Source organism: Shewanella sp. WE21 (genome assembly GCF_002966515.1).
In the GTDB taxonomy this organism is placed as follows: Bacteria; Pseudomonadota; Gammaproteobacteria; order Enterobacterales; family Shewanellaceae; genus Shewanella; species Shewanella oncorhynchi.
The window spans coordinates 634,385-749,727 of record NZ_CP023019.1 but is presented as its reverse complement, the minus strand read 5'-3'; the positions used below and the strand labels follow the sequence as shown (position 1 = coordinate 749,727).

At 45.2% G+C, this 115,343-nt stretch carries 87 protein-coding genes, 2 pseudogenes and 1 riboswitch (2 of these 90 running past the window's edge); of the genes and pseudogenes, 49 read left to right on the top strand and 40 right to left on the bottom strand.

Annotated elements, in window-relative coordinates; translation table 11 throughout:
• Positions 1–3,678, bottom strand: partial view of a formate dehydrogenase subunit alpha gene (gene fdhF, locus CKQ84_RS03125; RefSeq protein WP_105250061.1) — the 5' portion only. It extends 588 nt beyond the left edge of the window; 3,678 of the gene's 4,266 nt are visible here — the first part of the coding sequence; its start codon is at positions 3,676–3,678; its stop codon lies off the left edge, out of view.
• 549 nt (positions 3,679–4,227) lie between these two features.
• On the opposite strand from fdhF, the gene prfB reads away from it, so the two are divergent.
• Together prfB and lysS are read left to right on the top strand one after the other, a co-directional pair.
• A protein-coding gene (prfB, locus tag CKQ84_RS03120) for a peptide chain release factor 2 (protein WP_168824900.1) occupies positions 4,228–5,326 on the top strand; the annotation gives its coding sequence in 2 pieces (ribosomal slippage) (positions 4,228–4,302 and positions 4,304–5,326; 1,098 coding nt in all).
• 28 nt (positions 5,327–5,354) lie between these two features.
• Positions 5,355–6,857 carry a lysine--tRNA ligase gene (gene lysS / locus CKQ84_RS03115; protein ID WP_006080389.1) on the top strand — a complete coding sequence of 501 codons (1,503 nt, stop codon included), beginning with the start codon at positions 5,355–5,357 and terminating at the stop codon, positions 6,855–6,857.
• Positions 6,858–7,100: 243 nt separating this feature from the next.
• Here the strand turns inward: lysS and CKQ84_RS03110 are convergent, their stop codons facing one another.
• Positions 7,101–7,541, bottom strand: coding sequence for a DUF2846 domain-containing protein (locus CKQ84_RS03110; RefSeq protein WP_105250059.1), 441 nt, complete (start codon positions 7,539–7,541; stop codon positions 7,101–7,103).
• Positions 7,542–8,564: 1,023 nt separating this feature from the next.
• On the opposite strand from CKQ84_RS03110, the gene CKQ84_RS03105 reads away from it, so the two are divergent.
• The 5 genes from CKQ84_RS03105 to CKQ84_RS03085 all read left to right on the top strand — a co-directional run bounded on the left by CKQ84_RS03105 (position 8,565) and on the right by CKQ84_RS03085 (position 15,991).
• A complete protein-coding gene (locus CKQ84_RS03105) occupies positions 8,565–9,323 on the top strand; it encodes an IS5-like element ISSod6 family transposase (protein ID WP_011071076.1) in 759 nt (252 codons plus the stop codon).
• Positions 9,324–9,376: 53 nt separating this feature from the next.
• The gene (locus CKQ84_RS03100; RefSeq protein ID WP_105250058.1) at positions 9,377–10,849 is read left to right on the top strand and encodes a carbon starvation protein A; all 1,473 of its coding nucleotides are present in this window, start codon (positions 9,377–9,379) and stop codon (positions 10,847–10,849) included.
• A gap of 312 nt (positions 10,850–11,161) precedes the next feature.
• Positions 11,162–13,327 (top strand): catalase/peroxidase HPI, encoded by a 2,166-nt coding sequence (katG, locus tag CKQ84_RS03095; RefSeq protein WP_105250057.1) that lies wholly within the window; start codon positions 11,162–11,164, stop codon positions 13,325–13,327.
• 170 nt (positions 13,328–13,497) lie between these two features.
• Positions 13,498–13,932: a PaaI family thioesterase gene (locus CKQ84_RS03090; RefSeq protein ID WP_105250056.1), complete on the top strand. Its 435-nt coding sequence runs from the start codon at positions 13,498–13,500 to the stop codon at positions 13,930–13,932.
• 421 nt (positions 13,933–14,353) lie between these two features.
• A complete protein-coding gene (locus CKQ84_RS03085) occupies positions 14,354–15,991 on the top strand; it encodes a glucan biosynthesis protein (RefSeq protein ID WP_247651523.1) in 1,638 nt (545 codons plus the stop codon).
• Between the two features lie 83 nt (positions 15,992–16,074).
• Here CKQ84_RS03085 and CKQ84_RS03080 read toward each other — a convergent pair whose 3' ends face one another.
• Complete coding sequence (locus CKQ84_RS03080; RefSeq protein WP_105250054.1) at positions 16,075–16,806, bottom strand: type 1 glutamine amidotransferase; 732 nt, start codon at positions 16,804–16,806, stop codon at positions 16,075–16,077.
• Positions 16,807–16,890: 84 nt separating this feature from the next.
• Here CKQ84_RS03080 and CKQ84_RS03075 point away from each other — a divergent pair, with 84 nt between their 5' ends.
• The 3 genes from CKQ84_RS03075 to CKQ84_RS03065 all read left to right on the top strand — a co-directional run bounded on the left by CKQ84_RS03075 (position 16,891) and on the right by CKQ84_RS03065 (position 20,406).
• A complete protein-coding gene (locus CKQ84_RS03075) occupies positions 16,891–17,706 on the top strand; it encodes a helix-turn-helix domain-containing protein (RefSeq protein ID WP_105252987.1) in 816 nt (271 codons plus the stop codon).
• Between the two features lie 247 nt (positions 17,707–17,953).
• Positions 17,954–19,423, top strand: coding sequence for an inorganic phosphate transporter (locus CKQ84_RS03070; RefSeq protein WP_105252986.1), 1,470 nt, complete (start codon positions 17,954–17,956; stop codon positions 19,421–19,423).
• Positions 19,424–19,557: 134 nt separating this feature from the next.
• A complete protein-coding gene (locus CKQ84_RS03065) occupies positions 19,558–20,406 on the top strand; it encodes an isocitrate lyase/phosphoenolpyruvate mutase family protein (protein ID WP_105250053.1) in 849 nt (282 codons plus the stop codon).
• A gap of 337 nt (positions 20,407–20,743) precedes the next feature.
• Here the strand turns inward: CKQ84_RS03065 and CKQ84_RS03060 are convergent, their stop codons facing one another.
• Positions 20,744–21,697, bottom strand: a complete 954-nt coding sequence (locus tag CKQ84_RS03060; RefSeq protein ID WP_105250052.1) for a DUF72 domain-containing protein — start codon at positions 21,695–21,697, stop codon at positions 20,744–20,746.
• Between the two features lie 291 nt (positions 21,698–21,988).
• On the opposite strand from CKQ84_RS03060, the gene CKQ84_RS03055 reads away from it, so the two are divergent.
• On the top strand, positions 21,989–23,416 hold the full coding sequence (locus CKQ84_RS03055) for a GGDEF domain-containing protein (RefSeq protein WP_105250051.1): 1,428 nt from the start codon (positions 21,989–21,991) through the stop codon (positions 23,414–23,416).
• A gap of 134 nt (positions 23,417–23,550) precedes the next feature.
• On the opposite strand, the gene CKQ84_RS03050 is transcribed toward CKQ84_RS03055, so the two are convergent.
• From CKQ84_RS03050 to CKQ84_RS03020, 7 genes are all read right to left on the bottom strand, one after another.
• The gene (locus tag CKQ84_RS03050; RefSeq protein ID WP_105250050.1) at positions 23,551–25,443 is read right to left on the bottom strand and encodes a methyl-accepting chemotaxis protein; all 1,893 of its coding nucleotides are present in this window, start codon (positions 25,441–25,443) and stop codon (positions 23,551–23,553) included.
• 497 nt (positions 25,444–25,940) lie between these two features.
• Entirely contained in the window at positions 25,941–28,574 is a 2,634-nt protein-coding gene (gene pepN, locus CKQ84_RS03045; RefSeq protein WP_105250049.1) for an aminopeptidase N, read from the bottom strand.
• Positions 28,575–28,830: 256 nt separating this feature from the next.
• A complete protein-coding gene (gene lpoB, locus CKQ84_RS03040; RefSeq protein ID WP_173246506.1) occupies positions 28,831–29,424 on the bottom strand; it encodes a penicillin-binding protein activator LpoB in 594 nt (197 codons plus the stop codon).
• A 69-nt stretch (positions 29,425–29,493) separates the two neighbouring features.
• A complete protein-coding gene (locus tag CKQ84_RS03035; protein ID WP_105250048.1) occupies positions 29,494–30,897 on the bottom strand; it encodes a COG3014 family protein in 1,404 nt (467 codons plus the stop codon).
• Entirely contained in the window at positions 30,897–31,454 is a 558-nt protein-coding gene (gene def / locus CKQ84_RS03030; RefSeq protein ID WP_105252985.1) for a peptide deformylase, read from the bottom strand. Before def ends, CKQ84_RS03035 begins: the two co-directional genes overlap by 1 nt.
• 65 nt (positions 31,455–31,519) lie before the next feature.
• Positions 31,520–31,732, bottom strand: coding sequence for a SlyX family protein (locus CKQ84_RS03025; RefSeq protein WP_006080410.1), 213 nt, complete (start codon positions 31,730–31,732; stop codon positions 31,520–31,522).
• A gap of 9 nt (positions 31,733–31,741) precedes the next feature.
• Positions 31,742–32,692, bottom strand: coding sequence for a WD40 repeat domain-containing protein (locus CKQ84_RS03020; RefSeq protein WP_028761597.1), 951 nt, complete (start codon positions 32,690–32,692; stop codon positions 31,742–31,744).
• 154 nt (positions 32,693–32,846) lie between these two features.
• Here CKQ84_RS03020 and fkpA point away from each other — a divergent pair, with 154 nt between their 5' ends.
• From fkpA to katB, 6 genes and pseudogenes are all read left to right on the top strand, one after another.
• On the top strand, positions 32,847–33,614 hold the full coding sequence (fkpA, locus tag CKQ84_RS03015; RefSeq protein WP_105250047.1) for an FKBP-type peptidyl-prolyl cis-trans isomerase: 768 nt from the start codon (positions 32,847–32,849) through the stop codon (positions 33,612–33,614).
• A 618-nt stretch (positions 33,615–34,232) separates the two neighbouring features.
• Positions 34,233–36,844: pseudogene (gene exeM / locus CKQ84_RS03010) on the top strand (extracellular exonuclease ExeM).
• Positions 36,845–36,954: 110 nt separating this feature from the next.
• Positions 36,955–37,416: a hypothetical protein gene (locus tag CKQ84_RS03005; RefSeq protein WP_105250046.1), complete on the top strand. Its 462-nt coding sequence runs from the start codon at positions 36,955–36,957 to the stop codon at positions 37,414–37,416.
• A 105-nt stretch (positions 37,417–37,521) separates the two neighbouring features.
• Entirely contained in the window at positions 37,522–37,959 is a 438-nt protein-coding gene (locus tag CKQ84_RS03000; RefSeq protein WP_105250045.1) for a PaaI family thioesterase, read from the top strand.
• Between the two features lie 82 nt (positions 37,960–38,041).
• Positions 38,042–38,284 carry a YgjV family protein gene (locus CKQ84_RS02995; RefSeq protein ID WP_028761593.1) on the top strand — a complete coding sequence of 81 codons (243 nt, stop codon included), beginning with the start codon at positions 38,042–38,044 and terminating at the stop codon, positions 38,282–38,284.
• 327 nt (positions 38,285–38,611) lie between these two features.
• A complete protein-coding gene (katB, locus tag CKQ84_RS02990) occupies positions 38,612–40,087 on the top strand; it encodes a catalase KatB (protein WP_105250044.1) in 1,476 nt (491 codons plus the stop codon).
• A gap of 116 nt (positions 40,088–40,203) precedes the next feature.
• Here katB and norW read toward each other — a convergent pair whose 3' ends face one another.
• Positions 40,204–41,370 carry an NADH:flavorubredoxin reductase NorW gene (gene norW / locus CKQ84_RS02985; protein WP_105250043.1) on the bottom strand — a complete coding sequence of 389 codons (1,167 nt, stop codon included), beginning with the start codon at positions 41,368–41,370 and terminating at the stop codon, positions 40,204–40,206.
• Entirely contained in the window at positions 41,363–42,892 is a 1,530-nt protein-coding gene (gene norV, locus CKQ84_RS02980; protein ID WP_105250042.1) for an anaerobic nitric oxide reductase flavorubredoxin, read from the bottom strand. Before norV ends, norW begins: the two co-directional genes overlap by 8 nt.
• A 226-nt stretch (positions 42,893–43,118) precedes the next feature.
• Here norV and norR point away from each other — a divergent pair, with 226 nt between their 5' ends.
• On the top strand, positions 43,119–44,726 hold the full coding sequence (gene norR, locus CKQ84_RS02975) for a nitric oxide reductase transcriptional regulator NorR (protein ID WP_028761589.1): 1,608 nt from the start codon (positions 43,119–43,121) through the stop codon (positions 44,724–44,726).
• Between the two features lie 50 nt (positions 44,727–44,776).
• Here norR and CKQ84_RS02970 read toward each other — a convergent pair whose 3' ends face one another.
• Positions 44,777–45,331, bottom strand: coding sequence for a TMEM165/GDT1 family protein (locus CKQ84_RS02970; protein ID WP_028761588.1), 555 nt, complete (start codon positions 45,329–45,331; stop codon positions 44,777–44,779).
• A gap of 410 nt (positions 45,332–45,741) precedes the next feature.
• Positions 45,742–45,841: riboswitch (cyclic di-GMP riboswitch) on the top strand.
• 123 nt (positions 45,842–45,964) lie between these two features.
• Between CKQ84_RS02970 and gbpA the strand changes: the two genes are divergently transcribed.
• The 3 genes from gbpA (at position 45,965) to CKQ84_RS02955 (ending at position 51,573) form a co-directional block, all read left to right on the top strand.
• A complete protein-coding gene (gbpA, locus tag CKQ84_RS02965; protein ID WP_173913142.1) occupies positions 45,965–47,410 on the top strand; it encodes an N-acetylglucosamine-binding protein GbpA in 1,446 nt (481 codons plus the stop codon).
• Positions 47,411–47,972: 562 nt separating this feature from the next.
• Positions 47,973–49,148 (top strand): aromatic amino acid transport family protein, encoded by a 1,176-nt coding sequence (locus CKQ84_RS02960; RefSeq protein ID WP_173913216.1) that lies wholly within the window; start codon positions 47,973–47,975, stop codon positions 49,146–49,148.
• 268 nt (positions 49,149–49,416) lie between these two features.
• The gene (locus CKQ84_RS02955) at positions 49,417–51,573 is read left to right on the top strand and encodes a S46 family peptidase (protein ID WP_105250039.1); all 2,157 of its coding nucleotides are present in this window, start codon (positions 49,417–49,419) and stop codon (positions 51,571–51,573) included.
• A gap of 995 nt (positions 51,574–52,568) precedes the next feature.
• Here the strand turns inward: CKQ84_RS02955 and CKQ84_RS02940 are convergent.
• Together CKQ84_RS02940 and CKQ84_RS02935 are read right to left on the bottom strand one after the other, a co-directional pair.
• Positions 52,569–54,218 (bottom strand): DUF4365 domain-containing protein, encoded by a 1,650-nt coding sequence (locus CKQ84_RS02940; RefSeq protein ID WP_105250036.1) that lies wholly within the window; start codon positions 54,216–54,218, stop codon positions 52,569–52,571.
• Between the two features lie 125 nt (positions 54,219–54,343).
• A complete protein-coding gene (locus CKQ84_RS02935; protein ID WP_105250035.1) occupies positions 54,344–54,586 on the bottom strand; it encodes a hypothetical protein in 243 nt (80 codons plus the stop codon).
• A gap of 575 nt (positions 54,587–55,161) precedes the next feature.
• Here CKQ84_RS02935 and CKQ84_RS23840 point away from each other — a divergent pair.
• The gene (locus CKQ84_RS23840) at positions 55,162–55,314 is read left to right on the top strand and encodes a hypothetical protein (protein ID WP_173913141.1); all 153 of its coding nucleotides are present in this window, start codon (positions 55,162–55,164) and stop codon (positions 55,312–55,314) included.
• A 173-nt stretch (positions 55,315–55,487) separates the two neighbouring features.
• Here CKQ84_RS23840 and CKQ84_RS02925 read toward each other — a convergent pair whose 3' ends face one another.
• Together CKQ84_RS02925 and CKQ84_RS02915 are read right to left on the bottom strand one after the other, a co-directional pair.
• On the bottom strand, positions 55,488–56,201 hold the full coding sequence (locus tag CKQ84_RS02925) for a 23S rRNA pseudouridine(2604) synthase RluF (RefSeq protein ID WP_028761583.1): 714 nt from the start codon (positions 56,199–56,201) through the stop codon (positions 55,488–55,490).
• 887 nt (positions 56,202–57,088) lie between these two features.
• Positions 57,089–58,420: a Na+/H+ antiporter NhaC family protein gene (locus tag CKQ84_RS02915; RefSeq protein WP_105250033.1), complete on the bottom strand. Its 1,332-nt coding sequence runs from the start codon at positions 58,418–58,420 to the stop codon at positions 57,089–57,091.
• 723 nt (positions 58,421–59,143) lie between these two features.
• Between CKQ84_RS02915 and CKQ84_RS02910 the strand changes: the two genes are divergently transcribed.
• Complete coding sequence (locus CKQ84_RS02910; RefSeq protein WP_105250032.1) at positions 59,144–59,989, top strand: FAD:protein FMN transferase; 846 nt, start codon at positions 59,144–59,146, stop codon at positions 59,987–59,989.
• A 281-nt stretch (positions 59,990–60,270) separates the two neighbouring features.
• On the opposite strand, the gene CKQ84_RS02905 is transcribed toward CKQ84_RS02910, so the two are convergent.
• Entirely contained in the window at positions 60,271–61,902 is a 1,632-nt protein-coding gene (locus CKQ84_RS02905; protein ID WP_105250031.1) for a methyl-accepting chemotaxis protein, read from the bottom strand.
• Between the two features lie 153 nt (positions 61,903–62,055).
• The gene (locus CKQ84_RS02900) at positions 62,056–62,946 is read right to left on the bottom strand and encodes a DMT family transporter (RefSeq protein ID WP_028761579.1); all 891 of its coding nucleotides are present in this window, start codon (positions 62,944–62,946) and stop codon (positions 62,056–62,058) included.
• Between the two features lie 213 nt (positions 62,947–63,159).
• Between CKQ84_RS02900 and CKQ84_RS02895 the strand changes: the two genes are divergently transcribed.
• On the top strand, positions 63,160–63,936 hold the full coding sequence (locus CKQ84_RS02895; protein WP_105250030.1) for a helix-turn-helix transcriptional regulator: 777 nt from the start codon (positions 63,160–63,162) through the stop codon (positions 63,934–63,936).
• Between the two features lie 773 nt (positions 63,937–64,709).
• Here the strand turns inward: CKQ84_RS02895 and CKQ84_RS02890 are convergent.
• From CKQ84_RS02890 to CKQ84_RS02875, 4 genes are all read right to left on the bottom strand, one after another.
• A complete protein-coding gene (locus CKQ84_RS02890) occupies positions 64,710–65,114 on the bottom strand; it encodes a GreA/GreB family elongation factor (protein ID WP_028759523.1) in 405 nt (134 codons plus the stop codon).
• 623 nt (positions 65,115–65,737) lie between these two features.
• Complete coding sequence (locus CKQ84_RS02885) at positions 65,738–65,872, bottom strand: DUF2474 domain-containing protein (RefSeq protein WP_105250029.1); 135 nt, start codon at positions 65,870–65,872, stop codon at positions 65,738–65,740.
• A 98-nt stretch (positions 65,873–65,970) separates the two neighbouring features.
• On the bottom strand, positions 65,971–66,978 hold the full coding sequence (gene cydB / locus CKQ84_RS02880) for a cytochrome d ubiquinol oxidase subunit II (RefSeq protein WP_105250028.1): 1,008 nt from the start codon (positions 66,976–66,978) through the stop codon (positions 65,971–65,973).
• Positions 66,979–67,038: 60 nt separating this feature from the next.
• Complete coding sequence (locus CKQ84_RS02875) at positions 67,039–68,373, bottom strand: cytochrome ubiquinol oxidase subunit I (protein WP_105250027.1); 1,335 nt, start codon at positions 68,371–68,373, stop codon at positions 67,039–67,041.
• A 158-nt stretch (positions 68,374–68,531) separates the two neighbouring features.
• Here CKQ84_RS02875 and CKQ84_RS02870 point away from each other — a divergent pair, with 158 nt between their 5' ends.
• Positions 68,532–69,971 carry a PLP-dependent aminotransferase family protein gene (locus CKQ84_RS02870; protein WP_105250026.1) on the top strand — a complete coding sequence of 480 codons (1,440 nt, stop codon included), beginning with the start codon at positions 68,532–68,534 and terminating at the stop codon, positions 69,969–69,971.
• A 123-nt stretch (positions 69,972–70,094) separates the two neighbouring features.
• Complete coding sequence (locus CKQ84_RS02865; RefSeq protein WP_105250025.1) at positions 70,095–71,393, top strand: O-acetylhomoserine aminocarboxypropyltransferase/cysteine synthase family protein; 1,299 nt, start codon at positions 70,095–70,097, stop codon at positions 71,391–71,393.
• A gap of 120 nt (positions 71,394–71,513) precedes the next feature.
• Here CKQ84_RS02865 and CKQ84_RS02860 read toward each other — a convergent pair whose 3' ends face one another.
• Positions 71,514–74,672, bottom strand: a complete 3,159-nt coding sequence (locus CKQ84_RS02860; protein WP_105250024.1) for a DUF2339 domain-containing protein — start codon at positions 74,670–74,672, stop codon at positions 71,514–71,516.
• A 212-nt stretch (positions 74,673–74,884) separates the two neighbouring features.
• On the bottom strand, positions 74,885–76,021 hold the full coding sequence (locus tag CKQ84_RS02855) for a methyltransferase (RefSeq protein ID WP_105252984.1): 1,137 nt from the start codon (positions 76,019–76,021) through the stop codon (positions 74,885–74,887).
• Between the two features lie 83 nt (positions 76,022–76,104).
• Here CKQ84_RS02855 and CKQ84_RS02850 point away from each other — a divergent pair, with 83 nt between their 5' ends.
• The 16 genes and pseudogenes from CKQ84_RS02850 (at position 76,105) to dinB (ending at position 91,579) form a co-directional block, all read left to right on the top strand.
• The gene (locus CKQ84_RS02850; RefSeq protein ID WP_105250023.1) at positions 76,105–76,719 is read left to right on the top strand and encodes an alpha-ketoglutarate-dependent dioxygenase AlkB; all 615 of its coding nucleotides are present in this window, start codon (positions 76,105–76,107) and stop codon (positions 76,717–76,719) included.
• Between the two features lie 151 nt (positions 76,720–76,870).
• On the top strand, positions 76,871–77,191 hold the full coding sequence (locus tag CKQ84_RS02845) for a BolA family transcriptional regulator (protein ID WP_028761572.1): 321 nt from the start codon (positions 76,871–76,873) through the stop codon (positions 77,189–77,191).
• Positions 77,192–77,444: 253 nt separating this feature from the next.
• Complete coding sequence (locus tag CKQ84_RS02840) at positions 77,445–78,563, top strand: TRAP transporter substrate-binding protein (RefSeq protein WP_105250022.1); 1,119 nt, start codon at positions 77,445–77,447, stop codon at positions 78,561–78,563.
• 154 nt (positions 78,564–78,717) lie between these two features.
• Entirely contained in the window at positions 78,718–79,227 is a 510-nt protein-coding gene (luxS, locus tag CKQ84_RS02835; RefSeq protein WP_028761570.1) for an S-ribosylhomocysteine lyase, read from the top strand.
• 164 nt (positions 79,228–79,391) lie between these two features.
• Positions 79,392–81,445, top strand: a pseudogene (locus CKQ84_RS24170) (TonB-dependent receptor).
• Positions 81,446–81,846: 401 nt separating this feature from the next.
• The gene (locus CKQ84_RS02825) at positions 81,847–83,181 is read left to right on the top strand and encodes a Na(+)-translocating NADH-quinone reductase subunit A (RefSeq protein WP_028761568.1); all 1,335 of its coding nucleotides are present in this window, start codon (positions 81,847–81,849) and stop codon (positions 83,179–83,181) included.
• On the top strand, positions 83,181–84,380 hold the full coding sequence (locus tag CKQ84_RS02820; RefSeq protein ID WP_105250021.1) for an NADH:ubiquinone reductase (Na(+)-transporting) subunit B: 1,200 nt from the start codon (positions 83,181–83,183) through the stop codon (positions 84,378–84,380). The genes CKQ84_RS02825 and CKQ84_RS02820 overlap by 1 nt, the downstream gene beginning before the upstream one ends.
• Entirely contained in the window at positions 84,373–85,161 is a 789-nt protein-coding gene (locus CKQ84_RS02815) for a Na(+)-translocating NADH-quinone reductase subunit C (RefSeq protein WP_028761566.1), read from the top strand. The genes CKQ84_RS02820 and CKQ84_RS02815 overlap by 8 nt, the downstream gene beginning before the upstream one ends.
• Complete coding sequence (locus CKQ84_RS02810) at positions 85,161–85,793, top strand: NADH:ubiquinone reductase (Na(+)-transporting) subunit D (protein WP_006080467.1); 633 nt, start codon at positions 85,161–85,163, stop codon at positions 85,791–85,793. The genes CKQ84_RS02815 and CKQ84_RS02810 overlap by 1 nt, the downstream gene beginning before the upstream one ends.
• Positions 85,794–85,798: 5 nt before the next feature.
• The gene (gene nqrE, locus CKQ84_RS02805; protein ID WP_006080469.1) at positions 85,799–86,407 is read left to right on the top strand and encodes an NADH:ubiquinone reductase (Na(+)-transporting) subunit E; all 609 of its coding nucleotides are present in this window, start codon (positions 85,799–85,801) and stop codon (positions 86,405–86,407) included.
• A gap of 46 nt (positions 86,408–86,453) precedes the next feature.
• Positions 86,454–87,710: an NADH:ubiquinone reductase (Na(+)-transporting) subunit F gene (gene nqrF / locus CKQ84_RS02800; protein ID WP_028761565.1), complete on the top strand. Its 1,257-nt coding sequence runs from the start codon at positions 86,454–86,456 to the stop codon at positions 87,708–87,710.
• A gap of 98 nt (positions 87,711–87,808) precedes the next feature.
• Positions 87,809–88,855 carry an FAD:protein FMN transferase gene (locus tag CKQ84_RS02795; protein ID WP_105250020.1) on the top strand — a complete coding sequence of 349 codons (1,047 nt, stop codon included), beginning with the start codon at positions 87,809–87,811 and terminating at the stop codon, positions 88,853–88,855.
• 15 nt (positions 88,856–88,870) lie between these two features.
• On the top strand, positions 88,871–89,095 hold the full coding sequence (gene nqrM, locus CKQ84_RS02790) for a (Na+)-NQR maturation NqrM (protein ID WP_105250019.1): 225 nt from the start codon (positions 88,871–88,873) through the stop codon (positions 89,093–89,095).
• A 253-nt stretch (positions 89,096–89,348) separates the two neighbouring features.
• Positions 89,349–89,822, top strand: a complete 474-nt coding sequence (gene bfr / locus CKQ84_RS02785; RefSeq protein ID WP_006080475.1) for a bacterioferritin — start codon at positions 89,349–89,351, stop codon at positions 89,820–89,822.
• 9 nt (positions 89,823–89,831) lie between these two features.
• Positions 89,832–90,299 carry a bacterioferritin gene (bfr, locus tag CKQ84_RS02780; RefSeq protein ID WP_011918791.1) on the top strand — a complete coding sequence of 156 codons (468 nt, stop codon included), beginning with the start codon at positions 89,832–89,834 and terminating at the stop codon, positions 90,297–90,299.
• Positions 90,300–90,502: 203 nt separating this feature from the next.
• Positions 90,503–91,579, top strand: a complete 1,077-nt coding sequence (gene dinB / locus CKQ84_RS02775) for a DNA polymerase IV (protein ID WP_105250018.1) — start codon at positions 90,503–90,505, stop codon at positions 91,577–91,579.
• Between the two features lie 44 nt (positions 91,580–91,623).
• On the opposite strand, the gene CKQ84_RS02770 is transcribed toward dinB, so the two are convergent.
• Complete coding sequence (locus CKQ84_RS02770; RefSeq protein ID WP_028761561.1) at positions 91,624–92,523, bottom strand: LysR family transcriptional regulator; 900 nt, start codon at positions 92,521–92,523, stop codon at positions 91,624–91,626.
• Between the two features lie 92 nt (positions 92,524–92,615).
• On the opposite strand from CKQ84_RS02770, the gene CKQ84_RS02765 reads away from it, so the two are divergent.
• A complete protein-coding gene (locus CKQ84_RS02765) occupies positions 92,616–93,548 on the top strand; it encodes a DMT family transporter (protein ID WP_105250017.1) in 933 nt (310 codons plus the stop codon).
• A 153-nt stretch (positions 93,549–93,701) separates the two neighbouring features.
• Here the strand turns inward: CKQ84_RS02765 and CKQ84_RS02760 are convergent, their stop codons facing one another.
• The 4 genes from CKQ84_RS02760 to CKQ84_RS23715 all read right to left on the bottom strand — a co-directional run bounded on the left by CKQ84_RS02760 (position 93,702) and on the right by CKQ84_RS23715 (position 97,931).
• Positions 93,702–95,348, bottom strand: a complete 1,647-nt coding sequence (locus CKQ84_RS02760; protein WP_105250016.1) for a methyl-accepting chemotaxis protein — start codon at positions 95,346–95,348, stop codon at positions 93,702–93,704.
• A 95-nt stretch (positions 95,349–95,443) separates the two neighbouring features.
• Entirely contained in the window at positions 95,444–95,998 is a 555-nt protein-coding gene (locus tag CKQ84_RS02755; RefSeq protein WP_028761558.1) for a cache domain-containing protein, read from the bottom strand.
• A gap of 244 nt (positions 95,999–96,242) precedes the next feature.
• Complete coding sequence (locus CKQ84_RS02750) at positions 96,243–97,703, bottom strand: aminoacyl-histidine dipeptidase (protein WP_105250015.1); 1,461 nt, start codon at positions 97,701–97,703, stop codon at positions 96,243–96,245.
• Between the two features lie 51 nt (positions 97,704–97,754).
• Positions 97,755–97,931 (bottom strand): hypothetical protein, encoded by a 177-nt coding sequence (locus tag CKQ84_RS23715; protein ID WP_158682986.1) that lies wholly within the window; start codon positions 97,929–97,931, stop codon positions 97,755–97,757.
• Here CKQ84_RS23715 and CKQ84_RS02745 point away from each other — a divergent pair.
• Positions 97,923–99,461, top strand: coding sequence for a peptidase M17 (locus CKQ84_RS02745; protein ID WP_105250014.1), 1,539 nt, complete (start codon positions 97,923–97,925; stop codon positions 99,459–99,461). The two genes, CKQ84_RS23715 and CKQ84_RS02745, sit on opposite strands and share 9 nt — an antisense overlap.
• Before the next feature lie 612 nt (positions 99,462–100,073).
• Positions 100,074–100,595 carry a hypothetical protein gene (locus CKQ84_RS23965; protein ID WP_254053159.1) on the top strand — a complete coding sequence of 174 codons (522 nt, stop codon included), beginning with the start codon at positions 100,074–100,076 and terminating at the stop codon, positions 100,593–100,595.
• A gap of 46 nt (positions 100,596–100,641) precedes the next feature.
• On the opposite strand, the gene CKQ84_RS02730 is transcribed toward CKQ84_RS23965, so the two are convergent.
• The 7 genes from CKQ84_RS02730 to CKQ84_RS02700 all read right to left on the bottom strand — a co-directional run bounded on the left by CKQ84_RS02730 (position 100,642) and on the right by CKQ84_RS02700 (position 106,301).
• Positions 100,642–100,986 carry a DUF2956 domain-containing protein gene (locus tag CKQ84_RS02730; RefSeq protein ID WP_105250013.1) on the bottom strand — a complete coding sequence of 115 codons (345 nt, stop codon included), beginning with the start codon at positions 100,984–100,986 and terminating at the stop codon, positions 100,642–100,644.
• Between the two features lie 114 nt (positions 100,987–101,100).
• Positions 101,101–101,940, bottom strand: a complete 840-nt coding sequence (locus tag CKQ84_RS02725; RefSeq protein WP_105250012.1) for a heme ABC transporter ATP-binding protein — start codon at positions 101,938–101,940, stop codon at positions 101,101–101,103.
• Positions 101,941–101,950: 10 nt separating this feature from the next.
• Positions 101,951–102,967 (bottom strand): iron ABC transporter permease, encoded by a 1,017-nt coding sequence (locus tag CKQ84_RS02720; RefSeq protein ID WP_028761552.1) that lies wholly within the window; start codon positions 102,965–102,967, stop codon positions 101,951–101,953.
• Positions 102,968–103,032: 65 nt separating this feature from the next.
• Positions 103,033–104,004, bottom strand: a complete 972-nt coding sequence (locus CKQ84_RS02715) for a hemin ABC transporter substrate-binding protein (protein WP_105250011.1) — start codon at positions 104,002–104,004, stop codon at positions 103,033–103,035.
• 97 nt (positions 104,005–104,101) lie between these two features.
• Positions 104,102–104,539, bottom strand: a complete 438-nt coding sequence (locus tag CKQ84_RS02710; protein WP_028761550.1) for a biopolymer transporter ExbD — start codon at positions 104,537–104,539, stop codon at positions 104,102–104,104.
• Positions 104,536–105,291, bottom strand: coding sequence for a MotA/TolQ/ExbB proton channel family protein (locus tag CKQ84_RS02705; protein WP_105250010.1), 756 nt, complete (start codon positions 105,289–105,291; stop codon positions 104,536–104,538). Before CKQ84_RS02705 ends, CKQ84_RS02710 begins: the two co-directional genes overlap by 4 nt.
• A gap of 137 nt (positions 105,292–105,428) precedes the next feature.
• Complete coding sequence (locus CKQ84_RS02700) at positions 105,429–106,301, bottom strand: energy transducer TonB (protein ID WP_105250009.1); 873 nt, start codon at positions 106,299–106,301, stop codon at positions 105,429–105,431.
• Between the two features lie 312 nt (positions 106,302–106,613).
• On the opposite strand from CKQ84_RS02700, the gene CKQ84_RS02695 reads away from it, so the two are divergent.
• The 4 genes from CKQ84_RS02695 to CKQ84_RS02680 all read left to right on the top strand — a co-directional run bounded on the left by CKQ84_RS02695 (position 106,614) and on the right by CKQ84_RS02680 (position 112,038).
• Complete coding sequence (locus tag CKQ84_RS02695) at positions 106,614–108,704, top strand: TonB-dependent hemoglobin/transferrin/lactoferrin family receptor (protein WP_105250008.1); 2,091 nt, start codon at positions 106,614–106,616, stop codon at positions 108,702–108,704.
• A gap of 35 nt (positions 108,705–108,739) precedes the next feature.
• Positions 108,740–109,321 (top strand): heme utilization cystosolic carrier protein HutX, encoded by a 582-nt coding sequence (hutX, locus tag CKQ84_RS02690; RefSeq protein WP_173913140.1) that lies wholly within the window; start codon positions 108,740–108,742, stop codon positions 109,319–109,321.
• Between the two features lie 36 nt (positions 109,322–109,357).
• On the top strand, positions 109,358–109,915 hold the full coding sequence (hutZ, locus tag CKQ84_RS02685; protein WP_028761546.1) for a heme utilization protein HutZ: 558 nt from the start codon (positions 109,358–109,360) through the stop codon (positions 109,913–109,915).
• Between the two features lie 218 nt (positions 109,916–110,133).
• Complete coding sequence (locus tag CKQ84_RS02680) at positions 110,134–112,038, top strand: ABC transporter transmembrane domain-containing protein (RefSeq protein ID WP_105250007.1); 1,905 nt, start codon at positions 110,134–110,136, stop codon at positions 112,036–112,038.
• Positions 112,039–112,175: 137 nt separating this feature from the next.
• Here CKQ84_RS02680 and CKQ84_RS02675 read toward each other — a convergent pair whose 3' ends face one another.
• Positions 112,176–113,777, bottom strand: a complete 1,602-nt coding sequence (locus CKQ84_RS02675) for an AMP-binding protein (protein ID WP_105250006.1) — start codon at positions 113,775–113,777, stop codon at positions 112,176–112,178.
• Positions 113,778–114,295: 518 nt separating this feature from the next.
• A protein-coding gene (ccoG, locus tag CKQ84_RS02670) for a cytochrome c oxidase accessory protein CcoG (RefSeq protein ID WP_173913139.1) crosses the window boundary here: on the bottom strand, positions 114,296–115,343 show its 3' portion. The gene runs 425 nt beyond the window's last position; 1,048 of the gene's 1,473 nt are visible here — the last part of the coding sequence; the start codon falls outside the window, past its right edge; it ends in the stop codon at positions 114,296–114,298.

Genomic DNA, 115,343 nt, shown 5'->3' with positions numbered 1-115,343 from the left:
TTCATTAGGGTAATCCCAAGCGGCACCCATCGCATTGGCAATGGCTTGGACAATTTGCCAATCGGGCAGGGCTTCACCCGGCGGTAGCAGGGCCTGTTCGAGTCGCTGCACTCGTCGTTCAGTATTAGTGAAATGACCGCGTTTTTCGACAAAGGCTGCGGCGGGCAGAACCACGTTGGCAAGCTCGGCGGTTTCGGTGAGGAAGATGTCCTGCACCACTAAAAAGTCGATTGCATTAAGCGCCCTAAGCACATGGGCTTGATCTGGGTCGCTTAATACGGGGTTTTCGCCCATCACATATAAAGCCTTGATTTTCCCTTTGGAAATATCATGCATCATATGGGTTGCGGTTACGCCAATTTCTCCCGATAACGGCGTTTGCCAATGTGCCTCGAAACGCATTCTGGCGTGAATGTCGGTGACTTTTTGATAACCACTGAAGAAGTTAGGCAGTGCGCCCATGTCACAGGCACCTTGCACATTACTTTGTCCCCGCAGTGGATTAATCCCCGCTCCTTCAACTCCAATATTGCCGCACAGAAGTTGTAGATTAGATATGGCGGTGACATTGTCGTGTCCCGTCGTGTGCTGGGTAATGCCCATGGCATAGTAGACTGCGGTTTTGTCGGCCGTTCCTATGGTTTGGGCGATGCGGGCGATATCTTCGGCTTTAACGCCTGTTATTAAGGCTGCATTCTTTAGGCTGTAATCTACTTTTTTTAGTTCAGCATAGAGAGCATCCACGCCTTCGGTGCGTGCGGCAATGTAGCTTTTATCCTGCCAGTCGTTGCGGATAATTTCCGCCATAATCGCATTGAGTAGCATGACGTCTGTGCCGGGTCTGTGGGCGACATAAAGCTGTGCACTGTCGGCAATGGCGACACGTTTAGGGTCGGCCACCATTAATCTTGCGCCATGCAAAGCCACGGCTTGCTTAATTTTCGAGGCGATGATCGGGTGAGCACTGCTGGTGTCTGAGCCTATGATAAAAATCACATCCGATGCTTGAATGCTCGGAATGTCATTGGTCATGGCACCACTACCGATACTTTGCTGTAGCCCAGTGACTGTGGATGAATGGCACAGACGGGCGCAATGGTCGATGTTATTGGTGCCGAGTATGCTTCTGACAAATTTTTGCAGGAGGAAGTTTTCTTCATTGGTGGCTTTTGCCGAGGCCAAACTTGCCAGTGCATTGCTGCCATGTTGCTGTTTTATTCGCTGTAAATTTTCGGCCACATAGGCGATGGCTTCAGGCCAACTACTTGGCGTGAGCTGGCCATTTTTACGAATGAGTGGCGTGGTGAGGCGTTTTTCACTGTGAATAAAATCGAAACCAAACCGGCCTTTCACACACAACATGCCTTGGTTTACCACAGACTCTTTATTGCCCTCGATATGACGGATCTGATTCGTGCTGGTATCGATTTTAAGGTCAAGCCGACAGCCTACGCCGCAATAGGTACAAATCGTTGATGCGGTTTTGAGTGGCATTTCATCGCCTTGGCGTTTATCCCGCGCATCGACGAGTGCACCCGTTGGGCAAACCTGCACACAGTTGCCGCATTGCACACATTTGCTGTCGGCCATGCTGGCGTTAAAGCCGACTCTCGGTGCTCGGCGCGTGGTGGTTTCACTTATGTCTTGCGGCAGCGCTTGATAAGAATCATGGGCAAATTGAATCGCACAATGGCCACTCTGCAACTGGCACACATCGACGCACTTACCACAGCTAATACAACGATTTGCATCAAATTGAATGAACGGACTCGATTTATCGACCGAAAACTTGCGCGCGCTTTGAGTGCTGAGTGACTTAGGCTCGACATGGTAGTCAGTCGCATAGTCCCTTAATTTACAATCCGTATTAGCTTGGCAGGCGCATTCAAGGCAGCGCGCGGCTTCTTGCATGGCGGTATCGGGGGCAAAGCCCAGCTCGACTTCGCCGTAATTGAGTAAACGCTGCACCGCGTTCAATTCGGGCATGGTTAAACGGGCTTTACGTGCGACATAGGGGTAGAGTTCGGTAGTTGGCAAGCCTTGTTTTATTGTGTTACCGACTGCTTTTGATGAATTAAATTCAGTGGCATGCAGCTCACAGCTTAGGCCTTGTTTGAGTAATTTATCTATGGCGATGGCGGCTTTATGGCCATCACCTATGGCGGCGACTGCGGTAGCAGGGCCGCGGCGTGCATCCCCCACCACGAAGAGTTTTTCAACCCCTGATGACATAGTGTGCTCGCAGCCAATAAAGGTATTCCAGCGGCTGAGAGCGAGTTCACCATTACTTAAGTGGCTCGCGGGATCTTGCATAAAACTCATATCGGGAGTTTGTGATACTGCGGCTATCACAGTATCAAAATCTTGGGTAAAGGTTTCACCAGTATCAACGGGAGCGCGTCTGCCAGAGGCATCGGCTTCGCCGAGTGCCATCTTAGCGAAGGTGACAGAATGTACTCTACCTTGCGCATCGCTATGGTTTTCAAGCGGATTGGTTAAAAAATGAAACTTCACCCCTTCGACTTCGGCCTCGTGTACCTCGTAAGCTTCGGCGGGCATTTCTGCGCGGGTACGACGGTAAATTAGGGTGACATCACAGCCTTCACGCACCGCTGTGCGGGCGCAATCAATAGCGGTATTGCCACCACCAATGACGGCGACTTTCTTACCTAAAATAAGTGTCTTTTCGAGACAATGATCTTTTAAGTAATCGACACCTAAGTAGCAACCTGCGAGTGTGCTACCTGGATAATCCATTGGCACAGCTTTTTGGGCGCCAATGGCAAGACAAACGGCATCGAAATCTTCAACTAATTGATTTAAATGTATCTCGTGACCGAGACGCGTTTCTGTGTATATGGTTAAGCCATTGCGGCACAGGAGTGCGATCTCCTTGTCTAGTATCGCCTTAGGTAAGCGATATTCAGGAATGCCATAGCGCAGCCAGCCACCCGCCTGTGGCATAGATTCGAATATCTCAACGCTATGGCCTTGGTTTGATAAGTAATATCCGGCACTTAACCCTGCTGGACCCGCACCGATAATCGCGACTTTTTTGCCCGTGTCGGTTTGGCGTGGCGGCACATAACTCATGCCCCCATTTTCGCCATCAGCTAAGTCGAGATCGGCGGCGTGGCGTTTTAATTGACGTATGGCAATGGGCTCATCGACCAGCCCGCGGCGACATTGTGCTTCACAAAAAGCAGGGCAGACACGGCCAATGGAGAGTGGCAGCGGCAAAGTTTGTTTAATGACTTTAACGGCTTCAGTATGGTTGCCTTGGGCTATGTGATACAGGTAACTCTGCACATCGACGCCCGCGGGGCATGCTTGTTGGCAGGGGGCTTCGCAATCGGCAAAATGATCGCTCAAGATCTCAGTCAGCGATTGTTTGCGTTTTTGACTTAAGAATTCAGACTGAGTTATGACTCGCATGCCGACTGTGGCGGACGTTTCACAGGCGCGTACGCAGCGCAAACTGGCGTCAGAATTCTCAATCTGGACGACACACAAATTGCAGGCTTGCTTGTCTGCATGCTCGTGAACGCCTAATTGCTGCGAGGCTGCGCTGGGATCACATAAGCTGGGTATTGCTATGCCAGCAGCATGCGCCACTTGCAGTAGGTTATCGGTCGGATTAACCGACAACACTTGGTCATCAATTCGAAGTTCTATCATCCCATGGCCTTTTTATATGTAGGGTGCTTAGCTGCTATAGCGCGGGGCTGCAGGCTTAGGTTGTTTCGAGTATACCTAGACAGCTTTAGAAGACGCTTATGGGCGAGTGAAGTTTGCTGCAAAATTGCAGCTTGAATCACAAACCCGCCCAGATTGTGCGCTGGTGAATGTTTGTTCTGATTTAGTCGTGATGGGGTTGGCGTTATCAGGCCTTTTTAGTTGTGTTTCCTTTGATATTATGGGGATTTTTTAGGCAGGAGAGCGCTTGTGTGTCAGCCATTGGCCTCGCGCATAGCACTATCTTGGCTAAATTCTTGGCTAAATTTAAGTAAGATCACAGTCTTAACTCATTGCTTTTTGTTAGTCTCGGCTTTAGTGCTGTGGTCTTTTAGCTTGGAAAATAATCCTTGTTATCCCATTTAATGAACAGTGCACCCCTAGGTTTACCAGTCTGGTTAGGTTAAAATGCGCGGTTGCAAATACTGTTAATCACCGCCCCTTTTAGTGGAAGATCAATTAAAGCGGCCAAATAAAGAAAGTTGAAAACTCATGTTTGAAGTTAATCCAGTAAAATTCAAAATTAAGGAGCTTGCCGAGCGCACGGAGCTTCTTAGGGGGTATCTTTGACTACGATGCCAAAAATGAGCGTCTAGAAGAAGTTACTCGTGAGCTTGAAAGTTCAGAAGTGTGGAACGACCCAGAGCGCGCCCAAGCCTTAGGCAAAGAGCGTGCCAGCCTAGAAGCTGTGGTCAAAACCATAGACGATATGGACTCAGGTCTTGAAGATGTTGAAGGCTTACTCGAGCTGGCTATTGAAGAGGAAGACGAAGATACCTTCAATGAAACCAGTAAAGAGCTGGATTATCTCGAAAGCCGCCTTGCCGATCTTGAATTCCGTCGTATGTTCTCCGGCCCGCAAGATGCGTCAAACTGTTATTTAGACATTCAGTCTGGTAGTGGTGGTACCGAAGCCCAAGATTGGGCCAACATGGTGCTGCGTATGTACCTACGTTGGGGCGAAGCCCATGGCTTTAGCCCTGAGTTGATGGAAGTGACCGATGGTGACGTGGCCGGTATTAAAGGCGCGACCATTAAGTTTACTGGCGAATATGCGTTCGGTTGGTTACGCACTGAGACTGGCGTGCACCGTTTAGTACGTAAGTCGCCATTCGATTCATCGGGTCGTCGTCATACGTCATTCTGCTCTGTGTTCGTTTATCCAGAAATCGATGACGATATCACGATTGATATCAACCCATCGGATCTGCGTATTGACACTTATCGCGCATCTGGCGCGGGTGGTCAGCACGTTAACAAAACGGAATCGGCGATTCGTATTACCCACTTACCGACGAATACCGTCGTGCAGTGCCAGAACGACCGTTCACAGCATAAAAATAAAGATGCTGCGATGAAGCAGCTGAAAGCAAAACTGTTTGAGTTAGAAATGCTCAAGCAAAATGCCGACAAACAGGCCGCAGAAGACGCTAAGTCTGATATCGGCTGGGGCAGTCAAATTCGCTCTTATGTATTAGACGATGCCCGCATTAAAGACTTACGCACAGGCGTTGAAACCCGCAATACTCAAGCGGTACTCGATGGCGATCTGGATAAGTTTATCGAAGCCAGTTTGAAATCTGGGCTGTAATTAATTCAAGGTATAGACGAGAAATAAGATGACTGAACAAGTAATTGATGAGAACAAACTGATCGCCGAGCGCCGTGCCAAGCTAGAAAGCATCCGCCCAAATTGTAGTGCTAATGCCCATCCAAATACCTTCCGTCGCACCCATAAAGCGGCTGAATTACAAGCACAGTATGGTCAAAACACTAAAGAAGAACTCGAAGCCTTAGGTTTTAAGACCAGCATTGCTGGCCGCATCATGGCAAAACGTGGTCCTTTCTTAGTGATCCAAGACGTGTCTGGTCGTATTCAAGCTTATGCTGAAAAAAGCGTACAAGCTGACTTGAAAGAGCGTTTTCAAGGTCTGGATATCGGTGACATTATCGGTGTAACCGGTCAGTTGCATTTGTCTGGCAAAGGCGATTTATATGTCAACATGGAACAGTACGAGCTACTGACCAAGGCGCTGCGTCCATTGCCTGCGGACTATTATGGTCTCGCCGATCAAGAAATGCGTTACCGTCAACGTTACGTGGATCTCATCGTTAACGAAGATTCGCGCAATGCCTTCATCATGCGTTCTAAAGTGGTTTCTGCAATCCGTAACTTTATGATCAAAAAAGAGTTCATGGAAGTTGAAACCCCGATGATGCACGTGATCCCAGGTGGTGCTTCGGCCCGTCCTTTCATCACCCATCACAACGCCTTAGACATGCCAATGTATCTGCGTATCGCGCCAGAATTATATCTGAAGCGTTTAGTGGTAGGTGGTTTTGAGCGTGTGTTCGAAATCAACCGTAACTTCCGTAACGAAGGTCTGTCGCCACGTCATAACCCAGAATTCACTATGATGGAATTCTATATGGCTTATGCAGACTACAAAGATCTGATGGACCTCACCGAAGAAATGCTCAGCTCGATTGCTATCGAACTGCTTGGCAGTGCGCAAATGCCATACGGCGAGCACACAGTCGATTTCGGTGGTCCATACGCACGTTTAAGCATGTTAGAAGCGATTCAGAAGTACAATCCTGATAACGCCACTATCCAAGCGATGACCTATGAGCAAGTGAAAGATGTTGAATTCATGCGCGATTTGGCGAAAAGCTTAGGTATGAAGATTGAGAAATTCTGGACTTGTGGTCAGCTGCTTGAAGAAATCTTCGGTGAAACTGCTGAATGGCAATTGATGCAACCGACGTTCATCACTGGCTACCCAGCGGATATTTCACCATTGGCACGTCGTAATGATGACAACCATTTCATCACTGACCGTTTCGAATTCTTCATCGGTGGCCGTGAAGTGGCTAACGGCTTTAGCGAGCTGAACGATGCTGAAGATCAAGACAACCGCTTTAAAGCACAGGTTGACGCGAAAGATGCAGGTGACGATGAAGCTATGTTCTACGATGCAGACTATATCACTGCACTGGAACACGGTTTGCCACCAACAGCAGGTCAAGGTATCGGTATCGACCGTTTAGTGATGTTGTTCACTAACACTCATACTATCCGTGACGTGATCCTGTTCCCTGCCATGCGCCCACAGGCGTAATGCAGTCGAACAAGGTATTTCGGTTAGTCATTTTATCGACGATGAATGAGTGGGAATTGGCTAAACAGTAAAAGGTTTACTCATTAGCTGACAATCATAGTGATAAAATGCACCATAAAAACCAGCCATTTGGCTGGTTTTTTGTTTTCTAGAACTTTTTAAAAGGTGTGATTATTAAAGATACAACTGGATAAGCTATGTTGTTACAGCTGAATTTTTATAAAAGCACAAATTAGCTATAAACTATTTGGCAAGTTTACATTCTTTAACATTCTTCATGCCTTCACCGTCAGTTACTGACTGCAACCCCGCACCGCCAACAAAAACACCTATTTTTATATATTGCTCGATAAAGTAGTTTTTACCACCTTCTGTCGATAGTTTTAAATTATTTTCACTGAATTCTGATTCGGTAGAAAGTGTTTGCTCACCTGGTTCTACTTCCTTGTAGAAGTAGACTTTATTGGCAGATTCGCCAATCATCTCACCATTAATATAGATATTTTTCTTTAGAGCCTGACCCGCAAAACTATTGCGGTATATATAAATCCCTGTTTTATTGTCAGCTGGCTTCTGGAATGTCTTAAGCTTTGCATCTTCCTCTTGTGAAGCCATTGGTACTGTGGCACAACCTGAGAGTAGAAGGAAAATAGCCAGCATAGGCGTTAGAAGTTTTTTTAACATGATTTGTCCTTAAATAAGTGTCTTATTTTGATTGTAAAAATACAAGCTTTTGTTATTTAGATAAATTTATCTTGATTTATAACGCTTTAGTTTATTGAACTTTTAAAGTTTTTAAATGTGTTATCTCCTTTGGGATCGTTTGAACATTCAACATGAACGCCATAACATTGGCAGAATGTATGGAATGTCATGTTGGTAAAGTCAGCTATTATCATTTTTGCGCAAGAGCACTCGGCCAAAAATAAGTTATTATAAAGTCATTAAGAGGCAGATTAATGGTGTTTTTATTTTTGCTAAATATAACTTAAGTTTTATTGGTTTACTAATGATTTATTTTAAATTTTGTGATGTCAAATAGTAGTCTGCTTTGTTTGCTGTTATTTTTAAAAGCTAGTGATTATTTTATTTTTGGTCTTTGGTTTTTTCTTGCAGTTTTACGATTTTTATAAATCGTAAAATGATTAAGTAATAAGTCGCTAGCGCTTAAGGTAGTTTTGTTTAGGTTGCTGATTAACTAAATTAGACTCTATTGTAATATGAAGTTATAGAATGGATTAGGTTTATTACTTGGGTAGGGGTTAAGTGGTCTGATATTTAGCTCAATTTATAAAGAAGTTTTAAACCAGCAATGATTTAAGTATTCTACTTAAGGTTACTTGTATGTCCATGGTTAACTTAGTAGGTGTTGACTGACTAGCTTAGTACTACTAAATCGTGGAATGGAATAAGGACGATGAGAGGAACTCAGTTTTAGTATGATAAGTACTGTTGCAGATAAATTGGATACTTCATAGGGATTGTTTTTAAACGCGTTTGTTCATCTATACCCACTCGTACGGCTGTTTCAGATAATCAACCCGACATTAGTCTAATAGTGTGTTACTTGACCTCAGTCGCTAACTCAATGAAACTCTCCATTAAATCACCTCCTACTAGGGTCTGTTGATCTTTCGAGAGTGATTTTTAGACAGCATGGCAAGACGTTATAATTTGCTTCGCCAAAAGTAACCATAACCTCAAGCCATGCCAAGACTTATGCTAACCGATGCACGCTGGGAAAAGCTATTTCATTTAATGAAAAGCACAGGCCGTGTTTATGACAAACCTGAACATAGACAAACATTCGAAGGTATTCTTTACCGCCTTAGAACAGGTATCCCTTGGCGAGATTTACCTAAAGAGTTCGGTCATTGGAGCACGGTCTTTAGACGGTTTCATTTATGGTCTAAGAAAGGCGTTCTAGCACATTTATTCAAGGCCTTAGCCAACCTTGCTGATATAGAATGGGTCTTTATTGATGGCTCGATAGTGCGGGCTCACCAGCACAGTGCAGGTGCAGCGACGCTAAGTAATGAGAGTATTGGTAAAAGTCGAGGCGGTAATTCAACCAAAATTCACTTAGCCGTCGACAGCGGAGGATTACCGATTTATTTCGAATTATCAGAAGGCCAAAAACACGATATTACACACGCCCCCAGCTTAATTGAGCACCTGAAGCAGGTTGATACCGTCATTGCAGATAAAGGTTATGACAGCGATGCTTTTCGTGAACTTATCGCAAATAAAGGCGGGAAATCTGTTATTCCAAGGCGCCGCTATAAGAATACACCTCAAGAAAGAGTCGATTGGTGCTTATATCGGTATCGACATTTAGTGGAGAATGCTTTTGGAAGAATTAAGCACTATCGAGCAATATCAACAAGATATGACAAGCTAGCAAGAAATTACGCCAGTATGGTGTCACTGGCGTTTATGTTAATGTGGCTGCCGATGTATTGCTGAACAACATTTGTACAGCAAAGATCAACAGACCCTAAAGTATGGATAATTAAATAATGTTAATTTTCTTTATTTGTATCGCACTCTTAGTGCTTGCATACAAGTTCTATAGTCCCTTTGTTGAGCGGCAAGCGGGTATAGATCCTAAAGCGATAACACCACAGGCGAGATTCGAAGATGGCGTCGATTACGTTCCGGTTCATCCGGCTAAAGCGTTTCTGATCCAGTTCCTCAATGTCGCGGGTGTGGGGCCGATATTTGGCCCGATCCTCGGCGCACTTTACGGCCCAATAGCCTTAGTGTGGATTGTACTGGGGAATATTATTGGCGGCGCAGTACATGATTATTTTTCTGGCGTGCTCAGCATTAAAGAAGACGGTAAGAGTCTGCCAGAGATTGCGGGTCACTACTTTAATATTTACTTTAAAGGCGTGATGTTGCTGTTTACCGCTATGCTGCTGTTTTTTGTGGGCGTGGTCTTCATCATGAGCCCCGCAGGTTTGCTGAGTAATCTCGATTATTTTAAAGACACCATCTTTGGCAATAATACCTTCTGGGTATTAGTGATTTTAGTCTATTACTTTTTAGCGACTATGCTGCCGATTGATAAAATCATCACTAAATTATATCCCGCATTTGGTTTGTTGATGATAGTCATGACAGTTTCTATCGCCGTTGCTCTAATGATCAATGCGCCGCAGTTACCTGAAATGGGTGATGTGTTTGCCTATTTCGACCACAGTCATTACAACAATGAGTTACTCGAACCAAATCCAGATGGACTACCTGTTTGGCCACTGTTATTTGTGACTATTACCTGTGGTGCGATCAGTGGTTTCCATTCAACTCAAGCGCCCATCATGGCTCGTTGCTTGACGAATGAGAAGTATGTTCGCCCTGTGTATTATGGCGCTATGGTTGCTGAAGGTATCGTTGCTTGTGTATGGGCAACGGCGGGTATTGCAGCTTTCCCTGGCGGTTATGTTGAGCTTAAGAGTTTGCTCGACCAAGGTGGCCCTGGTTTAGTGGTTAACCAAGTGGCTACTACGTATTTAGGTGTTGCGGGCGGTATTATGGCGATTGTGGCCGTGGCTATCTTCCCTATTACCTCTGGCGATACCGCATTTCGTTCGCTGCGTTTGACGATTATCGATGCCTTCCATATTCCGCAAAGTATGCGTAATCGTTTATTGGTTGCTGTGCCTATTCTGACCATTGCGTATTTTATGACGAAGATCGATTTCTCTTTGATTTGGCGTTACTTTGCCTTCTCAAATATGCTGCTATCAACCAGTGTGTTGTGGTTAGCGACTAAGTATTTGTTCGATCGCGGGACCTTCCATTGGATTGTTAGCTTACCAGCGATTGGCGGCACCAGCGTTACTGTGTCTTATATTATGACTGCGGGTATTGGCCTAGGTTTACCGCAACCTTTGAGCCAGCCAGTGGGTATTGCTGTCGGGGTTATCTGTTTAGTTGCCCTGATCATTGCGCACAATAGACGCAAACCTGTGGCAGAAGTTAAATAGTCAGTTATCCCATAGTTTTACCCAATAAAAATCAAGGGCTGCATTTTGCAGCCCTTGTTTTTTTATGATTGGTATCATTCTACTATCCTTTAATGGCTTATTTTAGAAAGGGTAATTTTTGCTGAATATTTTTTAATGAGTGGATTCATCGCGTTTCATCTAGAGGTAAGGTAAGGTCGTTAGACTGGTTTTTATTTCTCTATTGAAACGATTAGTCTGTGGTAGAGAGCGTTAAGCAGTACAAACTTGCGGCAAAAGTCATTTAGATTTTATTTACTTGAATATTTTTTGCGAACAGAAGGAGAGCACGTTATGTCTGAGAACAAATGTCCTATGCACCATTCTGCTGGTGGCACCTCGAATCGAGATTGGTGGCCTAAACAGCTCCGACTCGATATTCTGCACCAACACTCTTCCTTATCTAATCCTTTGGGTGATGACTTCAATTATGCTGAAGCCTTTAAATCCCTCAATTTAGCTGCTGTAAAGCAAGATCTCCTCGCATTAATGACGGATTCACAGGACTGGTGGCCAGCAGATTTTGGCCACTATGGGCCGCTATTTATTCGTATGGCATGGCACAGTGCCGGCACCTATCGTACCGGTGATGGACGTGGCGGAGCGGGGAGTGGTAATCAACGTTTCGCACCGTTAAACAGCTGGCCAGATAACGTCAACCTCGATAAAGCACGTCGGCTCCTTTGGCCGATTAAACAAAAATATGGCAATAAAATCTCTTGGGCCGATTTGATGATCCTCACGGGTAATGTCGCGCTGGAATCTATGGGATTCAAAACCTTAGGTTTTGCCGGTGGGCGGGTGGATATTTGGGAACCTGAGGCCGATATCTACTGGGGAGCCGAAGATCAGTGGTTAGACGATAAGCGTTATTCTGGCGAACGGGATCTTGAAGACCCCCTCGCCGCAGTGCAAATGGGGCTGATTTATGTTAACCCTGAGGGACCCAATGGCGACCCTGATCCTTTCGCTGCCGCCGTTGATATCCGCGAAACCTTTGCCCGCATGGCGATGAATGATGAAGAAACCGTAGCCTTGATTGCAGGTGGTCATACTTTTGGTAAAACCCATGGTGCAGGTGACGCAGCATTAGTCGGACCTGAGCCAGAAGCCGCAGGTATTGAGCAGCAAGGCCTAGGCTGGCAGAGTCGCTATAAAAGCGGTAAAGGTGGCGATACTATTTCCAGTGGCCTCGAAGTGACTTGGACCTCAACACCAACCCAATGGAGTAACAATTTTTTTGAAAATCTATTTGGATATGAATGGGAACTGACTAAGAGCCCTGCGGGTGCCCATCAGTGGATACCTAAAAATGGCGCGGGTAAAGGGGTGATCCCCGATGCGCACGACGCCTCAAAACGTCATGTGCCAACCATGTTGACCACCGACCTTGCACTGATCTTCGATCCTGATTACGAGAAAATATCACGTCGATTTTTTGAAAATCCCGATGAGTTTGCCGATGTATTTGCAAAAGCTTGGTACAAGCTGACACACAGAGATATGGGGCCATGCACACGCTATTTGGGTCCTGAAGTGCCTGCAGAAACGTTTCTTTGGCAAGACCCCATTCCTGCGGTTGATCATCCCCTGGTTAATGAGCAGGATGTTACTGATCTCAAACTGAAGATTATTGGTTCTGGATTAACGATTTCAGAAGTCGTTGCCACTGCTTGGGCCTCGGCGTCTACCTATCGCGGTTCTGATATGCGCGGTGGTGCGAACGGTGCTCGAATTCGACTCGCACCGCAAAAAGATTGGCCAGTGAATCAGCCTGAACAGCTCGCTAAGGTGCTCAAAGTGCTTGAGAGTATTCAGTCTGAGTTCAATCAAGGAGGTAAGAAAATTTCCCTTGCTGACTTGATTGTGCTAGCAGGTTGCGTCGGTATTGATCAAGCGGCTAGAAATGCGGGGGTTGAAGTGACGATTCCATTTACGCCAGGTCGTATGGATGCCACGCAAGCACAAACGGATGTGGAATCTTTTGCGGTACTTGAACCTGTCGCAGATGGCTTTAGAAATTATCATCCCACTCCGTTTTCTGTTTCGGCGGAGGAGTTATTGGTCGATAGGGCACAATTGCTGACCTTAACTGCGCCGGAAATGACAGTGCTTATTGGCGGTCTGCGGGTGTTAGATACGAACTCTGATCAGTCAAAAACGGGTGTCTTGACTGCGCGTCCTGAGTTTTTGACCAATGACTTTTTTGTTAACTTGCTCGATATGGGGACGACGTGGAAACCCACTTCCAAAGCGGAGGATATGTTTGTGGGTGTTGATCGCGTCAGTGGCCAGCAAAAGTGGACTGCAAGTCGTGTTGATTTGATCTTTGGCTCTAATTCGCAGCTGCGTGCACTCGCAGAAGTGTACGCGAGCAGTGATGCACAGCTGCGATTTATCGATGATTTTATCGACGCTTGGACTAAGGTGATGAACTTAGATAGATTCGATCTTCGCTGAGCTTATATTTATTAGTCTTTTTAGTGGTATATGGATCCAATTTAGGCGCCGCTGGGGTTAATGCAGACCGAGCGTTTAAGTGGATTTTCAGTTAAATGATCGCCTAATCCAAAGTGGTTAAGCGGTCATTTTTATTCATGTGCTTTGACGCTCATCAATTTAGGTGGAATATGAATATTCAGCAAATGTCGGGTTTAGCCATTTTACAGGCAATGGCAAGGGGGGAATTACCCGCACCTTCTATCTCTCTCACTATGCCAATGTCGCTGATTCAAGCCGACGAAGGAACGGTGACATTCCATGCGACTGCCGATGATAAGCACCTCAACCCATTGGGCGGTGTTCATGGTGGTTTTGCCGCGACTGTATTGGATTCGGTTACCGGTTGCGCCGTGCATACCTTGCTTGAAGCGGGTGTCGGTTACGGCACTATCGATTTGAATATTAAAATGATTCGACCTGTGCCTAAACATCAAGTGTTAGTGGCTGAGGGCAAGGTGATCAATTTATCTAAGTCTTTAGGTATTTCGGAAGGTACGCTAAAAACGCAGGATGGAAAACTGCTCGCCACTGCTACGGCGACTTGTATGATTTTAAGGCCATAAACCGATTTTGCGGGCTGGCGATATTATCTCTTCGAGTTAACATGCTGAGCAGATAATTAACCTATGCCGAAGGTGCACTTTATCTTCAGGTATTAAGTCGACGGCCTTCTTGCTGGCAGTGAAGTTTTTATGGGCGTGAATTCAGTAAATAACGGAATTTTTTAATCATATTTTCATAAATAGGCCTCAAGATTGAAAATAGCTAGCATGCCATATTCCATTCGACAGAAAGTATGCTAGATTCTGGCGAATTGTTGCTGATCGCTGTATTGTTACCTCTGTCATCAACAGTTCTCCACAGGGCCATCGCTGCAATTGAGTCAGATTTGCAGGGAAGTGTCAGGAAGTTACACCAATTCAGAGTCTGCTTATGCAACCCAATTTATTTCCCGAACAAAGAAACGTTTATCAAGAATCGAGGATGACACAACCCTCGATTGAAGCCCAATCTTCCTCTCGTCGCGGCCGTTTGCAGCGTATGGTTGGCGGCGTATTGTTAACCTGTAGCGTATTGCTGAGTCTTTCAGCATGTGCGGCAGGTAAGCAGGCTTCACCACAAGAAGGTGAAGAGTTTAGTTACGCTTGGCTTAAGGGTTATGCCCGTACTATGGCTGCACAACCCTATGAGAGTCATAAAGGCGAATTACCTAAAAGCCTTCAGGGCATGAGTTGGGATGATTACCAACAATTCCACTTCAAGAAAAAAGCCGCACTATGGCGCGATCAAGATTCGGAGTTTCGTGCCGAACTGTTCCATCTTGGGCTGTTTTTCGATACCCCTATTCATATTTATGAGCTAAATGAGGGTAAGGCTAAGTTAATCGAATATTCACCTTCAATGTTCGATTACGGCAAGTCAAAGGTTAAAGGTAGTCAGTTGCCTAAGGATCTTGGTTTTGCTGGTTTCCGTATGCAATTTAATACCGATTGGCAGCGTGACATTGTTGCCTTCCTTGGCGCTAGTTATTTCCGCGCAGTGGGTCAAGAAATGCAGTACGGTTTGTCGGCTCGCGGCTTAGCGGTGGATACTGCACTGCCAAAACCCGAAGAGTTTCCAATGTTCACCAATTTCTGGTTAGAAAAACCTAAACCAGGATCGAACATCACCACTGTGTATGCCTTGTTAGATTCTCCAAGTGTCACGGGGGCTTATCGTTTTGATATCGAACCGGGTGAACGTTTAAAAATGAAGGTGGATGTGGCTGTTTATCCACGTAAAGCGATTGAACGTTTAGGCGTTGCGCCACTGACCAGTATGTTTATGGTGGGTGAGAACGATCGCCGCACTGGTTATGACTGGCGTCCAGAAATCCATGATACCGATGGTTTAGCCATGCACACGGGTAATGGTGAATGGATTTGGCGTCCGCTAGGTAACCCTGAAAACCTGCGATTCAACGCCTATAGCGATGAAAATCCAAAAGGTTTTGGCTTACTGCAACGTGATCGTAACTTCGATCATTATCAGGACGATGGCGTGTTTTATGATAAACGCCCAAGCTTATGGATTGAACCAACCAGCAGTTGGGGTAAAGGTTCAGTGCAGTTGGTTGAAATTCCAACACTGGATGAAACCTTTGATAACATAGTGGCTTTCTGGAATCCTGCTGAGCCGATTGTTCCTGGTCAAGAGCTGCTGTACAGCTACAACATGTACTGGGGTGGCATTCCACCGGTTCAATCACCCCGTGCTCGGGTTGTCGATACCTTCACCGGGATTGGCGGTGTAGTTGGCCAGAAACGCAAATACTACAGTAAGCGTTTTGTGGTTGATTTCGCGGGCGGAACTTTACCTATGATAGGTAAAGACACCCAAGTTAAAGCCGTGATCACAGCATCTGAAGGCAAAGTGGAAATTGAATCTGCCCGTCCTTTAGCCTCGATTAATGGTTACCGCGCTATGTTTGACGTAGTGCCCCCCGGAGACGGTACTGAGCCGATTAACCTGAGAGTCTATTTGGAGGTCGATGGTCAGCCATTGTCTGAAACTTGGATGTATCAGTGGAATCCGCCTGCTAAGGATGATCGTGAATTGCACAATGCAGGTCATCTGCAATAAGCGATTTGTGAGTCATTAATCTAAAACGCCAGCTAACTTAGCTGGCGTTTTTGTTTTGGCTTAGCCCGCAGAATCCTGCAGCTTCAGGTTGTTTGGGTATATACGGCTTGATAGGTTAGGACTAGATTATCTAAAAAATGCCCCAGCAACTGATTCATCCTAGCCGTTGATTGCCCCAGTATGAACTCAGGGCTTTGAATATATGGCATTTTCTGTGTGCTAGAAAAAGCATTTTCTTGAGCAATTAATGGCGCTAATTGGCTACTGATAAATTCAAGATGGCATTGAAATCCAAAAACTAAATTTGTGTAACGTACAATTTGCCGCGGGCAGGCTGCACTTGTGGCGAGCACTTCGCAATCGGGAGTGAGGCCTGGCATATCATTATGCCAGTGGCCGACCACTTCAGTTGTCGAAAATGTCTTAAGGTTAACATCACTTTTTCCTGCCGCAGTCAGTTCAATGGGGAAGTAACCAATCTCGGTATGCGGGCTCTTTTGATAACGGGCACCTAATGCCTCTCCGATTAACTGTGCCCCAAGACAAACCCCCACAACGGCTTTATTTTTTTGGATAGCTTGTCTGATAAACCTTTGTTCTGCTTGGCTATCAAAATATGGACAATCACTTTGGCATGTCGCTGGAGACTGAGGGCCACCGAGGATAATTAATAGATCAAAACCATCACTATTGTCGGGTAAAGCTTCATCTAGATAGATTCTGCTAAAGCTCATACTGTAGTTTTTGCTTGCAGCCCAATCGCTAAAATAGCCTGGACCTTCATAGCTTTCATGGATAATGCAATGAATGCGCATCGAGTTTTCCTGTGTCTTTTATGGGATAACGCTATGCTACAATCCTTTTTATTTGGCTGAATAACGTTATATGGACAAGTAATGATGCTAAGTCGCCAACTCGATTCGATTAACGCCATTATTGAGCAAGCGCCTAATATGCCTTCTTTTATCAAAACGATTGAGATGCAGAAGGGTTATGTGGATGTTTTACACCAGCACTGTTGGCATCAGCTTATTTTTCCGCTTCAAGGCCTGTTACAGACAGAGGCAAATGAGGCACTTTTTTTGGTCCCCCATACCACAGCGCTTTTTGTGCCTGCAGGTGTCATGCATGAGTCTGTTGCGATTACAGATACCTGCTTTATTGGTGTCTATTTGAATCCTATGTATGGCCGAGATTATGGTGCCATGGTTAAGCCCGTCGCTATGAGTGCTTTTATAAGGGAGTTAGTGTTAACGCTCAGAAAACAATGTGCTTTTAATACCCCAACGAATGTTGAACCAATGGTTCAGGCGTCAATACTGCGTTTGCTTGAGGTGTTATATGATCAAATTAATAGTGCGGAAGGACAGACTTTCAAGTTACTGATACCGCAAGATAGGCGCCTAAAATTGATTTTTGAGCATTTAACCCAAACGCCAGCTTTAGATTTCTCTTTAGTGAAATGGGGTGAGATGGTTGGAGCATCGGAACGAACATTGTCGAGGCTATTTGTGAGGGAGTTTAGTTCTTCATTCGTATTATGGCGTCAACATTTACGGCTGATCTATTCGCTGTCGTTATTGGCCACTGACCTATCAATACAGAATGTGGCCCACCAAATTGGTTATCAAAATGATTCATCCTATATCAAAGCCTTCAAGGAGCGTTTTGGGATGACGCCACAGCGATTTCGGTTAGGCGATCATGGGATATAACCCTGTTACGGTTTATGGCGTTTAACACTGCTTTTAGTTGAATTATTTAACATTGAATCAATGTTTTGCCCTTTTCGCAGCACAGATATTCATTTAGCCGAATAAAATCAAGCCAGTTGTAATTGCAAGCATGCTACTGAGTTATTGGGGGCTAATTCACTTTTTGACAATCTAAACAATTTTTCACTGTAAAAGACCCCAAACTTGGGCGTAACCTGTGGGCGTTCTCGCCATGGGTAAGTATTTTATGTTTGAAATGTTCACAACGTTAGGCTTTGCGTGGTCGGTGGGTTTAGTCCTTGCCGTACTTTTTGTACTGGCATACGAATTTATTAATGGCTTCCACGACACGGCAAATGCGGTGGCGACGGTGATCTATACCAAGGCTATGCCGGCAAATCTGGCGGTCGTTACCTCAGCATTATTTAATTTTGCGGGTGTGCTGTTAGGGGGGTTAGGGGTGGCCTATGCGATAGTGCATTTATTACCCGTAGACTCCTTGCTCGGTATGGACTCCATCCAAGGCTTGCTGATGGTGTTTTCCCTGCTATTTTCGGCAATTATCTGGAACTTAGGCACTTGGTATTTTGGTATTCCGGCATCGAGTTCCCATACCTTGATTGGTTCGATAATGGGCGTGGGTGGCGCGTTCGCTTGGATAAATCATCAGCCTATCTTGCAGGGCATTAATGTCTCTAAAGCAACGCAGATCATGCTGTCCTTGATTATTTCGCCGACCTTAGGGTTTGTGATGGCAGGGATTTTTTTGCTCATCATGAAATACGTTTGGCAGAAACATAAAATTCACCGTACCCCCGATGAGCAGATGCAGATTAATGGTAAAAAACACCCTCCATTTTGGGCAAGGGCGAGTTTAATTATCTCCGCTATGGGGGTGAGTTTCGCCCATGGTTCTAACGATGGACAGAAGGGGATAGGTTTAGTGATGCTAGTGCTGATTTGTATGGCACCGGCTTATTTTGCCTTGGACATGGGCAGTCAACCCTATGATTTAGAAAGAACTCAAGATGCTAATCGTCGCATTATGGCGATTTATGACCGTAACCAAGCCGTTATCGCGGATGTTATCGACTTTAAAGCCTTAGTCAACGTTCCCGAATATATGCTGGCCCATTGCTCATCTGCCAATGTATTACCGGCGATGTCGTTGCTTGACCGTCGCTTAGCAAAAGTCTCAACTTACAAAGATATGGATGTAGAAGAGCGACGCGAGGTGCGACGTTTATTGTTGTGCATCGATGATACTGCTCGCCAAGTGGCTAAATTGGATCTTCCTGCTAAGGATTTGAGTTCATTGGCTAAATGGCGAAAAGATCTCACTAGAACTACTGAGTATGCGCCCATTTGGGTGATTATTGCCATTGCTACTGCGCTGGGTTGCGGCACGTTGGTGGGGTGGCGGCGGATTGTATATACCGTGGGGGAAAAAATTGGTTCATCGAGTATGACTTACAGCCAAGGCATTGCCGCGCAGGTCACCGCTGCCGTCTCTATTGGGATTGCCAGTATGACGGGGATGCCGGTATCGACGACTCATATTTTGTCTTCCGCTGTAGCGGGTACCATGGTGGCTAATCGTTCAGGGCTTCAGATCCAAACCATTAAGCAAATCATGCTCGCTTGGCTGCTGACACTACCTATTACTATGTTGCTCTCCGCGAGTGTGTTTATCCTTGCCAATGCACTTTGGGGTTAGCCAAGAATACTCAAGTTGAATACTCACATAGCCAAGCCTTGAGGGCTTGGCTTTTCGGTTCAGTGCCGTTTCCCGCGATAATTACCTAAGCCATCTTGTTAGAGTTGAGCCTTCAACACCAACAAGGACATAAGATGGCTGAGCAATCTAGAATACTTTTCAAAGCACTACATCAACAATCAGAGCCGCTGATATTAACTAACGCTTGGGATGCAGCCAGTGCGGCCATCATCCAAGCATCGGGCGCCCGTGCGATTGCGACCAGTAGCGCGGCATTGGCTTGGTCGCTCGGTTATCCCGATGGCCAAGCGTTACCTAAAGTGGCTTTATTGGACGTAGTGAACAATATCCTACGACTGAGCCGAGTGCCCGTGACGATAGATATTGAATCTGGTTATAGCCAAGATCCCGATGATGTTGCTGCTTTTGTTGCGCAGCTCGCTGAGCTTGGCGTAGCAGGAATTAATATTGAGGATGGCAGTGCAGGTGTTGCTGAGATGGTGGCCAAAATTAAAGCTATTCGCGCCCATCCTCGTTGCCAAGGATTATTTATTAATGCGCGAACTGATGTGTATTTACTGGGTTTAGCCAGTGGTGAGGCCGCAGTCGTTATGACTATTGATAGGTTAACTCAATATCAGGCTGCGGGTGCGGATGGCGGCTTTATCCCTGGCGCGAATCAGGTCGAGACCGCTAAGCGCTTGTCTGCCGCTGTGGATATGCCACTGAATTTTATGCTATTGAATGAGCAGATGGATATCGGCGAGTTATTTGCCGCAGGTGTGCAGCGTTTTTCCACAGGTCCGGCTTCATTTTTACAGGCCTATAGCACTTTGCTTAATCCAATTTTGTTAAATTCAATTAAGGCAAAACCGTTTCAGCGAGAGTCAAATGATGCGGTTATTGCCGTTGATAAGGATTCAATACCTAAAGCCATTTCCCTTGGTTTTGAGCAAATGAATAACTTATTTATCCCGAGTTAAAGCTGTTTTTCATCTATACCCAAGCTACCTGAAGATACGAGTTTCAGAGCGCCCAGGGTGCTTCAATTCAAGGCGCATTAATGACAGAATGTCGGCCACCTTTTGAATTGATGCAACACGGAAGTGGAGTGCCCTGGGCGCTCCGTCCCGGCGGGTTTTAACGCACTTTATGCTGCGTTGGTTATTTTTAACTTAGCCCGCTAGGCCTGCAAATAACCGCCTTGCCTAAAGTGCGTTAAATTCCCGCTGAATCCTGCATCTTCAGGTTGTTTGGGTATATACCCACGGCGAGTTTGCCGTGGGTTTCTTCTTACGTCCATTTTACTTAGCGCCCGTTTTACCAAGAAAGTCCCATCTGCGTGCTTGTCTCCTCAGGTTTCTTATCAAGCAGGCGTAGCTCGGCGAGTTGAATGTGCGCTGCAATTTGGCTGCGCAATTTTTGATAGAGACGGATGGCTAGTTCGGGCGCGGCTTCATTGTCGGGAGTATGGATAAACAGATAGGGTTCTCGACCTTCTGCGAGCCACTGCGGGAGTTGGGTGAGCCAATTATCAAAAAAGGTATCGTTATCCTTAGGTAAAACAGCAACGCCTTGCTGTGCGAGTTGTGCGACGGCATCGTCTGGTTGGCCGATAAAGCGCACCACTGGATTATTGGCGGTGGCAATCGCATGCACTGGCACTCGAGGTTTTTTCTTGTGAGCGTCGATAATCGCGACATTGCAGGGCGGCAGTGCAAACAAGGGCCTGCTGTCCATGATGATGCGATTCACTTTTTTATCGATGAGTAATCGATTAAGCGCACGCTCGGCATCTCCCTTAGCAAAAAACGCAGCATGCCTGACTTCGACGCCATAGGTTAACCCTTGGGGGATTTGATCTAGAAATTGCGCTAACGCAGACAAGTTTTCTGGGCCGAAATGGGCGGGCAGTTGAATTTTCCAGATCCCTGTTTTATCGATTAATGGTGTCATTATCTGGAAAAAATCTTTCAATTCTTGGCCGCAGTGTTGCAATAATCTTTGGTGAGTGATGGTTTGCGGTAGTTTGAAGGTAAAACGAAAGCTCTCGGGCGTGGCACTGTGCCAATTCATTACCGTTTGCTGTGCAGGCGTTGCGTAGAAGCTGGTGTTCCCTTCGACAGTATTGAATATTGTCGCGTAACGGGCGAGTCGCTCCGCTTGTTTAGTTCCGTGACCATACACACTTTCTTGCCAATTCGAGTGCGACCACATGGCAAGCCCAAGGCGAAAATGGTTGGGTTGATGTAACGGAGAGCACAATCGGTCCAAAAATAAATTCCTTTAATGCGATTTACGCGTACCAAAGCTGCGCCCTGATGTTGACCAACATTTTAGGGCATTGTGCCGATATCTGTCGTCCAGAGTCAAATAGTGCCACCGATGGCCTTAAGTATTGTGTTTGATTTTGTTTGAATTTAACTCTGTAAAAGTCGGACTTAACTTAGCCAACTCTGGAATGACATTGAAAATTAACCTACTCTAATAGTGCGTTATTATTATTTTTATGCTTATGATCAAACTTAGGACTTAGCCAAAGACGGACGTTTATTGGAGAATTACGTGAATAATGATGGCTACACTTCCTTAAGCAATTTTATCGACCTTCTCTTGGATGCTATTTGTGTCGTCGATAAAACGGGGAGGTTTGAATTTGTCAGTGCAGGGGCAGAACGTATTTTTGGCTATACCCCAGAAGAAATGATGGGTATGCAGATGCTAGATCTTGTCATTCCAGAGGATAGGGAACGCACTCTCGCAACGGCCAATGAAATTATGGCAGGTCGCTTTAAAGTCGATTTTGAAAACCGTTATGTGCGTAAAGATGGTGTTATCGTCGATATTCTTTGGTCTGCACGTTGGTCCGATGCTTATCAACAACGTGTCGCAGTCGCTAGAGATATTTCTAAGAGCAAAAATGCCGAACGTAGACAAGCAGCCTTATATGAGATTTCAGAGGCTGTGCATGTCGCTGAGGACTTGCTAGCCCTGTATCGTCGAATTCATGAAATTATTGCTAAATTACTGCCCGCAGCAAACTTTGCTATTGCATTGTACGATCAAGATTTAAATGAATTAAGTTTTCCTTATAAAGCCGCTACTGGCGAGGATTCGCTTATCGATATTGCAAGTTTCAGTGTGTTCACTGACCAAGTGATCCGCAGTGCTGAGTCTTTACTCCTGTGCCCCGTGACCTTAACTGATTATCCCCAAGCGATTCGTGAAGATTTGGGTAATGGCTGTTTAAGTTGGCTGGGTGTGCCGCTGAAGCTACAGAAAGGCGTTATCGGTGCTTTGATTATGCATAGCTTGCCCACTTCGGCTTCATATACACACCAAGACCGTGAGTTATTGGAGTTTGTTTCTACACAAATAGCCTTTGCGATTGAGCGTCGACAAATGCTCGCGCGATTAGAGCATATTGCACTTTATGATCAGTTAACCTTGTTACCCAATCGTGAGCTTTTTTACGATAGATTTCAAAAGGCGCTATCTCGAGCCCATAGGGAATCAAGTTATTTCTCTTTGCTTTATTTAGACTTAGATAAATTTAAGTGGGTTAACGATACTTTTGGTCATAGCGTGGGCGATTTATTACTGCAAGTGACGGCGCAGCGAATAGTCAGTTGTGTGAGGGGTTCAGATACCGTTGCGCGTTTTGGGGGGGATGAGTTTGTCATCTTACTTGAACGAGTCGATTCAGCACATAATACCCTGCTGGCTGCGCAAAAAATATTGCAAGTATTCGAGCAACCCTTCGAGCTTGCCGAACAGCAGATCCATATTCTGCCGAGTATCGGTATTGCTCTGTATCCAGAGCACGGTGAAGATGAGAAACAGCTTATTTCCTGTGCCGATACTGCTATGTATAAAGCTAAAAAGAATGGCGGAAATCGAATTGAAATGGGTTATCAAGGATTAAGAAACTTACATGCTGAGCTTCGGCCTGAGGCCAATATTCCTGAAAATAAAGCGATGAAGATTATTTAAGCTTGCTTTAGGTAAGCCATTGTAAGTCTTTGAAGAAATAATATGTAAAGAAATGCCCGCAAATGTCACTGACACTTGCGGGCATTATTGTATGGAATTGTTGATGTAATCTTTATATAAAATAAGGCTTTTGATTACAGTTTGAAGCGATTAACTTCCTGCTGCAATGATGCGGCTAAATGGGCGAGCTCTTGAGCTTGGACCATAGACGTTTGTGCCTCAATCGAGAGATTCTCTGACACTTCACGAATCGACTCTGTATTACGGTTGATTTCGCTGGTGACTGAGGTTTGCTCCTCGGCTGCAGTGGCAATTTGGCTCGCCATATCTGAAATATCATTAATGGCTTTGCTGATTTGCAACAGACTTTCACTGGCTGAATTAGCATCGGCCACACTGGTTTCTGCCATTTCATGACTTTGAGTCATAGACTTAACGGCTTTGCCTGCGGTTTGTTGTAGGGTTTCGATCATCGCTTGAATTTCTTGTGTCGATGAATGCGTACGTTGTGACAGTACACGCACCTCATCAGCAACTACAGCGAAGCCACGACCTTGTTCTCCTGCACGTGCCGCCTCAATGGCTGCATTGAGTGCAAGTAAGTTGGTTTGCTCTGCGATGCCACTAATGGTCAACAAAATGCTGTTGATCTTTTGTGAGTGCTCGTTCAGTTCACCGATAATTCGCCCTGCAGTTTCGACTTCACTGGCTAAATTGCGGATAGATTGCTGGCTTTGCATTACCTGTTTATGGCCATGGTTTGAAAGTCCGACCGCATTTTGAGCGGTCTGCGCTGTATGCTCAGCATTACTGGCAATTTCCTCGGTGGCGCTGGCCATTTCGGTCACCGCAGTGGCAACCATAGTCACTTCATCTTGCTGTACTTCAATGCGCTGACTGTTATCCGTTGCCGACGCACTACTTCCTTTGGCTTGATATTCCAATTGGCCCGCAATCTTGTGCATGCGGGAAATCATACCGTGTAGACGTTCTACAAAGCGGTTAAAACCCGAAGCTAACATACCAATTTCATCGTGACTGTTGGCAGTATGAATGCGCACAGTGAGATCGCCATCGCCTTCGGCAATATCATTGAGTGCTTGGGCAACGCGTTCGAGATCTTTGAATTGAATTTTAAAGATGGCGATTAAAATCAAACCAAACAGCACCAATAGTGCAACACCTACGGCAGACATCCACCAAGCAAGATCGGTTGCCTGTGACATGATTTCTTGCTTATCCATTACGAAAATCAGCGCCCAGTCTGTTGAGGGTATTGCCGCAACATAGACTAACTTAGTGGCACCATCGAGGTTTCGCTCTTCCATCGTATTGGCATTAGTGCGCTGTGATAACCAGTTATTACTAAAATTACTATCGATTTTAGTGAGTTGTTGAGTATTTAGCTGGCTATTGGGATGACTAATAATGAGCCCTGCATTATCGACCATCAGAGTGTAACCTTTGCCTGGTACTTGGAGGCGCTGCACTGCATCTGTTAACTGATCTATGGTTAAGTTTGCAGCCGCTACGCCTATGAGCTGGCCTGAGCTCATCACAGGTTCTGCTATAGTTACGACTTGTTTTTTCAATGTGGCGCTGACGTAGGGCGCCGTCATGATCATTTTACCCGCCGTTTTAGCATCCATATACCAAGGGCGAACGCGGGGATCATAATTTGCGGTATTCAGCGACGGATCTTGACGATACATGTTGCCTTGCTCGTCACCATAGTAGGTGAGGGCAAAGTCAACCGCAGTATGCGCTTGCAACAAATGAGGGGTAACGTTGGTACTAGGATTGGCTTCAATGGTTTGCTTTAGGCTAGTAATGGCCATTTTTCTGTCTTGTATCCACTGACCTATGCCGGATGAAAAAGTCTTCGCCAGTTGGTCAATTTCATGTTGGGTGTTTTCTAACGCATTATTTCTAATGAAATAACTAGAGATACTCACGAGTACAGCAATAGTGATCAGTACAGCGGAAAGACTGCTAAACAGCAGCCGCGTTTTGAGTGTCGATCGCATAATCTATATCCTTTATATTCCGTTAGCTCTCTAACGTTGTTTTAGTATAGCGGCAGTACGTGGCAAAACATTAAATCATTAAAGAATTATAGTAATAAATTTAGAAGTGACGCCCATAATTTATGAATTTAATAATTACATGATTTTTATATCAATAACGATTGCGTCAGCGGTTGTTTATTTGATGAGCTGATGGAACTTAGCAGACTAAACTGAAGAGATGAATAATATTTTACAGGTGATAAATAACATTAGTTATCGTCAGTAAGCCGTTAAAATACATAATCACAAGCTAACAATTTAATTAAATATGTCACTGGTTGTGAGTGTGATTAATTCATTATTCAGAATGCTGGCTTGTTTATATCAAAGGTTAGTGAGCTTAATTTCGCGCGGGTAGCATCTTGTGTGCTGGTTCAAGTTTAAGACTCATCTGTAACAGAACATAAAAAAGGGACTCCTAGGAGCCCCTTGTTAATTTTAAAATGACCTTAATATTAGTGAGTCATCTTATTTTTGATCAGCACACAACGCTGCTCTATTTGACGGGTTTCCAGTAGATTACGGCGGGTAAGGTTAGATAGCCCAGTTTGGCGATCAAGTACTTTGTCCAATGCCGCTATGCTAGTGTAATTACAATCGGTTGGGATGAGGAAATGGCTATAATTACGCATAAATACTGGCCCTTTTTTGTCCATATCCATTAAGCTCGCCAGACGCTCTTCCGCTGTAGCTGCGCTTAATAGTTTTTGCTCAGCAGGATAAAGATTTTGCATAATAATCCGCTGTTTGGAGAAAGGCAGGCTGTCTAGATGGACTTTACTTAACCAACGACGTTTTGCGGCCGCTTCAGGGCGGATCACTTGTGCCGCAAGTGCCGCTTTTTCACCAGAGTCTGAATTATCCTTGGCAGCTTCTTTGGTTAAGCGCTGCAGCGCGTTAGGAAAATCATAGCGATTAAGCTGGGTGATGATTGCCCATCGTAAATCTTGATCTAAGGTTAATCCCTTGATTTTTGTTTCACCGTCAATGAGTTGCGCTAAATGACGCAGTGAATCTCTATCGCTTGCTAAACTGACATACGCATTGAACCAGATCCGTTGGAAGTCATTATCTCCTTTATTTTCCATTGCTTTTCTCAGACTCATTTGGCTTAAGCCTTTAATTGCATTTTCAGCGTAGTTTTGCTGAATAGGGGCGATCTGCGCGAGATATTCCTTCGAGCGCAACATGCTATCGATGATCTGACCAACAATTGTGTAGTCCGTCTCAGCGGGCGCGTTAACAAACACTGTGCTTAGGTATTGATCTAAGCTCAATTTACCTTCGCGGACGCTGTCCCACAGACTTTGCCACAGCATAGATCGCAGTAGTGGATCGGAAATATTACTCAGTTGTTGTTTTGCGGTATTAAATGACTTGTCATCAAGCTCGACTTTCACAAAGCCCCAATCATCAAAGTTTGGATAGACTAGGTCTGGGCAGCGCTCACCAATCAGTTGTTTAACTTCGGTACGCTCGCCTTTGTAAGTCACTGGCACTGTAATGTCATTTCGCAGATCAAAGCGACCTTGGGTAAATAGAGCCACCTGGACTTTTTGTTCACGTAATGTGGGTAGTTCTGCGCTTGCAGGGAGCTGTCGTAGGCTAAATTCGCTGATTCGGTTGCCCTCACAACGATATTCCGCCTTGATGGTGTTAACGCCCGCGCTGTAGAGCCATTCTTGAGTCCATGCACTTAAATCGCGGCCAGCGGCTTTCCCTAGGCTATTGATAAAATCGTCTAACTCAGCGTTTTGATAACTGTATTGTTTTAAATAGTTACTGACGCCACGACGAAACACCATGTCGCCGAGTAAATGGCGTAATTGTTTCAGCGTTGATGCGCCTTTTTGGTAAGTGATAGCATCGATATTGTCGAAGGCGTTCTGAGTCGTTGCTACGGGTACTTCAATGGGGTGCGTGGTGACTAAGCTGTCTTGCTCATAGGCTTTTTGCTTACCTTTAGCGTAGAAGGTACGCCAAGCATTAGTGAACTCTGTGGCTTCTTGAGTCGCAAGTGTGCCCATAAATGAAGCAAAACTTTCATTTAACCACAAACCGTTCCACCATTTCATGGTGACGAGATCGCCAAACCACTGGTGCGCCATTTCGTGCATGATCACGCCCGCAAGATTTTGCTTCTGATCCGCTGTCATAGCTGCTTTATGAAGGAAGATATCTTCGGAAAAGGTCACTGCGCCCGCGTTTTCCATCGCGCCATAAAGGAAGTCGGGCACTAGAATTTGATCGTATTTCTTAAAGGGATAAGGAATACCAAAGTAATTATCGAAAAAAGTTAACCCTTGTTTTGTATAGGTAAACCAATCTTGCTCCGTGACTTGATTTGCAACGGATTGACGGGCGAACAGGCGCATAGGATAGCGGCCTGAGTTGTCTTGCCACATGTGATAAGGGCCCGCGTGCATCGAAAAGTTATATGGGCTTAGCTTAGGTGTTTGTGGGAAAGTCCAACGATTGTAAGCACCCGCAGGGGTGATTTGGCTTTCACGCATCGAGCTAATGACTTGCCAGTCTTTGGGCGCTGTTACCGTAATTTGATAGTTAGCCTTGAGATCCGGTTGGTCGAACACTGCGAACATCTGCTGAGCTGCAGCGGGTTCAAAATGAGAGTAGAGGTAGACCTTGCCATCGATTGGATCTTTAAAACGGTGTAAACCTTCACCATTGGTGCTGTGGGCACGGCTAAATTGCACTTCTATGGTATTTTCACCTGAGGTGAGCAAACGCGTATTTAAGCTGATGTAAGCGCCATTGTAATTGGGGTATACGGCGGTACCGTTGATGATAAAGCGTTTTATCTGCGCCTTGTTTAAATCTAAGCTCAGTTGTTTTGGCACTTCACTTAATTGAAATGTCACTTTGGAGGTGGCGGAAAACTCGGCATCCCCTGTGAGCTGAAAATCCAAGTCATAGTGAATATCGGAGATGACCTGCGAGCGAAGCGCAGCCTGATATTGGCTAATATAAGCGCTAGCATCACGTGGACCCGTATTGAGTGTACTTTGGGTTGCACACGACATTAATGTGCCGCAGGTAAGGGCAACGAGACTGGCTTTAAACAAGTTCACAACTTAAATCCTTCAGCGATTTGTTTTGTTTTCTGCTTGGATGTTTGCATTCAATATCGTGTGTGTAGGTTTGCCTTTGTGGCAAATTATCCCTCGCGCCAGCGCCAATTTTGAGCATCATCATCGCAGTGTATTTTGGCCGAGTACACTACCTTATTTACCTTGGATTACCAATGTTAAAAATGTAAAAAAAAGCCAGCGTTAACGCTGGCTTCTTGAGATTACTGTTTGGCAGAATTAAGTGCCAATAGGACAATTACATGCCTAAGAAAGACTTAGACTTCATCTTACGGATTTCTTTTTCATCAGACCATTCGATAAGGCCTGTTTCTAAATCCATTAAACGCATTGTCATCTTATAGTAGACATCTTTAGTGCTACCGTCTTGCTTCACTATGCTAGATAAATTGCCATATAACATGTATTGAGCGCCAATTTGACGACCAAACTTGATGGCGGTTGATGGGTCAACCATGCCAGTGTTGTTTTGGTAATCCAGTTGTTTACGGACTGAATCTACTTTAGTCATGTCGATAAAACGGAACTTGCCTGAGCGCAATAATTTGTTACTGATAGAGTCAGTGACAGACTCAGTGTCGATATGTTCTGAGGTTTTGTTTTTGATGCTATCAACAAATAAAATCGGGCGGTCATTGGCTGTTATTGCCACGATAGGAGGGAAAGTCATCATGCTATCCACCATCTTGGCTGCAATAGCTTGTAGATCCGTCGAGCCAAAGTTCTCATTGACGGTTTCAACTTCTGTGGCATCGCCATATTCGACTTTAGATTGACATGCTGCTAGACCCATAACGGCTGCCAGTACAAAAATCAGTTTAAATTGTTTCATAGTCAGTTCCATTTTGTGATTGTATAAACTTAATGACACACGTCTTATTCAAATACCACAACCTCTAGGCTAAATGATTATTGAATAAATTCGGGTGTAATTACCAGTATCAATTGCCCAGACTAAGGTGGTTTTGCCTGCTGCAACATCAATTTTAGCCGGTGGCGCTTTGTCTAACTGCAAAGTGTATTCACCTGCACTCAAATAACGCCGCCCGATCTGTGCTTGTTTAGGGAGCGTCAGCCAACTACGACGATCCGCTTGTTCTGTTACTACGTTAAAAATCTGCATCGCTATACTGCCAATATCGGCAGCATTGTTCCCTGGTTTACCACTCTTCTCAATCTGATAGGCCATCTCAGATTTAGCATAGACCCTAGCGACTTGACGAACTAGAGTCGCGGGCAGATCTTCCTTGAGTGCTGTGATGGCTAAGGCATCGATATTGGCAATAGGTTCAGTTTTCAGCACTGTACCTAAACCTTGCACTTGCGTCTCTGGCACAAAAGTATTGTTTGGCATGTAGGTAGCGAGTGACACTGTCTGCCAGTTACCATGGATAGTAAAAGGTACAGTGAGAGCTTGTTTTGCTGGCACAAAGCCGCGCTCGACCATCAAAATTACTTGGCCATCTTTGGGGTTGGGCAATTTAGCATCGCCCCAACGGCGCTTAAACTCATCATACTGTGGCATGCCGAGTTGCTTGGCGAGGCGGACCAGATCTTGCTGTAAATAGGTGTTATCTGGAGTGATTTGTGCTGCTTTACGATAATCGATATAGGCATCGTTCGGCTCACCCAGCACTTCGTGCAGTACGCCAGTCGTGTAATAACTGTAAGCGTTTAAGAAAGAACTGGTGACTGTGCCCGCGGCTTGTCCTAGTTTGTTAACCTCGGCATCTATGGTGCCGTTTGCCATGGCTTGAACTGACTTTTGTGATTTTTGATAGCGTTCTTGCTCGCTGCTCTGTAGTTCGTTACTGCGACGAACTTCGACTAGAGCCCCCTGATAGTCGCCACTAAACAAATAGTTAAGAGCTTGGTATTGGTGCAGCATAATGCGTTCATATCCAGGGCCCCGGTACGGAATCGCATTGTCGTTTAACACTAAGCTGCTGGCTGTTGCGCCAATGTCACTAACGCTGATTTTGGCCTTATCATCAAAGGCGGTATAAGCATCTACTGCTTGCTGATAATATTTTTTACTGGCAGCAAAATCGCCGGCGACTTGAGCAATACGTCCCGCTTCTTGGGCATAGAGTAAGCCGTCATTGCCATTGATATTACTGGCAAGTTTGTCGATATCGGCCATGGGAGTCGCACTATTAAGCTCTTGTTTGAGTGGTTCAATCTGCGCAGGATAATTAATGAAAATACTGTTATAAGCGCAGCCCGATAAGTTTAAAACCAATCCCATTGCCAAGGTTGGCGCAATAAATGCGCGAGAAAAAGGTGTAACGAAGGACAGTTTCATTATTGCGCTTCACCTTTTTTGATGGATTGGGCTGAAATCGCCTGAGTCTGTTCTGGCATAAGTGAACGCTCGAGTAATGTGATCCCTTGAAGGTGATCAAATTCATGTTGAAAAATCCGTGCAATAAAGCCCGTTAATTCAGTTTGTTGCCACTCGCCTTGTAAATTTTGATAGCGTACTTCAATGGCTTGATGTCTTTGTATCGTAAATCTTTGCCCCGGTACAGATAAGCAGCCTTCTTCTCCGCTGACCAACTCGCTTGATGCATTAATTATTTGCGGATTAACCACGACCACAGGCGCCATATTAGGCGCGTCGGGATAACGCTCATTAGGGCGAGAAGCCATAATAAATAAGGCTAAAGGGCTGTGAACTTGGGGGGCTGCGATACCAACGCCATTGGCAGCGTCCATGCTGGCAGACATTTGCTCGGCAAGATGCACGAGCTCTGCATCGAAATGGTGCACTGTGATTGCAGTCTGCCTTAGAATGGGTTCATCCACTAACGCTATGGGTAATAGAGTTGGGGTTTCTTTTGGCATTAAATGTTTAAACATCGCATTCCCTGGATATTTTGCAGTAACTGTTTTTTTAATCAAAGTTAACATCTAAAGCGTCAGTGTTAATAATGTGGTGGTGGCGTTTCTTCAGCCTGAGTCGCCATATTACTTGGTTCCATGTCCTGCAACTTACCAATTAACATGTGAATTTGGTGTTGCTGGTGAGCCACCAGTCGATTTAATTTGATGACCTCTTGGTTTAATTCTTCGACTGTGAGCTCTTGAAAAGCCAATTTGGTTTCTAGATCTTCAATCTGTGCTTGTACGCCTTGCATGGCTAACCTCTATTTCTGCCAAGTTTCAACTAAGCCTTGGCTACTGATACTAACGACTTTATTGGTATCTCGAATTGCCACAGAGTATACAACGGCTCCTCGATTTTGGCTGTTTTTAGTGAGTGCAACCTGCCATTTTTCAATTTGTTTACCCGAGTCACGTTGCCAGAGTATAACTTCCCGCGCTGGCGTACCTGTTAATATCTGGCTGTCTTGTTTGATAAACCTCACCGCTGAAAAGTTCATTTGGCGACGGGTAATATCCAGCTTATTTAACAGCTTACCGCTTGTGTTATCCCAGATTTTTGCTTCATCTGTGCTGCCATTGGTAAAACTTAAACTACCACTGTCGTTGAGTGCCACTTTGGTTATACGGCTGCCGAGTGTCCACGTATGAAGCGGTTGGCCAGTTTGTGCCTGCCAGAGAATCGCCTGCATATCATTTGACCCCGTTAATGCTAATCGGCCATCAGCAGAGAGGGCAACACTATTGACGCGCTCTTTATGTCCAAGAAATTTGATTAAGGCAGATTTTTCGGCATTAAGCGACATGACTGAACCATCATTTAAACCAATAAGTAGTGCGCCATTATCTGCTACCGCGACACTTTCACCGGATGAAGGTAAGGACCACCAGCCCAAAGGCTTACCGTCGGCTATTTTCCACATAGCAACTGAATCTCGGCTTAACGATGCTGCAAATATCCCGTTGGGAGAAATCGCTGTACCTGTGACGCCAGTATTAATATCGCCATGTATCCATTGGTATTTGAGGGTGTGGGTACTGAGATCCCAGCATTGAACTCCACTACTTTGAGTGGCAACTAAGGCGAATTGCCCATTACTTGATAGGCTCGCGCTATAGCTGGGCTCTGTTGTGAGAACACTGATATCTTCTGCTTTGGGGTGGCAAGCGATTAGAAAAACTGTGCAAATTACCAGCAGTAGATTTTTCTTCATGAACTTGCTCCCTAAGTTGTTGTCTTTAGACTTGATCAAGTGACATTAATCACTGTTAACCCATAAAGAATCTAGTTGGTATAACCGAGATAACTAGTATAAAGTTGTCACGCTTAGGTTATTGTAACCGCTTGAGGATGCTGAGGAAGCTTTAATGAAATCGATTTATAAATTATCGTTAGTTGCATTGGCTATTATTGGCCTATCTGCTTGTAATCAAGAAGAAAAAGCAGCTACGAGTACAAATGTTGAATTAACGACTGAAGCTCAAAAAGAAGCTTACAGTGTAGGCGCTTCAATCGGTCGTTATATGTCTGGCCATATCAAAGAGCAAGAAGAATTAGGCCTGCCAGTTGATCGCACTCTGATCGTCACTGGTTTCACTAATGGTCTGAATGACCAATTAAGTTTAACCGAAGAAGAAATGCAAACCATTCTTCAAGGTCTAGATAAAAAGTTAAACGATAAACGTCAGGAACAAGCAACAGCGATTTCTGCGAAAAATATCGAAGATGGTAAAAAATTCCTTGAAGAAAACAAGGTTAAGCCTGGTGTAGTGACAACTGAGTCTGGCTTACAATATGAAGTATTAACTCCAGGCACGGGTGAAAAGCCTGCCGCAGAAGACACTGTAGAAGTGGATTATGTCGGTACTTTACTTGATGGTACTGAGTTTGATAGTTCTTATAAACGCGGCGAAGCGGCTAAGTTCCCTTTGAATCGCGTTATTCCAGGTTGGACTGAAGGCGTGCAATTAATGCCTGTTGGCGCTAAGTACAAGTTTGTGATCCCATCGGAATTAGCCTATGGCGTACGTGATACTGGTACTATTCCACCAAACTCTACGTTGATTTTCGAAGTTGAGTTGAAATCAATCGAGAAAGCTTCTGCGGCGCCAGTAGCTGAACCTGCTAAAAAGTAATTGATTAGCTGCGACGTGTAATACGCCGCGATTGAAAATACCGCTCCTAAATGAGCGGTATTTTTTTGTCTGTAAAATTCGCATTATTGTTTTAATATTTAGCTCACTATCTTACAGCCATTGGTTCTCAGACTGGCTCTATGTTTCATTTTTATACCCATTATCAACATTAATCTGCTGCAATAACCAAGGGTATAAATCATCCACTTTAGCAGTTTGACTGTTATGTTTATTTCAAAATAATGAATGCTAAATTAAGTTTTAATTATATCCATTACCTTTTAAGGACCCGTGTTCCTTATATTTTATTGGGTATTGCATACCGAATAATATCATCAAAATATCACATTAAAATATTGGTTATTATTTAAGCAGGGCACTAAGTGCTTTGAGCTTATGTGTATTGCTCTTACTGTTTGTTTTTACATGGCTAATACTTTTGATTTACCATCTTGTTCTGTTAGGTGAACAGTGATGTGTCTATAATTAGTTACTCATCAATGTGTTACATTGGCAATGTGCGATCTTGCCCTCTTTTTTTACGCATTCAACTCTGAAATAATCCGCTCGCACGTTAATAGAAGTTAGCGGCAATATTATAATAATGGGGTTGATGATATGGATAATGTTAATAAATTAACGGCTATTTCTTTAGCTGTTGCAGCGGCTTTGCCTATGATGGCAAGCGCAGATGTGATGATCACCGAATATGTTGAAGGTAGCTCAAATAATAAAGCGATTGAACTGTATAACAGCGGCGATACGGCAATTGATCTCGCGGGTTATAAACTGGTTCGTTATAAAGATGGTGCTACTGTTACGTCGGATATGGTGGCTTTAGGTGGTCAAACTATTGCGGCAAAATCGACAAAAGTTATTTTAAATACTAGCGGTACTATTACTGTTGCTCAAGGGGTTGATAGTTACTCTGGTAGTTTAAGTTTTAATGGCGGTGATGCGGTTGCCTTAATGAAAGATGATGCAGTCATCGATATTATTGGTGATGTGCCGACGCCAACGGGTTGGGGATTAGACGTTACCTTAAAACGTAAATTAGATGCGTTAGTGGCGAATACAGTATTTAATGCCGCCCAGTGGGAACAATTACCTAAAGATACCTTCTCTGGTTTAGGTTCTCTAGAAACGCCTGCTGAGCCAGAAGTGCCGCTCTTTAGCTGTACTGGCGCTAAAATTGTGCCTATTTATCAAGTACAAGGTGCGGGCGAGTCGAGCCCATTTGTACCAGCAGGGGCATTCGAATCTGAAGCCGAAGTGACTGTGCGTGGCGTAGTGACTGCCCGTGGTGAAAGCTTGTTTAAAGGTTTTTACTTACAAGAAGTTAAGGGTGATAACTCACCGTATACCTCTGATGGTGTATTTGTATTCTTAGGTGAAGCTGCACCTGAAGCGATTCAACCAGGGGTTGAAGTGTGTGTGCAGGGTAAAGTGAAAGAATACTTTGGCCTAACTCAAATCGATATTAAAGCCGATAAGAAATTTGATGTTGGCGCTAAGGGTGAAGTCCCTGTTGCCGCCCCTTTCTATGTGGCCGATGGCGAAACCTTAGCGCAAGCATTAGAGCGCTATGAAGGCATGAATGTGGCCTTAGATGCGGGCAGTGATCTTAAAATCAGCCGCACCTTCAGCTTCGACTATGCGGGTAGTCGCAATAACATGCTAGTGTCATATCAAGCACCTTTGATGAAGCCTACACAGCTGTATCCAGCGCTTTCTGCTGAAGCAACGGCATTAGTTAAATCTAACCGCGAAAACCAACTCTTTATCGAATCCGATTACAAGCCTGCCAATGGTGTTATTCCATACTTCCCTGATTTCAATGTGGAAACGGGTTACATCCGTGTTGGCGATCAACTGACTAACCTGCAAGGTGTGATTGGTTACAGCTACGGCGCTTATCGTTTAGTGGCGACTAATACTATTACAGCGGGTGATTTTATCCGTGGTGACGATAGAACTGAAGCCCCAAGTGTTGCAACTAAGGGTGATCTGCGCGTGGCTAGCTTTAACGTGCTGAACTTCTTTAACGATGTTGATGGTGGCGATACCAATCCATCAGGCAGTAACCGTGGCGCCCTAACGCTGGAAGAAATGGTGCTGCAACGTACTAAAATCGTTAGCGCTATTACCGCTATGAACGCCGATATTGTGGGTTTGATGGAAATTGCTAACAACGGTTTTGGTGAGAAGAGTGCTATTAAGGATTTAGTCGATGCACTAAATGACAAGCAGACGCCTGAAAACGCCTATAGCTTTGTTGAAATCACCGATGCTGATAAGTATGACGGCAAGTACTTTGGCACAGATGCGATCACTGTCGGCATGTTATACCGTGGTGGTAAAGTGACTTTAGCGGGGCCGCACAAGTTATCGGTACTCCAGAACAGCACGCCAGTGCTGGCAGCGTGACTCGTACTAAAGATGGCAAAACTGAGACTAACCCTGGTAATGATGCTTATCAACGTCACAGCTTAGCGCAAACCTTTAAAATCCATGATGAGTCTCTGACCGTAGTCGTTAACCATTTGAAATCTAAAGGCTCAGGCTGTTTAGAAGATTGGGCTAACTTCGAAGAGTCAGTTGATCCTGCGGATCAACAGGGCAAGTGTAATGCTTTCCGCGTATCTGCGGCCAAAGTCTTGGGTGAAACGCTAAAAGACGTGAAAGGCGACTTACTGATCATCGGTGATATGAATGCCTATGGTATGGAGGATCCTATCCGTGTACTAACCGACTTCGATGCGAGCAAGTCAGATCGTGACATCCTGACCGCTTCATGGACGACGCTCGACGGCAAAGTGTTTGAGCGCCAAGGCAGCAAGATTGAAAAAGGTTATGGCTTTATCAACTTGAACACGAAAGCCCACGGTGCAAGCACTTTCTCTTATAGCTATAACGGCGAGTTAGGTAACTTAGATCATGCTTTAGCCAATGCTAGCTTAGCCAAACGTTTAGTGGATATTGAAGATTGGCACATCAACTCTGTGGAATCTAACCTGTTTGAATACGTTAAGAAGTTCTCTGGTGATCTGGCTAAATCTGAAAATGCTTTTTCTGCATCGGATCATGATCCTGTGATTGTTGCTTTAAGTTATCCTGCGCCAGTAGTGCCGCCAAAACCTGAGCCAAAGCCTAAAGATGATGGCGGTGCTTTAGGTTATTTAGGTTTAGCACTGATGTCCTTGTTTGGTTTGCAGCGTCGTCGCCGTTAACCTGTACATGGGGTTAACTCACAAGTGCAATTTGTGAGCTAGACTGAAACAAAGGGATGGTTAACCATCCCTTTTTTATCTCTTTTTTTCAGTTTTTATTAGGAGTGAGTATGGATACCACCTCAAATCCGCTGAAAACCATGAATATCAAGGCGCCACTGTGGTTTTACTTTGTCGCAACGCTCAGTTTGTTGTGGAATATCATGGGGCTGATGGCTTTTGTGATGCAAATGACTATGACTATGACGCCAGATGCACTCGCACAGATGAGCCCAGATCAAATTAAACTCTATGAAACGACGCCAATTTGGGTTGATGCTGTGTTTGGCTTTGCCGTGGTTTCAGGGGTTCTAGGATGCCTATTATTGTTATTCAGAAAATTAATTGCTTATAAAGTGCTGGTCGCCTCGCTTATCGCTATTTTGTTGCAAATGACCTATGTATTTTGCATTCAGCAAGCGGCTGTGATGCTAGGAGCTGACGCGTTAATTATGCCAAGTGTAGTCGTGGTGTGGGGATTATTTCTTGTCTGGTTTAGTCAGCTAAGTACCACTAAATCTTGGTTAGTTTGAGCCTTATTTTTGCCGATATTGATGTGACCAGCTGAGAGTAAACTAGTTGAACTTCATCCACTTCACAGTAAACTGCTGATTGGTTTTATTGACTAGGAAGTTGCAATGAGTATTTGGTTTAGAGCTGTAACATTAGAGGATTGCGCGCGTTTAGACGGCGGTATGGGCGGCAAAGGCACCTTGATGCAGACTTTAGGAATTGAGATCAGTGAGATTGGCGACGATTACATGAAGGCCACTATGCCAGCCAGTCCGGCGGTGCATAACCCTTTGGGCATAGTGCATGGTGGCGCAAATGTCGCGCTTGCTGAAACCGTTGCCAGCTATGCGGCAAATTTCGCGGTGGATTTTGAGCAGTACTATTGTGTCGGTCAAGAAATTAACGCTAACCACTTACGGGCTTCCCGTAATGGGGTATTAACCGCCACGGCTAAGCCTATTCACTTAGGGAAGCGCAGCTCTGTATGGGAGATTTTAATCCACAACAGCGCGGGTGAACTGACTTGTATTTCACGGATGACGGCGGCTGTCGTTAAACGCTAAATGCAATGAGCCAGCTTATTACCTGTGGTGTGAATGGCGTATCAATCGTTTGATTTAAATAATATATAGATAAGGATTGGATATGGATAACGCTACAATTTGGGAATGGGTTGGTTATTTAGCTTCAGTGGTCGTTGCAATATCACTGATGATGTCAAACATTAAGAAACTGCGCTGGTGGAATCTCATTGGTGCGGCTTTATTTGTGGCCTATGGTGTGGCAATTGGGGCTTATCCTGTTGCCTTAGTTAACTTTTTTATCGTGCTGATTGACACTTATTATTTGGTTAAGCTTTATCGTGAAGCCGACTTATCCAGCAGTTAATGGCAGTGTATCAGCTTAACTCCGCTTTCTCGCACCGCACTTCGCTCCATTGTCCTGAGCAGCTATTTGGTTTTTCAACAGCATCTTAAGTGATGTGAGCGGACCATTGGCTGTGAGTCCGTGTAATTCATTAACTGTCTTGCCAAACTTATCTTTAATCTTTTTTTTAGATTGTATGAATCTAGTTTAATCGTTTTATTCTAAAATGGTAATTCTCTATTCTTGCTCTATCGACAACACGTCGCCAGCCAAGGAGATAAACCATGGCCACCATTTACGATTTAATTGAAACCTGGTTAACCAGCAATCAAGACTAAGGAGCAGGGCATGAGTCAACAACATCAAACAAGTCAGTACTTAACGAGCCAAAACGGCGCCCCAGTGGCCGACGATCAAAACTCACTGTCGGCGGGTGAACGTGGTCCTTTGCTATTACAAGATTGGCATTTAATTGAAAAGTTAGCCCATTTCAACCGTGAGCGTATTCCTGAACGTATCGTGCATGCCAAAGGTACAGGGGTTTACGGCACATTTACGCTGACTAAAGATTTAAGCGATTACACCATTGCTGACCATTTCAATGGTGTTGGTAAGCAAACCGAAACCTTTATTCGTTTCTCAACCGTAGGTGGAGAAATGGGTTCTGCCGACGCAGAGCGCGATCCACGAGGCTTTGGTTTACGTTTTTATACTGCCCGTGGTAATCACGATATAGTGGGTAACAATACGCCGACCTTTTTCTTGCGAGATGGGATTAAGTTTCCAGACTTTATCCATACGCAAAAGCGTAATCCTAAGACAAACTTAAAAGATCCGCAGGCTATGTGGGACTTTTGGTCATTGAATCCTGAAGCTATGCATCAAGTAACCATTTTGATGTCGGATCGTGGTATTCCGGCGAACTACCGTCAAATGCACGGTTATGGTTCACACACTTTCTCGCTGTGGAATGCCAAGGGCGAGCGTTTCTGGGTGAAGTTCCACTTTAAATCGCAGCAAGGCGTGGTCAACTTAACCAATGAACAGGCTGATAAATTAAAAGGGATTGATCCCGATTCATCACAGCGCGATATGGTGGTTGCTATTACTGATGGTAACTTCCCGCGTTGGACGGTTAATGTGCAGATTATGCCTGAGGCGGATGCCAATACTTACTATATCAATCCATTTGATTTAACTAAGGTTTGGCCGCATAGCGACTATCCATTAATTGAGATTGGTGTATTAGAGCTGAATCGTCTGCCACAAAACTACTTTGCTGAAGTTGAGCAAGTGGCATTAGCACCGAGTAATTTGGTCCCAGGCGTCGGGGCTTCACCAGACAAGATGTTACAAGCACGTTTATTTGCCTACGCCGATGCGCAGCGTTACCGCATTGGTGCTAACTACAACCAATTGCCAGTGAATTGCCCGCATGCCGCTAAGGCAAATCACCATCAACGTGCAGGTGCGATGGCGGGTACACAATGTCCTTATCATGGCAGCCAAACGGGTGGCGACGCTTCGGCAAACTATGGCCCGAACAGCACTGCTGATGCCTTGGTTGAGCCAGTAAACTTTAGCGAACCACCATTGCGTTTAGAAGGTGAAGCGGCGCGTTACAGTCGTTATAACCAAGACGATTATACCCAAGCGGGTAATTTGTATCGCATCTTCTCTGAAGCTGAGAAAGCGCGCCTAGTGGCAACAATTTCGGGTTCATTAAGTCAAGCGAGTTTAGATGTGCAGCAACGTATGGTGTCGCATTTTACTCAAGCCGATGCGGATTACGGACAACGTATTAAACTGGCATTAGGTCTTTAAACTGTTGCTGTTGCGAATGTTTGAATAAATAGTAGAAACGATAAAACTGAGTAGAAAGCCTCTACTCAGTTTTTATTATCAGCGACAACAATATTAACATTCTCGTTAATGTGCTCTTAGGCTGCGATGAGTACCGCGTTAGGGCTATTTAGCTGCTTTAACAATCCAAACGCTTGCTGCATTTTATCCTCGGTTACGATAAATCCTATAAATTTTTCATCCACGTCGAATGCTTTAATACAGCTTCCTTGAGCATCAATATCGACTTGCCAGCGATGGACGCCATTGACTGTTATACCGCTGAGCTGGATAGGTAACAGTGGCGTTTTCACTTTAATTAGCATGGCGGGAAAATTCACTGCTGTCGGTTGGTTCAGTAATGTGTTCGCCAGCGCATTGGCGCTCAGTAACGCAGGTTGCAAATAGGCCCTATTTTGGCCGTTGATTTGGGCGCAATCACCTAGCGCATAAATATGGGCATCGTTGGTTTGTAAACATTCGTTAACGACGATACCTTTATTGACCTCTAGCCCCGCATGCTGGGCAAGTTGACTGTTAGGGAGAAGTCCCGCTGCACAGATAACCGCATCACAAATAAACCGCTGGTCATTATCTAGGCACACAGAGATACTGCCATCTTGGTGTTGCAGTTGGCTGACTCGGGTTTGCAATTGCACTGTGACGTTATGCTGCGTTAGTACAGCGGTCAGTTTGTGGCTTAACATTTCGGGTAGCATATTCGGCATTAAGCTCGCTTGTGGATCGACCAAAAATACTTGCTTACCTGCAGTTGCTAAGTCCATTGCCAGTTCAACTCCGACCAAACCAGCACCGATAACCAGTACTCTCCTCGCACCATGGATGTCTGCTTCGCAGGCTTGATACTCCATTAAGCTGTTAACTGTGTGGATGATATCAACGCCATCCCCCTCTATAGGCGGAATAAAGGGCCGAGCACCCGTGGCAAGCACTAATTTTTCGTACGCAATTTCGCGTCCTTGATGGCAACAGACTACCTGACGAACTTTATCTATTTTTATGACTTCACAGTGATTTATTACATCAATTTGTTGTTCATGTGCAAATTCAGTCGCGGTCAATTTTATGAGGTCTGACGCCATTTTTTTAAGGCTAAACACATGGCTTAAATCTGGTTTATGGTATTCGTCACCAGAGTCGGCTGTGATAACTGTAATCGGTTGTTCGCGGTTTAAACGTCGCAGTGTTTTGACTAGCTGATATGCCGCGAATCCACTGCCGATAATGACGATTGGCTTAGGCATTAGTCACCTCATTTTTTATGACAGCGAAAACGCTTTTACCTAGGCCACATTCGGGACAGAGAAAGTCTTCGGCCACTTGAGTCCAAGGTGTGCCAGCAATGATATCTTGATTAGGTTCTCCTTTTTCAGGGTCGTAAATCCATTGGCAAATGGTGCAAATCATTGATTGTGTATCATTTAATTCGCACGCTTTTGTTGCAATCGGTGCCGTCACAGGGACGTTATTAGTAGCAGTATTTTCAGCTGTTTGACTGGCCGTGGTGGCTTGGCTAGGTTTTGACATGACTTGATTAATGATAGAGCGACTATTAGCGCTATCGAGGGGACGCAATGCCCATTCTCGCGCGATTCGCTGGCCGTGCTGACGGCATTCTTGCATCGCATCACGATCGGGACGCCATTTGACTTTTAATCCCACTGAGGTTTCAAAACCAGCATCCATCAAACGAGTGTGAATTCTATCGACTGCGCCGCCATTCCAGCCATAACTACCAAAAGCTGCCGCCTTTTTATTGCGAAAACGCAGGCCCGTGATTTCTTCAAGCATGGCGGCAATTTTAGGCATCATCACATTATTCATGGTGGATGAGCCGACTAAAATACCTTTTGACCTAAATGCCTGTGCAAGGATTTCGTTTTTATCATGACGTGCGACGTTATACACTTTTACCGCTACATTGGGGTCAACATCATGGATACCTTGAGCAATACCGTCGGCCATCATGCGAGTATTATTGGACATAGAGTCGTAGAAAATCGTGATGCGGTCTTCTTGATAAGCGTCGGCCCAAGCTAAATATTGGTGAATAATTTGGGCAGGATTATCACGCCACACAATGCCGTGTGAAGTTGCGATCATATCTACAGGTAAATTAAAGCTTAATACTTCGTGAATTTTAGCCGTCACTAGGCTGCTAAAGGGCGTTAAAATGTTTGAGTAGTACCGTAGGCATTGTTCCATTAATTCATTTTGATCAACCTCATCATTGAATAAATGTTCGTCGCAATAGTGTTGGCCAAAGGCATCGTTACTGAATAAAACCGCATCTTCGGTGAGGTATGTCATCATGCTATCTGGCCAATGCAACATAGGTGCTTCGATAAATATCAGTTGCTTACCATTGCCTATCGCTAAACTATCCCCTGTCTTTACGGTAATGAAATTCCATTCTGGGTGGTGGTGATGTCCTACAATGGAGTCGACCGCATTTTCACTGCAGTAAATTGGTGTGTTAGGAATTTTGGCCATTAATGCAGTCAGGGCGCCTGAGTGGTCTTCCTCTGCATGGTTCATCACAATATAGTCTATGTCGGTTAAATTAATTTCAGCTTCAAGATTTTGTAAGAATTGCTGGCTAAACCGATGATCAACTGTATCAATTAACACGGTTTTTTCTTCACGGATAAGGTAGCTATTGTAGCTTGTGCCTTTAGTTATCTTGTACTCAGTACCATGAAAATCTTGCACTTCCCAATCGCGTTGACCCACCCAGTGGATATTGTTTTTTACATGAATAGTCATAAGTACACCTGTGATAATTAATAATGAATGCGCTACGTAAATCTTGCTTATTTAGTTAAATCTCTTATTGCACTCACCATGCCAATATTTTAAGGTTTTGATTTTTATTGGTATTAGCGTATTTCAACATTTTAAATCACTTGCTGATGTCATAATGACAATTTGATATTAGTCAAATTGACATTACACTGTTGTCAATATGACTTTATTTGACTGTGGATGTGCTATGAGTGCCCATGCTGATTTAACTCAGTTAGCCTTAGATTTAACTGTCGGCGTGTCGACGCAAGACAGATTTGAGCGTTTGTTGGCAGTGGTCAGGCGGCGTGTCAATTGTGATGCTGCGGCATTATTGGCATTTCGGGAGCAGCAATTTGTCCCCTTGGCGATAGATGGGCTCTTTGCCGAAGTGTTAGGGCGGCGCTTTCAAATTAGTGAACATCCGAGATTAGAGGCTATCGCCCGTGCTGGCGATGTGGTTCGTTTCCCGGCCGACAGTGAACTTCCTGATCCGTATGATGGTTTAATTCCACATCATAGTGCGAACTTACATGTACATGCTTGCATTGGTTTACCACTAATCGCGAACGATCGCTTAATTGGGGCGCTCACCATTGATGGTTTCAACCCTCATCAGTTTGATGGTTTTAGTGATAGCGAGTTGCGTGTGATCAGCGCACTGGCCGCAGCCAGTCTTAATACTGCGTTATTGATGCAACAGCTAGAATCCCAAGTTGTTGAAGTTTCCAATGGAACTGAGGTGCTCAATCGTCCTGCTAGTCAGCAGGAGATCATAGGGCAATCCACACAGATCCAATCGCTAAAGCAGCAGATAAGTGCAGTGGCAGGCACTGATTTATCGGTATTAATTACCGGCGAAACTGGCGTGGGTAAGGAGTTAGTGGCCGCGGCGATACATAATCAATCGACCAGAGCCGATAAATCACTTATCTATTTGAACTGCGCTGCATTGCCGGAGTCCGTCGCCGAAAGCGAGTTATTTGGACATGTAAAAGGGGCATTTACGGGGGCAATCAGTCATAGGCAAGGCAAGTTTGAACTCGCTGACAAGGGGACCTTGTTTTTAGATGAAATCGGGGAGCTTCCCTTGGGGCTGCAAGCTAAGTTATTGAGGGTTTTACAATACGGTGAATTACAGCGAGTGGGCAGTGATAAGAGCCTAAAAGTGAATACTCGGATTATTGCTGCCACTAATCGAATTTTGCACCAAGAGGCAACGGAAGGGCGCTTTCGTTTCGATCTTTACCATAGGTTGAGCGTATTTCCTATCCACGTAGCACCATTAAGAGAGCGTGGGCAAGATATTGTCATGCTGACAGGTTTTTTTCTTGAACGTTGTAAAGCGAAGTTAGGACTCACCCATATCAATATCACACCCGCAGCGCAGCAGTTATTAGAGCAATACACATGGCCGGGTAATGTGCGTGAGCTAGAGCATGCGATACATAGGGCTGCGGTGTTGGCGAAAGCCGAGCTAAAAACGGCTTACATCAGCTTAAGTAATAAACATTTTCAGCTCGATTCTTTGATGAATCAAGTACACAGAACAGTCGACAAAGATAGGCCATCAGATGCCGCAACGCCAGCCAGTGAATTAGCATTTAGGTCTGATTCGGCCTGTCGTGAGCGACAATCGCAAGATAATTCCAGTGTTATGCTGGGGCTTAAGGCTGCGACTGAGAGATATCAGCGTCAACTTATTCGCCAAGTTTTAGCCGCGAATCAACAAAATTGGGCTGCGTGTGCAAGAATATTGCAAATCGATACAGGTAATTTGCACCGACTTGCAAAACGGTTAGGTTTAAAAGAATAAAATATTGCGTGAAGAAATTTTATTCTGCAGCAAAACCCCTGCCTCGATTCTTAGAAGAACAGGGTCGCGACACCCAGTAGTGCGAACAATATGGCGCAGCCACGGTGTATCCACAACATAGGCAATTTTTCGGCGCTGAAGTGGCCTGCGATCACTACGGGTACGTTAGCAAGCAGCATGCCTAAGGTTGTGCCAGCAACCACCATAGTTAATGAATCGTATTTTGCGGCTAATACCACAGTTGCTATTTGCGTTTTATCCCCCATTTCGGCGATAAAAAACAGGATAAAGGTGGCGAGAAAGGGGCCCATTTTATAGAAACGGCTCTCTTCTGCATCGACTTTATCGGGGATTAACACCCAAAGAGCGATCGCGAAGAAGGACGCAGCCACTAAATAACGTGCAAGATCAGGGCTTACCCAGTTAATGGCCCATTGACCAATCCAAGCTGCGGCAAAATGGTTAAATAATGTCGACAGCAAAATACCTAAAATAATGGCGGTTTTATTTTTAAATCTTGCGGCGAGGATTAGTGCAAGTAATTGAGTTTTATCACCAATTTCGGCGATAGCAACCGTAAAGGTTGAGGCAAGTAGGGCTTCCAAGTGTGATCCTTTAGGGGTGGTTATGACATAAGCACAATAAACCGTCCACCCCTAGGTGCGGTCATTGTGCTCAGGTCTTGCTGGGCAAATCTATGATTTGCTGTGAACACCATGGCATGTTGCCAAGTATGTTGATGTTCACCCTAGATGACGATGGCTCGAAATCCAGTTAGCTACTCCCCCGAAGCGAGGTGGGCATTATACCTAGGTAAGATTTAGTTTCAAGCACGAGTTTATAACAGTAGGTGCTGATAAATGTTTGACAGGTGTCAGAAAAATACCGATCCACATTCTGTAACTTAATGAATATAAATGAATTATTTTTTGACAACGTTGTCTTTTGTTGCTAATTTAGCCAAGTCATTTCTACTTGGTTACATACTGTTAACTCGTAGTGACTCAATGATAACGACTGTATTTGGCAAACTAATTGAAAAGTTAGGACGCAAAGCTTCCGGTCTAAGGTTGTAAATGGATTTTTTAGTGAACTAAGATAGCGGAGTTGCCGCAGAATTCGATTTCTGTGAAAGATAAACGACTGCTGTTTAATGCTGTTGTTTGCCCAAATACCACTTTTATATCTAAGCCTATCATTATGTTTAGGATGATAGGCAATCAATGGAGTGCATTAAAGTGGCAAATCCTACTGTTTTTTCCCCTATTTCTAAATTGAGTTTATTGGCCGCGGCAGTAATGGCGACGAATGCGTTTGTGAGTATCTCTGCGCAGGCGCACGGTTATGTTGTGGCACCTGAATCGCGTTCATATGCCTGTAAAACAGGTAAAAATGCCAATTGTGGCGCGGTGCAATGGGAGCCGCAAAGTGTTGAGGGGCCATCGGGTTTTCCTGAATCAGGTCCTGCTGATGGCAAATTGGCGAGTGCTGGTAATGGTGCTTTTTCACCTTTGGATGAACAAAGTCCGAGCCGTTGGGCAAAGACGGATATTAAAGCGGGCTGGAATAAGTTCAGTTGGCAGTTCACAGCAAATCATGTCACCCGTAATTGGCGTTACTATTTAACTCGCCAAGATTGGAACCCAAACCAAGCTTTGAGCCGAGCGAGCTTTGACTTAGCCCCCTTTTGCGTAGTTGATGGTGGTATGGAACAGCCGCCTAAGTTAGTGACCCATGACTGCTACGTGCCAGAAGGTCGCAGTGGTTATCAAGTGATCTTGGCCGTGTGGGAAGTGGGAGATACGACGAATAGTTTCTACAATGCTATCGATGTGAACTTGGGCTCGGGTCCTATTGTGCCGAGTGAATGGCAAGATGTGGGGGATATCAATCCGTCACTCGATCTAAAAGCAGGCGATAAAGTGATGACCCGGGTGTTTGACGCCAATGGTGAGCAAGCGGCTAAGCAAACAGTCATTACCATTAGCGATGCGACTCAAGGTGATAAACAAAATTGGCCTTTCCTATTAGCGAGCGCGATTAACGCCCAGCAGTCCCAGTTAAAAGCGGGACAAAAAAATGCATCGGGTGTGATTGAGCCTGTGTATGGCAAAAACGACATTTTTACAGCGAAAAACTCAGGTATTGAGCGTGTCGAAGTGGGATTTGATTTAGCACCTGCTCCGGGCAACAGCTTAGAAGTCACTTCACTTGCCGACGATTATCAAATTATCGATGGTGCGGCGAAGGTCAGCTTTGATGTGACCAGTAACGCCGAGATGCTAGTGTCAGCGTATTTGTTTAGCCATGATGGCACCGCGTCAGGTTTTGTGAGCCAAACTGTTAACAATACCAGCGCGAGCTTAGTGTTAGACGTCGTTGAGCCTAAAGCTGGGCATTATCATTTGCAGGTAAAAGCTGAGCCTAAACAAGGTGATGTTATTCAGCAGAACTTTGATCTCTTCTTAAAGGATCAAGCTCCTGCACCAGAAGCTGATTTTGTATTCCCAGCAGGCGTGAAAGGTTACGTTGCAGGTACTACAGTGTTACAGCCTAAAAATGGCAAAGTGTATCAATGTAAGCCATTCCCTTATAGCGGCTATTGCGTGCAGTGGTCGGCTTCTGCCACAGGATTTGAGCCAGGTGTTGGCGCTTCTTGGGCTATGGCGTGGACTGAGCTGTAAATTAACTTTTTGAGCTAACCTAGCTTCAAAAAGGTGTCATTGGGCTTAAACATATTCGCTGTGTTTAAGCCCTTTTTGTCTGCATCGGATGGAAAAAGACCGGCTTTATTTTGATTCGAGCTTAATACAAGATTACAGGTATTCTCAACAAAGGTAGCGATTTTGTTGGCTTGTATATTTTCGTTTATCACAGCGCTATTAAGTTGTTACCGTACCGTTTGCTACCCTTCTTTGTTCACAACTGGCTTGCCCACTGGGTTTGGCTCTGTTAATGTCCCAAACTATCTATTTAATCGATGCTTATATCGGTACATTAATTTGGGCTATCACAATTGAAAGTCATGCCATTTTTCAATAATCGATTTAGTTAGCCTCGATGGCTACTGGGTTGAAACATTCAAAAGCTATTGGGGCCAATTGATCTGCTAGGTCGAGATCTGATTGGATGCTTTAAGTGATGTGTCGCTTATTTCGATTTAAGACGCAAGGCTTTATCGGTTCAAATCTTACTCAAATAAAATAATAATTAATTATTGAACAGGACTATTGTGTGAATTCAAAAATGTTAGGCTCGATCGCCATCGTTGCCGGGACGGCCATTGGCGCAGGTATGTTAGCGTTACCTTTAGCCACAGCGGCTTTAGGTATTATCCCTGCTTTAGTGTTACTCGTCGTTATTTGGGGCGTGTCCGCCTATACCTCATTACTTATGCTCGAAATTAACTTACGCACTGGCGTGGGGGATAACGTGCATGCTATTACGGGTAAGTTACTGGGTAAAAAAGGTCAAATAATTCAGGGTGCTTCTTTCCTGAGTTTATTATTTGCCTTGACCGCGGCTTATCTCACCGGCGGCTCTTCGTTATTAGTGCTTAAAGCGAAGAACATGTTCGATATCGTGCTCGATAATCAAGTCGCAGTGTTGTTATTCACACTGGTGCTCGGTGGCTTTGCGGCGCTAGGTGTTGCTTGGGTCGATAAAGTTTCACGTTTCCTATTTTCGTTAATGATTCTATTGCTCGTGGTGGTGGTATTATTTTTATTGCCCGAAGTCAGTATTGCTAGCATGGCAACGGGCGCGATTGCCGAGTCTATGACCAGCAATTGGATGGCGGCAATTCCCGTGGTGTTTACTTCGTTTGGTTTCCACGTCTGTATCGCCACTTTAGTGCGTTATCTCGATGGCAATGCGGTATCACTGCGTAAGGTGTTGTTAATCGGCTCGACTATCCCACTTGCTTGTTATGTTCTGTGGTTATTGGTGACTTTAGGCACAGTCGGCGGATATGAGGTGAATAGTTTTGAAGGTTCACTACCTTCACTCGTCACGGCATTACAGGATATTGCTCATACACCTTGGATCAGCAAATGTATTTCATTATTCGCTGATTTAGCTTTAGTTACCTCATTCCTCGGTGTGACCTTAAGTTTATATGACTTTATCGCCGAATTAACTCGCGCCAAAGAAACGTTTGCCGGCCGTATTCAAACTTGGTTACTGACCTTTATTCCGCCTGTTTTGTGTGCCTTGTATTTGCCTGAAGGCTTTGTGGCGGTACTGGGATTTGCGGCCGTACCATTGGTCGTGATGATCATCTTCTTGCCCATTGTTATGGCACTGCGTCAACGTCAGTCGCAGCTCGGTGGTTATCAAGTGTCTGGTGGATCTGTTGCGTTAGTCATTGCAGGTTTGTTAGGTGCCGTGATTGTGGGTGCCCAGCTATTTGTTGGGATCTAATTCATTGCGATAGGTGAGGCCTTTTAGCGAAAGCGTCAGGGTAACTTTGATTAAATGTATTTGCTTTGTAAGCGAGTTTTTCAGAGTCTGTTATAGAGAGTGTCGCATGTGATAAAGTCAGGCCCCGGCCTGACTTTTTGCTTTTTAGGTTTTAAAGCGAGTGATGCTGGGTTTTAGCACAGTTATTTAAAATTAAAACAACGCTATTAAAACGAGAAAATGGCCCAGCTTGCGCGTGGCTTCATTCACATAAAACGGACTTAACACAATGAAAAAATGGTTACTCACAGTTGCCGTGGCCGCTAGTTTTGGCGCACAGGCTGACGAAGGTATGTGGCAGCCCCATCAACTGCCTGCTATGGCTGATGAGCTAAAAGCAAAAGGCCTTGAAATTGATGCAAAATCGATTTCTAAACTCACCGAATTCCCTATGAATGCTGTGATAAGTCTCGGCGGTTGCACTGCATCATTTGTATCGCCAAAGGGCCTAGTCGTGACTAACCATCACTGTGCCTATGGGGCAATTCAATACAACTCTACTCCTGAGAAAAACCTGTTGCAGGATGGTTTTTTAGCTAAGACCTTCGCCGATGAATTACCTGCGACCCCAGGCTCACGTGTCTATGTGACTGAAGATGTCACTAATGTCACTGAGCGAGTTAAAAACGGGCTTGAAGGTAAAGTGGGCAGCGCCTTCTATCAAGGCGTTGAAAGCCAAGAAAAAGCGTTAGTTGCTGAATGTGAAAAAGAAGATGGTTACCGTTGCCAAGTGTATAGCTTTCACGGTGGTCTCGAATATTATCTGGTTAAACAACTGGAAATCCGTGATGTGCGTTTAGTCTATAACCCAGCCGCGAGCGTGGGTAAATATGGCGGCGACGTAGACAACTGGATGTGGCCACGTCACACAGGCGATTTTTCTTTCTACCGTGCTTATGTATCTAAAGCAGGTAAACCCGCAGAATTTAGCAGCGACAACGTGCCATACGAGCCAAAAAGTTTCTTAAAAGTATCGGCTAAAGGCGTAAGTGAGGGTGATTTTGTGATGGTGGCAGGCTACCCAGGTCGCACCAACAGATATCGCACAGCCACTGAAGTTCAAAATGAGTTTGAGTGGGCTTATCCCGAAGGCAAAATGCTGCGTGAACGCTTTATAGAGATCATTAAAGAAACCGCGCCAGAGGGCAGCGACGAGCGTATTAAGTACGAGAGTCAAATCGCAGGTCTGGCCAATTATGCTAAAAACTTCACTTCTATGATTGAGTTTTACGGCAAATCAACCATGTTGGCCGACCGTAAAGCCCTCGAAGCTAAGCTTGCGGCGTGGATAGCCAAAGACAGCAGTCGTGAAGCGAAATACGGTAAAACCTTAGCGGAATTAGATGCCTTGATTGCCAAAGGCAAAACGCATCAAGAGCGTGACATGATCTTAAGCTACATAGGCAGCACGACTATGTTGCCGACGGCGCGCAGCTTATATCGCCTCGCGAACGAGAAACAACTGCCAGATATGCAGCGTGAACCGGGCTTCCAAGATCGTGATATGACACGTCTAAAAGCCAGCATGGAGCGTATTGACCGTCGTTATGCGCCAAGCGTTGATAAAGCGGTATTGCTCGACATGTTAAAACGCTACGCCGCACTGCCAGAAGATCAGCGCCTACCCGCATTGGATAAAGCCTTTGGTATTGATAAAAAGTTTAGTGAAGCTAAGCTTTCGAAAACCTTAGATAAAATGTACGCCAAAACTGAGTTAGGTAAGAAAGACGTTCGTCTGGCGTGGATGGATAAATCCGTTGCCGATTTTAAAGCCTCTAAAGATCCTTTCATTCAATTCGCTGTCGCTATGTATGACACAGATATGGCTGAAGAAAAGAAAGAAAAAGAATTAGCGGGTGAACTAATGAAGGTGCGTCCGCAATATATGGATGCCATTATTGCTTACAACCTAGAGCAAGGTAAGCCAGTGTATGCCGATGCTAACTCAAGCTTACGTGTCACAGTTGGCCATGTGGAAGGCTATTCGCCAAAAGACGGTTTAGTGGCCGTGCCATTCACTCGCCTTGAAGGCATAGTGCAAAAGGACACGGGTGTTGACCCATTCGATGCACCGAAGAAAGAGTTAGAGCTGATTAAGCAGAAGCAATATGGTGATTTCTATATGAAATCAATAGATTCTGTACCAGTAAACTTTTTATCAACTTTAGATACTACTGGCGGAAATTCTGGCTCACCGACCTTAAACGGCCGCGCTGAACTCGTCGGCCTATTGTTCGACGGTGTGTATGAAAGCATTATCGGCGGTTGGGCATTTGATAACGAGATTAACCGTTCTATTCATGTCGACAGCCGTTATATGCTGTGGGTAATGAAGTATTTAGATCATGCCGACAATTTATTAGCTGAGATGGAAATCGTTAAGTAATCCATTGCCGCATCAGCAATGGTGCGGCCTATAGTGGCATAGTGAATTTGGATTATCAGCATTCAAGTGCGATTTAGTGCTTTAAGAATACTGAAATAACAAGACAACAAAATAGCGATAAACTCACTGGGTTTATCGCTTTTTTTGTAGCTGTAATGGACGGCTGACGGCAGTTAAGATAGCTGCCGTGAGAGGCGCGCCAGGGCATTAGCTCACCTTTTTAGCATTAGCGTAACCAGTGGATTGAAAATATATACGCAACATATTTTTAGACTGAAATGTGTTGGAAAGTAGTGCCGGAGGACCTGCATCTTTAGTTAGAGTTTTTAGTGGGTTAACATTGGCAGGTATCCACGCATATAGGTTCGCCATGGCATTGACTCGTCGACACGGTGAATAGAAACCTAGGGTTTCTGAGCTTATGAACGAGAGCCATGGACGGCGAACTGGCAGTTAAACAGGGATGTTGTTCAAGTCCATCCGTGGATGCTCGACCGCCCCGTCTGGTGTGAATGGACTCGCGAATGCCGCGATGGCATGGATGCCAAAAAGCGGCCATGGGGCGGACGGTCGTCTCGCAAATCACCATGGCTCACCTTTTTAGCGTTAGTGTAATCTGTAGATTTAAAAGCCTTACGCTGCACGCTTTGGGACATTTTCGTGTTAAAGCCTTAACTCTAACGCGTCTGTTTCGAATAAAAATTTCTATGGGTTAACGCTTAAAGCAGGTGCGCCCGGGCGTCACCTGAATTTTCTTGTTAGTTTTAAAGGCTATCATTAAACTTTCTTATGACTGTCGAATCCCCATACTTCGTCCCCTTCAAAATAAATCTCACCATAGCGCCTTATTATTTCTTGTGTCTTCATACCTGAAAAATAATCCAGAAACGGAAAAAGGATATCATCTAGGGCTTCTGAGATTACTCTTCTATTACTACTCACAAAGATCTTACTCGAAATAGAAGTAGCAGGAGTTAACAATATTGATATTGATATTAATTTATCCCCATAATAGTCAATTGGCTCAATATGAACATCCATTTTTTTACTTCTTTTTCAAAGTAATTTGATAAATTATATTTTAGGGCATAACTCAGCCCGAGTAACTCCCTATCCTTACCTTCAATCTTATGGAGCATTCGTTGAAATATTATTTCACGCTCTTCGTGGTTAATTGGCATTCCTGCAATATGATCGGGTGCTAATACCGTAACGAAGTCAGGAGCTGGTTCGCTAACCCCTTCAAAAAAGCTCAAAATAAACTTTATTATTTCTTGAGGTCCGTCTTCACCAGGAATAACTTCATTCAAACCACTTTCATTAAGCCTAAAATCAACAACCCCACACTCAAATTCATCCCATATATCTGTCTGAGGAATTAAACCTAATTCAGGCTCAAACATAGGAACTGTAATAATTCCTATTATATCGCCCTCTGTCGCAGGAATGGACTCACATTCAACCGCCTTGAATGTCAAGCTCACAGAAGATAGTTTTTCAAAAAGCAAATCAGTCTCATGAGTTTTACATTGCCAAGGCTTGAACTTCCCTATAATTTGCTGCCTTTGATAGCCTATAGCCTCTCTAAATACAGGAGTGGTTATCGTACCAGCAATTACTTGGACTGCTAAATCAAACTCAGTATCAATGTTAAAATATCCGTCCCAACTTCTCGAATGTCGGGCAATTTGATTTCTATACGACGAAGGTAGCAAAAATGCATGTTCATCATCCAAATTGCAAGCACCATCAATTAAATTGTAACAGCTCCAATCAGTTAACTTTTTGTTCCAAAACTGCAACATTGGGTTGTCTTCAGATATTTTTTCACAAAGGTCTACCGGAGAAACTATAAACGACAACCACTCTGTGGCTTTAGTTGGATATTCGATATTACTTAGTATTGTGCTAATTTCATTAAAGAACTCTACTAACGTATCAACATCAGACTTAACTCTCCAGCCAGCGATGTATTCACCATTTAAGGATTTTATTGAAGTAATCCAAGATGGCATTTGCTCATAAGGAAAGTGCTCTACTGTTAATAGTGTTTGATTGAATTTTATATCTGATACATGACGCAACAAATCAAGAGAATTTATAGATCTGAAAAATGGCATTAGCACGGGAAATATATTACAAGTGAAAACGGGGGACTCTATAGATAGTAGCTTTGAGTAGAATCCCACTACTTTTCTTTCCAACTCTTCCCTACTTTGATGAAGCTCATTTTTCCCAACCCTAAATGAGGTGGTTTTATGAATGAGACCAATTAATTTTTCTCTTGCTTGTGCGCTTACATCTTGCCAGTATATTTTTTTGCTAGCAGCATCATAGATTGCGATAACGATGGGAAAGTAAGAATTTGCCCATGAGAGGCAAGTGGAAGAACTTACTGATACACTGAATTCACCATTTTTTAGTTTTCTTACTTGTCCTTTTTCGGACAGGGTTGACTTTACTTGACACCGAAAACCAAATGACGTTTTCCTATTGTTGCTAAAAATATCACAGATTAAATCTTCACCATAATCACTCGAAACTATATCTGCAGTCCAGCCCCATTCTTTAAATTGCAAAGCTACATGAGTCTGACCAACATCTCCTATTATGTGACTTACAGGTCGGTGTGGTGGGTTTGTCATTTATTGTCCTGATTATGGGGAAAACTAACGCCCGTAACAGGCGAATTTATGGAGGCGATTGTTTTGTGCCAGGCTTTTTCGGCACAAAACGGGCGCCGGAATAAATTTCGACCTGGTTACGCTTGTTAACTTTTGTCACGCATGCTTTCTAGGAAGGCAATGGCCTCTCTGAAGTATTTTGGATGGGATACTTTAGCTAAGGAAAGTTGCACCCTTTCGTCTGACTGATCCCCACCGCTATTATTGCTGGAGCGCTCAAATCGCAGGAACAGCTCACCTGTGCTGGAGTCTAGGCACAGGCTATCGTAAATATCTGTTTTTCCGCCCGGATCATAATTTAGGTATTTGAGTGTTACAACATTATTCATCCGCTTATCTCGATTCAAGGATCATATTTAAGTTAACATTTTATTCGTGCGCATGCGCGTTTATCTCGTTGGACCAGTGAAACGCGCACGGTTAACTATCTGTATGCAAAGAACTTATCAGCTTTCTTCCAAATACACCATCTGGAAAAACGCGCATGCGCGTTTTCCAAACCTATTAACTAAAAGTCAGCCTCGATAGTTAATTGATTTTATGTGGTTTTACTTGTTTCGGATGGAATTAGTGCGCACTAATCCTGTCTTAAAATCATAAAAAATACCTAAATTTAAATATGACTGTATACCCATACATTATTAGTCGATTTATGGTAAGGCCAAACATAGGCAAATAGATAAGAATTTGTATGGGAGTAGGAGTGGGAATTTTCGATTGAGCTAACGAGCCGAAACACGGAATGGGGCAATAGCTTTTTAGCTAAACGAACAGCAGAAGTGTTAGTTAAGATTGGCATTGTTGTACCAGTGACCGTTGGCGGCATGGATGCCGCCGTCGAGCCTCAGGGATGCTTATTTTGAAAGAAATAGACGGCGAGTCACTGGGGAAGCAATGACAATTCATGCTGCAAACGGACGACAAAATTATCTTGTTTTGGGGCAATAGCTTTTTAGCTAAACTAACAGCAGAAGTGTTAGTTAGGATTGGTATTGGTGTACCTGTGACCGTTGGCGACATGGATGGCGCCGTCGAGCCTCTGGGATGCTTATTTTGAAAGAAATAGACGGCGTGTCACTGGGGAAACAATGACAATTCATCCAGCACACCTGACGACAAAGTTATCTTGCTTTGGGGCATAAGTGAGTTAACGGCAGATGGCTGCTATTGGCAGAAATTAGAAGGTTTAATGACTGCTATTACATCCGTAATTATCTTTGATTTTTCAGTTTACGCTGTAGCCAGTACTGCCTTAAGCACTGCAACTTCCTGTGGGGTGAGTGACCGCATCGCTCCTTCGGCTAAGGATTCTAGCGTTAATGTCATTAATGCGACGCGCTGTAAGTCAATTACCTTATAGCCTAAGGCGCTGGCCATACGCCGAATTTGTCGATTTAGTCCTTGGGTCAGCACGATTTCAAAGCTGTCCGAACTGAGGTGGTGGACTTGGCAGGGCAGGGTTTGCAGGTCTTTATAACGCACTCCACTGGCCATTTGTTCAACAAAATCATCAGTGAATGGCCTATCGAGGCGCACATGGTAGGTTTTGCTGTGGGCAAAACTGGGGTGCATTAGTTTATGGGTCAGCTCACCATCGTTAGTTAACAGCAACAGGCCGCGGGAATCTTTATCGAGTCTGCCGACGGGGTAGAGTCTTGGCGCTTTGGGAAGCAGGTGTATAAGGCTCGTTTCATCTTGCTCAAGCAGACGGCAATCCGTGCCCACAGCTTTGTTAAATACCCAATAGGCGAGCGTTTCGGCTTTAGTGATAGGTTTGCCATCAAACTCAATACGGTCGAGGCAGTGTAATGACTCGTCCAAACAGATGGGATCTGTGTGGCGGGCGATACCGCCATTGAGTGTGATGCGCCCGGCCTCAATCAAACGGCAGGCTTCACGGCGTGAGCCTATGCCACACTGGGCGAGGTATTTTGCTAAGCGCATGGATTACCCTAAAGTATTTGGCGTTCTTGGGCGCGATGATACAGTATTTTTGATAGGCGCCGCATTGCAAAGGCTAGGCTTAAACACCAAATGATACTCAAGTTAGTTTGGAGCCACATATTGGCTGAAACAGTACAAAAGTGTGTTTGGGGCACACAGGGAGGGAAATCCAATATTGTCCAATCTAATTGCAGGGTTAAACTCACGGCACTACAAAAGCTGATCAGGCTCAAATAGAACAGTGGCTTTGGGCAAATAAACCGAGGCACTATCCCCGCTATAATCACAAGGCTGTGTAAGATGAGGGTGCTTAATAGATAACTCGTTGAAACTATTCTGTGTATGCTCAAAAAATTAATGGGGAATATTCCCATCAAAATCACAGAGACTCCTACCCAAGCACCTGTAAGTGCTATGCATTGGCTGAACGTATCTAGTTTTAGTAAGTAGAGCCCGGTCATTGAAATGAGTATGCAGAGCCCTGCAGCCAATAAGCTTAAATTAAACACATAAGCGAGGGGTGAGTTGATATAGTTACCTAAAAAATCAGCTCGTATTTGTAAGACTTGAACTCCAACGTTTTGATATTCAGCATAAATAGCAATTAAAACTCCAGAAGCACTAATAAAGGCTGCGCCTACAATCAACCATGTAATAAGACGATGTAGATCGTAATAACTTGGTTCTTGGTGATAAAGAGGATTCATGGAGACTAAAAATATACTGATGGGATATGACCACATTGAATGCGGTAACTTGCCTGAATTGTTTAATGAAGGCAAGCGAGTTAATGCTTTTTCGCCAAAAGAGGTTTTAAAATGACAAGGAGCGCCTAGTGCGTTCCTTGTCATAAACGTTAGATTTTACTCATGCGATTCAAATATCATTTAGTGTCGTTTGCGGAAAATTACAATCGCAACAGCCACTACGGCTAAAATCATACAGTACCAAGCGTGTGATACCGCTGCTAATGGTGTGATGCTAAAGGTCGAAGCAATCAAGAGTGCCTGTGCACCATACGGGATTAAACCTTGGATAATACAGGCGAAAATATCGAGTATGCTGGCGGCACGTTTTGGACTCACGCCATGCTTCTCTGCTAAGTCTTTTGCAATATCACCCGTCACCACGATAGAAACCGTGTTGTTAGCCACACAAGAGTTAGTCACTGCGACTATACCTGCCATACCTAGCTCAGCAGCACGGCATGAAGCTTCACCTTGTGCCTTGGAGAAACGAGTGATCAGCTTTTCAATCTGTTTACTCACAAAGGCAAGACCACCTTGCTGCTGCATGAGTGCGGCTAAACCACCCACTAGCATAGACAGAATGAAAATCTCCTGCATATTACTAAAGCCAGCATAAATATCTTTACCGAATTGGATCACACCGTAATCCATAGTAAACAGGCCGGTTGCGCCCGCTAATAAGATACCTAAGGTCAAGACCACAAATACGTTCAGACCTGCCACGGCTAAGATCAAAATGGTCAGATAAGGAATGACCTTAATAAGATCGATATTCTGCGTTGCTAATTCTGCTTGGCCTTGTCCGGCAAATACAAAGGCGATTAAAGTTAGCAGTGATGCGGGAATAGCGAAAATCAAATTTTCACGAAATTTATCTTTCATATCACAGCCTTGGGTGCGCGTAGCTGCAATTGTGGTATCGGAAATAATCGACAAGTTGTCACCAAATAGAGCGCCAGACATCACGGCTCCTGCCATCAGTGCATAGTCGATTTGCGCTTGGTCGGCTACGCCTAGAGCGATGGGAGCGACAGCAGCGATTGTCCCCATAGAGGTTCCCATGGCCGTTGCGATAAAAGCGGCAATCACGAAGAAACCAGGTAGTAACAGGTTCGATGGGATTAACGATAAACCAAGAGCAACAGTAGCATCGACGCCGCCAGTGGCTTTAGCGACTGCAGCGAAGGCGCCTGCAAGTAAGTAAATTAAACACATTGCAATAATATTGCTGTGACCAATACCGCCAATAAAGGTATCAATCGATTGATTTAATTTCTGTTTTGATAAAATCAACGCCAGAATGATTGCAGGTAAAATAGCGATAACGCTGGGTAATTGATAGAAGGCAAAGTCGACACCTTGGCTTTGGAAATACACACCCGCGCCAATGAAAAGACCAAGGAAAACAAATAATGGCAACAGGGCAATAAAAGATGCCGGGCTGTGCTGTGCTGCTGTTGGATTGCTCAAATGTTATCTCTCTTTCGCTTAGGGTTTTTCCGCAGGATCCTTGGCAGTCAAACTCGCTTAAATTCAGTGTTGCCTCGGCATCGTATCCTAGCAACTTGAGGCAAAGCATATTTGATCCCTGAGAACCTGTCAATTTAGACGTCTAGATGTTTTTACTTCCGTTGTGATCGATAGGTTATTAATAGGTTGTATAAGATAAAGCTTAGTCTTTATTTTAATTATTAATCAATACGTTACTTGTTTGTGTTCAGGTTGGATTAGAGGGTTTATATCTGATTTAGCGTGTATTTCAACTGAATGGAATAGCGTAAAATTTAAGCAGATGACTGGTGTGATGGAGTAAGCCGGCTATTTATCGCTCCATTTAGTGTGAGTTGTTGGTGGGTAAGACAGCATAAATAACGTAAATGATGAGTGGCATTAATCAATAGGGCTAATTTGGGGATGTATTGACTTAGTTCGCTTGTGCAGCGTTGTGATAGCAATGATACGTCAAATAACTTTAATAAAACCTTAATAAGCAATCTATTGTTTTTAAATGTAAAACAGTTTCAAGCATCTAAAATCCCCATAAAAACTAATGGCAACAATTTGTATTGAAGTAGAGACTTTAATAGAATCCGCACAAATTATGTTAATTACTCTTAGTGCTTTGTTTAAATTTAACTGGATGAAGCGTTTATTGCTGATCCCTCAGATCTTCCTACTACAGTGGGTATTATCATGATACGTCGCGCTAAGCCATTACTCGGAACGCTGGTGGAAATCGCTGCCGAGTCACTGCCAAATCAAAGCGGTGAGGTACTACTTAAAGATAAAGCATTGGAAGCGGCTATTAGCGCGGCTTTTTCGCGTGTGACCCATATTGGGCGGTTGCTGAGCTTCCATCAACAGGACAGCGAGTTAAATCAGTTAAATCGGCAGCCTGGAATTTGGGTAACGTTAAGCCAAGATAGTTTACGAGTGCTCAAGTTGGCTAAGGGGCTGGGTAAGGCGAGCAACAACTTATTCAATTGTACCGTTGGCGGCGAAATGATGTCTCGCGGCGCTTTGCCTGCTTACCTTGGTATGCCATTGTTATTGCAAGGTGATTGGCAAGATATTGAAATAAAAGGTAATCAAGCGCGATTAGCTAGACCGCTAATTTTAACCTTAGATGGTATAGCTAAAGGTTATGCGGTTGATATGGCAGTGAGTGAGCTGCGTCGCGCTGGCGTGAGCGGAGGTTGGGTCAATGCGGGTGGCGATTTAAAAGTTTTTGGCAGTGCATCTTTAAATGTAGTGTGCCGCGGTCCATTAGGAGCGAGCCAAAAGCTCTGCGTTAGCAATATGGCGCTCGCCAGCTCACGGGTCTCACAAACCTTAAGTCATGATTACCCTGCACTATTACTGCCAACTGGCAATGTTGCCGATACGAACGTCGATGCTGAAAGCGAGCGTATTGTTAGTGTGAGAGCTTCTTTTGCTTGGCGCGCCGATGCGTTAACGAAAGTCGCAGGCTATCTTAATCCCGACTTGGCCGCTGAAAAAATTACTCATTTGGGTGGGCAATTAGTCAGTTTTGATTGATGTATCTTTTGCCTGTTTTACAGCTTTTGCAGATGATTGAATTAGAAATTCAATCATTACTGTGAGTTAACATTAAGCAGTTAGTACTGTTATTCGCACTTTAACGGGTGAATCGATACAACTTGGGTTTCGTTACCGTTATTTGCAACTTGCATACGGTTGTGGGTTTTTATTGTCTTCAAGCTTTTCTTGGTATTATTTCCATTAAAAAGAGTGCCTACATTGGGCACTCTTTTCGTTTCAATAGCTTATCGCTCACCATGTGTCGTTAGCTATTTATCTTAAGCGACTTTAAATCGCGCAACTTCTTTTTGTAGGTTGCTGCAAATGGCTTTAGTGTTGACGACTATTTGCTGCGTTTCTTGGATCACTAAGTTGCAGTATCTTGTTTTATCGGATAATTCGGTCAAGTTACGATTAATTTCTTCGGTCACATGGGTTTGCTCTTCGGTCGCAGTCGCCGTTTGAGTGGACATCTCACTGACCTTAGAGGTGGAGTTTAGAATTTCATCTAGTGCATCTTGGGTTTGGCTGGCGAGGGTGACAGTTGATGTGGTCAGGCTAGCTCCCGATTCAATGCTTTTAACCGCATCATTTACACCGCGTTGCAACTCTTCAATCATGCGCTGAATATCTTGGGTTGAGGTTTCGGTACGACTCGCCAGTGTACGTACTTCATCTGCAACTACGGCAAAGCCGCGGCCCTGTTCGCCAGCGCGCGCAGCTTCAATGGCCGCGTTAAGTGCAAGGAGATTAGTTTGCTCAGCGATTGAGCGGATCACATCAAGCACTGAGGCAATATTGGCAGAATTGACTGAAAGTTTTTCAATAACTGTCACGGCATTTTTAACTGATTCAGACAGTTGTTGAATATGATTAACGGACTGGGCGAGGATATTTTTACCCTCTACTGTTTGGTCATTCACCTTAGTGATTTCGGTGGCAGTATGAAGAGCGTTACTGGCGACTTCTCTTACGGCTGCACTCATTTCATTTACTGCTGTGACAATGGTATCGACAAACTGCTCTTGTTCATGGCTGATGTTGATTGTGGTAGCTGACTTAGTTGCAAGGCTTTCAACGGTTTGGCTCACATCTTTAGTTTGACCAATAATCGAGATGACCATTTGCTGTAGCTGCTCTACAAATAAGTTAAATGCATGGGCGAGCTCGCCGATTTCATCCTGACGTGTGATAGGGATCCTTTGGGTTAAGTTACCGTCACCATCGACAATGTCATTGATCCTGCTAGTGATATCTTCAATTGCATTGACTATGATTTTAGGTCCGAAGTAGGCAATCAACAGCGCCACAATGGCGACTAAGCTTGCTATCGTTAAAGATATTTGGGTTTGGGTGGTTGCCTGTTCCGTTGCTTGTAAATCTAGCTCTTTTACTCTGTTATCGGCGGCTTCGCCCGCGGCATTGTAGATATCTCTTAATGCCTTAAATTCTTGCTTGGATTTGGTTTCGTGGAGTTGTTTCGCGCGTTCAAAATCATTACTTTTAACGGCATTAATGACCTCTGATGAGGCCTGATACCAGAGAGAAAACTGCGCCTCAAAGCCACTGGTTGATTGCAGTACTTGCAGGTGATCTTTAAGGATTTTTTTAAATTCGCCCATTCTGTCACGGGCTTGATCGACATTCTCTTGCCAGTTATCAATCTCACTTTTGCGATTATCGGCAGATAATTCTTCCCTGAGTAACACTTCTTCACTTAGCTGCGCTTGATAAAGGTCGCGATCTGCATTGAGAATTGCCGAAATTGCGGGATTAAATAACTGACTAAATTCCTGCATCTGCTTCACAGTAGCACGGCTTTGCATAGCATCAGTGACTGCCATGACAATGAGCGCTGTCGCCATAATGGCAAACATCAGTGAAAACTTAACGCGAATACTGTTAAACATAGGATGATCTCCATTAATAACTTAATAAATAGCTTAGCCGTTATTTATAGAATTGCCTTTGCGTGCAGCAGATTGCGATGGGATTTTGTACGCATTGAAATAAGCGAAACCGCCTTGGTCACTATTACCAAGGCGTTGACGCATTACTTTGGATTATTCAGGACAAGCTAGGGTAGGGATGACTTTAGGCTTAGGTTTTATCTGCACTAGCATGACGCCAATAATGACCATAGAACCGCCAATATAATGATAAATGGCTAAGGTTTCATCTAGGATGATGGCCGCCAGTATCGCCGCAATAATAGGCATTAAATTAAAGAATACGCTGGTGCGATCGGCGCCGAGTTTGCTTATGCCATTGATCCAAGCCCACGGCGCTAAAAGTGAGGCAGCGATAGCAGCGTAAAGTATCAGTGGTGCCGATTGGGCACTGATCGCCATGCTGGGACTCGTAAACAGCAGTGGTGTCAGCATGAATACGGCTATGAGTCCTTGAATATAAACCGATTCCCAAGTCGGCAGTGGCAGTTGCCAGCGTTTCAGTAATACGCCATAGAGTGCATACACAAAGGCGCTAAAGAGCAACAGTAAATCACCTTGAGTCACGCCGATGGCAAGATTCATCATATCGCCGTGACTGAGCATAAAAATCAATCCAAATAGCGAGATTAAGGTGCCACCAAAGGCTAACGGTGATAATTTTTGCTTGAGTAATGGCACGGCTAAAAACAGACTGATCATAGGCACGAGAGAGGTGATTAATGCCATATTTGTTGCCGTGGTGGTAGCCGCCGCAAAATAGGCCAGACTTTGGTTTAGCACCATACCTAACAAAGCCAAAGTAGCGAACTTAGGTAACAAAGGTAGTATCACTTGGCGTTTTTGCCAGACGCGACTTGCGACAAAGGGGGTTAACAATAACATAGCGAAAAACCAACGGTAAAATGCTATGGCTTCAGGATCGATAATCCCAAATGAGAGCTTGTTGACTATCGAATTGCCTGCCCAAATTAATACGGCCAACAGGGGGAACAAATACAGCATGGTCTTGCCTTTAGGTACAGGCTAAAGTGACTGGCCATAGCTTATGGCTTATCACTTAAGCATCCAGATAATAGATTAGTGGCTATTATCCATGGTCGGTTATGATATAAATATCGCTTATCAGACAAGGTCAGTTCCTCTACGGACAAGCGTAATCTGGGTTAGCGATTTCGTTTGAGTTTTTTGGACCACCATAGCTTTGAGGGCATCAAAATGCGCACGGTTTACCATCCGCTCACGGCAGAGCAAGAGCCTGCTGCAGATATCTTCTTCAACTATGAAGCTTTCTTGCCAAATACGGTAACGCCAAAACATCAACATGTTTGGGGGCAACTGCAGTTAATCAGCGGTGGAATTATGGAGTTACATGCTGCAGGGCAACGGTTTTTATCGCCGTCACAATATGCGATTTGGGTTCCTGCGGGGATAGAACATGAAAGTTATACTCGGCGTAGTATTCATTATTGCTCGATGAATATAGTTGCCGAGCGGGCTGCGGCTTTTCCCATAGAGACTTGTCTTTTAGCCGTGACATCCATTGCCCAATCGATCGTTAACGATCTGCGGGAACGGCAAGTCACTGTGGCAGAAACTGCGGCGGATAAGCGACTGGTTGAGGTTTTGCTCGATCAGCTGACCTTGGGTAAAGCTCTACCGCAATTTCTGCCCACCGTTTCAGATAAACTGTTACAGCCGTTGTTGCTGGCAATTGAAGCCGACCCTGCGAGTTCGAAAACCTTTAAATCTTGGGCCAGTGAATTACATACCACAGAGCGTACTTTAGCTCGTCGCTGCCAAGAGGTTCTGGGGATGAGTTTTACTGAGCTAAGACAAAGGCATAAGTTTATCTATTCCTTACAACTATTACGTCAGGGACTTGCGATCAAAGAAGTGGCATTGACGCTCGGCTATAACCAAACTTCGCCTTATATCGTGATGTTTAAAAAATATGCTCAGTGCTCACCTGAACAGTATCGCCGCCGATTGTGATTGAGTGGCTGATGGAGCAAGGCTTAATAAAGGCGAGATAATGAGATCCTATGCGAAAGTCGCGCTAGATGATGCACTAAAAATATTGGGGGAAACTGTGAAATAAGATAGGGTGCTAAAGTATTAACACCCTATTTTCGGCCTATTTAAAGAGAGGATTTAAGGTTTTTTACAGAGTTAGATAAGTTAGTCGGAAGCCTTTTGGCGGTTCCGTTTATCTTGACGCTTCTCTTTTAAGGTTTTCATTGGCGGTTTTTTGTTTTTTTCTTTACTCATAGATATAAACTCCAAAGTGAAGGTTACTATCCGAACCCGCGCCGCAAATCGGTTTCGATAGTTGGGCTCAATTTTTTATTTCAGGCTTTAATTGAGACGGTTTATTTATAAAGAGTATAAAAATAAATTTAACGATTGAGGCGCCGTGCTAAACCTCTTAACCCCTTTGCTGTTTACTCTAAAGCGCTGCCATGACTTATACGTAAATAGTTGCAAAGAGTCGTTAATTGCAGTGTTAAACTTATTTAAAGTGTCTCTTTAATAAATATCGCGGCCAGTTAATGACTTCAAAATAACATTCCCTCTTATTATATTATGTTGAAAATGCCGCTATAAGCCGCCGCTAATAGCGAGTTCAAAGCATGTTGCCACTGAATTGAACATGCTCTATTTTAAAATGCTTACAACCTTATAATCATATTTTTTAAAATTTCTGAAATGTTATCAAGTAGCAATACTCAATAGCCATTGACAAAAAGTATGCCAAATGATTTTTCCTATACAGATTTTTTAGGTTGTTTTTTCGTTAAACTGACATCTTTAATCATAAACAGAACTGGTTTGCCTAAAATGCTCACCTCTGCCAGTTCGCCCTTTGATAACCCAAGTAAGCTGACGCCTAAATCTGATATGACAGAGAAACGTCCTGCACTGGGTTTATGCCTTGGTGGATACACGAGTTCAATTTGGTACTCTTGCTGATCCTGCAGATTAACTAAGTGAATTTCCCGTCCCACAGTCACTTTATCACTCGTCGTATCATGCTTTAGCTGCTCAAGCTTACTAATCACGCCTGCCAAAGCCGTTGGGCGTAGAGAGGCATTAAAACTGTTTTGTAAATAATAGGTTTCAGTTTTTAGAATAAAATTCTGGAAAAGACCACTAAAAAAAGAATATGCCATTGCCGCCTCTGAAATAACAAAGTTAAAATATAAGCATAGAAATTAAAATGAGTATTACTCTGTGCTTATTTCACAAGAAGTTATAATTCTGCCGAGCGCGAGTGACGCTCGGCTTAGACTGGGAATTTGAGCGAGAGGCGGATTGAGCTTACTGAACTAGATGTGTTAGCTAACACATGGGAAAATAGTGATGAAAATGCAGTGCTAAACATAGTGTTACATCTCCAGTCAAAAGTTGATATTCGATTGATTATTTATTTTTTGTATATCGATTTAGTATATCGGCCTTGCTGTTAACTAAATCTTGCCATTAACTAAATAAGTAATTGCTTGGCTGATACCATAGGTCAAGTAAAAATATAAAGCAAGCCTAACTAAGCTAATCTTGCTGAATATACTGATAACAGTAAAACTGGATTTAACATAGTTTTAACCTTGCTACATTGGGGCTAGTCTTCGTCAATTTAATGCTAGCACTCGTAAAGTAAACTGAGCACTTGTTAATTTGGCTGAACTGAAAGCCAAATTAATTCAACCATTGAATGTTCTAGTGCATTGTCGCTAGATGCTATGGGCACTAACTGAATTAAGCCTTAATATAAGCTTCTAAAGTCAATATTTACTTAGGTTGTTAAGCCCGCACCTTTTAAAAGTATTTTGATACACATAGAGACGAGGAACAGACAGCTTACGCTTGTACACCAAATCAGCACTAACCAGCCGAGCCGATAGGCGAGGGATTTCGTTTGGGTCGTCATGTTGATCTCCTGCATATGTAAAGTCATCTAAAGTGAATCAGCGACCTAAGCCAAGTTAGCTTCAGTCGCGTTTTGGGAACTCTCATCTAAAGTCATGGCTAGTGATAGCCAGCATCCTTGGTTACTTTGCCGCGGAACACGTAGTAGCTCCAAAAGGTATAAACCAAAATCAGCGGGATGATCATCAGGGCGCCGACGAGCATAAAGCTTAGACTGCTGTCGGGGGCTGCTGCCTGCCAAAGGCTGATGTTGGGTGGAATAATGTGCGGCCAGATACTGATCCCTAAGCCACTAAATCCTAAGAAAATCAGCCCTAGAGTGAGTAGGAATGGTTGATAGTTATCATCACGATTTAGGGATTTTATCAAGGCCCAACTGCAGGCTAATACCAGTATTGGCACTGGGGCGAAGTAGAATAAATTCGGTAAACTAAACCAGCGCAGGGCAATATTGGGTTGCACAAAAGGCGTCCATAAACTGACTAAACCTATGGTCATAAGCAGGCATAAGGTCAGTGCTCTACCGAGTTGTTGCATGGTCGTTTTAAGCTCGCCTTGGCATTTTTTCACCAGCCAAGTCGCGCCGAGCAGAGCATAGGCCAGCATAAGGCCAAATCCACAGAAAAGTGAGAAGGGCGTTAACCAATCGAAACTACTGCCGCTAAATTGTTGGTTACTCACCGAAATGCCGGAGATAAACGCCCCCAGCACTACGCCCTGTGAAAAGGTGGCCGTGATAGAGCCAAACATAAACGCTTTATCCCAGAATGGTTTAGCTTCTGCGCCCGACTTAAATCTAAACTCAAATGCCACGCCGCGAAAAATCAATGCCAGCAGCATGATGAGCAGCGGTATGGTTAGTGCTTCGAGCACTATGGCATAGGCGAGGGGAAAGGCACCGAGCAGACTAGCGCCGCCGAGCACTAACCAAGTTTCGTTACCATCCCAAACGGGGGCGACGGTATTAACCATAATATCCCTGTCGTCTTCGTCGTGAATGAAGGGAAACAGTATGCCGATGCCGAGATCAAAACCATCCATCACGATATACATTAAGGTGGCAAAAATGATGATCCCGAACCAAATCAAGGGTAGATCGAATTCCATGGTGAGCCCTTAAATATGTTTAAGATTGAATAAGTAAAACTAGATTCATTTACTTTAAAATTAATGACTTGTTGCCGCGATATCTGGCCCTTTGCGGATGAGTCGCATCATATAGCGATAACCAACGCCAAAGATGCCGCAGTAACTGACGATGAAAATCCCTAGGCTGATACTCAAGTGGGTAACGCTGTGGGAAGACACGGCATCCTGAGTGCGCATCAATCCTTGGATCACCCAAGGTTGACGGCCAAGCTCGGTGGTAAACCAACCTGCTAGTGTGGCGAGCAATCCGGCGGGGCCGAGCACGAGTACAAATCGCAGAAAGTGTTTGTTGCTGTAGAGGCTGCCTTTGCGCCTGAGATAAGCGCTCCACAGTCCAGCAAAAATCATCAATAAGCCTAAGCCGACCATGAGCCTAAAACTCCAGAACACTAACAACACATTGGGTCTGTCCTCGGCGGGATACTCAGTCAAGGCTGGCACTTGTTTGCTTAAATCATGCTGTAAGATCAGGCTCGCGAGCCCTGGGATTTCGAGACTGAAGTGGTTTTTCTCTGCGTCCATATCGGGAATTGCAAACAAGATAAGCGGTGTGGGTTTGTCACCCTCATTACGCCAATGGCCTTCCATTGCCGCGACTTTTACAGGTTGATATTCAAGGGTATTTAAACCATGAAAATCACCAATCACAGCTTGCAGCGGCGCGACAATTAACGCCATCCACATCGCCATAGACAACATCTTGCGGATCGCGGGCGTGTCGTTACCTTTGAGTAAGTGCCAAGCCGCCGATGCTCCCACAAAGAAAGCTGATGAAATAAAGGCCGCCACTGTCATATGGGCTAAACGATAGGGAAATGAAGGGTTAAACACTATCTGAAACCAATCCACAGGAATGACGCGATTATTCACAATTTCAAAACCTTGGGGCGTCTGCATCCAGCTGTTTGAAGCTAAGATCCAGAAGGTTGAGATAATAGTGCCCGTGGCGACCATACAAGTGGCGAAGAAATGCAGGTTTTTGCCTACCTTCTGCTGACCAAATAGCATGACCCCCAGAAAACCCGCTTCGAGGAAGAAGGCGGTGAGGACTTCATAGGTGAGTAGCGGCCCAGTTACGCTGCCCGCGAAGGCGGAAAAAGCACTCCAATGGGTACCAAATTGATAGGCCATCACTATGCCTGAGACCACGCCCATGCCAAAGTTTATGGCAAAAATCTTCGACCAAAATAGATAGAGTTGTTGGTAAACTTCATTCGCCGTTTTCAGCCATAAGCCTTCTAATACCGCCAGATAGGTGGCGAGGCCGATAGTGATGGCAGGGAAAATAATGTGAAAAGAGATGGTAAAAGCAAATTGGATCCTAGCGAGTACTGTGGCATCAAAATCAAACATAATTTCCTCGAGCGATAGGCATTTCTCGTTACAAAGGCATTGTTCTAGTCGCGTTCACTGAACCCTAAATTGGCTTGACGGTGAAAGCTTGTGTGCTATTAGACCATGGGATATGCTGGCTATAACAGACACAGAATATCTTGGCTTGGCTATAACAGATGACGAAGTATGAGCAGTTAGCGCAGGAATTAAAGACACGAATAGCCCAAGGTGTCTGGCAGGCGGGGGACAAGTTGCCGTCGCTGCGCCAAACTGTGGCCGATTCGGGCTTGAGTCTGATGACAGTGCTCAATGCCTATCAGTTATTGGAAAGCCAAGGCGTGATCTCGGCGCAGGCTAAGTCTGGCTATTTAGTGGCGCCAAAGCCGGAATTAATCGCGCGGCAGGGAGAAGCCTTTCGTTATCCCGAGCGACAAAAGCCGATTTATCTTTCCGATAGTGTGGATATTAATGAGTTTGTATTCAATGTGCTGCAGGCTTCAAAGCAGGCGGACATAGTGCCCTTTGGTTCAGGATTTCCCGATCCTAGTTTATTCCCGCAACAAGCACTGGCGCGATCTTTAGTTAAGGTGACTCGGCACATGTCACCTTCTTTTGCCGCCGATAATTTACCGCCAGGCAATGCGGGATTGCGTAAGGCTATCTCCCAACGTTATGCCAAATTGGGCATGAGCATTTCGCCCGACGAAATCATCATTACCTCGGGTGCCATGGAGGCGCTCAACTTGAGCTTAGCGACGCTGACACAAGCGGGTGATTGGGTTGTCATTGAATCACCGACCTTTTATGGCGCGATGCAAGCCATTGAACGGCTTAAACTCAGGGCGATTGCGGTTGCTACCGATCCACAACAGGGGATTGATCTCGAGGCGTTGGTAGAAGTGTTAAATACCTATCCAGTGAAAGCCTGCTGGTTGATGAGCCAACATCAAAATCCTTTAGGTTGCAGTTTATCGGATGCTAAAAAACAGGCGCTTTATCAGCTACTAAACGAGCATAAGGTCAGTCTGATTGAGGATGATGTTTATCAAGAACTCTATGTCGACTCGAGCGCGCCAAGGCCAGTAAAAGCCTTCGATACCGAAGGACGGGTGTTGCACTGCGGCTCATTTTCTAAGTCTTTGATTGCTGGTTATCGTGTCGGCTGGGTGGCGGCGGGATGCCATGCACCGCAGTTACAACGTTTACAAGTCATGTCGACGTTATCGACCAGTGCGCCGATGCAGCTCGCCATCGCCGATTTTATTCAGTCGGCGCAATATGAACGGCATTTGAAACAGTTACGTAAAAAGTTAGCCAGCCGTAAATTGGCCATGTATCAATTATTGTGCGCGCATCTGCCCGAATCTGTGGGGGTCAACTTCGCGCAGGGCGGCTATTTTCTCTGGTTAGCGCTGCCATTACACATGGACGCTACACAAATTTATTATCAGGCGATTGAGCGTGGGATCAGTATTGCACCCGGAAATCTCTTTAGTAATCAGGTCGAATTCCGCCATTTTATGCGTTTGAATACCTCATACGAGTGCTCGCCAGAGATAGTCTCAGCGGTCGTGGTGCTGGCCGAACTTATCCGTAACTATTCGCGCCGAAGTTAAAGGCTGTGGCCAAAAAGTTTTAGACTTCTAGATGTCTATCTGTTAGCTTGTTGAGCATGCACAAATCTTGTGCAATTCTCAATGTCGATTGAATACTGGGCTGCTACGGATAAGGAAGGGAAAATGAAATTAGAGTCACTGGCATTACACCATGGTTATGAGTCAGAAGCGACCACGAAGGCGGCCGCAGTACCTATCTATCAAACGACCTCTTATACTTTCGATGATACCCAGCATGGTGCTGATTTATTTGACTTAAAAGTCGCTGGTAATATTTATACACGGATAATGAATCCTACCACTAGCGTGCTAGAGCAACGTCTGGCAGCCATTGAAGGCGGCATAGGTGCGCTGGCCGTGGCATCGGGTATGGCGGCGATTACCTATGCGATTCAAGCCTTGACTCAAGTTGGCGATAACATCGTCAGCACCAGTCAGCTCTATGGCGGCACCTATAATCTGTTTGCACATACGCTGCCGCGCCAAGGCGTTGAAGTGCGCATGGCGGCCTTCGATGATTTTGAAGGCCTCGATGAGCTGATCGATGACAAAACTAAAGCCTTGTTCTGCGAATCGATTGGTAATCCAGCGGGCAATATTGTCGATTTACAGCGTTTAGCCGAGATTGCCCATAAATATGGCGTGCCTTTAATTGTCGATAATACGGTCGCGACTCCAGTGTTATGTCGCCCCTTTGAGCATGGCGCCGATATCGTTATTCATTCTTTAACTAAATACATTGGTGGCCATGGCACGACAATCGGTGGCGTGATTATCGATTCAGGCAAGTTCGATTGGGTGGCGAATAAGGAAAGATTTGCCTTACTCAACCAAGCTGATCCTTCCTACCACGGCGTGGTTTACACAGAAGCCTTTGGTCCTGCTGCATTTATTGGTCGTTGCCGTGTAGTACCGCTGCGTAATACCGGCGCCGCACTGTCACCGCACAGTGCATTTTTACTGTTGCAAGGCCTTGAAACCTTAAGCCTTCGAATGGAGCGCCATTGCTCTAATGCCTTGGCATTAGCGGAATATCTGGTGCTGCATCCGGCGGTCAGTTGGGTGAACTACGGCGCCTTGCCAAGCAGCCCTTATCAGGATAATTGCCACAAGATCACTGGCGGAAAAGCTTCTGGGATCATCAGCTTTGGGATTAAAGCGGCCACAGCTGAAGAGGGTAAGCTTGCTGGCGGACGTTTTATCGATGCACTGCAGATGATCCTGCGTTTAGTGAACATTGGGGATGCGAAATCCTTGGCCTGCCACCCTGCGAGCACTACGCACAGACAGCTCGATGCCGATGAACTGGCAAGGGCGGGCGTGTCTGAGGATCTTATCCGTATCTCGGTTGGGATTGAGCATATCGACGACATCATTAACGATGTGGCGCAGGCGCTCGATAAGGCACTGGCGAGCAAATAGCTTGTATCGAATAGTCCATATTAAATAGCCGATACCTCATCGCTTTATTAAATCGTTAACAGTAAAAAGCCGCCATCGATTCAATTTGATGGCGGCTTTTTTAGTGCTTTAAAAACGATGTTAATCTTGCTGCAGTCGATTTCTCGCCTTCTGATAGAAGTAAGAAACAGTCAGCAAAATGACCCCGATCAGCATAAAGGCAATCACCTTTTGCACTAGCTCGAATGAAGCCATATCCAGTAATAGCACTTTAAGCGTCGATAAGGTAAATAGCCCTGCGGCGAGGCGGATCATATCGGCATTTTGTGGTTTTAAGCTGATAAACATCAACACACTGCCATGGATAACCAATAAAATCGCGCTGAGTGGGGCGGCAATAATGTTATCGAAGCTATAACTCCACATGAAGTAACTTAAGGCGAGTAACAGATGCCAACCCCACTTAAGTCCTTGTAAAGGTAAGATGCGTCTATGCAAGCGTATTGCTGCACCGTGCTGCAAGATAAGCCTTGCTAGGAGCGCCAGTGATAAAAACTCGATTAACATAAACGAGGCATTATCACGATTAAGCCCGAGTGTTAGCTCAAAATGGAACATGATGGGCAACAGGGCTAAGCCTAAAGTGAGACCATAGGCGAGATGGTAGCTTTCCTTTATTGCGGCTTGGATTTCGGCGGCGAGGGGGAATTTTGCGCTATATGAGGCTTGGCCTACAGATGCCTGACTTACACCTCTCAGGCTTAAACCTCTTTGGATTAGCAATGCAAAATAACCACTTAAGGCTAATGCTGTCATGGCTATTCCTACTAGCTCAGAATGATTAAAACCATAAACGATCACGGCCAATACCAGTGCAAAGTAATAAGGGCTTAATTGCCATTGTAGCTGCAGCAAGGGACGCCATGTCTCGGGTAATTGGCGATAACGAAGCAGTGTGAAGCCCATAAAGAGGGCGCCAACGGCTAGCGCCGCGAGTCCTTGCCAAGCGTGAATAAGGCATAGCGAGGCTGTCATCAGAACCGCTAACCAAGTGAGGATTTTGGCTTCTATGTTCAAACTCTTATGTTTAACAAAGTAGGCTAAACCTAGGCTCATAAAGGTGCTCAGCCAGAGTGCAATAGCGGTATATTCCCAATGGTTGCGGATGACTTTGGGCAGCAGAATAAGCGGCAGCAGCAAATAGCAGAAGATTTGCATCGTATAAGCGGCTTTGGCAAATAAGGCATCTTTATAGTGGTGACGATACCAATAATGGGCCAAGAGTAAGGCGATAAATAACTCAAACCGTGCCAGTTTTGCCATAAGGGGTTGGGCACTAAAGCTAAAACTGCCTGTGAGCGTTATGCCTTCAACAACCTTAAACAGCAGCGGCAATAGTAAGAGCCAAGCAGCAAACTCGCTCACAACGAGTCTGTCCTTTGCGCTCAAATACAGCAGTAATAGGCTGACCAGTGGCAAGATGGCGAGGTAGTAATCGCTGCTAAAAAGGTAAGCCGCGAGGATAATTGTCGCCACATAAAAACCGCTTAATAGCTCTTTTAACACTCTGTTTAGCTGACTTTCTAGGGTCGAAAGTAACGTATGATGGAGTGTTAATAGCCGAATCACTAAGACTAAGGCGGCGCAACTTAAAGCCAGTGCCAACAGTGGAAAGCCAAAAGCTAACAAGGGAGAAATTGGCGCCCCATCGATAAAGCTTGATGCTAAAAGGCTCATGCCTGTCAGTACACTAGACGCATTGAGCCCTAATCCCATCAGCAGCAATACATAGGCTTCGGCGCGAACGGATATCAGTTCTTCTTTGGTGCCAATCCACAAGAGTAATAAGGCTTCGAGCAGTAATACTAATCCAAGGAAATCGTGGCTGAGTAAATACAGTGCGGCAAATCCCGCAAAACTCCCTGCAAAGACTAATAATAAGCCGCTGCGGGCTTTTTCTAGGTTGCCTGTGCGCTTCCAATAGAGGGCTGCGCAAATCAGTGCGTTGGCCGCAAAGATTTCCCCTGCGAACTCAGTAAATTGCGTCAACTCTAATAACACAAAGGCGAGCAATGCTATCGGTAGGGCGAGTATGCGATGGCTCAGTGCATTATGTTTTTCATCCTGATGGGTAAACTGCTGGGTAAATAGTAGGCCTGTGATGCCGTAGAGATAAAAGAACGCATTAATACTGATAAGCGCGAGCAGACTGACGCCGCCAATGTCGCTGAATGGCAATTCAATGAAATTGCTAAAAGCTTCGATGCAGCCTATGTGCAACAGGGCGGTGATTTCCAGTAGCAGCGGCCACTTAAGTTTGCGACTCTGGGCAAGGGCGCCTGCACCAATAAGCAGTAAATAAGGTAGATACAATAGCGGCGCATAGCTTTGGGATAACAGCATCATAGGCGCGGTCGAGCCACCGACTAAGGCGATCACGGCGATCACTTTGGCATCTAAGCGCATCGACAGGCCATAACCTGCCAAAGTGATCAATAACAGTAAGATAAAACTCGCGCTATTGGGAACTAACTCAAAATACGGCCCAATAAAGTACGCGCAGAGATAATTAAGTATGAGTCCGAGTCCGACAATACCTGAGCCAAAATCCGCCATACCCGCGCGTTTTTGGCGAATAAAAATCCCGCTGGCTATGATAGCGTTCGCGCTGGCAAACCCGAGTAGCGCTTTGCCAAGTTCTGAAAACCAATGGTTGATTGAATATTGCAGTAAATAACCAAAGCCTAAGGTCAGGGTGATGATCCCTGCGACAGTCATCAAAAAGACAGGTCCTAATCCCTTAGCCTGATAATGATGGTAGAAAGATTTGACTTGCTCGTTGACTGCCGCAAAGGGTGCCATGACGGCCGCGAGTCCTTGGGATAACAACTCATCAAATTGACTCGCCGCTTGCACACTTGCCTGCAATTTGACTTCATCACTCAGCTGTTGATTTTGTGCTTGAATAAGGTGTTCGGTTTTAGCGACTTGTTCCGTCGAGGTATTTTTCGTTTTTCTTTGCCAAGGGTCTTCTTGCCAAGGTTCACTTGGTATAGGGCCTTGCTGCCATGGGTTGGGTTCTCCTGGGGCTGGCTCTACGGAAGCTGGCTCAAGGGTTGGTGTTTGTGCCGCATAGGTTAATGGGAGCGTGTCTTCAGCCGCAATTTGCTGACTTAAGGTCTCGAGCTTAGTGGAGAATTCTGCTAATTGACGACCGAGCGAAGATTGCTGCGATAAATGCAGCGATTGTAACTGTGCCAGCTCAGCTTTTAGTTGGGCAACGTCATCCTTTAACGGCATATCTCATTCCTAAGTGTTTAAGTGCTTAACTCATAAACCTTTGTCGGCAAGAAGTGTACTTGTATGTGTATTTTTCGGCTAGTTGTTGTTGATTTTTAGGAAATCTCCGACTGCTGCTTTTCCAACATGTCATTGCTCAGCATAAAAAGAGCCCTGTATAAAAAAGAGCCAAACATTGCTGGCTCTCATTTAACGTGTCAATTTCGATGAGGTTATTTTTTCTGTGCCTGCAGGATCACAAATTTACCGTTGGAGGCGACTGTGGTGCAGTTCTTAAATAAGCGCTGTAATTTTACATGGTAAGCCAGATGACGGTTACCGACGATATGTAAGATCCCCCCCTCTTTTAAGCGGCGGCGAGCATCTAAAAACATTTGCCAGGCGATATGATCGGTAATGGCTTCACCTTGATGGAACGGTGGATTACACAGTACCAGATCCGGTTGGACTTCTTCTGGTAGATGCGTCATGCAATCGTCCCAATAGAAGTGGCCTTTATCTGCGGGCAATTGGTTGCGTGCCCAGTTTGCCTTGGCTGATGCGACTGCCATTTCAGAATCATCGATAAAGTGAATGTCAGCCTCTGGGAATAACTGGGCGGTGCGTAACCCCAGCACGCCATTGCCACAGCCGAGATCGACAATCGACTTAAAATCCCCTTTGGGCAGATTCTCTAGCATGATGCGTGCGCCAATATCGAGTTTGTTGGCGGCAAACACATTACTTAAATTGCTGATCTCAAGTTGATATTCGGGTATGGCCCAAGTCACTTCTTTGGCTAATGGTCTTGGTTTGCCATCACTGACACAGGTGATCACTCGCGTGTTTTTCCACGCTAAACTGGCGCTTGCGAGGCCTAAATGCTTAGCAAAGATGTCGAGTAAGGCGCCATTAATCGATTTGGCTTTGGCGGCCACTAATACACGAGTGCCTGCGGGTAACACTTGCGACAAGCGCGTTAGCTGGTGGGCAAAGTAGCTTAAGTTTTTAGGCAACTTCATCAATACTAAGGCTAAGTTTTCTGGCAAGGTATCGCGGCTGGTAAACCATTGCAGATTATCCATTGGCAACTGATTGCGGCCATGGTTTTGTTCTGTGCCTAAAAAGCTGGTTCTGGCATCGGTTTCAACAAATAGCGGCCAACTTGGATGCAATTTAGATAAACCGCAGCTTAAGGCGCCGAAATTGTCGTTGATAATGGCGGTTGGCACGGCGGCTTGCTCTGACTCAATAAGGCTTTTGAGTAAGTGTTCATCGGCGGCATCCCAAGCTTGAAGATTAGATTCCTGCTGAGCCGGATACCGTAAGAGTTCGAGTTCAACACCCGCTACTGAAAATTGTGTTGTCATGTGCCACACTGCGCCAATAAATTTAAGGCGCAGATTATCGCAGATTTCATGGCGCAGTGCGACGGCTCGCATGGAGGACGTCAATGCAGCAAGGTAAGTTAGGGTTTGATACAGAGGGGGAGGCTCAAATTAAACCGCCCATCACCTTAGTGCGGGGTTATCTTAATGCTGAGCAGCAAGCGGCGCTAATGAAAGAAGCGCTGACCTATCCCTTAAGTCGCCCTGAAATCCAAGTCTTTGGTCAGTTTCACGTTATTCCTCGCCAGCAAGTGTGGTTTGGCGATTTGGGCTGCGACTATTTATATTCAGGACTGTTTATCCGCGCCTTACCTTGGCCTAAATATGCTCACAAGTTGAGGGATAAGTTAGCGCGGGATTATGGTTTGGAGAGCAATGGGGTATTAGTGAATCGCTACGCCGATGGTAAAGATTGTATGGGCGCCCACAGTGATGATGAACCTGAAATAGCTCAAGGGAGTCATATTGCTTCTATTACCTTAGGCGCCACGCGGGATTTTGTGCTTAAGCATAAGCACAGTCAAACCAAGTACAGCATAAGTTTGCACAGTGGCGATCTACTGATCATGCACTGGCCTATGCAAAGTGATTGGTTACACAGTTTACCTAAACGTTTGAAAGTAAAAGAGCCGCGTTGGAACTATACCTTTAGACAACTCATCGTTAATTTCCATGGTTAATTGCCTCCCGCTAACTGCCTATGGTGAAGCACTGCGAAATATGGCTGATATAAAGTGGTGGGGCATCAACAAATTGAAAGCGTGAATTTGATCTTTTCAATTTGAAGCAGTACTCTGCGGCAACTGGATTTTCCCATTCTGAGACTCGAATATGTCCAATACTCATGTGCAGGGCACTGTGGCTAACACTATTTCGCAGAAATTAACCGAATGCTTTTCGCCGACCCATTTAGAAGTGATTAACGAAAGTAATCGTCACCATGTACCACCGAATTCAGAAACCCACTTTAAAGTTGTGCTGGTGAGCGAGCAGTTTGATGGCTTACGTTTATTAGCCCGTCATCGATTGGTCAACACTCACTTAGCCCATGAGTTAGCCAATGGCGTGCATGCTTTGTCTATTCACACTTTCACTCAAAATGAGTGGGATGCGAATGCACAAGTACCTAATACGCCAAATTGTCGTGGTTAATTAATCGCTCAGCAATACTGTTTAGCTTAGATTTCAAGGCCACTCTTCATAGAGTGGCTTTTTGTTTTAGGCCGGCTTAAGACCATTTTTGGGTTTGCCGACCTTAGTTTCTAGTTTCCCTACCTTAGTTTCTGTGTTAACAATATGTTTTATTTTAAGAGGTTGGGTGATGTGATTGTCAATACCCATCTTGAGTGTATTTCCATGTCAGTTGGATCCATGTGCTCGTTTGACATCAGGGAGACTATTAAAAATGCGTAAGTTAGGGAGTTTGTTTATCTCAGTGCTGCTGATGGGACTGAGCGGTTGTAACCCCGTCTCCAGTGATGCGCAAAGCGTGGCCGCTTCCCATGCCGCAACTGATGTTCCCCACGCTTTACCTGCTATTGAATGGCGTCTTGCAACCTCTTGGCCGAAAAACTTCCCAGGTTTAGGCATGGCTCCTGAGCGTTTTGCGCATTTAGTCGATGAAATGTCTAACGGTCGGTTAAAGATTAGCGTTTATGGTGCGGGTGAGTTGATGCCCGCTTTTGCCGTATTTGATGGTGTGAGTCAGGGTAAAATTCAAATGGCCCACTCCGCTTCTTTCTACTGGAGAGGAAAAGCGCCCGCAGCGCAGTTTTTTTCATCGATCCCCTTTGGTATGACCGCGCAGGAAATAAATGGCTGGCTTCACTATGGTGGTGGTATGGAGCTGTGGACTGAAGTGTATCAACCCTTTGGGATAATCCCCCTCGCGGGTGGCAATACTGGGATGCAAATGGGTGGCTGGTTTAATAAACCCATCAATACCATTGCTGATTTTAAGGGATTGAAGGTCCGCATGCCGGGCTTAGGTGGTGAAGTGTTGAAACGCGTTGGTGCTGTACCTGTAAACATGGCGGGGCGTGAACTTTATGGTGCATTGCAAACGGGGGCGATTGATGCCGCAGAGTGGGTAGGGCCAGTGAATGATCTTGCCTTCGGTTTACATAAAGTGGCTAAGTACTACTATTACCCTGGTTGGCATGAGCCAGGTTCAAATATGGAATTCTTGATTAATACCGCTGCCTTCGAGAGTTTACCTGAGGATTTACAGGCCATAGTCAGAGTTGCTGCGAGAGCCATTAACCAAGATATGCTCGATGAATACACGACCCGTAACGTGACCGCCCTTGAAACGTTAGTGAAGGACGAAGGTGTGGAGCTTAAAGCGTTTCCACCGAAAGTCTTGTTGGAGCTTGAGAAAATTTCCAAACAAGTGATTGAAGAACAAGCGAATCAAGATCCCTTAATGCGAAAGGTGTACGATGCCTACCACACGTATGAGCAAGGTGTGCGCCAGTACCATAAAATATCTGAGGATGCTTACAGTCAGCAGCGTCAACACTAAATGATGTTTTTGTCACATTAGCATCTGATTTATATGAGATGATTTCATCTTAGATTATCTTGTTATCGGCGTAATTCATTTGGTGTTATGCTTGCAAGCCATAAATAGACAGTTACAGTGGCGTTGATGTCGCCCTGAGAATTTGGAGATCCCTATGCCATTACTTGATAGCTTTACCGTCGACCATACTCGGATGAATGCCCCTGCGGTTCGTATCGCTAAGCATATGAGCACGCCAAAGGGCGATGCCATTACTGTATTTGATTTACGTTTTTGCGCACCGAATAAAGAGATCCTCAGTGAGCGTGGAATTCATACTCTAGAGCATTTGTTTGCGGGTTTTATGCGTGACCATTTAAATGGCAGCGATGTTGAGATCATTGATATTTCGCCAATGGGATGTCGTACCGGTTTTTATATGAGTTTGATTGGTGAACCCACAGAGCGCCAAGTGGCCGATGCGTGGTTAGCCGCGATGGAAGATGTGCTTAAAGTGGTTGAGCAGTCTGAAATCCCTGAGCTGAACGAATACCAATGTGGTACGTATGAGATGCATTCATTAGAGCAAGCACAAGATATCGCCCGTAATATTATTGCTGCAGGCGTAAGTGTTAATCGTAATGACGATCTAAAATTAAGCGATGAAATTCTAGGTAATCTGTAATTGTTCGCACTCTTATAGTATGAGAGTGCTTCTTTAGTAAATTCAGTTTCCTGAAGTAAATAAGAGAAAGCGACGAGAGTCGCTTTTTTTTTCAAGCAAACTCAGCTATTTTACAAGTTAATAACAAAAACACCGTACGCTAACAAAGTTTTTGGGAGCTTGGTATGCCTAGTCGTTACTTCACTGTATCACTTTGTGCAATTTCTGTATCTCTTGCCTGTTCTAGCACAACGTTCGCCGATGATCTTCACAGTCAAATGCTTGAATTGAACAAGCTCAATGACACATTTCATTCAACGTCTAATCGTTTAGCGTTAGGTCAATTGACGGCTTTGACGGTTTTGCCTGCGGATCTGAGTGGAAATCCCGCAAGCATCAGCATGCGTAGCGCAACTCAAGGTATTGCGGTATTACAAGATAGAGTGTATTTCTCCCCTGCGCCGTATTCGGCACCGCAATTACAACTCTTACCTAATCTGCTGCAACAACAGAGTGTTACTGCCGCCCCGATGGCAAATATGGCTGTCGGTGGGCAAGGTGCGTTTGGGGTGGTGAGTTATCAAACCTTACCTGTTGCTGAGCAGACCGAGAATAGTAAGGCGACTCTCGAGGGCAATACCGATTCAGACTACAGTGTCGATATGAATTGGGGAGTGAAGCAAAAAGAGTATGGCATGATACTCGCGGTTAATTATGCAGATAATAGCGGCGCCGATCACTTGCTCAATGGTCAAGACACAGACCACCAAACGACAGACATCTTATTTAAAATCAACGCCGCGAGTTTACTCGGCGCCAGAAGTCCACAGGTGACTGAGTTTACTTACCAGTTTCTCGATGATGATAGTTATCGCTCTCAGCTTGGGTTACACAGGCTGATTGGCAACAAGATCCTATGAGTTTGTATTCGGCCACTGCGGCGGATAAACATCAGGGGCGACATCATAAGTACCAACTGTCTCACCAAGTTACGCTCAATGGTGGGCATAAGGTCACCACAGACTTTTACTACCAGTCTTATTCGCAGCAATTAAACCAACTCAATCAATTTGATGGGCAAATGCTCGATGCCCATAGTCTTGCTGCGTTGGCCGCATTTGAACGTCAGCCGATAGTCGATGGCGTCGAACTGGCTTCTTTACAGCAAGACAATGATTTCAGCTCCTTTGGGGCACAAACTGAATCAGTGAATCAGTATGGTGCCCATCAAATTATCTATAGCGCCCGTTATCATACGGATAAAGCCGAGATGCGCCTTGGCGATCAACTGAGTCTATGGCAGCAGGACTTGAGTTTAGTGAGTGATGCACAAAATGCATTATTAGCCTATACCGACGATGCAACAGCATTTACTTCGGCAATCGATTCTTTGTTTAATTGGGACGAATTACAGATAAAGCTCGCGCTTGCCTATGAACAAGTGAGCGTCAATCGCAAGGTCGATTTAGCTTATGTAGGACTGGATGCGGCTGATTTCTCCGACAGCGATTGGATGCCACAACTCGGTGTTTTATATGATGCTGGAGATTGGCGCTTTAGTACGGATATTCGCCGCTCATGGACCGCCGCGAGTGCAGGTAATCTTGAGCAAGAGGCGCAAGTATCGCTGCAATATCAAGTCAGCGCCCAATATGCCAGTGAGCATTTTAGTGCTGACATCAAAACCTACGTTCAAGATTTTGATAACCTGCATGTCAATTGCGATGCGTATACCCAATGCGCCGACAGTCGTTTGTGGGTTCAAGGCAATGTCGTGGATGTACTGACCAAAGGAGTTGAGCTGAGTCTTGGCTACCAGTGGGATATCGGTAGTGTACAGTTACCATTAGTCTTAAATTATCAATATTCGAATTCGGAGTATCAAACCAATAGCTGTAACGAAATCCAAGGTTGCGTTGTGGCTGGTGATAGAGTGGCTTGGTTACCTGAGCAGCAATTGCATTTTAGTGCTGGAATGAAATATGCCGAATATGAATTGAATGCAAATGTCTTTTATCAATCCGAGCGGGAAATGGGCCAATTTGGCGCTGAATTACAGCCTATCGCAGTACAATGGCGGGTAGATTTAGCGGCGAATTATCATTTTAACCGTCACCATGAGATTTATTTTAGAGTAGAAAATCTCTTAGATGAGTCATTAGTTACGACAGCATCAAATAGCGGAATTCGATCGGAAAATGGACGTATTAGCTATTTAGGTTATCAATGGCGCTTTTAAATTGAGTTTTATTTTGTTTGAATTTAAATCAATTGAAACAAATAAGATCGATTTCGGCTGCGTTTAGTGGACGTTTCGACTTTTTGCTAAATTAAATCTTTAATTATTAATGCTATAGTACCCAGTGGCCGTAATATTCTCTCTTTCTGATCAGTCACTAGGTCGGAAGGTGAACGCCGTAGCGCATGATTCTTTTCAATCCGTATTTTAGGTTTGAAATCACCTATAATTTTCGTGGCGATGCCAAGTCAATTGGGGTAAAATGCGCGCGACCAGCGTGATTGCGATCGCATTTCTGTGATAAATCTGCGCTAGCTCAATGCAGTAGGTTTTGTTTAAAACCTAAGTATTTAGCAGGAACGCGGCGCATTGTCTTTCCTTCAAACGTAGTGCTTGTGGATATGATTACAATTAAGAAAGGATTGGAACTGCCTATAGCAGGCGGACCAGAGCAAGTTATCCATAATGGCCCAGCCATTAAACATGTAGCTACTTTGGGTGAAGAGTATATTGGCTTACGTCCAACGATGAAGATCAAAGTGGGCGATAAAGTACAAAAAGGCCAAGTTCTTTTTGAAGATAAGAAGAATTTAGGCGTTAAATATACGGCTTTAGCCAGTGGTACTATATTAGACATTAACCGGGGCGCCCAGCGTGTTCTGCAGTCTGTTGTCATTGAAGTGGAAGGAAACGACAGCGTTGCCTTTGCTAAATATGATGCCACTGCACTCGATACGCTCGACTCGCAGTTAGTCCGTGACAATCTGATTGAATCAGGTTTATGGACTGCTTTGCGTACTCGTCCTTTTAGCAAAGTTCCTGCTGTAGACTCTTCTGCTGCTGGTATTTTTGTAACCGCAATAGATACTCAACCTCTTGCCGCTGATCCCGTTGTGGTGATCCGTGAGCATAAAGAAGATTTTGCTAATGGTCTTAAGGTCTTAGCAAGACTTACTGACGGTAAAGTTTACCTTTGTAAAGCGCCTGGCGCTGATATTCCTGCCGCAAACGCCCAAGTTGAAGAATTTGCCGGTGTGCACCCTGCAGGATTAGTCGGTACTCACATTCACTTCTTATTGTCTGCCTCTGCAAAACGTACCGTTTGGCATATTGGTTACCAAGATGTAATAGCAATTGGTCAGCTATTTACGACGGGTGAACTCAATACCGAACGTGTTATTGCGATCGCAGGCCCTAAAGCGGCTAAGCCAAGACTCGTACGCACTGTTGTGGGCGCGAGCATGACTGAATTAACCGCAGGTGAAGCCTTAGATGGCAATGTTCGTCTGATTTCAGGCTCTGTTCTGAATGGTCGTACAGCTGTTGGCCCACAAGGGTATTTAGGTCGTTACCATGTTCAAGTAAGTCTGTTAGAAGAAGGTACAGAGAAAGAATTTTTAGGCTGGGTATTACCAGGCTCAGACAAATATTCTATCACTCGTGCATTCTTAGGACATCTCGCTCCTTCTCGTCTGTTCAGCATGACGACCAGTACAGGTGGTTCAGACCGCGCTATGGTGCCAATTGGTAACTATGAGCGTGTAATGCCATTGGACATTCTTCCTACTATGTTGTTGCGTGACTTGATTTCAGGTGACTTTGACGGTGCTGCTACGTTAGGCGCGTTAGAGTTAGATGAAGAAGATCTCGCACTGTGTACGTTCGTATGTCCAGGCAAGTATGACTACGGTTCATATCTGCGTGACTGTCTAGATACGATCGAGAGGGAAGGCTAATGAGCTTGAAAGATTTTTTCGAACGTATTGAACCCGACTTTGAAAAAGGCGGTAAATACGAAAAGTTTTATGCCCTATTCGAAGCGGCATACACGATTTTTTATACCCCAGGAAAAGTGAACAAGGGCAAAACCCATGTTCGCGATAACCTCGACCTAAAACGTATGATGATTACGGTTTGGGCTTGTGCTTTCCCCGCGATGTTCGTGGGTATGTACAACGTAGGTTTACAAGCTCAATTAGCTTTAGTGGCTGGTTTTGCTACCCCTGACGTATGGCAAGTGAGCTTGTTCAGTATGTTCGGTACCGAACTGACGGCAAACTCTGGCTGGCCTGCGCTGATGTGGTATGGCGCCTGTTTCTTCCTACCTATCTACGCGGTGACTTTTGCCGTCGGTGGTATCTGGGAAGTGCTGTTTGCCTCTATCCGTGGTCATGAAGTCAACGAAGGTTTCTTCGTTACCTCTATCCTGTTTGCTTTAACGCTGCCAGCAACTATCCCATTATGGATGGTGGCGCTGGGTATCACCTTCGGTGTGGTCGTGGCGAAAGAAGTGTTCGGTGGTACAGGGCGTAACTTCTTAAACCCAGCACTAGCGGGTCGTGCCTTCTTGTTCTTCGCTTATCCGTTGAATATGTCAGGTGATACCTCATGGGTTGTGGCTGACGGTTACTCAGGTGCAACTGCACTGAGCCAAGCGGCGTCTGGCACTTTAGATTACGCAATTAACCAAAACTGGTGGGATGCGTTCTTCGGTTTCATTCCAGGTTCAGTGGGTGAAGTGTCTACATTAGCGATTCTGTTAGGTGGTTTGGTCATCATCTACACGCGTATCGCTTCATGGCGCATCGTTGGTGGTGTAATGGTGGGCATGATTGCCATTTCTACGCTGCTTAACGTTGTCGGTAGCGACACTAATCCAATGTTTGCAATGCCTTGGTACTGGCACTTAGTGTTAGGTGGTTTTGCGTTTGGCATGATGTTTATGGCGACAGACCCAGTGTCAGCGTCATTTACTAACCAAGCTAAATGGGCATACGGTATCTTGATCGGTGCAATGGCTGTGTTTATCCGCGTGATTAACCCTGCATTCCCTGAAGGCATGATGTTGGCAATTTTGTTTGCTAACTTGTTCGCGCCATTGTTCGACCACTTCGTGGTTCAGGCAAATATCAAGCGGAGGATTGCCCGTGGCTAGTAATAAAGATTCGTTCGGCAGAACCTTATTTATCGTCGTTGGCCTGTGTCTAATTTGTGCGATATTTGTGTCTACTGCAGCAGTGTTACTGAGACCGACTCAAGCAGAAAATAAACTGCTTGATAAGCAAAAGTACATTCTGGAAGCCGCTGGTCTTATCGATACTAAAGCTGGCAAAGTGACCAAAGCGCAAATTCTAGATACATACGGCAAACACATCGAAGCTAAACTGGTCGATTTGAAAACGGGTGCTTGGGTTGAGGGTGTTGATGCTGACACTTATGATCAACGTAAAGCTTCTCGTGATGTGAAAACCTCATTTGTACCTGAGAATGACATCGCTTCAGTGAAACGTGTTGCTGATAAGGCTGTGGTTTATCTTGTTCGTGACGGCCAAGGTAAATTAACCAGTGTCATTCTGCCAATCCATGGTTATGGCCTATGGTCTACTATGTATGCCTTCCTTGCTATGGATGCTGACCTAAACACAGTGCAAAGCTTAGTCTACTACGAGCACGGCGAAACGCCGGGCTTAGGTGGCGAAGTGCAAAATGCTCAGTGGAAAGCGAAATGGCATGGCAAAAAGTTATTTGATGAGCAAGGTAAACTCGCTATCAGCGTAACGAAAAACCCAACTGTTGCTAGCACTGAGTACGGTGTAGATGCATTATCTGGCGCAACCTTAACGAGTAACGGTGTACAACATTCACTGACATTCTGGTTGGGTAAAGAAGGTTTTGCGAGTTTCATTGAAAAAGCACGCAATGGAGGTCTCAACTAATGTCTGACGCTAAAGAACTGAAACAGGTTCTGACCGGACCTATAGTCAACAACAACCCGATTGCTTTACAAGTACTTGGTGTATGTAGTGCATTAGCGGTAACGAGCAAGCTCGAAACTGCACTGGTAATGGCGTTGGCGTTAACTGCGGTAACTGCGTTTTCGAACCTGTTTATCTCAATGATCCGTAATCATATTCCAAGCAGTGTGCGTATTATCGTACAGATGACCATTATTGCCTCTTTGGTAATCGTGGTTGACCAATTGCTGCAGGCTTATGCTTATCAGATCTCTAAGCAGCTGTCGGTATTCGTCGGTCTGATTATTACGAACTGTATCGTAATGGGTCGTGCCGAAGCCTACGCGATGAAAACACCGCCAATGATGAGCTTTATGGATGGTATCGGTAACGGTTTAGGTTACGGTGCAATTCTGTTAGCTGTTGGCTTCGTACGTGAACTGTTTGGTAACGGTTCTCTGTTCGGTGTTGAAATCCTGCACAAGATCTCTGATGGCGGCTGGTACCAACCAAACGGTCTGCTACTACTGCCTCCGAGTGCGTTCTTCCTGATCGGTGTTTTGATTTGGATTATTCGTACCTATAAGCCAGAGCAAGTTGAAGCAAAAGGGTAAGTGCGATGGAACATTATATTAGCCTGTTAATTCGCTCTGTTTTCATTGAAAACATGGCACTGGCCTTCTTCCTAGGTATGTGTACTTTCTTGGCTGTGTCTAAGAAAGTCACTACAGCCATGGGCCTAGGGATTGCGGTAGTTGTAGTGTTAACTATCTCTGTCCCAGCAAACCAAGTTATCTATCAAGGGCTGCTAGCTCCTGGTGCACTTGCTTGGGCTGGCGCACCTGAAGCTGACTTAAGCTTCTTGAAATTCATTACCTTTATCGGTGTGATTGCGGCTTTGGTTCAAATTCTGGAAATGGCACTGGACAAGTACTTTCCACCTTTGTACAACGCATTAGGTATTTTCTTACCTTTGATCACAGTGAACTGCGCGATTTTCGGTGCGGTATCATTCATGGTTGAGCGTGACTACAAGCTAGGCGAGAGTGTGGTGTTTGGTTTCGGCTCAGGAGTGGGTTGGGCATTAGCTATCGTATTGATGGCCGGTATCCGTGAGAAGCTGAAGTATGCCGACGTGCCTAACGGCCTACGTGGTTTAGGGATTACCTTTATCACCGCTGGTTTGATGGCCTTAGGTTTCATGTCGTTTTCAGGTGTGTCTCTGTAAGAGACACATAACGGCTTCTTGAATTGGACCTTCTAAGGATAAGTTAATGGATATTCTTGGTATTTTTAAATCTACTCCGCTCGAGGTTTACCTCGGTGTGAGTATGTTTACTGCTATCGTCCTCATCTTGGTATTAGTGATTTTATTCGCTAAGTCTAAGTTAGTGGCTAGTGGTGACATCACGATCGGCATTAATGACGATCCTGAAAAAGCGATTACAACCGGTGCGGGCGGTAAGTTGTTAGGCGTTTTGGCTAACAGCGGTATCTTCGTATCGAGTGCGTGTGGTGGCGGTGGCTCATGTGGTCAATGCCGCGTGGTGATTAAGTCTGGCGGCGGCGATATTCTGCCAACGGAACTTGACCACATCAGCAAAGGTGATGCCCGTAAAGGTTGTCGTCTTTCTTGTCAGGTTAACGTTAAGAACGATATGGAAATCGAGCTTGACGAAGAAATCTTCGGTATCAAGAAATGGGAATGTGAAGTTATCTCTAACGATAACAAAGCCACTTTCATTAAAGAACTGAAGCTGCAAATTCCTGATGGCGAGTCTGTACCATTCCGTGCTGGCGGTTATATTCAAATCGAAGCACCAGCTCATCATATTAAATATGCAGATTTTGATGTACCTGCACAATACCGTGGCGACTGGGAACACTTCGGTTTCTTCAATCTTGAATCTAAGGTTGATGAAGAAACTATCCGTGCATACTCAATGGCTAACTACCCAGAAGAGTTCGGCATTATTATGCTGAACGTGCGTATTGCTACGCCTCCACCACGTAACTTGACTCTGCCTTGCGGTAAGATGTCATCTTACATTTGGAGCTTAAAAGCTGGCGATAAAGTGACAATTTCTGGCCCATTCGGTGAATTCTTCGCGAAAGATACCGATGCAGAAATGGTGTTTATCGGCGGTGGTGCGGGTATGGCGCCAATGCGTTCACATATCTTCGACCAACTGAAGCGTCTTCAGTCTAAACGTAAGATGAGCTTCTGGTACGGTGCACGTTCTAAGCGTGAAATGTTCTACGTAGAAGATTTCGACGGCCTAGCGGCTGAGAATGATAACTTCGTATGGCATGTGGCACTTTCAGATCCTCAACCAGAGGATAACTGGGATGGTTACACAGGTTTTATTCATAACGTATTGTATGAAAACTATCTGAAAAACCATGATGCTCCAGAAGATTGTGAGTTCTACATGTGTGGACCTCCAATGATGAACGCTGCGGTCATTGGTATGTTGAAAAATCTTGGTGTCGAAGACGAAAACATCCTGTTGGATGACTTCGGCGGCTAATGTTCATTAGTCCTAGATAGAAAAGTTGCAGATGTTGAGGTTAACCTTTCATCTGCAACTTTTGCATTTAAGGGCCCAAATAAGAGTAGTAGGTCACTATGTTTCAGACCTTAAAGATCAATACCTCAGCGTTAAAGTATTCATTTAACTGGCTAGTCCTCGTGGGACTGGCCTTTTTTGTTTCAGCCTGTTCAAAGCAAAACGAAGTCATTTCGTTGGCCGGCAGCACTATGGGCACGACTTATCACATTAAAGTCGTCCCGAATGAGCAGATGCCGACGGCGCAGTTACTTCAAGCGGAAATTGATTTAGCCCTTGAGCTAGTCAATGACCAGATGTCGACCTATCGGCCTAATTCAGAATTATCCCGTTTCAACCAATTGCCATTGGAGCAAAGCGTTGAAGTCTCACCGGATACCATAAAAGTGGTGCAAGAGGGAATACGTTTATATCAAGTGACTGATAAGGCACTTGATATTACCTTAGGTCCTTTAGTTAATCTGTGGGGTTTTGGACCTGATAAGCGTCCAACGAAAGTTCCGACACAGGCTGATATTGATGCGGCTAAAGCCAAAACAGGGATTAGTGAACTTTCCATTGAAGGCAATCGTCTAAGTAAGCACAACACCCATTTATATGTAGATTTATCATCAATCGCGAAGGGATTTGGGGTTGATAAAATCGCTTCTATTCTTGATAAATACCATGCGACTGGGTATTTAGTTGAAATTGGTGGCGAACTGAGTATCAAAGGTGCCAAAGGTGATGGAAGCTCTTGGCGTGTTGCTATAGAGCAACCGACCAATGATGGCTCTGAAGCCGTACAGCAGGTTATTGCACCTGGTACTATGGCGATGGCGACCTCTGGTGACTATCGTAATTATTATGAAGAAGACGGCCAACGTTTTACGCATATAATCGATCCGCGTACTGGTTTGCCGATAAATCATAAGTTAGCATCCGTGACTGTATTGCATCAAAATTGTATGACGGCCGACGGTTTTGCGACGGCCATGATGGTTTTGGGCACAGAAGCATCATTGGAGCTTGCCAAGAAGGAACACTTGGCGATAATGCTAATCGAAAAGCAAGGCGACGGATTTAAGGTTTATTACAGCGACGCCTTCAAGCCTTTCCTTATTTAGTTTTTGGAGTAAACCATGACCTCTTTTATTGCGGCATTTGTGATCTTGTTAGTCTTCTTTTTGCTCATGTCGATTGGTTATCTCATCAAGCGCAAAGCCGTTGAAGGAAGTTGTGGCGGTTTAGGTGTTCTAGGGATTGAGAAAGCGTGTGATTGTGATGACCCTTGTGACAAACGTAAACGTCGTATGGCCGCTGAAGAAGCGCGTCGTGAGAAGTTAACGAAAGACCGCATTATCTAAATAGTCTTGATTCGATCATAGCCTCCGATTTAGGGGGCTATTTTTTTACTTCGTATTTTCTTACACGGGTTAATCATTTGAGATTTATCCTTGGGATTAGAGTGGGATAGCAAGTTAATCTAAGCAGGAATGAGAATGCTTTTCATCATTAAGTGAGTGAAATATAAAGATAATTTGAGTTGGTCGATAAATTGTACTAGGCTAGAAGCTTGATTTAGATCAATCTTTTCACGCTTACCGAGGATAGTAACTTATGAAAGGTCATCCTAAAGTGGTTGGGCAACTGAATCGGGTGCTTACCTGTGAGTTGACCGCCATCAATCAATATTTCCTCCATGCCCGCATGTTTAAACATTGGGGCTTAGAGAAGTTAAACCACGTCGAATACAAAAAATCCATCCAAGATATGAAGCACGCCGATAAGCTCATCGAGCGAGTGCTGTTTTTGGAAGGTCTGCCTAATCTGCAACAACTCGAAAAACTTCGCATTGGTGAACATAGCCAAGAGATGCTCGACTGCGATCTGGCCATGGTGCAAGAGCAGCTTACATTGCTGCGTGATGCGATTAGCTTGTGTGAAGCCGAACAGGACTATGTGAGCCGCGATCTGCTGGAAGATATTCTCGAAGACGAAGAAGAGCACTTAGATTGGCTCGAGTCGCAGCAAGAGCTCATTACGCTAACCGGTATTCAAAATTATCTACAATCGCAAATTAGCGACCAATAGGAGCAAGATATGAAAGGCGATAAAGACGTCATCGATGCGTTAAATCGACTCCTAACGGGAGAACTCTCGGCAATGGATCAGTATTTTGTCCATGCCCATATGTATGAAGATTGGGGCCTGAATGAACTCTATGAGCGTATCGCCCATGAGTCAGATGATGAGAAAGCCCATGCAGCCAAATTAGTGCAGCGCATTTTATTCCTCGAAGGTACACCCAATGTTGCCGCCCGTGAGGCATTGAACATAGGTAAAGATGTAGAAGAAATGCTACGTAATGATCTCGCCTACGAATACAAGGTCGCGGACGATTTGCGCAAAGTGATTGCACTGTGTGAGCAGAAGCAAGATTACCAGACCCGCGAAATCCTTGAAGTATTACTCGACGATACAGAGTCTGACCATATGTATTGGCTCGAAAAACAACTTGGGCTTATCGACCGTGTTGGGCTGCAAAACTACCTGCAAACTAAGATGTGAGCCTTAGATTGTTAGGTTGAGTAAATACCTAGGCCACTGAGTGTAATGGCCTAGGAAACTCAGTTATTAAGCATGTCTGTTGTTCCTCACACTTGTCTTGTTCTCTTTTTCAGCGCTAGGCCACATCTTATTGGCCCCAAATCTATCAGGAATACTTGATTACTGTTTTTATATACAGTATTTTGGCGTTGGAGGAATTCAACGTGCGAAAAATTATTCATATCGATATGGACTGCTATTTTGCTGCAGTGGAAATGCGCGACTTTCCTGAGTACCGTGGCAAGCCTTTAGCCGTGGGTGGCAGTAGCGACCGTCGCGGTGTTATCAGCACTTGCAGTTACGAGGCACGTAAATTCGGTGTACGTTCAGCAATGGCAACGGCTTATGCCTTTAAGTTGTGCCCTGAGCTGATTTTAGTTCCGGGTCGGATGCAAGTTTACAAAGAAGTGTCGCTACAAATTCGTGAAATATTTTCCCGCTATACCCAATTAATTGAGCCGCTTTCCTTAGATGAAGCTTATTTGGATGTGAGTGAGTGCCAACATTATAAGGGCTCTGCGACCTTGATTGCCCAAGCGATTCGTCGCGATATCTTAGCCGAAACGGGTTTAACCGCATCGGCGGGTATCGCGCCAGTAAAATTTTTAGCTAAGGTCGCCTCGGATCTGAACAAGCCAAACGGCCAATATGTCATTACGCCAGAGACGCTTTCTGAGTTTGTTAAGACCTTATCGCTGCGTAAAATTCCCGGTGTTGGTAAAGTCACCGCAGAAAAGCTCTCTTCGCTCGGGCTCAATACCTGTGGTGATGTGCAAGCTTATTCTAAACCTGAGCTCTTAGCGCGATTCGGTAAGTTTGGTGGTGTGTTGATTGAGCGTTCCCAAGGCATAGATGAACGGGGGATTTCTGCCGACAGAGAGCGCAAATCAGTGGGGGTTGAAACCACATTAGCAAAGGATATTTATAGCTTAGAGCAGTGCCAGCAGGTGATGCCGAGTTTGATCCAAGAACTGTCGTTGCGTTTAAGTCGCAGTGCTAAGGAACGCAAAATACATAAACAGGTGGTCAAACTTAAGTTTAACGATTTCAAGCAGACTACAATTGAGCACCGGAGCGATGAAGTCTCGATTGTAATGTTCTATGAGCTACTCGCACAGGCTATGGAAAGGCAAGAAGGCCGCGGCATTCGTCTATTGGGGATTTCAGTTGGCCTTACTGATTCTACTCTTGTCGTCGCCACAAGCTTAAACGGCCAGACTCAGCTGGATTTAGCACTCTAGCCGTTTATTGAGTCGATAAGCCGCAGACTCATGCCTGCATTGGCTCAATAAGCCTCGGGTGGATTCGCCAACATAAAATCAATTAACAGTCTGACTCGTAAGGGCAGGTTGTCCCGATCGCGATACATCAAGTAGGCGGTACGCGGAATACCTTGCCACTCGGGCAGTATTTGAATGAGTTTGCCACTTCGTATCTGTTCACTCGCCATGCTGATGGGTATGAGTCCAATCCCAAGCCCCGCCACCACGGCCTGACAGGCAATCGCCATATCATCGACGGCTAATTTGATATTCCCCCTTGGTTCAAACTCGACATTTTGCCCTGTGCTATTGTGCTGTAAACGCCACGTTTTTGTGGGCTTGGCGATGATAACCGGATGCTGATCCAGCTCTTCAATGGATTGCAGCGCATGCCACTGCGTTGCCGATGTGCTGGTGCAAAGTACAAAGCTAATCGTGGTAAGTGGCCTTGCAATCCAATCGGGATCTTTAGGTTCGCCCACTCGAAAGGCGATATCGATGGCGTTTTCACTGACATCGATATTCATGTTCGACAGACTTAAATCGATATCAATATTGGGATAATGCCGTTGGAAGGCGTTGAGTGATTCACCTAGCCAGCGATAGGTTGTATTGATGGGCGCCGAGATCCGCAATTTGCCAACCGCTTGATGTTTATCCGCATGCAACTCACCAGATACCTGGTTTAACTCGATAAATAGCGGGCCGCAGCGTTCGAGATACCGCTGACCTGTGGCGGTAAGGTTGACTCTATGGGCGTCTCTGTGCAGTAAACGCAGACCTAAGGATTGTTCTAACAGATTGATTCGACGGCTTAAGGTTGAAGGTGGAATGCCTAAGTGCTGCGCCGCGAGCTTAAAACTCCCTTGCTGTGCCACCACCCAAAATAAGCGCATATCGTCTAAGGAATAATTAAGTTTCATATTTGGAATTTAAGCTCTCAATCTTGTTGGTTTTAATAATATATGAAACTTATAAACTAAGCTCAATCCCAATTACCTCCCTAGAGGCCGATATGAAATCCCATACACCTTACATGACATTCGTTTGTCTACTGATTTGCGTTTTTAGCTGGGGCAGTGTGTTTCCTATTGCTAAGCGAGTGCTGGAGGAGATGTCAGGAGAATCCCTCGTCTTCTGGCGTTTTACCATTGCGGCTGTGACTCTAGCGTTATATATCGTTTTTACTCGTCAGGTTTGGCCCAAATTGAGTTTGGCGCAATATATTGTCATAGCGTTAGTGGGTGTGATTGGTGTGGGCGGCTTAAATCTGGCGTTATTTAATGGCCTGCAGCATACCTCTGCTGCCAATGGTGCCTTGATTATGGCGCTCAGCCCGCTGGTGACTTCAATCGTCAATGCGCTATTACAGCGTGAATGGCTCAGCAGACAACAAGTGTTTAGCTTAGTGGGTGGATTGGCGGGCGTACTGCTAGTGATCACCAACGGTAGTGTGCAGCAGTTGCTCAACTTTAGTTTTAACCAAGGTGATGTGATGATTGCCGCCGGCATGTTGGCGTGGAGTGGTTATACCATTTGTTCGCAACGGGTCGGCCATTGGTTGCCAGTGTTGCCCTTTACCTTGCTGAGTATGATAGCTGCCAGTGTGTCTATGTCCGTGGTTGGGCTTGGCCGCGGTGAGTTTCACCCTTGGCTGGAGTTGATGGAACTGTCGGCAACGGCTTTTTCTAGCGTGCTCTACATAGGTTTGTTCGCCACTGTGCTCGGTTATCTGTTTTGGATTAACGGTGTTAAGGCGCTTGGCCCCGCTAAGGCATCGATTTTTTTTAATCTCGTGCCCGTTTTTGCAGCATTAACGGCGTTAGCCATGGGGCAGGCGGTGACGGAAATTCAATTGGTAGGGATGCTGATAGTGATCCTTGCGTTGATGTTACCCATGTTAGTCAACTTACGCGCGGCAAGAGGCTTAGTGGTTAAGCGCTGCTAATCTGTGCTAGCTTTGCTGTTTAAATATAAGGGAGCACCTGAATTCAGATAATCACTGCGACAGGTTTATGCTCCCTTATTCGTTTGAGGGGACCTTTCAAACATCACTGATTTACAAAAGGTAACTTATATAAAAGCTTTCACTCTCAACAAATTACAGTTTAAAGCGGCTGACCAGCGCCGTGAGATTACTCGCCATTGACGAGAGTTGTACGCTTGCTGCGTAGATTTCATCAGTGGTTCTTAGACTTTCCTCCGACTGTTCGGCAATGTGTTGAATATTCTGATGACTCTCGTTGGCCATAGTGGTTTGCGCTTTAGCCGCGAGGGCGATTTGATTGTTCATCTCACTAATTTGGCTGACCATTTCTGCAATATGCGCTAAGGCTTCACCGGCATTACTGGCGGCTTCTACGCTTGAGATAGCCTTTTCATTACCGATATTAATCGCTGCCACAGCGCTTTGAGTGCCATTTTGCACATTGGCGATCATTAATTTAATTTCTTCGGTGGATTGGTGAGTCTTAGAGGCAAGGGATCGCACTTCATCGGCAACCACTGCAAAGCCGCGTCCTTGTTCGCCCGCGCGCGCCGCTTCAATTGCAGCATTAAGGGCTAATAGATTCGTCTGTTCGGCAATGGCTTGAATCACCTCAAGCACGCGGCCAATATGTTGGCCTTCCTGTTCGAGTTTATTGATCTGCATTTCTGCCGTGCCTACATCTCCCGCAAGTTCACGAATCACATTGATGGTTTTTTTCACTCTTGCCTGACCGTCGGCGGTAAATATGTCGGCTTGTTTAGCGGCATCGGCGGCATGACTGGCACTGACTGATACTTCTTGTACTGAGGCGGCAATATGATCGCTGGCATCGGCGATTCTGTGGGTGGCAGCTTGTTGATCCATCAAGGTATGTTTTGCTGATGCGCTGGTTTTGGCTAGACCTTCGGCAGCGGTGTTGAGCTCTGATGTAGACTGTTTAAATTGCGAGATAATACCATGTAAGTTATCGAGAAAATGATTGAATGCCTTGGCGAGATCACCAAGCTCGTCTTTAGAGGTTAAGTGGACTCGTTCGGTCAAATCGCCATCACCATCGGTAATGTCGTGGATTTTTGCGAGTAAAACCGCCAGCGGTTTGCTGATGAGTTTAGGCAGTGCAACGATAAAGAGTATGCAGATCAAGAGACTGATGGCTAAGGCAATTAACTGCATCTGTTGTCCATGATTGGCATCATCATCTACTTGGGCTATCGCTGCGGTAGTATTACTATTTAAATCATTGATTAAATGATTAATGTTCTGGTGTAGTTGCTCGAATTGCGTTGCTGCTTGACCGAAACTAAGATCAATCGCCGTCGTTCTACCGTTACGGCCATTTTGGGTGCGTTGATTACTGATTTCTGTGGTTGTCGCTCGCCAAGTATCGAAACTGTGATTTAATTCATTGAGCTTATCTTTAGCGAGGGGACTTGTGGTCACATCGGCAAACTTATCAATATGTTCTTTAACCAGAGAGATACTATTAGTGTGCTGCTTTAAAAGGTCGTTGTAAGAGTCTGTGCCCACGTTAACAAACATCAGGCTGCGCTCGGCCACTTGAGCTTGATAAAGCTCTTTATCGGCCTGTAGGAGTTCAGATTGGCTAGGTAAGTACTCAAGCGCGAGTGTATTCGCGCTGTGATTTAAGGCTTTGAGTCCTAAAATGCCAGTTGAAGAGGCGAAGATGACTACGCCGGCGAGTAGCAGACTCGGATAAGTCAGTTTCTGATTAACGGATAGATCTTTATACCATTCCATAGTCACGCCCTCCTTGATTGATGCACTGAAAAGGTGAGAGCCGCAATAACCTCTGTGGTAAGAGGATGCAGCCCATCACTGGCGTTCTCTGGCAATTAGAGTCCAAATTGATCTAGGTTGATCCCAATCGTGATAGCACCAATTGCAGCATCGCCATCCATCACTGGAATAGAAATTTGTACTAGATAGGCTTGGGAGCTCTCGTCAAACTTGACCGGACCTATGTGTTTATCACCTTTGCCATTGGCGAAGGATTTTTGCCATTTATCTTCATCACCCTGCCAATAATCTGAAGTTTTACTGATCATAGCGACGTTCGCGCCTTGATTGTCCATGAGGAAAATTTCTTGGTAGTAAGGTTTGCTGGCTTCGAAGGTCGTGAGAAACTTGGCCGCTTCGTTGTTCATCAGGGATGACATAAAGTCATCAATACCTGCGGTGGCAATCCATTTTTCATCTAATGTTTTGATTGAATCTAAGCTTTTGCCTTGGGCATTTTGCGCTTTAACGGCATTCACCAGTACCACTTCTCTGCCTAATGGCATCAGTGAATCGGCTAGGTCGATAACGGCTTTGGGGACTTCTTCGGCGAAACTGAGGTTACTGCTGAGCAGTAGTGCGGCGGCTGACAAGATTTTACCAAATTTCATGATCTCTATTCCTTAAGGTCACAGTATTGAAGGGGAAAGCGGTTATCTCTAAAAGCGCGATAAGCAAAAATACGTTAGGGTCAGACAGAACAACTATAGTAGAAAATTCAAGTTATTCAGTTCTTTCATAAAAATTTTATCGACGGCATTTTTTCACAAATAGAATCCGCGGTAAAAAATAAGGCCACATCTGACTTGAGCAGATGTGGCCTTGAATTGAGTGAGCTAGGGTAAGGTTAGAGCATTAAGCCTTGACTGGAATGCGCTCGAGTACGGCTAATAATAATGTCCAATATTGGCCGACTGTGGTGATATTTACCATTTCGTCTGGACCGTGTGGATAGCGAATGGTGGGACCAATCGAGACCATGTCCATGTCTGGATAGGGTTTCTTGAATAGGCCACACTCGAGACCCGCATGGATCACCATGATCACTGGCTCTTTGTGGTAAATGTCTTGATAGGTTTCGCGCACTATCGCCATTACAGGTGAGCTGTTATCTGGCTTCCAGCCTGGGTAAGCACCGCTTAAATCGATATCGGCTCCGGCTAAATTGGTCAGCGCAGTTAACATGCCTTCGACTTGAGTACGGCCAGAATCGATCAGCGAGCGGATAAGGCACAGGATAGTGACTTCTTCATCGTTAGTGCTGATAACGCCAACGTTGAGCGAGGTTTCAGTCACACCTTCGACTTCATCACTCATGCGGATCACGCCGTTCGGGCACACATGCAGCAAATCGATCAGGGTATTTTGGCTGTTTTCACTCATCACACGTTTTGGTGTTGGGATAGTGTTTAACACTAAACGCATATCGGGATCGGCAATGGCGAGTTCGGTGCGGATAAGCGCTTCAAACTCAGCGACTTTTTCGTTTAAGGCGCTGACGTTTTCTTCTGGCAACATAAAGCTGATGTTGGCTTCCCGTGGAATCGCATTACGCAGTGAACCGCCGCTAAATTGGGTCAACTCCAACGCTAAATCATCTGCATTTTCAAAGAGGAAACGCGCCAATAGCTTGTTGGCATTACCACGACCTAAGTGAATGTTCACCCCAGAGTGACCCCCTTTTAAGCCAGATAAGTGCAGGCTAAAGGCTGAGTAACTTTGCTCAGAGGCTTGCCACACCATAGGCAGGGTGATTTGAGCATCGACACCGCCGGCGCAACCCATGTAGATTTCACCTTCTTGTTCTGAGTCGGTATTGATCAGAATGTCAGCGTCTAACATGCCAGCCTGTAAACCGAAGGCGCCTGTCATGCCCGCTTCTTCATCTATCGTCAGCAGCACTTCTAATGGGCCGTGCTTGATATCATCAGAGCCTAAAATGGCTAAAGCCGATGCCATGCCAATACCGTTATCTGAACCTAAGGTTGTACCCTTGGCTTTAACCCAATCGCCATCGACATAAGCTTCGATAGGATCTTTAGTAAAATCATGCACTTTATCGGCATTTTTTTGTGGCACCATATCGATATGGGCTTGAATAACCACGATTTTACGATCTTCCATACCCAGCGTCGCAGGTTTACGGATGATCAAGTTGCCAACGGCATCCTCAACGACGGCAAGTTGTTTGCTTTTAGCCCACGCTTGAATGTGCTGGCTTAAGGCTTGCTCATGCTTAGATGGATGGGGAATCGCGCAAATTTGTTCGAACCATTGCCATAATGGCTGCGGGTATAACTGACTTAAGGCTGTCACTTGAGTGTCCCTCATAAGGTCTTGTGGGTATAGGGCAAATTTGCGGCCATTCTACCACATTCTGTGCAGCCAAATAATCTCAGCGTCACAGGCTTTTGGTGAGCTGGCAGCCAAAGTTTCCAGTTCGATTTTTTCTGGGAGTGTCGGTACCACTTTTAGATTGGTAATTAAGCGATAGAGCGGGAATAATGCAGGCACAATAATGAAAAAGGATGGGTCATGTTTCAAGTTAACTTCGTTGATGTAAAAGCAGAAAATGCCATTTTTGATGGTGAAGGCTGGGATGCGGTTGTGGTGGTGACGCCCGATCTGGATTCTATCGGTTTTGATGAGATAGGTTTATTGGCTCAGCACGGTGCCCACGTGGATAAGCGCGTGGGTAAGAGCCCGACATTACTGTTTGCCCCAGGGCTTGCGGGAGGGCGTTTGATCATTGCCCCTGTCACCCAAGTGAATGACGAGTATGTGGACGTGCGAGTCTATGCCAATGCTGCAAGGGCGGCGATTGCCATTGCAAAAGACGCAGGTGCAAAACGTCCATTGTTATATGTAGTGCCATCGAAGGACTCACGTTTTAGTTTTGCCTCTGAAGTTGCAGCATTAGCCTGCGGTCAAGAACTGTGGCAAACCTTAGAGCTGCGTGAAGCGACTGGCTTAACGCCTGCATTTGAGGCCATAGGGTTATTATCTTCATCAACCCATAACAGCAATTTGCTCAATGCCTTAGAAGCTGGCCGCGTATTAGCGCGGGATTTGTGTGGTACTGAACCTGAGCGCATGTCGGCTAAAGCCTTTGCCGATTATTGTCTGCAATCCTTAGCGGGCAGCGTGATCAAAACCGCAGTGGTAGAAGACAGAGATATTTTAGAGCGTGATTATCCGCTACTCAGCGCCGTGGCGCGTTCTTCTTTTGCTGTCGGTCGTCATCAGCCTCGCGTGGTGAAACTAGAGTATCTGCCAGAGGGTCAAGTGACTCGCACTTTCCTGTTTGCGGGTAAGGGCGTGATTTACGATACCGGCGGCGCCGATCTGAAAGTCGGCGGCGCTATGGCGGGCATGAGTCGTGATAAAGGCGGCGCTTCTGCCGTGGCGGGTTTATTTAAAACTCTGTCAATGCTCAAGCCTAAAGGTATTCGAGTGATTGCCGAGTTAGGTTTAGTGCGTAACAGCATAGGCAGCGAAGCCTTCGTGACCGATGAAATTATTACGAGCCATGCGGGTGTGCGGGTACGAATTGGTAATACGGATGCCGAAGGGCGCTTAGTGCTGGCAGATTTACTGAGCCATTTACGTATCAAAGCCGTGTCAGCGGTGAAGCCTGAGATGTTTTCGGTAGCAACACTCACAGGTCATGTCGTACGTTGTTATGGCAGTTATCCTGCGGCGGTTGAAAACTCAGTGGCGAGTTCACAGCAATGCGCTGTCACTTTACAGCAGCAAGCGACTCAATGGGGTGAACCCTTTGAAGTGTCTACATTACGCCCTGAAGACTTCGCTAAGATCCGCGATGTGTCAGGCGCTGCTGAAATATTATCTTCCAATAATGCACCATCATCGATTACCGCCCGTGGACATCAATATCCCGCGGCGTTTTTACTGAAAGCCTCTGGATTATTTGATCATGGGGTTAATGCCCCTATTCCCTTGGCTTACACACACTTAGATATTGCAGGCAGTGCAACAGAAGGTGATCCGCTCTACGGCAAACCTACAGCGAGTCCGCTGGTGGGCTTGTATCAATATCTGATCAATTGCTAACGATTTGTGGTAACAAATAGAAATAATTCTGTAATATCTTATTTATTAGATATTTACAGGGTTATTTCTGTTTTTATGTGAAGCAGGTCGCCATTAACTTCACTATAATTGTGTAATTTAATTACATTAAAAAGCCTTAATCAAAAAAAATACAAATAAAGGTTGTAATAAAACTACAAATCCATATAATTGCTTTCGTGGATTAGGCACTACGCCTTTCCTCTCTAGTCTATCCAGGATGGATATTTTTCTCCAAGGACCTGAGTGACAAGTCGTCTCAACGGATATGAGAATCTCTAGTTCCAAGGAACCGAGCCAAGCTTCACTAGAGTACTTAATCACAACTAATTTAGGAGTATTGACTATGTCTTATACAGGCAACAACCATATTTATTGGCAAAACACTTGGTTTAACACTGATGTTTTGCGTGGCGGTTTATTCGCCATGAGCTTTAAGGCCTAACCCTCCTTAAAGTTTGAGTTTCCATCATCCATCAACCTTTGTATCGCCTTTTTTGGCGTGTTTAGACTCAAGTAGCATATTGATGTTTTTGCATGGATATGCCAGGTTTTTCCCGCTAGCGCGGTAATGTACTTCCCCGAAAGGGACGCTTGAAATATGTCTTTGCCTGCTCATTGAGCAGGCTTTTTTTTGTCTTTTTTTCGCTTAAGCGTTTAACGGTTTTGCCTGATGGTAATGAGCGTAAACGGTTCGTGTTAGAAGTGATGCGGTATGGACAACAAATGGATATGGGGTTCAATATACAAGCTATCGGCCTATCGCTTGTGATACTTGTTACTCAGGGACTGTTTATGGACACTAAGCTGTTTTTTCAAAATGGTAAGTTAACACTGGATATCAACCCCAGTGAGATGCGAATGTCGCATTGGGTTTATGCGCCAGTGTTAATCAATACTGAAACGGCGGAAGTGCTTTTTGATTTATCAGGGAAGGGCTGGGATTTTCGGTCTGCAGAAGAAAATGGTGATGACATCATTTTAAAGCTTGCCCGTTATCCTGATGCGAACAACGTATTTAGGCTCGTTCTGAATATATCAAAAGACCGAGCAAGCCTTAACGGTAATATTTTTTCAATTAATGATGTGTGTAAGGTATTAGAGGATATTGCCTAACAAGTGATATATGGATGTCTTAATTTTTATATATAAATCATAGCTTTTAATCTGCAAAGATATATGTGGCAAACCCTACCCAACTTAATAGTAAAAGCGTTATGGCAATCCAAGTCGCGGTGGTGAACTGACGTTGAGATTCGGATAATGAGTCTGAATCCTCTAGTTCATCAGTGTCATTAACTGTGCGAGATTTTGCTCTCAACTGTTGTTTACGTGCTTTATCCCGTTCGCGAGCTTTGGCTTTTTGCAGCTTTTTATATTCAGCTATGCCTTTTTCAATCCCTTGGGCAATGAGTTTAGTTTGCTCTTTGGTTTGGCCCGGCTTTTGGGTGGCTTTGGCTGCGACTAGTGCTTCTTGTTGAGTTTCTGTCGAGATAGTGGGTTTCATCTGGGCTCTGCCTAAATTAATGCGGCTGTGGCTAAAAGGTGATAGCTAAAGTGTAAACGCAGCGATTATACCCACATTAGGCCTCAAAAACGTAAGATGAATATCTTCTTTCCATTAAAAAATCAGTGGATGTCCACCCTGTGGGGCGGGGATATATACGGGCTCGTAGTCCCATACTTCCCTAATGGTATCAACCGACAGAGCATCGGATGGCGTGCCTTCACTGACGATTCGCCCTTGTTTTAACACAATTAATTGATCGCTATAGCGTGCGGCTTGGTTTAAGTCATGCAGTACTACTATTACAGTGTAGCCTTGTTGGTGAGCTAAGTTTTGGGCTAATTCAAGTACTCTGTGCTGCTGGGCAAGATCCAACGCCGATGTTGGTTCATCCAGTAATAGTACGGGTGGAAACGGCGATTGCCTGAGTTGAGTTAAGACTCTGGCGAGTTGGACTCGCTGTTTCTCGCCGCCTGAGAGGGTTGGATAGCTGCGCTTAGCCAGATGGGTTAAGCCCACTTGCGCCAGTTGCTCGGCAACTAACGCATCTCCTTCTATCTTACTGATGGTTAAGGGATATAAGCCCATTGCTACGACTTCTGACACAGTGAAGGGAAAGGTGAGACTGGCGTGTTGCGGCAGTACAGCTAAGGATTTTGCCAGCTCGCTCCTAGGCCAATCCGCCAGTTGGCTATGGCCTAGCCGTATACTTTGCCTTGGTGTGCTGATTTCTTGGCAAAGGGCTTTAAGCAGGGTGGATTTACCCGCACCATTTGGGCCGAGTAGGGCGGTTACTGCACCCGATTGAAACTGTACATTAATATCACTGAGCACGGTTTTTGGACCGATGTTGACATCGAGCTGACAAATGCTGAGCTGGGTGCGATCAAATTGCGCCTTGGCTGAATAAGTTGTCGATTGTGATGGTTGATTTGCAAAGGATGTTGCAGCCATAAAAACTCGCTTAGATTAGCTTACTGCGTTGTTGTAGTAGTAAAAAGATGAAGAAAGGCGCACCGATGAGCGCGGTGACGAGTCCAACGGGTAACTCGGCAGGCGGTAAAAAAGCGCGCGCGCCGATATCGGCCAATGCCAATAGGGCTGCACCTAAAAGTGCGCTGATGGGCAGCAGTTGGCGATGATCTGGCCCTAACATCATGCGCACTAAATGCGGCACGACGAGGCCGATAAAGCCGATAATTCCTGTGGCAGCTACACTTACGCCAACCCCTAAGGCGCAAAGCAAAATAAGCCTAAGTTTGAGCCTATCGACATCTATCCCTAAGTGGCGTGCTTCGGATTCGCCAAGCAGCAAGGCATTGAGTGCCGCCGCATCTTGGTGAAATCGCCAACTCAGTAGCGCTAAGGTCACAAGACACAGACTGACATATAGCCACTGCGCACCTGCAATCGATCCCATTTGCCATAGGGTTAAGTCACGTAGCGCCATGTCGTTGGCAAGATACGTGAGAACACCTATTCCTGCGCCTGCCAGCGCAGCTATGGCAACACCCGACAAAAGTAATAATACGACCGATGTACCTGTTGGGCTGCTGGCGAGTCGGTAGACGATAAGGGTGGTCACTAATCCCGATGCAAACGCACTGATGGGGATCATCAACGGATTCGCGTTGGGTAGCAGCACGATACAGATGGCTGCGCCAAGTGCAGCGCCGGATGACACTCCGATAATACCGGGATCCGCTAAGGGATTGCGAAAAAGCCCCTGCATTACCGCGCCGCACTGTGCGAGCGTAGCGCCTACTGCTAACGCCAGTAATGTCCGTGGTAAGCGCACATTATTGATTACCAGTTGCTCGTGGGGCGCAATATTGCCGATATTTTGCTGGGTAGCCCAATTGAACACTGCATTTAGGGCGTCGACAAAGCTGATGCTAACAGGGCCAGTGCTGACCGAGAGTAAGCCGCTTAGGGCTAACAGTGTGACTAGACTCGGCCAGAGCCAGCGGTTGAGGAACATCTCAAATATCCTTTCTATTTTTATCTGGGGCTAATTAGTGCTAACTGTGCTCATCGCTGCGTCTGTTAATGGTTTTGCTTGAGCAATGTGCTGGCGAGCGTATCCGCGGCGATTATGGCACTGATGCCTAAACCACCGAGAAGGGCTTGCGGTGCTAGTGTTTGAATATGGCCGTTTTCACCTGCTGGGGTATGGGCGAGTAGTGGCATCTCTTTCAACAGTTCTTGAGCAATTTGTGTATTGGTTTGCTCTGTGGGTTTATCGCTACGCTTTGACAGCAAAATAATGTCGGGCTGCAAGGACAGAATCCCTTCTTGAGACATGCTTTTGTAGCCATCAAACTTGGCGATATTTTGTGCCCCAGACAGCTCGATAATAGTATCTGCGGCTGTGCCTTTACCGCCAACACGTGCACCGCGGCCTTCTTGTAACAGCATGAAGAGAATTTTGGGCTGAGAGCCAGCATCGCGCACTTGTTGTTTTTTACCTGCTAAGCTTTGCAGTTGTTGATGTAAATCTTGTTTTAATTTAACCGCATGTTCTTGGCGATTGAGTAAGTGACCTAAGGTATCCACATTGTTCATTAGTTGTGGTTCATCATTTGTTGCGGGTAATTGCACAACTTGGATATTCGCCTGTTTTAATACCTTTAGTGTGGTTTCTGGTCCCATCACATCTGAACCGACAACCAGCGTTGGGGAGAGGGCAATAATGCCTTCGGCGGAGAGCATTCTGTGATAACCAAGCTTAGCCACATGGCTCAAACTTTCAGGCACATAGCTGGTGGAGTCGATGGCGACTAGCTCATTGCCTGCGTCGAGGGCGAGCACGAGCTCTGTGACTCCAGTACCCGCACTCACGAGTCTTATCTCTGGCTCGGCACTCAGTTCAGCGCTAAAAACGCTTGAGGATAGTAAGGCCGTAAGTGCTGATGTGAAAAACATCAAATTTTTTAATGTCTTATATGTGCGCTTATGTTGATAACGCTGAACTCTGGAACCTTTTTTTACTGGTATTTTAGTTGCTTGAAACAACATGGTTAAACTCCTAATACAACTTGTTCGCGACAGGCTTAGATGCCGTTTTTTGATATCAGACTTTTGCTTTCTCATTTAAATGGCTGGTTCGGATACGCTAGTGCTCCATCAAAATTTGGGTCTGACTGATGGACTGCGTCTGCAACAGTGCAAGCAGTTGCATCAAAGGTTCCACTGGCGCGGCTTTGTCGGCGGCAATGACAACCGTCGCCTTCGGCATAGTCTGAAAATGTGCAGTAAATTCAGTGGTAAAAGTGGCTAAGTCATCAAACTCTTTGCCATCAATAGCCCAATAAGGCGCTGTTGCCATGATATTGATGGCAATTGTTTGTTTGTTGTCGATTGCCGTGATGGCCGAGCTTGGGCTTTGTGGCACATCTACCGGCAAACTCAATAATTGGCTATTTGCCGTCAGCAGTAAAAACACCAGCACGATAAAAATAATGTCGATTAACGCGGTTAAATCTAGGCTCGGAAGTTGCTCAGGCGAAGCAATGCCAGCCTGCGATAAGAATGGTTTATCTGCACTTATCATGTCAGTGGCTCAATTTGAGAATGGGGCTTGGATGCCAATTTTTGCTCGACGCTGGTTTTACTGACTCGGGTGAATGCTTGGTAATGATTGGCATCAATTGAAATATCTTCGATACCCGCTAACCAGAGATTGAGTTGATTGAGCACATGCCCAGCGCGCAGGCATTGGCCTTGAGCCCAGATCCCAAAAAGATGGGCGGCGGTAATGGCGGGCACGGCGATCATGAGTCCGGCAGCTGTGGTGTTCATCGCAAGGCCCAGTCCAGCACTGAGTTGTGCTGGAGTGACGGGGCCTTGTGATTGCCCGAGTTGGGCAAACATTTCGATGAGTCCCAATACTGTGCCGAGCAAACCGAGTAGTGGACTAATGATGCCAATCACTTGTAAAACCTTGAGTCCGGCTTGCAAGTCGCGTTGTTGCTTATTGAGCCACAGACTGAGTAATTCTTCCCTTAGCACTTTTGGCTGGTGGACTTGTTTGAGTAACAAGGTCGCGCCACGGGCGAGTAAATCTTGCTGTGCGCTGGTTTGCGCTAGCAGCGCGCTGACGTTTTCAGTGGTTGCCGCTGAGCTTGATTGACGCAATGCTTTTACCCAGGCCTGTTTTTTGGGCCAGATTGATAGCAAAGTTTGATGCAAAAACAAGGCGCTACGTTCAAGGCAGATCATCAAAGCTAAAAAAGCACATAACAACAAGGGCCAAGTCAGCACGCCAAGCTGAGTCTGTAGGGTTGAAAAATCAGTTACGGGCATTAAGCCTCTCCAATCTATTGAAAAAAGTAGTTTTATATGTAAGTTAGTAAAACAAAAATCAGGCTAGTTGTGCGGTGGCTAATTCCCTACGAGCTAACTCTCCACGGGCTAACTTTTCAGTGGCAACATTGGGCCTGTTAGTTGAGCGCGAAGCGAATAGGCACTCTGACCTTATAATGACTCGCTAGCCTTTGCGCTGGCGCCGCAAATTGCCAGTTTTCAACTGCATCTAACGCGGCTTGATCTAACAGACTGAATCCTGAGCTTTTTACTAACGTCAGTGCCAGTTGCTCACCAAGTTCGTTAAACATCACTTCTATGGTTGCAGTTCCTTCTAGCCCTTTTTTACGCGCTATCTTTGGATAAGTCGGTTGCGGTGGCGCTGCAGCGAACAGCGGTTTTGCTAATTCCACTATGTTAGTTTGGGCACTGTCAGTTGTTACACTGGCTACATTTGGGGTCGCTTTTGCATCAACTTCGGCTGCGTTAGTGACTAAATCCATTTGTGCAGTTTGGGGTTCTGTTTGTTGTTCAACTTGTTCGAGTCGCTTATGTGCTAAAACGCTTGGATTTAAAGCACTTGGTTCTAAAGCGTTCGTCGCTAAAGGGTCCGTATTCGGATGATTGTTAGCAGTGGGTTTTGTTGCTGAAGATTTTTTGGCGAGTTGGCTGTCAATTCGTTGATCAGCTTTAGTTTTCGGGATAACCACCTTATCGACAGATCCTACAGTTGATACTTTTTGCGCTGTACTGTTTTTTTGCACTGTACTGTTCACAGTGGCTACTTTGGCGTCTATTTGCTTGATGGGCTCTGCACTCGTGTTGCTTTTAGTGCTAGTCGTGGTAGAAAAATTAAGGGTGACAGTATTCGCGCTGGGAGTGAGCGATGCTTGATTTACGCTCGATGTTTGGGCGCTTGGCTGCATAGTCATAGCGGGTTGGGAGGCGATAACACCCGTCTGGATGGCAACTGTTAACGCGCCAAAGGCAAGATATCGTTTTGGTGTCACAGCAACCTCTTTTTTCTAATGAAAGCCATTTTCCTAATTAAGATATCTCAATATAAACAAGATCGCAAATGATAATGATTTGCATTTGATCTATTTTGTTATCTCAGGTAGAGTGCCTGCAATAGCTCGAATGAGCGCTTAAAAAAGCAGCTAAGCCGACAATTTATCCTACTTTATGGGTACTGATTGCCTTGGGCTCGATCTGGAAGAGGCTCAATCTCAAAAGAGCCAAATCTGGAACAGACTCAATCTCGATCTAGGCTCAGTAATAAATTGTACGGAAACAGCTGAATATCACTTGAGGATGAAGAGATGAAAAAAAAGCCGTTAGTGATCGCCATGGCGATAGCACTGAGTGGTACGGCCCTAAGTTTTACGTTAGCGGCAGCGGAAAGTGTTAAGCCCGTTGTTCAACAGGATGCGAATAAAAAACTGGTCACGACTGAATTTGATGAAGTATTGGTGAGTGCAACACGCATCAGTGAAAAAGCCTCCGAAACCAGCCGTAGCGTGGCAGTGGTGGATGAAGAGCAACTTACGGTCGCCCAAGCATCATCAGTTGCCAATGCCCTTAAAAATGAGGCGAATATTACGTTGACTAATGGCCCAAGAGCTTCATCTCAAGGGGTTGAAATCCGTGGTTTAAGTGGCGATCGTGTGTTGCAAACAATTGACGGAGCAAGACAAAATACCAGCTCTGGTCACAGAGGTACCTACTTTATGGACCCAGAGTTGCTCAAATCCATCGAAGTGCTGCGCGGCCCTGCCAGTAGTTTGTGGGGCAGTGGTGCCCTCGGTGGCGTCGTAGCGCAGAATACTAAGTCGGCACAAGATTTTTTAGCACCAGACGAGACCTTTGGTGGCTATTTCAAACAAGGTTATGAGACCAATGGCTCCCGCACTAAAACCAGTGGCGCTATTTATGGTCAACAAGACAGCATCGATTGGTTACTCAATGGTGCCTATTACGATTCAAACAATATAAAAACCGGTAATGACGAAACTCTAAACAATAGTGCATCCCAAGGCAGCAGTGGTTTAGCTAAATTCGGTTGGCAAGCCGACGAGGCATCACGGTTAGAGTTATCTGCAAGAGCCAGCAAAAACAATGAATTAGTACCGAGCAATCCTTCTGCTGCTGTGAGTAGTTCAGTGCCTTTGGTGCGCCGCAAGACTGACGATCAAAACCTCACCCTAAACTACAGTCTCAATCCTGCTAATAACCAGTATCTGGATACTAAGATGCAAGTGTATTGGAACAGTACCGACTACGATGAAGACCGTATTACGAAAGGTCAGCAAGACAGTACTGAGTTCCGCACTGTGGGGATTAACCTTAATAACAGTTCGCGTTTAGGCAATACTCTGTTGACCTACGGGGTCGATGGTTTTCGCGATACCATAGAAACGACGCGTGATGATTCGGGCCAAGTGGGCCAGCGTCCAGAGAATATCGATGGCGAAACCACAGTATGGGGCGCTTTTACGCGGGCAGATATTGAGTTGACTAAGACGTTAAATCTTGATGCGGGTCTGCGTTATGACAGCTTTAAAAATGACAGCCATAATCTCAACTTATCCTCAGATGACAATGAGTTATCACCATCGCTTGGCTTGGTGTGGCAGACTCAGCCTTGGTTGACCTTAAGTGCCCGTTACGATCAAGCCTTCCGCGCACCTACGGTAGAGGAAATGTTCTCCAGCGGCACCCATTATTGCATCCCGCCAATCCCCGGATTTTTACCCCAAGGTTTATGTAACACCTTCGCGGTGAATTCAGATCTAAAAGCAGAGACTGCGCGCAATAAAGAAATCAAAGCGGACTTACGTTTCAGTGAGTTAGCGGGTGATGATGAACTGGCGCTAACGTTTAACGTTTTCCGTAACGATGTGGACGATTTTATCGTGCAGCAAGTGTCTAATCCTTGGCGTGGCATTCCTGGATTCGAGCAAACGACCTCATGGAATAACGTTGAAGATGCACGTTTAACCGGTTTTGAAATTAGCGGTCGTTACCGTATTGGCCAAACTCGCTTAGCGATGAATTACGGCCAAACCCATGGCGAAGATCGTCAAACGGGCGATGACATAGAAGGTATACCCGCCAATAAGTTCAATGTCGATTTATCCCAAGGCATTATGGAAGGTGACATGAAACTCGGCACTCGCGTCACTTATGTGGCGACTCAGTCGAATACGCCTGATGGCTTTAAAGTGGCGAAATACGACGATTACACCCTATGGGATGTGTATGTTGCGTGGGAGCCGACTATGGGCGCGATGGCGGGTGTGAGAGTGGATTTCGCAATCGAAAATATCGGTGATGAGAAGTATCAACAAGCGTGGCAAACCTTGTATCAACCGGGTCGTAATATGAAGTTATCGGCGCGCTATATGTTCTAAGCCACTCAATAGTCACTACCGCTGGAGACAGTAAAATGAAGATGACACTCGATACCGAGCTCGATGTCGTGCCAGATTTAAACTCTGAGCAACGTCAGCTAAGTGAGCAACAGGCGCAATTGCGACAACGATTTGAGCAACAAGCTGATTTAATGCCGGCGCAGCTCGCCAGTGAATTAGGCATTGCCGAGCTTGAAGTGGTCGCTGCATTGCCGCCCGAACAAGTGGTGTTTGTTCCGTTAACTCAGCTCGATACCTTACTGCAAGCCTTACCCGAATGGGGAAAGTTAACCACTATTGTGATGTTATCTGGCAGCGTATTTGAATTTAAAGGGGATTTCCCCGAGGGAAAATACGCCCACGGTTATTACAACCTCTACAGCAAGGGGGACGGTTTGCATGGTCATCTCAAATTAGATGCTATGCGCGGCATCGCCTTGATCAGCAGACCTTTTAGAGGCAGCGAGAGCCATTCGATTAACTTTTTCGGTAGTGAGGGTGAGGTGGTGTTCAAAGTGTATTTAGGCCGTGATAAACAAAGAGCACTGTTTCCTGAGCAAGTTCGCCAATTTAAAGTGCTCGCGACTGCCTTTGCCTCGGTGCAATCACACCTCTGAATTGAGCATTAACAAAAATATTAAGGAAAACAGTAAATGAAGCCTGAAATTACCGAACAAGAACAGCGTTTAAGAGACAAACTCTTACCCGAAATCGAAGCCTTTAAACAGCAGCGTGAGACCTTGCAACTGGCCACCATTGGTACAGATGGCCAGCCGAATGCGAGTTATGCGCCCTTCGCTCTGGCCGATGATGGTTTTTATATTTTGGTGAGTGACTTAGCCCGTCACGGTCATAATTTAAAGCACTCATCTAAGGTTTCTGTGATGTTAGTTGAAGACGAAACTGCGGCCAAATCGGTTTTTGCCCGCAAGCGTTTAACCTTCGATGCGATTGCCGAGGCAGTGCCCCGCGATACGCCCGCCTTCAGCAAAGGTGTTGGTGTGTTATCGGCACGTTTTGGCGAAATGTCCGATAACCTTGCGGCGTTAACCGATTTTAACTTATACAAGCTCGCGCCCCATCAGGGTCTTTATGTGAAAGGTTTTGGCCAAGCATTTAGCCTGAGCGGCGCAGAGTTGTTAGATGTGGATTGGAAGCGCGATGGCCACCACGGCACGCCAAAAACGCCGGAAAACAAGCAAGTCGCTTAAGCCGCATCAAGCTATTGTAATAAAACAAACCCGCACTCGCTGCGGGTTTGTTTTATGCTTTTCTTTTGAGTAAAACCACACAGCCCTTGAATTCCACTGCAAGAGGTAGCATCTCACTTATATGCTTTAAGTCATGCTGCGCGGTTAACGGCTGCAGATGATCCCATTCATGCTGATGTTATATTTGAATTGCCTTACCTATCTTAAGGATGCCACCCGTGACCGAGCCGACAGCCGAACTAGCCAAATCTTCCGAACCCATTAAAGCGGGGGCTGAGCCATTGCCCGAAAAGTTAATTGCAGTCACGTCTACAACAAGCGCTGATACATCGAAGGCTAAACGGACCTCGGCGCAGCAAAGATCGGTATTGCCTTGGATTATGGGGTTTCTTAAACCCTACAAACTGAAAGTTGTCGCGGCGATTATCTGCTTGATGATAGGGTCACTCGCTTGGCTATCATTAGGCCAAGGTGTGCGCTTAATGGTTGATGAAGGCTTTGTGCGTGACAATGCGCAGCGGCTGAATGAAATCATACTGTTAGTACTCGGGATTACCGCCGTCAGTGGCACAGCTGTGTTTTGCCGCTTCTACTTGATGACTTGGCTTGGTGAGCGGGTCAGCGCCGATATTCGTCTAACGGTTTACAATCAACTGCTTAAACTTTCTCCCGCCTTTTACGCTAAGGTACGCACTGGTGAAGTTATCTCCCGTTTTACCGCCGATTCTACTTTGCTACAAACTGTGGTGGGTTCGAGTCTGTCCATGGCGCTGCGCTCTAGCGTAACTGTGCTTGGTGGTTTAGTCATGATGGGTATCACTAGCGTTAAGATGACATTGCTGGTGTTGTTGGCGGTGCCCTTAGTGTTAGGGCCGGTGATCTTTTTTGGTCGCAAAGTACGTGTGTTAGCACGGGAAAGCCAAGATAGGGTTGCTGATCTCGGCGCTTATGTGGATGAAACACTTCATGAAATTCATACGGTACAAGCCTATGGGCATGAAGATAAAGACCGTAGCTTGTTCAATCGCCGCGTCGAAGATGTCATGTCTGCGGCCAGTGGCCGGATCCGTTACCGTGCCTTATTGATCTCAACCGTGATGTTTTTAAGTATCGCCGCAATTGCTATGGTGACTTGGGTCGGTGCCCACGATGTGATTGCGGGTAAGATGACGGGCGGTGAGTTATCTGCCTTTATGTTTTACGCTGTGATGGTCGCGGGCGCAGTGGCGACGATTAGCGAAGTGATAGGCGAAATTCAGCGGGCTTCTGGCGCCGCCGAACGTTTAATCGAACTGGCTGAAACACAAGTTGATATTCCCGTTGCAACTCATCCTGTGAGTTTGCCCGCCAAGGTCAGTGGCAAGTTAATGATTGAAGGACTCAATTTTGCCTATCCAGAGCATGATGCCTTAGTGCTAAAACAGCTCAATATGGTTATTGCTGCGGGTGAGCGGGTCGCCTTAGTCGGGCCAAGTGGCGCAGGTAAAAGTACCTTGTTCCAGTTGTTGCAACGCTTTTATGTGCCTAGCGCTGGCAGTATTCGACTGGAAGGTATTGATATTGCCAATCTTCTGCCACAGGAGTTGCGGTCGCAGTTTGCTCTAGTGCCGCAGGACTCGGTGATTTTTGCGACTAGCGTACTTGAAAACGTGCGTTATGGTCGAGTCGATGCCACCGAGCAAGAAGTGATAGATGCCTGTATTGCAGCCCGTGCCCACGAGTTTATTAGCGAGTTTACTGAAGGTTATCAAACCTATTTAGGTGAGCGTGGTGTGCGGCTTTCTGGTGGACAAAAACAACGTATTGCCATTGCGCGGGCGATTTTAGCCAACAGACCGATATTGTTACTCGATGAAGCGACCAGCGCCTTAGATGCGGTGAGCGAGCAGAAAGTGAAGCAAGCGCTGGATGTATTGATGGCGGGTAAAACGACTTTGATTATTGCTCACCGTCTATCGACAGTAATCAATGCCGATAGGATTTTTGTGTTTGATAAGGGCGAGATTGTCGCCTGCGGTCGCCACCAAGAGTTGATGCAATCTAATGCGTTATATCGTGAATTTGCCAGTCTGCAATTGTTAACCGAAGAGGCCAATGCCAGCGCCTTGAATGAGACCGTGTAGGTAAAATAAAACCCAGTTGCTAGCTAAAACGCTTAAGCTAGCTCACTGGGTTTTTATTGTGCTTTTGTTGCTAAGCTCTGTTACTCAGCTTTGTCTTTAAGTACGGCACTTTAAGTACTGCACTTTAAGTGCGGTCTCTAAGCTTTATCTTTTAGCTCGCGGCGCAGAATTTTGCCTACGGTACTTTTAGGTAATTGCGCCATAAATTCAATCACTTTTGGCAATTTATAGGCGGTTAACTGTTCGCGGCAATAGGCTAGAATGGCCTCTTTAGCCTGTTGATGATCTTGGCTATCATCCTTAAGCACGATAAAGGCTTTAACCGCTTCGCCCGAGTGTTCATCTTTTACTCCCACCACGGCGCATTCGATCACATTAGGGTGGCTTGCTAGGACGTTTTCCACTTCGTTGGGATAGACATTAAAACCTGAGACTATGATCATATCTTTTTTACGATCAACTATTTGGTGGAAACCTTCCGCTGTTGCTATGGCAATATCCCCAGTTTTGAAGAAGCCATCTTGAGTCATAGCATTGGCGGTTTCCTGCGGGTTATTCCAATATCCCCGCATGACTTGTGGGCCGCGTGCGGCTAATTCTCCGGCCTTACCTAAGGGCACTTCAATGTCGTTTTCATCTAAGAGTTTAACCTCAGTGCCAATCACAGGTTTACCAATAGTGCCTAGTTTTTGATAACCAGGTGCATTGAGTGAAATCACTGGCGAAGTTTCAGATAGCCCATAACCTTCACTGATCATGTTGCCTGTCGTCTGTTGCCAAATGTTGGCCGCCGCGGCCGTCAGTGCTGTGCCGCCCGATATGGTGATTTTTAAATGGCTAAAGTCGAGTGCTTTAAACTCGGGTTGATGGCATAGGGCGACAAACAGAGTATTGAGTCCTGCAAATCCAGTGAAGGGATATTTGGCGAGTGTCTTAATTAAGCCACTAATATCCCGTGGATTTGGAATTAATACCGAGCAGCCGCCACACTCGAAATACAGCACTAAGTTCACCATAAATGCATAAATATGGTAAATCGGTAGCGGTGCAACGAAGATATCTTCCCCTTCGGTGATCACGCTCGCGATGCGGGATTTTACCTGCGCCGCATTAGCGAGCATATTGCCGTGGGTCAACATGGCACCTTTAGATAATCCAGTGGTGCCGCCCGTATATTGCAACGCCGAGAGGTCGTCGAGATTTGAGATAAATCGGCTAAAGGGGAGCTCTGCGCCTTGTTTTAAAATTTGGCAAAACTCCACATTCTTCAGGCCTGTCTTAGGCTGTACGTGCGGATCGATCAAATCTAAAGGGTGGGTTGAAATGACGTATTCTATTTTGGTGCTGTCGATGACTTTGGCTAAGGTCGGTAATAGATCGGATAACACCACGATCGCTTTGGCACCAGAATCATTGAACTGATGGATGAGCTCACGCTCGGTATACAGGGGATTAGTGTTAACTAAGATAAGCCCAGCCCTGATTGCGCCGTAGGCCGCGATGACAAATTGGGTGATATTAGGTAATTGAATGGCGATGCGATCGCCCGGTTTGAGTGTGGTCTTATTTTGTAAATAGGCGGCAAAGTAACGAGAATCGCGTTCTATCTCGTTAAAACTGCTGGTTTTACCGAGACAGGCATAGGCGGGTTTATCACCGTAACGCAGGCTGGTTTTCTCGATCAGATCGACCAGTGATGAGTAGTTTAGTTTGAGTTGAGAGTCTTGATCGTATGCCATGCTGAACTACCTCAAAGATGATGTTTAGTTGTTATTATTTTGGAGTTAAACAGGTGTTTAGATTAGAGGGTGTTAGCACTAGAGGTCAATGCTTATCGCGAAAAACATCTTTATGCCAATAACGGTATCTTTATGTAACAAATAGTATTTTTACTCTAAAGCTGAGTGCTTAACTATAGCTTAGTTATCTTAGAAGCTTAGTTATCTAATGAACCACAAAACCTAAATAAGAGTTGAAGGAAAGACAATTTAAAATTTGTAACCGTTATGTTTCTAAGGATTAAGATTAAATGTGCTCAATTTGCTTTGTCTATGCGCCGTTTAACGGGGAAATTTTCAGCTTTGTAGGCGTTTAAGGTTTAATTCCGATGTATGAGACGTTAAAGATCTGGTTGTCTTTGGGGATGAATATCTGCCTTTAACCGGCGCTTGAGTTGATTCCTCAAGCGCCGATTGGCTAGTTAATTTGATGATGACCAATGTTACGGTAACTCATATTAAGTGCTAAAAGCCCAGTGCTAAGGACTGAAGAATCCGGTTTCTTGGCTCACTTGTTGTGTTGGCTGTTTAACATCCGTCACCGAGAATTGGATAATTTTGCGCCCCGAGGGGATGGCATCCTTATCGGCTAATACTGTGACGGGATAGTCCACTTGTTCACCCGCTGCCAAGGTAATAATAGGATCGGCAATCAAGCTAAAGGGCATTTCACTGTTGACGGCGAGTTGATACTGCTTAGTATCTTGTGTCTTGTTGCGGATCTTCAACTGATAGGTATTTTCAACTTTATTATCCGAGGTTTCACGGTACAAGCTTTGACGATCACGGATCACGTTAAGCTGGATCTCGCTGCGGCTATTTAAGTCTAACCCTATGACGATAAACATGATAATGACCGCTGCACCGTAGCCTAAGAAACGCGGCGAGCGCCAATAGGAGTAATTCACTCCCTTAAGATCATTTTCACTCATATAGCCGATAAGATTCTGCTTGTAATCGAACTTCAACATAGTCTCATTACAGGCATCGACACAGGCGCCGCAGTTGATGCACTCATATTGCAAGCCGTTACGAATATCTATCCCTGTCGGGCAAACTTCGACACACAAATTACAGTCAACACAGTCACCTAAAGTATGGTTATCTTGATTGTTCTCTTGTTTACGTTTGCGAGGGCCACGGGCTTCACCGCGCTGTGCATCATAGGTCACGGTTTTAGTGTTGGCATCGAACATCACAGCTTGGAAACGTGAATAGGGGCAGCAATGTAAGCACATTTGCTCGCGCATCCAGCCCGCATTGAGATAAGTACAAATGGCGAAAAACCACACCCAGCTTGTCACCCAGAAGCTGGCATTACCCGTCAAGATGTCCACATAAAGTTCGCGGGCGGGAATAAAATAACCGATAAAACCACAGCCAGTGAGCAGAGCTGTTAGACCCCAAAGTAAGTGTTTTGCACTTCTTTTACCGATTTTACTGCTAGTCCAAGGGGCTTTATCGAGCTGCTTACGTTTATTACTGCTGCCTTCGATGCGCGTTTCTATCCACACATAGATAAAGGTC

Excerpts from the sequence above, each read along its gene's own strand:
- nqrF (WP_028761565.1), top strand. The coding sequence starts at position 86,454 with ATGGATATTCTTGGTATTTTTAAATCTACTCCGCTCGAGGTTTACCTC.
- CKQ84_RS02755 (WP_028761558.1), bottom strand. The coding sequence starts at position 95,998 with ATGAAATTTGGTAAAATCTTGTCAGCCGCCGCACTACTGCTCAGCAGT.
- katG (WP_105250057.1), top strand. The coding sequence starts at position 11,162 with ATGTCTGAGAACAAATGTCCTATGCACCATTCTGCTGGTGGCACCTCG.
- CKQ84_RS02770 (WP_028761561.1), bottom strand. The coding sequence starts at position 92,523 with ATGAAACTTAATTATTCCTTAGACGATATGCGCTTATTTTGGGTGGTG.
- CKQ84_RS02995 (WP_028761593.1), top strand. The coding sequence starts at position 38,042 with ATGGATAACGCTACAATTTGGGAATGGGTTGGTTATTTAGCTTCAGTG.
- nqrM (WP_105250019.1), top strand. The coding sequence starts at position 88,871 with ATGACCTCTTTTATTGCGGCATTTGTGATCTTGTTAGTCTTCTTTTTG.
- CKQ84_RS03105 (WP_011071076.1), top strand. The coding sequence starts at position 8,565 with ATGCCAAGACTTATGCTAACCGATGCACGCTGGGAAAAGCTATTTCAT.
- CKQ84_RS02840 (WP_105250022.1), top strand. The coding sequence starts at position 77,445 with ATGCGTAAGTTAGGGAGTTTGTTTATCTCAGTGCTGCTGATGGGACTG.
- CKQ84_RS02955 (WP_105250039.1), top strand. The coding sequence starts at position 49,417 with ATGAAAAAATGGTTACTCACAGTTGCCGTGGCCGCTAGTTTTGGCGCA.
- CKQ84_RS02820 (WP_105250021.1), top strand. The coding sequence starts at position 83,181 with ATGAGCTTGAAAGATTTTTTCGAACGTATTGAACCCGACTTTGAAAAA.
- cydB (WP_105250028.1), bottom strand. The coding sequence starts at position 66,978 with ATGGAATTCGATCTACCCTTGATTTGGTTCGGGATCATCATTTTTGCC.
- CKQ84_RS02895 (WP_105250030.1), top strand. The coding sequence starts at position 63,160 with ATGCGCACGGTTTACCATCCGCTCACGGCAGAGCAAGAGCCTGCTGCA.
- bfr (WP_006080475.1), top strand. The coding sequence starts at position 89,349 with ATGAAAGGTCATCCTAAAGTGGTTGGGCAACTGAATCGGGTGCTTACC.
- norR (WP_028761589.1), top strand. The coding sequence starts at position 43,119 with ATGAGTGCCCATGCTGATTTAACTCAGTTAGCCTTAGATTTAACTGTC.
- katB (WP_105250044.1), top strand. The coding sequence starts at position 38,612 with ATGAGTCAACAACATCAAACAAGTCAGTACTTAACGAGCCAAAACGGC.
- CKQ84_RS03035 (WP_105250048.1), bottom strand. The coding sequence starts at position 30,897 with ATGAAACTGTCCTTCGTTACACCTTTTTCTCGCGCATTTATTGCGCCA.
- CKQ84_RS02885 (WP_105250029.1), bottom strand. The coding sequence starts at position 65,872 with ATGACGACCCAAACGAAATCCCTCGCCTATCGGCTCGGCTGGTTAGTG.
- CKQ84_RS03000 (WP_105250045.1), top strand. The coding sequence starts at position 37,522 with ATGAGTATTTGGTTTAGAGCTGTAACATTAGAGGATTGCGCGCGTTTA.
- CKQ84_RS02910 (WP_105250032.1), top strand. The coding sequence starts at position 59,144 with ATGATACGTCGCGCTAAGCCATTACTCGGAACGCTGGTGGAAATCGCT.
- CKQ84_RS02765 (WP_105250017.1), top strand. The coding sequence starts at position 92,616 with ATGAAATCCCATACACCTTACATGACATTCGTTTGTCTACTGATTTGC.
- CKQ84_RS02890 (WP_028759523.1), bottom strand. The coding sequence starts at position 65,114 with ATGGCATATTCTTTTTTTAGTGGTCTTTTCCAGAATTTTATTCTAAAA.
- CKQ84_RS02940 (WP_105250036.1), bottom strand. The coding sequence starts at position 54,218 with ATGACAAACCCACCACACCGACCTGTAAGTCACATAATAGGAGATGTT.
- CKQ84_RS02810 (WP_006080467.1), top strand. The coding sequence starts at position 85,161 with ATGTCTGACGCTAAAGAACTGAAACAGGTTCTGACCGGACCTATAGTC.
- CKQ84_RS03070 (WP_105252986.1), top strand. The coding sequence starts at position 17,954 with ATGTTTGAAATGTTCACAACGTTAGGCTTTGCGTGGTCGGTGGGTTTA.
- CKQ84_RS02795 (WP_105250020.1), top strand. The coding sequence starts at position 87,809 with ATGTTTCAGACCTTAAAGATCAATACCTCAGCGTTAAAGTATTCATTT.
- CKQ84_RS02870 (WP_105250026.1), top strand. The coding sequence starts at position 68,532 with ATGACGAAGTATGAGCAGTTAGCGCAGGAATTAAAGACACGAATAGCC.
- lpoB (WP_173246506.1), bottom strand. The coding sequence starts at position 29,424 with ATGAAACAATTTAAACTGATTTTTGTACTGGCAGCCGTTATGGGTCTA.
- luxS (WP_028761570.1), top strand. The coding sequence starts at position 78,718 with ATGCCATTACTTGATAGCTTTACCGTCGACCATACTCGGATGAATGCC.
- hutX (WP_173913140.1), top strand. The coding sequence starts at position 108,740 with ATGAAGATGACACTCGATACCGAGCTCGATGTCGTGCCAGATTTAAAC.
- CKQ84_RS03080 (WP_105250054.1), bottom strand. The coding sequence starts at position 16,806 with ATGCGCATTCATTGCATTATCCATGAAAGCTATGAAGGTCCAGGCTAT.
- fkpA (WP_105250047.1), top strand. The coding sequence starts at position 32,847 with ATGAAATCGATTTATAAATTATCGTTAGTTGCATTGGCTATTATTGGC.
- CKQ84_RS02715 (WP_105250011.1), bottom strand. The coding sequence starts at position 104,004 with ATGTTGTTTCAAGCAACTAAAATACCAGTAAAAAAAGGTTCCAGAGTT.
- CKQ84_RS03085 (WP_247651523.1), top strand. The coding sequence starts at position 14,354 with ATGACACAACCCTCGATTGAAGCCCAATCTTCCTCTCGTCGCGGCCGT.
- CKQ84_RS03020 (WP_028761597.1), bottom strand. The coding sequence starts at position 32,692 with ATGAAGAAAAATCTACTGCTGGTAATTTGCACAGTTTTTCTAATCGCT.
- CKQ84_RS03075 (WP_105252987.1), top strand. The coding sequence starts at position 16,891 with ATGCTAAGTCGCCAACTCGATTCGATTAACGCCATTATTGAGCAAGCG.
- CKQ84_RS23840 (WP_173913141.1), top strand. The coding sequence starts at position 55,162 with ATGCTGCAAACGGACGACAAAATTATCTTGTTTTGGGGCAATAGCTTT.
- CKQ84_RS02745 (WP_105250014.1), top strand. The coding sequence starts at position 97,923 with ATGTTTCAAGTTAACTTCGTTGATGTAAAAGCAGAAAATGCCATTTTT.
- CKQ84_RS02730 (WP_105250013.1), bottom strand. The coding sequence starts at position 100,986 with ATGAAACCCACTATCTCGACAGAAACTCAACAAGAAGCACTAGTCGCA.
- CKQ84_RS02905 (WP_105250031.1), bottom strand. The coding sequence starts at position 61,902 with ATGTTTAACAGTATTCGCGTTAAGTTTTCACTGATGTTTGCCATTATG.
- CKQ84_RS02860 (WP_105250024.1), bottom strand. The coding sequence starts at position 74,672 with ATGCCGTTAAAGGATGACGTTGCCCAACTAAAAGCTGAGCTGGCACAG.
- CKQ84_RS02960 (WP_173913216.1), top strand. The coding sequence starts at position 47,973 with ATGTTAGGCTCGATCGCCATCGTTGCCGGGACGGCCATTGGCGCAGGT.
- CKQ84_RS02900 (WP_028761579.1), bottom strand. The coding sequence starts at position 62,946 with ATGCTGTATTTGTTCCCCCTGTTGGCCGTATTAATTTGGGCAGGCAAT.
- norW (WP_105250043.1), bottom strand. The coding sequence starts at position 41,370 with ATGCCTAAGCCAATCGTCATTATCGGCAGTGGATTCGCGGCATATCAG.
- CKQ84_RS02720 (WP_028761552.1), bottom strand. The coding sequence starts at position 102,967 with ATGTTCCTCAACCGCTGGCTCTGGCCGAGTCTAGTCACACTGTTAGCC.
- nqrE (WP_006080469.1), top strand. The coding sequence starts at position 85,799 with ATGGAACATTATATTAGCCTGTTAATTCGCTCTGTTTTCATTGAAAAC.
- CKQ84_RS03025 (WP_006080410.1), bottom strand. The coding sequence starts at position 31,732 with ATGCAAGGCGTACAAGCACAGATTGAAGATCTAGAAACCAAATTGGCT.
- CKQ84_RS03065 (WP_105250053.1), top strand. The coding sequence starts at position 19,558 with ATGGCTGAGCAATCTAGAATACTTTTCAAAGCACTACATCAACAATCA.
- CKQ84_RS02725 (WP_105250012.1), bottom strand. The coding sequence starts at position 101,940 with ATGGCTGCAACATCCTTTGCAAATCAACCATCACAATCGACAACTTAT.
- CKQ84_RS03100 (WP_105250058.1), top strand. The coding sequence starts at position 9,377 with ATGTTAATTTTCTTTATTTGTATCGCACTCTTAGTGCTTGCATACAAG.
- CKQ84_RS02855 (WP_105252984.1), bottom strand. The coding sequence starts at position 76,021 with ATGACAACACAATTTTCAGTAGCGGGTGTTGAACTCGAACTCTTACGG.
- bfr (WP_011918791.1), top strand. The coding sequence starts at position 89,832 with ATGAAAGGCGATAAAGACGTCATCGATGCGTTAAATCGACTCCTAACG.
- CKQ84_RS02710 (WP_028761550.1), bottom strand. The coding sequence starts at position 104,539 with ATGATAAGTGCAGATAAACCATTCTTATCGCAGGCTGGCATTGCTTCG.
- CKQ84_RS02825 (WP_028761568.1), top strand. The coding sequence starts at position 81,847 with ATGATTACAATTAAGAAAGGATTGGAACTGCCTATAGCAGGCGGACCA.
- CKQ84_RS02675 (WP_105250006.1), bottom strand. The coding sequence starts at position 113,777 with ATGGCATACGATCAAGACTCTCAACTCAAACTAAACTACTCATCACTG.
- CKQ84_RS02695 (WP_105250008.1), top strand. The coding sequence starts at position 106,614 with ATGAAAAAAAAGCCGTTAGTGATCGCCATGGCGATAGCACTGAGTGGT.
- CKQ84_RS02875 (WP_105250027.1), bottom strand. The coding sequence starts at position 68,373 with ATGTTTGATTTTGATGCCACAGTACTCGCTAGGATCCAATTTGCTTTT.
- def (WP_105252985.1), bottom strand. The coding sequence starts at position 31,454 with ATGTTTAAACATTTAATGCCAAAAGAAACCCCAACTCTATTACCCATA.
- CKQ84_RS02935 (WP_105250035.1), bottom strand. The coding sequence starts at position 54,586 with ATGAATAATGTTGTAACACTCAAATACCTAAATTATGATCCGGGCGGA.
- CKQ84_RS03050 (WP_105250050.1), bottom strand. The coding sequence starts at position 25,443 with ATGCGATCGACACTCAAAACGCGGCTGCTGTTTAGCAGTCTTTCCGCT.
- CKQ84_RS02865 (WP_105250025.1), top strand. The coding sequence starts at position 70,095 with ATGAAATTAGAGTCACTGGCATTACACCATGGTTATGAGTCAGAAGCG.
- lysS (WP_006080389.1), top strand. The coding sequence starts at position 5,355 with ATGACTGAACAAGTAATTGATGAGAACAAACTGATCGCCGAGCGCCGT.
- CKQ84_RS02850 (WP_105250023.1), top strand. The coding sequence starts at position 76,105 with ATGCAGCAAGGTAAGTTAGGGTTTGATACAGAGGGGGAGGCTCAAATT.
- CKQ84_RS02845 (WP_028761572.1), top strand. The coding sequence starts at position 76,871 with ATGTCCAATACTCATGTGCAGGGCACTGTGGCTAACACTATTTCGCAG.
- CKQ84_RS03090 (WP_105250056.1), top strand. The coding sequence starts at position 13,498 with ATGAATATTCAGCAAATGTCGGGTTTAGCCATTTTACAGGCAATGGCA.
- hutZ (WP_028761546.1), top strand. The coding sequence starts at position 109,358 with ATGAAGCCTGAAATTACCGAACAAGAACAGCGTTTAAGAGACAAACTC.
- CKQ84_RS03005 (WP_105250046.1), top strand. The coding sequence starts at position 36,955 with ATGGATACCACCTCAAATCCGCTGAAAACCATGAATATCAAGGCGCCA.
- CKQ84_RS02705 (WP_105250010.1), bottom strand. The coding sequence starts at position 105,291 with ATGCCCGTAACTGATTTTTCAACCCTACAGACTCAGCTTGGCGTGCTG.
- CKQ84_RS02925 (WP_028761583.1), bottom strand. The coding sequence starts at position 56,201 with ATGCGCTTAGCAAAATACCTCGCCCAGTGTGGCATAGGCTCACGCCGT.
- CKQ84_RS03110 (WP_105250059.1), bottom strand. The coding sequence starts at position 7,541 with ATGTTAAAAAAACTTCTAACGCCTATGCTGGCTATTTTCCTTCTACTC.
- CKQ84_RS02760 (WP_105250016.1), bottom strand. The coding sequence starts at position 95,348 with ATGGAATGGTATAAAGATCTATCCGTTAATCAGAAACTGACTTATCCG.
- norV (WP_105250042.1), bottom strand. The coding sequence starts at position 42,892 with ATGACTATTCATGTAAAAAACAATATCCACTGGGTGGGTCAACGCGAT.